Here is a 115,343-nt window from a genome sequence, read left to right on the forward strand (position 1 = left end):
AATGTTAGATCGTGTTTCCGGAATTTGCACCCCAAAAAACGCCCCAGCCCACTCTCAAAATAACTTCCTAGCCAGGGGGTCGCGTCAAAACCGCTTAAAACGCCCAGTGATTTCCCAGCCTTACAGGCCGGCTGTCGCACGACAGGCCCCTCAGGCTGGGTATGGAAACTTTAAGAGTCCCAAAACATTCTTCACTGGAAAATGGTCGCACGACAGGCCCCTCAGGCTGGGTATGGAAACAAAGAAATAATCCTTGCTGCCGACAGGTCGGTGTCGCACGACAGGCCCCTCAGGCTGGGTATGGAAACTCACGAACGGTTCGAACCGGCAGAGGCGTAAACGTCGCACGACAGGCCCCTCAGGCTGGGTATGGAAACACAGTTGCCCGTGCATCCAGTCCGGAGCATGATCAGGTCGCACGACAGGCCCCTCAGGCTGGGTATGGAAACGAACAGTCATGATTTTCCTCCTTGGAAATGTGTCGCAGGACACGCCCCTCAGCCTGGGTATGGATAATCGCGACGTTTTTGACGCGAAAAGGTGATTTTTCTTGCAGGAAGGCAACGAAAGTGATAAAAATGTTTATCTATCAAGCAATTAGCGGCAACATCTGCGAGATTCCTTCAGCCTGAGTCGCGTCAAGTCTGAAAAGCTCTGTGAAATTCGAATGTTAGATCGTTTTTCCGGAATTTGCACCCCAAAAAACGCCCCAGCCTACTCTCAAAATAACTTCCTAGCCAGGGGGTCGCGTCAAAACCGCTTAAAACACCCAGTGATTTCCCAGCCTTACAGGCCGGCTGTCGCAGGACACGCCCCTCAGGCTGGGTATGGAAACGAGTTGAAGCGATAGCCGCAATGCCACCGGTCCTCGGTCGCAGGACACGCCCCTCAGGCTGGGTATGGAAACAGGCGGCTTTCTCTTCTTCCGAGTAACCCCAATCGGTGTCGCAGGACACGCCCCTCAGGCTGGGTATGGAAACTCTATCCCGCCTATCTTATTGACGAGACCTTCGAGTCGCAGGACAGGCCCCTCAGGCTGGGTATGGAAACAGTGTCGGAATCAACGATCGGTTTGTCGCAGGACAGGCCCCTCAGGCTGGGTATGGAAACTCGTCAGCCCCGGGCCTGAAGTCCTGAAAAGGCCTAGTCGCACGACACGCCCCTCAGGCTGGGGAGCGAAACTCGACATCGTCGCCAATAGGGGGCGTGATCCTCGCGTTGCTGAAGTTCTTCACCGTATTTCCCATGACGGGGTGCCGTTCTTTTCTTGGAAATTGAGGTTGTTGGCACGGTGTCGAACAGGCTTTCCTTCCCACGGCAAATAGGGAGATGGGGGCGCCGTGTGGAATTTGTCTGTACGAAGAACACCGGGCGGCGGATGATGCAAAGCCCGAGCTCACAAACAAAAGGCCCCGAAACCGCTTTGGTTTCGAGGCCTTTTTCTGGCACGGGTGGCAGGAATCGAACCTACAACCCCCGGTTTTGGAGACCGGTGCTCTGCCAATTGAGCTACACCCGCCCATACGTAAGCCGCAAATGTTTAACACAAAAGCGGCACAATTGGCAAGCCGGATGAGGGCGCTTGTCAAACCCCCGCCCGTTCCGCGTACAATCGGACAGCGTTTCGCGGCGAACCGGCCGCTTGGAGGAGGGGACATGTTCCGTAAGGCGATCTTCACGATTTTGGTTTTGATGCTCACCATCACCCCGGCGTTGGCCGAGGAAGTGCTGATTCAATACGACGACGGCAGCGACGAATCGGTACGCACGAACATCCACACCGGAGACGTCCAGGCGTTTCGCCTGAGCACGGCGCACCCGGCAACACTCAAGACGACCTACCTGATGCTGGAGTCCGACGTAGCGGCGGACATCGAAGTTCATGTTTGGGCGGAGTTCGGCGGCAACAACCCCGACCTCAGCGTCGATTTGATCACGCCTATCACCCAAACCGTTGCCGCGGGGGTCGACTGGTACGAGTTCGACGTGTCGGCGGCCGGTGTCGAGATCGGCCCTTGGTCCGATTTCCATGTGGGCGTCATGCATCTCGAAGACGGCTACCCGTCGGTTCGTCTCGACTCCTCGAATCCCTCCCCCGACATTCGTATCCAGTACTACAACAGCGAAGACGGCGAGTGGTATTACATCGGCGGCGGCGACGGCTGTTACGCATACATGATTCGCGCGCTGGTCGACTACCACGACCAGATCGACGAGGCCGATAAATACTTTCACGATATTTCCGACGACGCCGGCCTGCCCCGCACCAACGGCCGACCCGCCTGGGCCGACTACGACAACGACGGCGATCCCGACCTGCTCATCCGCGGCAGCCAGCTTTTCGAGAACAACGGCGACGGCACTTTCACCGAAGTGACCCAAAGCGCCGGCCTCACCGACATGCCGGGCAGCGGCGGCATCTGGGCCGATTTCGACAACGACGGCTACTTGGATATTTACGTCTCGACGTCTTCGTACAACGCGCACTACAACCGTTTCCTGCACAACAACGGCGACGGCACCTTCACCGACCTGAGCTTCGAAGCCTTCGGCGGCGAGGAATACCTCAACTATGAAAACACGGAGGCGATGGCGGTCGGCGATTTCAACAACGACGGCTACGTCGACGTTTACGCAGGCGTGTACGAACGCGACATGAGCAGTTGCCCGTGGGATAAGTTCTACGTCAACAACGGCGACCTCACCTTTACCGAAAGCGCCGACGCGCTGGGCATGCACGAGGGGATCTTCCAGTGCGCCCGCGGCATTCAGTGGATCGATTTCAACCGCGACGGCTTCACCGACATCCATGTCAGCAACTACCGCCTCGACCAAAACTTCATGTGGGTCAACCAGAACGGCGAGTCGTTCAGCGAGCAGTCGGAAGAACTGAATTTGATGGGCGAGAACATCGACAACTACTACGGGCACACGATCGGTTCGGCCTGGGGCGATCTGGACCTCGACGGCGATTGGGACGTGGTCGACGCCAACCTCGCCCACCCGCGGTTCATCGATTTTTCCGACAAGACGATGGTGCTGCTCTCCAGCGGCGAGCCCGATTTCGAGTTCACCAACGTCTTTGCCGAAAGCGGCGTCGAGTATTGTGAAACCCACAGCAATCCGAACCTGGTCGACGTGGACAACGACGCCGACCTCGACCTGTTCATCACCACCGTGTACGTCGGCTACCAAAGCCACTTCTACCTGAACCGGCTGGTGGAAGACGGCGCGCTCAGCTTCGAACCGGCAACTTACGCCGCGGGCATCTGGGTCGATAACGGCTGGGGCAGCGCCTGGGCCGACTACGACGGCGACGGCGATATGGACCTGTTCGCCACCGGCCTGTGGCGCAACGAGATCGCCGACCAGGGCAACTGGATCAAGATCAAAGCCGAGGGCTGGGCCGCCAACGCCGCCGCCTTGGGCGCACGCATCAGCGTCACCGTCGGCGAGACCACGTACCTGCGGGAAATCCAGGGCGGCACGGGCACGACGGTCCAGGATGACCTCGTGGCACACATCGGCGTGGGCGATGCCGAGACGATCGACGAAATCGTCGTCGACTTCCCCGGCGGCAGCACCGAAGTGCTCACCGACGTGGCCGTCAACCAGGTATTAACGGTGACGGACACACAAGAACCGACACCGATTGATGACGACGACGACACATCCGATGACGACAATACGTCCGATGACGACACATCCGGCGCTGACGACGACACATTCGGCGGCGCGAATGACACCGATGACGCTGATGATGATGATGATGATTCCGGCTGCGGCTGCAATTGATTTCCGTTGGGGCAGGTCATACGATGATCTATCTTGACACAGGAAATTGGCCAATCGGGACGTAAACTGGAGTCTACCGGCGCTGACAAGAGTTTTTCGACGAAATCGTTAGCGGCGGGATGTTGAGAACCCTACGGGAGGATGAGATGAAAATGCGGTGGTACTTTTTTGCGATGTTGATTGTCGTTTGTCTGTCTTTCACGACGATTATCGCTTGCGGCGACGATGACGATGACGACAGTGGTGACGACGATGCCGGGCCAACCGGCGGCGCCGATTGCCAAAGCCTTTGTGAACGCGGACTCGAGTGCTTCGGCGAAGAATATTGGGATTACGCGGGCGTCGAGACAATGGATGAGTGCGTCGAGGTGTGCGAAAACGACTTGTCCGAAGCCGATCCGGAACTGATCGATTGCATTTTCGGCTGCGCCGGCATCTCCGGCTGCGACGAGTGGGGCGCCTGCATGGCGGAATGCGCCGCCTAAGTAACCGCAGCGCCTACTCGTAACGCAACGCCTCGATGGGGTCGAGCTTGGCCGCTTTGCGGGCGGGATAAACGCCGAAAAAGACGCCCGTTCCCACCGAAAAACTAACGGCCAGCACAATCGAACTCGCCGCGATGGTAATCGGCAGGCTGTCGACGAACTTGCCCACCAACAGCAAGCCCCCGACGGCCAACCCGATGCCGATCAACCCGCCAAGTAGCGAAAGCGTCACCGCCTCGATGAGGAATTGCCGGGAAATGTCGCGGCGGCGCGCGCCTAGCGCCTTGCGGACCCCGATCTCCCGCGTGCGTTCGCGCACCGAGACCAGCATGATGTTCATGATCCCAATGCCGCCGACCAGCAGCGAGATCATCGCAATGCCGATCGCCGCAATGAAAATCGAACCGGTGAGGCTGTTGTAAGAACTCATCATACTTTCGCGGGTTTCGATTTCGAAATCGTCGGCCTCGGTCAGTTTCAGCTTGTGGCGAATGCGCAGGATCGCCCGCACTTCCTCGATCGCCATGTCCACGGGCACGTCTTGCTTCGCCTTCATATGGATCTGTAATTGGTCGCGAATTTTCCATTTCCGCGTAAACGCGCCCAGCGGAATCGCCACGAAGTTATCGCGACTGTCCCCGAACACAGCGCCCTGCCGTTCGGCCACGCCCACGATGCGGAAGCGATCGCCCCGCACGCGAATGAAGCGACCGACCGGATTGCCGTAGGGAAACAAGCGATCCAGAACGTCGTAACCGACCACCGCCACGCGCGTCCCGGCGAGCACCTCATGCGGTGTGAAATTCCGGCCGCCGTCCAGATTCATGCCGGTAACCGGCAGGTAGGTTTCCGTCGCGGCGGCAATGCCGACATCCGGATCGGTCTTGCGCCCTTCGGCACGGATCGTGTCGCCGCGCCAGCGATACACGAAGGGGCTGACCATATCGACCAAGCGGGCTTTGCGTTGAATCGCGTGGGCGTCTTCCATGGTCAGGTCCGGTCGGCGGCGGTACTTGTTCCAGTCGAACGTGATCGCAATGGCGGGGTATTTCTGGATAAAAAACACGTCGGCGCCGAGGCGCGAAAACTCGCTGGTCACCACGTTATCGATTCCGCCGACCACCGACATCATCGCAATCACCGTCGCCACGCCGATGATAATGCCCAAACTCGTCAAGCCGGTGCGCATCTTGTTGCTTCTAATCGAACGCAGGGCGATACGCAGGTTTTCGATCAGGCTGATGCGCCGGTGAATTCGGCGTTGCTTGCGGCGAAACCACTTCATTCGTAACCCAACGCCTCAATCGGGTCTTTTTTGGCCGCGGCGCGGGCCGGGAAGAAGCCGAAAATCAATCCCACGGCGCTGGAGAAGCTGATGCCCACCACGACGCTCCACATTTTCACCGAAGCAGGCAGTGGCGTCGCCGAAGCCACGAGCTTGGCCACCCCTGCCCCGCCCAGTACGCCGAGCACGCCCCCAATGGAGGCGATCACCGCCGCCTCGAAGAGGAACTGCATGAGGATCCAACGCCGCCGCGCGCCCAGCGCTTTGCGAATGCCGATCTCCCGCGTGCGCTCGGTCACCGACACGAGCATGATGTTCATGATGCCGATACCGCCGACCAACAGGCTGATGCCGGCCACGGCGAACATCGCGGCGTACAGGCTGCCGGTGAGCTTCTCGTAAAGTTCGCGCAGCACGTCGACTTCGTTAACGGCAAAATTGTCCGGCTTGTTCAGGGGCACCTTGCGGACGCGCCGCAGAATGCCGCGAAGTTCGTCTTTGGCGGCCGCGATAGAGGTCGCGTCGGCCACTTTCACAACGATGGAAAAGCGCTGCCGGCCGCGTTCGATCACCTTGGAAAACGTAGTGTGCGGCACCAACACGAATTGATCGAGATTCTGGTCGAAAAAGTCGCCGCGCTTGGCCATCACCCCGACGACTTCGAAAAGATTGTTGCCGATGCGGACGCGCTGGCCAATAGGGTTTCGCACTCCAAACAAGCGTTCGGCCACGTCGAACCCGAGCAGACAAATCGGGCGGCCGCCTTCGACATCCGGCGGGGTAAAAAACCGCCCTTTGCTGGGGTACACATTGCGAATCATGGCGTATTGCGAATTGACGCCACTGACCTGCACGAGGTCCATACTCCGGTTTTTCCACTTCACGGTTCGCCGCGTATAGCGCATGGGGCTGGCGCCGTTGACCAGCCGGCCGCTGCTGACGATGGCGTCGTATTCCTTCATCGAAATGTCCGGATGGTGGCGGAACTTGCGCCAATCGTTGTTGGCCCACGGGAACTTTTGGACGTACAAGACGCCTTGACCGATCGAATCGAGTTCAGCGGCAAAAGCGTCGTTCAGCCCCTCCACGATCGAGACGATGGCGATAATCGTGGTGATGCCGATCACGATGCCAAGGGTTGTCAGCAACGATCGCATTTTGTTGGCGCGCAACGAACTCAGCGCCATGACAAAGCTTTCCCACATCGCTCTCATCGCGGATCCGGATTCGGCGTGTCGCTTTCAATTCGCCCGTCGCGCAGCCGCACGACGCGGTGGGCGTACCGACTGATCTCTTCCTCGTGTGTTACGAGAATGATCGTGTTGCCCTGCTCGTGCAGGTCTTTCAGCAGTTCCATAATTTCATAGCTGGTCTTCGAATCGAGGTTGCCCGTCGGTTCGTCGGCCAGGATCAACGAGGGCCGCCCCACCAGCGCCCGGGCGATCGCCACGCGCTGTCGCTCACCGCCGGACATTTCGTTGGGCCGGTGATCGGTTCGTTCGCCAAGCCCGACTTGGGTCAACGCTTCGCGGGCGCGGTCTCGCCGCTCGTGCCCCGTCGCGCCGCCGTAGACCAGCGGCAATTCGACGTTGGCGAGTGCCGTGGCGCGCGGCAACAAGTTGAAGGTTTGAAATACGAAGCCGATTTTTTGGTTGCGGATATCGGCCAGTTCGTCGTCGGTGAGATCTTCGACGGCCTCCCCGTCCAACACGTAACTGCCGCCGGTGGGCGTATCGAGGCACCCGAGCATGTTCATCAAAGTGGATTTGCCGGACCCCGAAGGACCCATGACGGCCACGTACTCACCGGGCTTGATACTCAGATCCACACCGGAGAGCGCATGGACCTCCATCTCGCCCATGATGTAGGTTTTGGTCAACGCGCGGCATTCAATCAGCGACACGTCAGGCTCCGTTACATGGGCGGCCCGCCGGGTTGGATTTCCACCAGGTCATCAGGCTTCAACATGCGGTTCAGGGTTTTGAAAGGGCCGCAGATAACTTGGATATCTTCCGCCAGATTCTCTCCGGTAATTTCCATGTGGGTGTCGGAGCTGATGCCCGTTTCGACCCACAGCGGATGCACGCGGTTATCCTCTATGCGGAAGAGCATTTCCTTCATCTTGGAAATATCGCCGACCACCGCCGCGCCCATGTCCTTGGCGGCACCGGCCTCTTCACTTTTCTCTTCGCCCTCGGCCGGCTTTGCCAACGCCTCCGGGTCGCGCATCGTGATGCATTGGATCGGCACTTGGAAAACACCGACCTTGACCTCGGTCACGATGTCGGCCGTGGCGCTCATGCCGGGCCGGGTTTGGCTGGTATCGCCTTCCAGCAACACGTTGACCTCGAACGCCACCGTTTCTTCCTGCGTCCCCAGTTGCTGCTGCTGCATGGCGCTGCCGGCGATCTCGATGACCGTGGCCGCGAATTTCCTATCGGGCAATGCGTCGATCTCCACCGTCGCTGCATCGCCCACCTCGATAAGGACGACGTCGGCCTCGTCAACTTCCACGGTGGCGATGATTTTGCCGGGGTCGGACACTTCCATGATCACATCGCGCGAGAACACACTGCCCAGCGCGATTTCGCCCTCTTCCTTGTTGAGGCGGGTCACGACGCCGTCCATCGGCGAGCGAATCGTCGTTTTCGACAACTCGTCCTGAGTTATTCGCAAACCAGCCGCCGCCTGGCTGACGTTGTCCTGCGCGACGGCCACGCTCGCCTCGGCGACGCGCAACTCGGTTTCGGTCGCGTCCAGCGCCTCTTTGGTGGTGAGCTTCTTGGCAAACAAATCCTGCTGCCGTTCGAAGGTCTTTTGTGCCAGTTCGAGCCGCGCGCGACCAAGTCGCACCTGCGCCCGCGCGGCCTTCAATCCGGCTGCGGCCTGTTGGTTGTTGGCGTGGTAACGCTGGTTGTCCAGCGACAGGAGCAACTGCCCCTTTTTGACGTGTTCGCCCTCGTGCACGTGCAGCCGTTCAATCTGGGCCGAGATGTTGGCACTGATTTCCACGCGCACGGCCGGGTCGACCTGACCGGAGGCCGAAACGATCTGCCGTAATTCACCGCTGGAGATTTTCCCCGTCTGGACGGGAATCGCTTTCTCCCCAGACAATAAAAAATACGCGCCGATACCCGCGGCAATCAACACGAGTACAACAATGAGCCAAATCCACTTCCGCTTGCCAGAGGATTGTTTTTTCATGATACGAGAAACCTATGTGTACCGTGTTCCGGAAACGAAACGCCGAGCTATTCGTCACCGGTTTCGGGTGCCGGTGGTTCATCGAAGCGTATGCTGCGCAAATCTTTGACGCGAACCATCATGTGCCCGAGATCCGTTTGGCCGTAGCACCGCGTCAGGTTTTTAAACCGCATGCTCTTGATTTGACCGTCGCGCAACGCAACGGTTCCCGGAGTAAAACCGCCCGCGGCGGCCGCCGCGAAAACAACGCTTTCCACGTTCTTAAAATCAAGCGTGACGCGGATTTCCCCGAGGTAGCCCTTAATGGAAGTCTTGCCCTCGCAATGCATGTGGCTGACCGCAAGCGTATTCATGCTGCGGTCGGTCACCGTGCCCGTGAAATCCTGTTTGGGGGCGCGCGGGGTTTTATCCGCCTCGACGCCCAAGTCTCCCATACCCAACGAGACGAATACCGCCGCCGCCAGAAAAACCGCTGTCACGATTCGAGATCGCCGCATTCTGATCCACCTTTTCTCGAATAAAAATGCCATCTTTTGCTACTTCATGGCCCACGCAGTGTCAAGCGCCGCCCCCGCCGCTAGAGACGCTCGAGATGGGTTTTGACCGTCATGCGACGTTGCGGTGAGCGCCGTTTTTCGCCCGCAGCGATTAACAGTACGATCGTCCGCGACAAAGATTCCAGCCGCCCCTTCCTGCGATCGAGCAACATGCGTCCCTTCACCGTGCCGCTGAGCAGCCGAAATGGAACCGGATTGACCGGCACACGACCGCGGCCATCTTTGGCTTGCTCCGAGGCGCGAATCGCTCCGGAGAATTCGACCGTCGCGGGATTGGTTGCCCCATCGCCGAGGACGTTTTCCTGCGTGTACACAATCTCGCCGAAGGCCGGCTGGTAAAACGCGCCCGGCGACGGCCAGGTGTCAAGGCTTTTCCCTTTCGCCGACGCCAGAGGCGCCCAGTAACTTTCAAACAGATTGCCCCAGAAGCCCGCGCCGTACATCGCGGCAAGCGCTTGCTCCACGGCATGCAGTTGCTTATCGGGCACGCGACGACGCAGATCGGCGCGCACGGCTTCCATACCGCCCATCTCAACAACCCGCCCCTCCTGATCGACAAGCAACGTCAATTCCTTGTCCAGGAGCGCCAAGTAGGCCAATTCCGTGGTTGTGGGTTCACCGGCGTCGTTCTTGGTGTCAAAGCGTTCCGTATATTCGCCCGGAGCCTCGACGGCTAGTTGCGCCCGGCTAACGGCAAAGGCCACCCGGTGTCGGCCGTCTTCCTCCGTAGGCAGAACACGCAGTTCCAGATCAAGAATTTGATGGGACTCCCACTTGGTTTGGAAGCTCCCTTGACGGCGCATATCGTCGTACATATCAATGGTGACATGGTATTGATCGGTCGTGCCGGGATGGAGGGTCAGCGCCAACGGCGGTAGCGACTTACTACAGCCGAGCAGCGCCCACATCAGCGCCATGGCCGGCCAGAAGCTCATTCGCAATCGATTTCTCACCTCGATACTCCTTTTCGAGCGATTTTGCAGCATACCACCATGCAAACGCTTTGCGGCGGCAAAAAAGGCATTGACTTTCGTGCCCGCAAGCGATAAATCCGCGCCCGAGAATCGAAAAAAAAGGAGCGCGCTATGTGGGAGGCCATCGGCGGTTTTGCCCTCGTTTTCACGCTGCGGCTGTGTGACGTCAGTCTCGGTACGCTGCGCATGCTCTTTACCGTGCGCGGCCGCAAGTGGATTGCGGGCACTATCGGAACCATTGAAGTATCGATTTTCCTATTCGCGCTCTCCCACGTCGTCGGCGCCGGTGCCGATATGGCGTGGGCGAAATTCTTTGGTTATTGCTTTGGTTTCGGAACCGGAACGGTGCTCGGCATCCGGATCGAAGAATGGCTCGCCCCCGGTAACGTGCGAGTCACGATTGTCAGCCGGGAGATGCCGGACCTTGTGATCCGCGATCTGCGCAACGCCGGTTTCGGCGTCACCGAGGCCGACGGGCGCGGCAAAGACGGCGCAGTTTCGATCCTGATCGTCGTGACGCGCCGGCGGGATCTGCCCTACCTCAATGACATTGTCCTCAATCGCGATCCGGACGCCTTTATCTCAACGAACGAGGCGCATTTCATTTATCGCGGCTATTTGCACAAAATCAAACGGAAGTAAGCGGTTTCTTATCGGGTTTTATTGTTTTCCGACTGACATCAAGTCGCAAAACAATTAGACTATGCGTGAATGTTGATGGCGCTTTCGTTCGTATCCGGCCACGACGCTCCGCGGGTGTGACCGATAACTCCGCAAGCAGGAGGATGTCTTGATTCCCGACGGATTTGTGCTGCTGCTTTCGAATCATCAGATCGGCCAGCGTTTGGAAGAAATCGGCGCCGACCTGCGACATCAACTCGGTAACCACGAAGTTACCTTCGTCGGTATCCTGGATGGCGCGCTGTTCGTCATGACCGACCTGATCCGCGCCTATCAACTCGATGCGAAAGTCGATTTCCTGCGGGTCACCAGCTACCGCGGCGGCACGGAGAGCGGCGAGTTGACGATGCTTTCGGGCCTGACGTGGAACGTCAAGGAACACGACGTGGTGTTGGTAGACGATATCCTCGACAGCGGACAGACCCTGGCGTTTTGCCGGCAACATCTCATGGCCATGGGCGCGGCGAGCATCACTTCGGTGGTGTTGCTGACGAAAGAACGACACCGTGATTTTCAACTCGAAAACCCGGTCGTCGGCTTTCGCATACCGGATCGCTTTGTGATCGGCTACGGCCTCGATTTTGAGGGACGCTTCCGGCACCTGCCGGACATTTACATCAAAGACAAAGAGGGCGCGGAATGACGGGGCGAGCCATCGCTATCGATTTGGGCGGCACCAACATCAAAGGGGCGTTGGTCGATCGTAACGGTAAACTGGGCGACACGGTCAACGTGCCGACCGGAGCCGACCTTTCGCCCACCGCGGTCATCGCCCGCCTCGGTGACGTGGTGGCGGATTTGTCTCGGCAGGCAGGGGATTCGGATTTAGTCGGCGTCGGCATCGGTTGTCCGGGCGGTATTTATCCCGATAGCGGCCTGATCAGCCAGAGCCCGAATTTCCCCGGCTGGTACGACGTTGACCTGTGCGGGCCGCTGCGAGAAAAGACCGGCCTGCCCGTCACGATCGAGAACGACGCGAACGTCGCCGGCCTGGGCGAATTCATCCACGGCACGGGCCACGATGTCGACTCGATGGTGTTTATCACGCTGGGTACCGGGATCGGCGGCGCGGTCATTCTTGAGGGGAAACTCTGGCGCGGCGCCTGGGGCATGGCGGGCGAAATCGGCCACGTCATCGTCGAGCCCGAGGGCCATCCCTGCGGCTGCGGGAGCTGGGGCTGCGTGGAACAATACGCTTCCGGCACCGCCTTGGTGAGGATGGCGCGCGAGGCTCTGACCCCTGACACGCCGGGAGTTAAGTTGCTGGAATTGGCGGGCGGCCGCCCCGAGCGTCTCACGCCGAAAATGGTTTACGAAGCCGCCACAAGTGGCGACGCGGTGGCCCAAGAGGTCTTCCATCGCGCCGCTCGCTATCTGGGAATGATGATTGCGTCGATTCTCAACGTGCTTAATGTTCCCTTGTTCGTGGTAGGCGGCGGCGTGAGTGCGGGTTACGACCTGATGGCTCAGACCACGCGGGATGAGGTTCGAAAACGCGCTTATCGGATACCCGGCGAAAACGTGAGAATCGAGCGAGCCACCCTCGGAAACGACGCGGGCATTATTGGAGCCGCCATGTTGGCTTTCGAGCGGTTGGCCGGGAGTAGGCATCCGGATTGAATGAATCGCCGGAAGCGCGAGGCGCACGGCAGTTTGTTCCAGCACGTCAAGGAATCGGGAATATGGGCATCAATCCAAATCGCATACTGACCATGATTTTAGCCGGCGGCGAAGGACGGCGGCTGCAACCCTTGACGCTGCACCGCGCGAAGCCCGCCGTGCCCTTCGGAGCGCGTTACCGCATCGTCGATTTCGTGCTGTCCAATTTCGTCAACAGCGGTTTCTACAAGATCAAAATCCTCTCGCAGTACAAGTCCGACAGCCTGATTAAGCACGTCACACGCGGTTACCGGTTCAATTCCCAATTTGGTTTTTTCATCGACTTCGTCCCGGCGCAAATGCGCAAGGGGCCCGATTGGTACAAAGGCAGCGCCGACGCGATTTTTCAGAGCCTGCACATCATCACCGACGAAAACCCGGACCACGTAATCGTTTTCGGCGCCGACCACATCTATAAGATGGATGTGCGCCAAATGCTGCTGTTCCACCAAGCCAAGGGCGCCGACATTTCCATCACGGCGATCCCCGTGCCGATCGAAGAGGCGCACAGGTTCGGCGTAATGGAAGTGAATAAAGACGGTCGCCTGATCGGCTTCGCCGAAAAGCCCCACCACCCGGCGCCGATGCCCAACGACCCCACCCGCGCCTTGGTCAGCATGGGCAATTACATCTTCAACACCGACACGTTGCTCGAAGAAATCGAGCGCGACAGCAAAAACAAAGACAGCGTGCACGATTTCGGCCGCAGCATCATTCCGCTGACGTACAAAAAGCGAAAAGTCTTCGTGTACGACTTCGCCACCAACGTCGTGCCGGGGCAAAGCGAACGCGAGCAGGGCTATTGGCGGGATGTCGGCGATCTGGACACCTACTTCCAAACCTCCCTCGACCTGGTAAGCGTGAATCCGGTTGTGGATCTACACAACCGTGAATGGCCGATCCACACCTACTACAAACAAGGGCCGCCCGCGAAATTCGTCTTCGCCGACGAGAAATCGCGGCGCGTGGGTATCGCCACCGACTCGCTGGTCAGCGAGGGCTGCATCGTCAGCGGCGGTCATATCGACCGCACGATCCTGAGCCCCTTCGTGCGCATCAACAGTTACAGCCAAGTGGAAGAGAGCGTGATTTTCGAGGGCGTCGATGTGGGTCGCTACGCGCGGATTCGCCGGGCGGTTATCGACAAATTCGTCAAAATCCCCCCGCACATGGAGATCGGCATCGACCACGACAAAGATCGCGAACGGGGCTTTACCGTCACGGCGGGGGGAATCACGGTCATTCCCCGCGGCACGGTGATTGAGTGAGGCCGCGATGACCCAGCCGCTGCGTGTCGCTTTCCTTTGGCACATGCACCAGCCTTATTATCTCGACGACCCAACGGGCGACATTCTGCTGCCCTGGGTGCGTCTGCACGCCACCAAGGCGTATCACGACATGAACGCCATGCTCACCCGGCACCCGGAGATGGCGTGCACGATCAACGTCGTGCCCAGCCTGTTGGCCCAAATCAGCGCTTACGGCGAGCGCGACGATCTCGACGACACCTTCCTGCGTCTGTCCCGCACCAGCGCCGCCGATTTGACCGAAGAGGAACGCCGCTTCGTTCTGCGCTACTTCTTCATGTCCAATTGGGACACGATGGTGCGCCGCCACCCAGGATACGCGCGGCTGCTCGACCGCCGCGGCCACAACGTCTACGACGACACGATTGACCGGGCCGTAAAGCTGTTTTCCACCCAGGACCTGCGCGATCTGCAAGTGTGGTTCAACCTCTCGTGGTTCGGTTTCACGGCCCAACGGGACAAGCGTATTGCGCCGCTGATTCGCAAAGGCACGGGTTTCTCCGAAGTCGAGAAGGCTTTGGTACTCGACGTGCAGGCCGAAATCGTCAATCAAATCATTCCGGCCTGGAAGAAGCTGCTCGAAGACGGTCGCGTCGAAATTTCCACGACGCCGATGTATCACCCGATTCTGCCCATTCTGGTCGGCTCGGAAGTCGTGCGACGCAGCATGCCCAACGCCCGCCTCCCCGGCGAATTCGCGTTTCCCGCCGACGCCAAGGCTCAGATCGACCGCGGCGTCGCGTATTACACCGAGCTGTTCGGCCAGGCTCCGGCGGGGATGTGGCCCAGCGAGGGATCCGTTTGCCCGGAATTGATACCCTTCTGGAGTGAGGCGGGGCTCAAGTGGGTCGCGACCGACGAGGCGGTCCTGTTCCGGTCGTTGGGTGGCGCGCCGCGCAGCGCCTTGTTCGAGCCCTACATCGCGCGACACGGCGAGACGGAAGTGGCCGTGTTTTTCCGCGACCGCTATTTGTCGGACCTCATCGGCTTCACCTACGCGAAAAACGACCCGAGCACCGCCGTGGCCGATTTCATCGGCCATTTGTCGCGTATCCAGCAAAGTGCCCCCGGCGGCACCGTCAGCATCATTCTCGACGGCGAGAACCCTTGGGAATACTACCCTGACGGCGGCGAGCGTTTTCTTGACCTCTTGTACTCGCAATTGGTTGCCGATACGCGCTTCCGGCCAGTGTCGCTGCGCCAGGCTCTGGACGAACATCCGCCGCGCAAGACCATCGACCGCCTGCATAGCGGCAGTTGGATCAACGCGGATTTCGGCATTTGGATCGGTGGTCGGGAAGAAAACCAAGGGTGGGCGCTGATCGATCGCACGCGGTCGCATTTGGTCGAGCGCCAACAATCCGGCGGCGTCGATGAGAAAACCCTCGCGGCGGCCTTCGAGCAGTTGTATCAGGCCGAGGGTTCCGACTGGTTTTGGTGGTACGACGACGACTTCACCAGCGACAATGACGCCGACTTCGATCACCTGTTCCGGCAGAAGCTCGCCAACGCTCACCGAGCCCTAGGCGAAACGCCGCCGCACTACCTTGAAGAGCCGATCCACGTCACGCGCCGCGAGGTCCTGGTATCGATGCCGTTAGCATTGATTCAGCCGGAAATCGATGGCAAGGTGACGCACTTTTACGAGTGGGCCGATGCGGGTGCCCTCGACCTGTCCAAGGCGCGCGGCAGCATGCATCTATCCAAAAGTTTGTTGGATGGCCTGTATTTCGGTTTCGATACCGAGCGCTTTTATCTGCGTCTCGACCCCTCGGCCGAGTTACTCGGATTCAGCGCCGACCTGGAGATTCGCGTGCACTTCGTCAACAAGCGGGAGTGGCAAATTCGTCTGCCGCTGGTGCTTGCCGAGGGCGCGCCGCGTCACTTTTCGCTTTGGGAGCCCGACAGTGAAGGCTCCTGGCGGTTGGTGGGCAACGAGGGTAAAGTCGGCGCGTTCGACGTCGTGGAAATCGCCGTACCGACAAGTTTACTGAATTGGGAGGTCGGCGAGAAAATCGGCTTCGTGGTCCAGATCGTCAAAGGTGACGTCGAGGAAGACCGCTTTCCGAAAAACGGCCGTATCTCCGTCACCATCCCCGATGCCGGCTACGACAGCGTCAACTGGAGTGTGTAGCGAGAGACTGAGAAGTCTTCGGGAGAGAAACACCTGTGAATAAAAAAGTGCGCTTGACCTTCGGACTGCACAACCATCAACCCGTCGGCAACTTCGGCCACGTGATGATTGAATCGTTCGAGAAATGTTACCGACCGCTGCTGGAGAAGCTCGCCGAGCATCCAACCATCAAAGCCTCGCTGCATTACAGCGGCTGTTTACTCGAATGGATGGAAGCCAACCACCCCGAGTACATCGACACGTTGGCGGCCATGGTCGACAGCGGCCAGATCGAAATTCTCGGCGGCGGATTCTACGAACCTATCCTCACGGCGATTCCCATCGACGACGCGCTCGAGCAACTCGATCTGATGAAGCAGTGGGCGAAAAAACGACTCGGCGCGAATATACGCGGCGCGTGGCTCACCGAGCGCATCTGGGAGCCGTCCCTACCCGTGCTGCTGGGCCAGGCGGGCGTGGAATTCACCATCGCCGACGAAACGCACTTTCGCTACGCCGGGATACCGAAAGAAAAGATCGCCGGCTACTTCGTCACCGAGCGGCACGGATATACGACGGCCGTGTTTCCGATCGATCGCGTGCTGCGTTACAAAATCCCCTTCGACCAGCCCGAGAACATCGCCGCGTATTTGCGCATGATGCTCGGACGATTCGCGGCGCCGGTGGCGACCTATGCCGACGACGGCGAGAAATTCGGCGTTTGGCCTGAAACGTACGAGTGGGTCTATGAAAAGAAGTGGTTGGAAAAATTCTTAATCGCCATCGAAGAGGCGGCCGATATCGAGACGGCCCACTTCGCCGACATCCTCGATAGCGAACGGCCGGCCGGCCGCATGTACATGCCGACTGCGAGTTACCATGAAATGACCGAATGGTCGCTGCCGGTCGACGCGGGCATTGAGCTTTCGAATATTACCGCGGCGGCCAAGCGCGACGGCTCCTGGGAGAGAATCGCGCCCTTTATTCGCGGCGGTTTCTGGGACAATTTCCTGGCGAAATACCCCGAGGCGAACCGCCTCCACAAACGAATGATTCGCGTATCGAACAAAACGCGTCGCGCCGCCGAAATAGAGGATTCCCCGAAAGCAAAACTGGCACGCCAACACTTGCTGCGCAGCCAGTGCAATTGCGCGTATTGGCATGGCCTGTTCGGCGGCCTATACCTCAACTATCTGCGCGACGGCGTGGCGCGCGAGATGTACCGCGCCGAAGTGTTGGCCGACGAAATTCTCGGCCTGCCCAACGTGGAAGTCGTCGATCATGACGCCGACGGCAACGACGAAGTCCTCGTGGAAACCGAGCACCTTTCCCTCGTCCTGATGCCGGCCTACGGCGCATCGGTCTACGAACTTGTCGACCGTCGAACCGGACACAACCTGACCGACGTGCTGGCCCGCCGTCGCGAAATTTATCACGACAAACTCACCGCGCCGCCGGTGTCCAACGGCCACCCCAAAAGCATCCACGACATCGTGCGGGTCAAGCAGGAGGGCCTAACCAGCCTGCTCTATTACGATTGGTACAACCGTTACAGCGCGCTGGACCACTTTCTCGCCCCCTGGTCCGATGCCGATACCTTTGCCACCAGCCGCTACGGGGAATTGGGAGACTTCGTCAATCAACCCTTCGAACTGGTCGGCACGAGCAAAACCAAGACCCGGATCGTGGTCGAAATGCGACGCCGGGGCGGGCTTTACGCCGACGGCGAAGTGCACCCGGTCATGTTGACCAAACGCTACCTGATCAGTACGACCGCCCCGAAGATGCAAATCGAAACGGTCATTGAGAATCTGGGCGGCCCGCTGGATGTTTATATCGTGCGGCAATGGAATCTCACGCTCCTGGCCGCCGACGCGCCTGATCGCTGGCTCGCCGTGGGCGATGACAGTTGGCTGATGAACACGCGCGGTACGATCGATTCCGTTCGGGAGTTTTCGGTTAACGATGCCTGGCGGGATCTCGCGGTGGAGTTTGTCGTCGGCGAACCGGCGGAGCTATGGCACTACCCGATCGAAACCGTCAGCCAAAGCGAGGGCGGGTTCGAGCGCACGTATCAGGGAACCGCGGTGGGCCTGGTCGATCGATTCCATATGGAAGAAAATGAAACGAAAACACTGACGCTGACCGCCTCGTTCGGCACGGTATTGAAACCGCGCAAGCCAAAACGAGTGAAGAATGGTTGAACTGCGAAAAGACCCGATCACCGGGCGATGGGTAATCATCGCCACCGACCGCGCGAAGCGTCCGATGGGCGTGGCGCTGCCGCCGGACTCGCCGAGTCCGGAAATTGATCCCTTTTTGCCGGGCAACGAATACCTCACACCGCCCGAGATTCTGCGCTATGCCGATGAATCGGGAAAGGCGCCGTGGGCACTGCGCGTGGTTCCCAACAAGTTCCCCGCCCTGAAGGTGGAAGGTGAGATCGAGCGCGAAGGAATCGGCCTCTACGACAAAATGTCGGGAATCGGCGCGCATGAAGTCGTGATCGAAACGCCGGATCCAGACAAACGGCTGGTCGACTACAACGAGCATGAGCTGGAATTGGTATTCAGCGCTTTCCGCGACCGCAGCCGCGACCTGCAGCGCGACGCGCGCCTGAAGTACGTGCTGGCGTTCAAGAACGAGGGCCGGTTGGCGGGCGCTACGCAGTTGCACGGCCACAGCCAATTGATCGCTCTGCCGATGGTGCCGAGCGTCGTCACTGAAGAACTGGAAGGCGCCGCCGATTATTACAGCTTCAAAGAACGAAATGTTTATCTCGACATCGTCAATCAGGAACTTCGCTACGGCGAGCGGCTGGTCACCGACAACCCCGACTTCGTGACCATCGCCCCCTTCGCCTCGCGTTTTCCTTTCGAATTGTGGATTCTGCCGCGCCGCTACGCGCCGTGCTTTCACGAGATTCGCGACGATCAAATCACCTTCCTGGCGAAGATCGTCTCGCACACGATGAAGCTGCTTGACCGCGCGTTGGGCGTATTCGCATTCAATTTCATCATCCACACTTCCCCCCTTCAAGATTGCCATCCGGCCTATTATCATTGGCACATTGAAATCACGCCGCGGTTGACTCAGCTCGGCGGGTTTGAGATAGGCACCGGGTACCATATCAACCCCACGCCGCCTGAGAAGGTGGCGGAGTATTTGCGAAAAACCAAATTGTAGGGAGTTGCCCATGCCCAACATGAAAGTCGTCGGCACCGGAATGTACGTGCCCGATCGCGTCGTCACCAACCACGATTTGGCCAAACTCATGGACACCAACGACGAGTGGATCATCCAGCGCACCGGCATTCGCGAGCGCCGTTACGTGCCGCCCGGAATGACCAGCGCCGACATGATCGAACAGGCCGCCCTAACGGCCATCAAGGAGGCCGGTATCGAGAAGGACGAAATCGAGGCCGTGGTCTCAGCCACGTTGAGCATGGACCACATGTTCCCGGGGATCGCACCTTTCGTGCAAGACCGCCTCGGGCTCAACGGCTGCGCCGTCGTCGATATTCGCAACCAATGCACCGGCTTTTTATACTCCCTGGCCATCGCCGACGCGTGGATCAAGACCGGACTGTACAAGACCATCCTGGTAACCGGCTCGGAAATCCACTCCACCGGCCTCGACTTCTCCACGCGCGGTCGCGACGTTTCCGTGATCTTCGGTGACGGCGCCGGCGTGTTCGTCGCCCAAGCCACCGACGGCCAGGACGGCCCCGGCGTGCTCGGCACCGACCTGCACGGGGACGGCAAATACGCCAAGGCCCTGTGGACCGAGGCCGAGGGTTCGGTGTTTCACCCGCGACTGACCCACAAGATGCTCGACGAGAAGCGCCTCTTCCCGCAGATGAAAGGGCAACTCGTGTTCGCCCATGCGATCCGCAAGCTGCCCGAATCCATGAAAACCGCTTGTGAGAAAGCGGGCCTGGGCATCCAAGATGTCGACTTCTGGGTCTTCCACCAAGCGAACCTGCGCATCAACGAGTTCGTCTGCCAGGGGCTGGATATTCCGTTGGACAAGACGCTCAACAACATCGATGTGTACGGCAACACCACCGCGGCCACCATGCCGATCGTGACCTACGAAGCCAAGAAAAAGGGCCTGATCAAGGACGGGTCGATTGTCGGCTTTGCCGCCTTCGGCGCCGGCTTCACCTGGGGCACGATCATCATGCGCTGGTAGGCTCAGGGGCCGTCGAAACCTTCCGGGAATGTCGCGTACCACAAACCGGCGACGCCGTGATACGTAACGTGAACATTGCCCTCGCCGTCCAACCCCAAGCTGGAGAACTCACCAACGTCACCGAATTGATCGATGGTCGTGTAGGACCACGTGCCGCTCTCGGTATGCACGTAGCGCAGCGTTTGCCCGTGGTGATACGTGATGTGCAAATCGCCGTCGGCGTCCACCGCGAGCGAGTTGTAGCCATCGCCCGACGTGGCGGTGTCGATCGTATCCGTGATCCACTCGCCCGAAGCGTTGGTGGCGTAGCGCAAGCCCGAGTACTTGTCGGGGCTCGCGGATTGGTAGTTGTAGATCACGTGAATCGCACCGCTCGGATCGAAATCGAAGGCCGACCACTTGCCGGAAAACACGCGGTCGTCGACCAGTTCGCTTTGCCACGTGCCGCCGACATTGTTGGCGTAGTAGATGTCGCCCGTGTAGTACATCAGATGCACGTTGCCGTCGCCGTCCACTCTCATCGACAGATACGCCGCTTGGTTGGTGCTCGCCACCGCCTGCCACGACCATTTACCGGCGAGTTGCCGGGCGTACATGACATTGCCGTTCAAGGCGTGATACGCGATATGTCGCGCGCCGTCCTCGTCGACCACGATCGCGGCATGCCCGCCCGTGGACGCAGCAGCGCCCAGCGGATCAACTTCCCACGCGCCCGAGCGATTCGTTGCGTAATGCACGTTATCCGATCCGGCCGCGCCGTAGACGATATGCGCGTAGCCGTCGGCATCCGTGTCGATCGCGCTGTTGTAACCGATAGAGATGCCCGCTTCGACAGGTTCGACCTGCCAGAAGCCCATCTTGTTTGTGGCGTAGGACAGTGCGTCGTTGCGGTCGTCGACGCGATAGCTGACGTGCACGTGGCCGTCGGCGTCGACCGCCATGGCTGATTCGCTTCCCGCATCGTAGCGCGGTGACGGATCGGCGGTGAGCCACACTCCGTAGTAGTTGCTTACCAAGGCGATTTCCGAGATGGAATAATCCTCGCGATAATCATTGGTCAACACCACGTAGACCCCGCCGTCCGCATCAACCGCGATGTCGGTCATGAAACTGTCGCCCCAGAGGTAGTCGATTTCCTCGAGCACCCAATCCTCGCCGTCCTTCGCGGCATAGGTCGCGTACGCTTCGTCCCGCGCTTCGTCCCGCATAAAACTCAAATGCGGTTGGCCACTCGTGTCTAAGGCAATGGCAATGCCGACACCGGAGAAAGTGGCCACGGTTTCGGTCTGCCAGTGACCGGCCGAGCCTCGCGCATATTTCGTTTGCAGCGCTTGATAGGCCAGATGCACGTCGCCGTCGCCGCTTACCGCGACGGCCCCGCCGCCGCTGCAATAGCCCAGTTCCTCACTCGCCCAGTCGCCGCCTTCGTCGTGGGCGTAGTAGCACGCGGTCTCCCGTTGATAGATGACGTGGCGCGTCCCTCCCGCGTCGAAGGCGATATCGAAACCGCGCTCGAAGTCGCAGGCCGCGTCGACTGGGTTCACATCCCACTCATCGCCCTTGTCGACGGCAGCGAGCAAACCGCTTCCCTCTTCGTAAAAGAGCACGGTCGGTAAGCCGTTCGGCGCCAGCGCAAGCCGCACGAATTCGCTCGGCGCGTACGCCTCGGTAACGGGTGCGAGACTCCAGGTTCCGGCCTCGTCGGTGCCGTACAAGAGTTGGCCGGCAATGTCCTCGACAAGCGCCACGTGCAACACGCCGTGCTCATCCATCACTACGCTGGGCGCGCCCGCCGGGGTGTGAATCGATTCGGTCAGGATGGATTTGCGTTGCGTGCCCACCAGCGCCGCGCCGCGGAATTTGCCCGTGGCAATCAGGATGTCGTCCGGCGCGACGCTCACAAGCGTGATGTCTTTCCCGTCGGGATAGCCGCCGTCGATCCACTCGATACTCAAATCGCTGAGTTTTCCGGCAGTCGTATCGTCATCATCGTCGTTGTCGTCGTTGTCGTCGTCATCATCGTCGTCATTGTCATCGTCGTCATTATCGTCATTGTCGTCGTCATCATTGTCGTCATCATCGTCATCATCGTCGTCGTCATCGTCGCCGCCCAGCAAACCGTAACCCTGCGGAAACACCAAGTGCCACAGCGAACCTTCGCGATGGTTGCTCACGTGCAGGTTCCCGGCGCCATCGATCGCCAGGTCTAGATAGGATGAGATGTAATCGGCTGGATCCAACGTCGCCGTCTGCCAAGCGCCGTTCTCGTTCGATCCGTACACAATCAGGTCGCTGTCCGAATCGTAAAAGACGATATGCGCGGCGCCGTCGGCGTCGAGCACCAAGCCGTGATACCGCCAAACAAAGGGATAGTACGCCGCCGTCTCGACGGTCCATTGATCGGCTTCTTTCACGGCGTACGCGAATCCGCTGTCGTGTGGATGAACGAACAATAGGTGCGGCTGACCAAGTGGCGTCACCGCCAGCGACACACCGCCGTTGGGAACCCCGACGTTCTCGTAGACAACTTCCGTTTGCCACTCGCCCGCGGCGTTCGTGGCGTACATGATTTGCTCGGATTCGTCGTCGACGTATCCAATATGGACAACGCCTGCGGCGTCAATCGCCAGCTCCAGCTCGTGGCAATAGTAGCCGAGCATGCCGATCGCTTCGGTGTTCCAATGGCCGGAGCGGTTCGTGGTGTATTTCAGATCCTCGGTATCGCCACCGTGGAACGCGATGTGAGCGTAGCCGTCGGCGTCCAGTTTCATATCGGCGCAGCCGCCCTGACCGCCAAGCAACGTAACGTTTTCTTTCTGCCACTGGCCGCTTTCTCTTCGGACATACTTTAAGCGACCGTTGGTCCCGTCGTAATACGCGATGTGCGGTTCGTCTTGGCTGTCTAAGTCGATCGCCGGCCCCGACGCGTAGATTTCCGAATCGTCCGGCAAGCTAATCTCCCATTGCCCACCGGTTTTCTCGGCGTGTAACACGTTGCTCTGGTAGCGGTCGTAGTACGCGAAGTGGGCCCGCCCGCCGGCTGTCAACGCGATCGTATTTTCCCAGCCGCGTTCCTCGCCCGGATCGACTGTTCCCGAACTCCACAAGCCGTGGCCGTTGGTCGCGTACATTAAGGCGTTGACCGGAAATACCGCGGCGTAGGCGAAGTGCGCCACGCCGGAAGGATCGATATCGAAACCAACGCCCGCCGCCGCGCCCCGCGTTAGCGTCGGTTTCTCGGACACCCATTGGCCCGAACGGTTGGTGGCGTAGATCAGATACGCGCCCGAATATGCGTCGCCCGACATGCCCACGTACAAATACCCGGCCGCGTCCTGTTTGAGACGCAACTGCAGCGGACGGTTGTCGACGATCATTTCGCTTTGCCACGCGCCGGAGGCGTTGGTCGCGTAATACGTGTCCGACCCCGTGTATCGCTGGTATACGATGTGCACCGCGCCTTGCGGATCGACGAGCAGGTCCGACACCCTACCGGTCCGGTTCGTCGCATCAGCGACTTCGCTCTGCCACGTCCCGCCGTCCCGCACCGCATGAATCAAGGTGCCGTTGCCGTAGGCGACGTGCAGCCTATCGTCGTCGTCCACGGTAAGACTCGGCGTCATTTTCTCTTCTTCGGACTCGCCGACCAACGTCATCGTCCACGACCCGTCGATCTTCTCCCCGTGCGTGACCCGTCCCGTTGCCGGCTCATACACCACGACATGGGGAACGCCGTCACGGTCCACTTCCACCACCGGTGGCCCATAAATTTCGCCGATTCCCGGCAGCATCTCGTTTTGCCATGGGCCGGTTTGATTGGTCGCATAGACCACACCGCCCGTTTCGGATCGGGCGGCCAGGTGGACCACACCCGAGGGCGCGCGCGCAATCGCCGGTTGTGTCACGAACGGCGCAATTTTGACGGATGAGACCGACTTGCCGTTGATTTGATAGAAGACCAGTCCGCGCGCCTTGATCGCGGCGACGAGTGCGGCGTTGCCGTCCAGGCGCAACATCGCGACGCCTTCTTCCTCAACCATGCCGCCGTCGACCCGTTCGACGAAAAGATCGTCGACCGGCGTTACATCGTCGTCGTTATCATCATCGTCGTTGTCGTCATCATCGTCGTCGTTGTCGTCATTGTTGTCGTCATCGTCATCATCATCGTCGTCTCCCGGCGTCGTATCATCGTCAACCGCGTCGTCGTCGGTCGCGTCGTCGTCAACCGGCGAGGCGTCATCGTTGTCGTCGTCGTCGTCGGGCGGGCAGGCAGTAGCGAAGCAAAGAAGAAAAAAGAGGGCCAGAAAAAGAAATAGCAGGCGCTTCATGAGACATCTCCCAGCTCCGCACCTCGCGGCGCGAAAACAGTTACCTTCGAAAAAGAGATCCTCTGTTGCCTGCGTAACGAATTTATCGTTGCACATCGGCCGAAGGGTCGCAAGCTCCGAATGCGCCGTCAGCCGACTAGCGCCGTTCCCAGCGCGATGCCCGCCGGGCTGGCCACCCAACCCACCAGCACCATCCCCCAGGCGATGCCCGTGGCCGGATGCGCTCGGGGCGCTTCTTCGCCGAAAACAGTAAATAGAGCCACGGTGTAGATACCCACGACCGCGCCGTACAAGCCAAGAATCGGGCCGCGCAGATCGGTCCCGGTAAAACGATGAGTCAGGTAGGCCGCAATCAGCATCACGAGAGCCGCAGCGGCGACAGCATTCAATTTCTTCCAGCCGACGCGGACGTAAAACAACCCGGCGAACGCCGCGGCCAGAAAATGAATCACGCCGTTGGCAAACCAGTCTCCGGACGTGGCGAGGATCGCGTTTTCGCCGGGCGCGCGGGAGACCAACACAAATAGCGCGGTATCCGCGAACACGACCGCCGCCAGCGGCAGCAGCGCCTTGACCATGCGGCCGCTGGTCGTATCGCAACCCGCCGGTACCGACGGCGTATTACGCAATGAATCCATGAAGAGAAAAACGACGACGACATTCGAAGCGACCAGGATGGCGTCGTACATGCCGATCTTGTCCGGATTATCGGAAAACACGGCCAGTAGATTGCTGACCAGGTAGATCGCGCCCGCCGTGAAGCCGCCGAATATGCCCAGAATCCTCAGCGGCAGCCGCGTCACCATCAACGTGAGCAGGAGCACAATGAGCAGGCCCAACGCGAATCCCAGCGGGGCGAACAACGCCAGCAGAAGCAGGCGCGAGGTCACCTGCATCATCGCCACAGCCACAACGGCAACGACTCCCGAGATACCCGCCGCCGCTTGCGCCAAGTGATCCGTGAAGGGTTTGCGGCGGTCGATCGCGTAGCCCGCCGCGAGACTGCCCGCGATGCCGCATATCGCCAACAACGCAAAGCCGGGTGTGAGATCTTTCTCCGCCCAGTGCAGAACCAGTGTCGCGCGCCGCAGCAACGCGTATTGGACGAAGGTGACGTAGAACGTGAAGCTCGAAAACAGCAGCCAACAAATCGCCGTCCATCCCGGCAACTCGGCCGGGGTCGGCGGCGGCGGTGTTTTCGTCATGGGCGGCACGCCTGTCTCCATCGAAAAAGGCCGAGATGAACCCGGCCTTGTTTAGCGTTGGCTCGAGCGAACGGCTCAGTAACGGTAATGATCGGGTTTGAACGGCCCGTTAACCGGTACGTCGATGTACTCGGATTGTTCCGCCGTAAGCACCGTCAATTTGGCGCCGAGCTTCGCCAGGTGCAACCGCGCCACTTCCTCGTCGAGGTGCTTGGGCAGGCGGTAGACGCCGACTTCATGCTCGTTTTGCCACAGGTCGATCTGTGCCAAGGTTTGGTTCGTGAAAGAATTGGACATCACGAAACTCGGGTGGCCGGTCGCGCAACCCAAGTTCACCAGCCGCCCTTCGGCCAGCAAGTAAATGCAGTGCCCGTCGGCGAAGGTGAATTGATGCATTTGCGGTTTGATCTCTACCTTCCGGACTCCCGGCCATGCCTCGAGTTGATCCACCTGGATCTCGTTGTCGAAGTGGCCGATGTTGCACACGATCGCTTGGTCTTTCATTTTCGACATGTGCTCGGCGGTGAGCACGTCGCGATTGCCGGTGGCGGTGACGTAAATGTCGGCCAGCGGTAGCGCGTCTTCCACGGTCACGACGCTGTAGCCGGCCATCGTGGCCTGCAGCGCGCAAATGGGATCGACTTCGGTAACCATGACCTTGCAGCGCAACGCCGCCAGCGCATCGGCCGACCCTTTGCCCACATCGCCGTAACCGCAAACCAGCGCCGTCTTGCCCGCCACCATCACATCGGTCGCCCGCTTGATGCCGTCCACCAGCGATTCCCGGCAGCCGTAGACGTTGTCGAACTTCGACTTGGTGACCGAATCGTTGACGTTGATCGCCGGTACGAGCAGCCGCCGGTCCTTGGCCATTTGATAGAGCCGATGCACGCCCGTAGTCGTCTCTTCCGAGACGCCTTTCCAATCCGCCGTGGCTTGGTGCCAGAATTCCGGGTTCATTTCCCGCAAGCGTTTGAGCACGCCGTTGATGATGTTCGATTCCTTGTTGTCGGTTTCCTGGTCGAGCAGCGTCGGGTCCTTTTCGGCGTAGTAGCCTTGATGAAGCAGCAACGTGGCGTCACCGCCGTCGTCGACGACCAAATGTGGGCCGCCGCCTTCCGGCCACGTGAGCGCCTGCAGCGCGCACCACCAGTACTCCTCGAGCGTTTCGCCCTTCCAAGCGAAAACCGGCACGCCCCTCACCGCAATGGCCGCCGCAGCGTGGTCCTGGGTCGAAAAGATGTTGCACGAAGCCCAGCGTACGTCCGCGCCCAGCTCGATGAGTGTTTCGATCAACACGGCCGTCTGGATCGTCATGTGCAGGCTGCCGGTGATGCGGGCGCCGGCCAGCGGCTTCTCGGCCGCATATTTCTTGCGCGTGGCCATCAGGCCCGGCATTTCCTTTTCGGCGATTTCGATCTCGCGGCGTCCCCAATCGGCCAAGCCGATGTCCGCCACCTTGTAAGGCATATCACTGGCAATCAGTGTCATCTCATTTCCTTTGGTTTCGACGTTATCTTGCTGCATCGTTTCCATCCATTTCGTTTTCGACGCACGATTTTAGGCTTTCAGATAATGGGATACAAGTTCCAGGCCGATTTTCGGAAGTCGCCACAGGAACATGTTCCCTGTTTTCAGATAACTGGGCTGGTCGGTCATCATGTCCATCAAAAAGCGCCGCATCGTCGCGCTGCGAGCGGCCACGTCAAACACGCGGGTGATCGACTCCGGCCGGTAAAACCTTCGCGACAAGTCGGCCGTCTTGGCCAGTTCGCGCCCGAACGACCGCCGCCACGTTTTCTCGTAGTCGCCGGGACGCTGCGCCAGCAAAGCGCCGGCCAGCAACCGCCCACCCCACATGGCGTACAAAATCCCCTCGCCGGTCAACGCGTCGACATGCCCGGCGGCGTCGCCGATCACGGCCCACCCCGGCCCGGTCGTCGGCAGATCAAAAAAGGCGGAGTCGCGGACGAAGGGGATCGGTGCCGACCACTTTTGCCGCACCGGCCAATCGGCGAAATGTTCGGCGCGAATGGTCTCCACCGCCTCCCAGACGTCGAAATCGGGATCGCTGCTGCCGCCGCCGAGGCAAAGGTGGTCTGACCGCGGGAAAGCCCACACATAACCGGGGCGATCCATAAACCAAGTGGTCGCCTCCTGCCGCCGCCCTTCCAGGAAATACCCGACGGTCGCGCTGAGAAACTCCGCCGGCAACGGCCCGAGAAGATCACGCCGCACAACCGACTTGGCGCCGTCGGCCCCCACGACGAAATCGAAACGTTCGTCCACGCCGCCCAAGCGGAATTCCCGCCGGGACAACGAGACGCCCGTCACGCGCGCATTAAGGAAACGTGCCCCGGCCTCACGCGCCAGAGCCCGCACGTAGCCGTCGAAATCCCGCCGCGCCACAATCCACATGGGCGCGCGGCTTGTCAGGCGTATCGGCACTCCGGTCGGCGAAACGAAGTTGCCGATTTCCACCGGGCGTTTGGGCCCTTCGTAAGCCATGACTTCCGGGAAGCGTTCGCGCACCTTGGGCGGAACGCCGCCGCCGCAAGGCTTCTCCCAGGCATGCTCATGACGGTCGATGAGCGTGACCTGTGCGCCGCGCCTCGCCAGATGGTAGGCGCAAAACGCACCGGCAGGCCCGGCACCGACGATGGCAATCCTCACGCCACGACCCCCGGCAAGCGGGACGCAAGTAGGCCGCCCATGAGGAAAACCCAGAACAGAATTTCGTATTTGATCGTGTCGGCGGATACCGCGATGTTGATTTCCAAACCTTCCACCGCTCCCGCGCCGCGGTCGATGAGCCGCACAACCAGCGGCGTGACCAACAGCCCCAACACCAGCGCCGCGGGCAACAGGCCGAGGAAGACTCCGGCGATGATCGTCGCCAAGCTGAGCAGGATCAACGCGGCCCACAGTTGCAGGCCGAAGCGCTTCCCCCACCGCACGACCAGATTCCGCTTGCCGCTGAGTTTATCGGCGACGAAATCCGGCAGTTGATTGATGGTGATAATCGCGGCCGTCCAGAATCCCATCGCGCAGCCAACCCAAACGGCCGCGACGCCGAATTCCTGGGTTTGGGCGTAGTATCCGGTGAGCACCAATGCCGGTCCGAAGTTGAGGGCAATCATTAGTTCGCCCCATCCGCGATAGGCGAGCCACAGAGGCTTGGCCGTGTAGCCCCACCCGGACAGCAGCCCGAACAGCGCCAACGCCCATAGCCACCACCCGACAAACAGGCTCAAAACGGCAAACAACACCAAGCCGAGCGCAAAGCAAGCGTAGCCCGCCGCGCGAATCTGCTCGGCCGAAAGCAAGCCCTCTTGAATGACTCTGGTACCGCCGGAAAACGGCGTGCGGATCTCGTTGATATCATCGGTGCCCGAAAGATGGTCATAGTAGTCGTTGAGCAGATTCGTCCCGGCGTGAAACAGCCAGACCGCCACCATCGTCGCCACAGCCAATGGCCAATGGAATCTCGCGCCTTCCCACCAGGCCAGCGTCGCGCCGAGGCTCACCGGCATAAAGCTTGTCAACAAGAAACCGCGATAGAAACCCACTGCCCGCAACCATCGCTTCATCACCGAGCCGTCCTTCGCGTCAAATGAAATCGGCAACGCGCTCAAGAACACGTTGCCGACGTCTCAACTATTCATCCACTTAGCCGAGCAGCGACTTCAACTCCTCGACCTTGTCGGTGCGTTCCCAAGTAAACACTTCGCGGCCGAAGTGTCCGAAGGCCGCCGTCTTTTGATAAATCGGCCGCAGCAGATCCAGGTGCTTGATCATCGCCGCCGGTTTCAGCGGGAAGATATCGCGGACGGCCTTGCTGATTTTCGCCGGGTCCACCTTCTCGGTGCCGAAGGTCTCCACCAGCACCGAAACCGGTTCCGCCACGCCGATGACGTAACCGAGCTGCAACTCGCAGTTGTCGGCCAGGCCCGCCGCGACGATGTTCTTCGCGATGTAGCGCGCCATGTACGATGCGGTCCGGTCCACTTTCGACGGGTCCTTGCCCGAAAACGCGCCGCCACCGTGCCGGCCCATACCGCCGTAGGTATCGACGATGATCTTGCGTCCCGTCACACCGGAATCCGCCTGCGGGCCGCCCAACACGAAGCGCCCGGTGGCGTTAATGTGGAAAATTGTTTTGTCGTCGAGCAATTCTTCCGGCAGCGCCTTGAAAATCACTTCCCTTTTGACGCCCTCGATGATGTCCTCGTACGAAACATCAGGCGTGTGCTGGGTGGCGACCACGACGGTGTGAATGCGCACCGGCTTGCCGTCCCGGTATTCCATCGTCACCTGGCTTTTGCCGTCGGGCCGCAAAAAGGCGAGCCGCTTCTGGTTGCGCGCGATGGACAGTCCCATCACCAACTGGTGTGCATAATAGATCGGCGCGGGCATCAGCACGTCGGTATCCCGGCAAGCGTAGCCGAACATGATTCCCTGGTCGCCGGCGCCCTGCTCTTTGTGGAGGCCCATCTCGGCCGTTACGCCCTGGGAAATGTCCGGGCTTTGCCGGTCGATCGAGGACAACACGGCGCAGGTATCGCAGTCGAAGCCCATCTTGGAGTCGGTGTATCCGATTTGCCGGACGGTTTCCCGTACGATATCGGGAATGGGCACGTAGGTATTGGTCGTTATTTCGCCGGCGACGACTACCATGCCGGTATTGACCAGCGTCTCGCAGGCAACACGGGCCGATTTATCTTCATCGATGATGGCATCGAGAATGGCATCGGAAATCTGGTCGCATATTTTATCCGGGTGCCCTTCGGTCACCGATTCCGAGGTGAAAATGAAGTCCTTTTGCTGCATGTTGAATAACTCCTTCCCTACGAGCTTCTTGCTCGAAATATCGATCCTGCAATTTTCATAGTCAATTCAAGCGACAGGAATGTACCGGAGGGGCGAACGACTGTCAATTCGTCCGCCGCCATCTCATTTAGCTTTTCCTATTAGATTCCGCCTCCTTGGACACGGGACGTCAAGACCTTCGTGAGGACTTCGGCAATGATCCGATGTCCGGCGGCCGTCGGGTGAACCCGATCGGGTTCCGGGTAGAATAACTCGCCCGGCATCAAACCGCTGTCGGCAAACGCCGCCGTGAGCGGAATCGACGGGTCAACGCGGGAGATTTCCTCCACCGAAAGCCCCCCGGCGTCGTCGATGAAGTGCGCCGGGATAAACAACATCTGGAAGCCTCGCCCGGCCCCCATGTCCCGCATCGCCCGCGCATTTTCCCGGAATTCATCAAAGCTGACCCGCGGGCGCCCCTCGGTGAACGCCGCTTGACGCCGCGCGAAGGTCACGCCCCGCGTCAGCAGCAAATAAAGGGACGAATGCCGCACAAACTGCTGAACGGGCACCAATCGGCCGCTGATTTCCGGCGCCGGCTGCTGCTGGGCGTCGCCCCGGCCGATGGCTTCAAAGCCGTCGTTGATGCCGAAATAGGCCGTCACGAAATCGGGGCGATAGCTCATCGCTTTTACGCGCAGGAGCTGCCGACCCTGCCAACTCGTGTAGCCGGGACAGCCGAAGTTGAGTACTTCCACCGGCCTGCCCAGCGCAGCGGCCAGCAATCCTTCGAGCACCGCCGGATAGGTTTGCGCGTAATCCAGCGGCGGCGTCCCCAAGCCGAAGGTGCAGCTATCGCCGAGGCAAACCACCCGCAGCGTACCCGGCGCTTTCTCGACCGGGCGGCGCGGGCCGCGGTACCCGTCTTGGTTGACCTGCCACGCCGGATTGGGCGCTTTGAGTTTCCAAAACAACACGGGATCGCGGTCGAAACTCCCCGGTTGGTCGCGGTGCGGGTTGGCGAACTGCATCGTCGCGGCCTGGTCCGATAAATCCGGAAACACGAGCCGGACCGCCGCTTCTCCCCCGGCCAATGCCAGGATCAGCGCCGCCAGAGCAAAAACGATCAACTTGCGCTTCGTCATGGCAACAACTTCTCCGCGACGATCTTATCCGCCACAGCCCCGGCGATGACCACCGCGCCCTTGGCGTTGAAATGCGCGGCGTCGGTGTCGGGCCAGAAGAAAAAGTCGCGGCGATCCAAAAACAGCGGCACCGGATCGACGAGCGCCACGTTCATCTCCGCAGCGACGGCGCGAATCGCCTCGTTGTAGCGTTTGTGCGTCGCCAGCCAACCCCAATCCCCGTCCAAATAAGGCGCGGTCACCAGCAGCACCTTGCCTTGTTGCGCCCGCACGCGCTCGATCATGCGTTTCAGATTCGTGCGGAATTCTTGCAGCGATACGCGCGGCGTGCCGTTGGGCGTGGGCGTTTCCACAATTAGGGTCCGTATTAAGCGGTAGAGTCGAAGTTGAGCCAAGCGCTTCTGCCAGGCGAGCGTCGCCGGGTCCGGAAGTTTGATTTGGCTGTCGGGGACGCCGGTGAGGCTCTCCCAGTGATCGTTCCAGCCGAACTGGATCATCACCAAATGCGGGTCCCAATCGAGCAGTTCCGTCTCCAGATAGAGGCGACCTTGATGGCTCGTGTAACCGGGCACGCCGCCGTTGAAAACCTGCACCGGTTTGAGATAGTCGCGCTCCATCAGGTTGGAGGGCAGCCGGTCGGGCCACCCCCGCCCTTGTTCCATCACGGTGACCGAATCGGACACGCAAACCATACGCGCCGTGTCGTCCCGGAAGTTGGGCGCGACTTTCGGCAAACGCCAGAATCGCACGGAGTCCGGCTCGCCGAATAGTTCGCCGTGAACCCGAAGCCGGAAATCCATCACCGCCGGGTCGCCTCGGTAGTTCGCCAGGCGCAATATGCCTTCGACCAGCGCCAAGACCAGGAATGCCGCGACGATTCCGAATAACAGCTTCTTCACGGGGTTTCATCCTTTCGTCGAAAGACGGACCACCGGTCGTGGCTCCACAATCGAGCATAGGCCACGCCGAAAATGTCCGTCGACGACACGCCCGGCGGCAGCCCCAAGGCCTCCCCGAACGCCGATTCGGAGCGATCGTAAAAGAACAATGTGGGCTTCCACTCTTCGAAAAGGCGGCGCAATTGCTCGCGGTCGATACCGCCGTGGGCATCGTAGATGGGCCGGCGAAAACGATCCCACGGCAGGCCCGATTCGACGACGATAATCGGATGATATTCATTGCCCAACAACACGCGGTCGTCCTCGCGCAGTTCCGGGCGAAGTTTTTCGACAAAGCGAAACGCGGCGCGATCCGGCCCCAGCATCCGTTGGGCCGCCACCGTGTTGGCGTGCGAGAAACCCGCCACGACGGCCGCGACGAGCGCCAGGGCGACCAGCCACGTCGAACGCCGCCACGTCCGCGCCCACGTCGTTAGCGGCAGCGCGATAAACAATACGAGCAATGTCGCCGACAACGACATGTACCGCAGCAAGCGTGGGTCGAGCGTGGCGTCGATGGCTTTTTTCTCCAGCAGGATCAACAGAACCACGAGGCTCACGGCCGGCAGCAGCAATTTGCGTCTCGTAAAGGCCGCCACGAGGCCGATCAATCCCAACAGTAAGCCGGGCCAGCCGATCGTCGCGGCCAGCGCATGAGGCAACAACCCAATGCGATCGACCAGCGGCACTTCCGACGCGTGAATCGCCGACACCTCCGCCGATACGCCCAAGAAGGAAAACGGGTTGCCGGTAACGCGTACGCATTCGGCCATATGCATCAAGGGGAACACCGCCACCATCGCCCCGAATACCAGCGTCTCCCGAAAACGCCGGTGGGCCGCCAGCCAGCCGACGTACACGACGAGCAACGGCCAGCCCTCGAAGCGAAATGCCGCAGCCGCAGCCGCCGCCAACGCCGCGCCGACCAACTTAGCCCACGCCGTCCGTTGGTGAGCGACCACGTCGTCGAGCAGATCGATCGCCCAAAGCGTGCAACAAACGAAGGGCACTTCCGACAAGGTCACGACCGACGCGACGGAAAGCGGATACAGGAACGCGCCTGCGAAAAGCGAAGCCCCCGCCGCTTCCGGTCCGGCGTGGCGGCGCACCAGCCGAACCAACGGCCACAACAACAACATGCCCATCGCCAGGGTGAGCAGTCGCGCGGGCCAGACGGCGTGCCCGGTCAGCTTCCACGGAATCCAGAGGAAAAGCGTATGCAGCGGTCCGAAATTCGTATCGGGATACGGCAGCGGCGATTGATCCCACTGAAACATCAAGTTGATTTTGCTGTAGCCCTCGTGCTCGGCCGAAAAAACGTTGGGCGCGCCAAACAGAAAAAACAGCCGCACGGCCAACGCCACGGCGACAATCGCCCACAGCATCGCCCTCTCCGCCCGGGGGCTCATGGCGACGCCTCCGCCGGCGAGGTTCGATAGATGACGAAATCACCCTCCGCGAACGCTTTGCGAAAACGCAGCCCGCGCGAGGTCGTTTCCTCGGCGCCCCGCGACACACGAAACACATCAAGATTCGAATTGACCATGTCCGTGCCGATCAGAAAGTAGTCGAGTACCACAATCGTCGGCGGACGTTTTGAAATCAGTTCGGTGAACGCTTTTTCGTCGAGTTGCTTGCGGTCGGGCGACCAGCGCAGGTCCACAAATTGCGCGAGGGGCAAGCGGCTCTCGATTTGCGCGTAGGGGTGAAAGCGCTGGTCGAGCAAAACGCGATCGGCAGCGTCGGAATGATCGTGCAACCACTCCACCACATGGCGGATGTCGTCGTCGTATTGGTTTTTGTCCGCCTGCACCCAACCCCATGCGAACTGCCAGGAGGCCAGGAGAATCGCCACGACTAACGACGCCTGCCGCCAACCTCGCCAGCGCAGGAGGCGCTCGTCCAAAGCGACCAATGCAAAGCCCGCGTACGCAAAAAGGAAGGTACCCAAGCTGATCACGTAGCGTTCGAGGCTCGGGTCCATCGTGTTGGTCAACGCCTTGTACTGCATGATCGCCAGCGGAAAGACGAGCAACGCCGCGAACGACAGCTTCCGGCGACGCGCCGCCGCGATGAATATGCCCACAACGCCCAGGGCGAAGGCGGCGTATCCCATGCCAAGGCCTAGTGACAGCGGCCAACCGAGCGCCTTTTCCTTCAGCGGCAGGTCGGGCATGTACTGCAAAAATGAGAGCGCGCTCGTTTCGGCAAAGCTCATGGGATGACCCGTCGCCCGCCAACAAAAAAACATGTGAACGAGCGGGAAAATCGCCGTCAGCGCCCCGAACCAAGCGGCCATCCAAAAACTGCGACGCAGCATCAGCAGGCAGAGAACCGGCAGGAACAGCCACGCTTCAAAGCGCAGCATACCGGCAGCGGTGATGGCCGCGGCCGCGGCGGTCAACTGCCACCAGCGCGCGCCGCGTCGTTCGCCAAACGCCGTGAAGAAGGCCAGCAACGCGCCGACCAGGGCCAGCAAATAGGGAGTTTCGGCCAAGCCGGTCGGGCTCGCCCGCAGGTGCGTCGGGAAAAACGCGAACAGCAACGCGGCCACGACCGCTATGCGGGCATCGAATTCTTTTTTGACTAAAAGGAAAAACAGCGGCACCGTCGCGGTTCCCGCCAGCAGGCCGAATAGGCGCACCGGCCAAATCCAATCGCCGAACAATCGGAACAGCGCGTAGATCAGCCACGTATGCAGGGGGCCGAAATTGATGTCGGGATACGGCTTGCCGTTTTCGATCCAGGTGCGCACCAAATTGATCTTGCTGTAGCTTTCACCCTCGTGGGAAAACACGTTGTCGAAGGCGAGCAGAAACACCAGCCGTGCCGCGAGGGCCAGCAGCGTCAGAAGAGTCAACCAGTGTTCGGTGCGAAAAGTCGCGCGACGCATTGCCTGATCCTACCACCACGCGGGCACCGGCACCACAACGCGCCGCGCCCGCCCGGTCCCTACCGGTTGCGCCTCGATGACAAAGGAGCGAACTCCCTTGACCTTCGACGGCACAATCAGCGTATGTTCCCCCTCGCCGCCGGGCCGATCGACGCGTAGTCGCGCCAAGCGAACACCGGGCGATTCCTCATCGTGATCCGTCACGACTTCACCGGCCCATTCCCAGAGCGAATCGCCGAGACGATTGCGCGCCCCCACCCGCAAGCTGTAACAGTTCTCGCCCCCGGGCGCATCGGTCAGCTCGACGAGAATCTGCCGGTTCGTCGTGCCTTCCGGAGCCGCGGTTTCCGGCCGCTGACGCACGGCCAGGCGGCTCGGCGTCGGATGAAGCAGCCCCATCCCCGTGCGGTCCCACGGCGGCTGAATGCGGTTCCAACGCGCCCAGGTTTCGCTTTCGGGTCCGGTCACGTCCTCGAGGTGATAGATCACAAACCAACCGTTGTCGAAAATGCGCGCCGCTTCGGGATCGGCTTCCACATCCGCGTAGGGATTCTCTACGGTATCCGGCGGCAGGCCCAGGTCGCGCGCGAGGGCCGCCAACATGGGCAAGATGCCGTCGCTGTCGGTTGAATCGGCCACGACCACCGGCGTTCCCATCGAACGCATGACGGCGGGTAATCCTTCGGTGAGCACTTGCTCCAGCCGTTCGCGGGGTAGATCCAGCAGGGTCGAGAAGTTCAGCCGCCCGTCGACCACCAGATGCAGCGCGTCGCTGCCACCGATCACGCCGCCGGTCGCCCCGGAAAAGCGAACCGCGTCCACCCGCGCCATGTACGCGCGTTCGACCCGGTCCAGATCGGTGTATCCGGCATGTAAGCCGAAAAGCACCGTAACGGCCAAAAACGCCGCGCCGCTGGTATCGATCCACACCGGCGCCACCTGCCGACGAACCCGACCACCGGCCCAAACCAGCAGGCAAGCCGCCCCCGTCGCCAACACGACAGGCCACACGCGACCGTCGCGCCACCATCCGGGCGCGAGCCAATGACCCAGCAGCAGCGCCGAGGCGACAATCGTCCACGCAACCAACGCCGCCCACTGCCCGCGACGCAGCAGGCGGTCAACGGCCAGCGCCGCCACAAACACGGCCACCGGCAACGCCGGGACCAACACGCGCGGGAAGTGGTTGACGGGATTGACCAAGTAGACGGCGACGATCACCAACGCGTACCAGAAACCAAGTCGCGCGAAGGTGCTGTTCCGTCGCTCTTTCCACATCACAACAATGCCCGGCGCGAGTAGCGGCAACGCCAGCGCGTGCAGCGTGATCAAGCCGATCCAACGCCCCGACCACACCGACGCTGCGAGATCGAAGCGCCAATCGACCGGGTAATCATTCAACACCGACCAACCGAATACCGGCCAGCGCCAAGCGATCACCGCCGCCACGAGAAGCGCCCACACGCCCACCGCCGTCAGGGGCGGCAGCCAGCGAAGCGAGGCTCGCCGGTCCGCGCGCCACAAGCCCTGCAGCACGGCCACACCGGCGGGTAGAATCAGCACCGCGCTGAAGGTCTTGCACAAAAACGCCAACGCAAAGGACAGGCCGGCCAGCGCTCCGAAGGCGGGTTGGCGCTCGTCCACCGCGCGGGTCAACAACCACAAACCCAGCACGCCGCAAAAAGTGAGTAACCCATACGGCAGGGCGCTCGTGCCGAAAAACACGGCCGCCGGAATCGCCCCGGCCAGCAGCGCGGCAATGCGTCCGTGTCGCCCGCGCTCGGCCGCCTCGAAAACCACGAGCATCACGCCGACCCCGGCCAACACCGACACCCAGCGCGCCGCGTACAGTTTCTCGTCCAGCAAGCGATAGAAGATCGACACCAGATACACCGGCAAGGTGCTGACCATGCTCCACGTGCCGTCGAGCATCTGCCGCCGCGCGTCCAGGAACAGAACGACCGAGTCGCTGTCCAGCAAACCGAAAAGCCGGGGCAGCACCAGGCGCACGGCGACGGTGACGGTCAGCCCCCAAAAGAGCGCCTGAACCGTTCGCAATTGATTCCGTTTCGGGTGTGCGTCGAGATTCATGTTCGTGCTGTGTAGCTTAAAATGAAGCATTTGCAAAAGGAAAAGGGTTTATTATTGAGAACATCTCTCGATTTGCGGATTCTTTCATGCTCTCATCGCGCCATGCGTCGTGGCGACGCCACCCCCGGGTTGTCCCGAATTTCGACGTCGGCGTCCTTTTTGTTCTTGCCTTGGCACGAATTGTGCTATAATCCCCTTGCCTATGAGATTCAGCCCTACCACAAAATTGGGAACGCTACTGGGAGTCCTGCTCGTCGCCGGGCTGATCTGGCAGCTTTGCCAATCGGATAAGCCACTGAAAAAGACCTCCGAACGGCAAAAAGACTTCCCCTTCGGTGAAATGGCGGACTTCGTTTACACCCGAACGGTAAACGGCCAAGTCCAATACCGCGCCGCAGCGGCCCGCGCCCGCTACTTCGATAACCGCAACACGGCCGAACTTGAGCAGGTGACCGGCGAGGTCGTCGAATCAGGCCGGCGTTTCGAGATCCGCGGAGACACGGCCGGGGTCGATATGACCGCCCGCACCGGTGTCTTGCGCGGCAACGTGGTGGCGCGAACCGAAGACGGCCTGGAACTTCGCACCGACGACCTGCAGTTCGACGGTGCCACGAGCCGGATATCGACCGACGCCGCCGTGCGCCTGGTCGGGCCGAGTTTCACGGTGGCCGGAATCGGCGCGGACATCGACATCGACGGACAAAGGGTTAAACTTAGAGAACAAGTGAAAGCGAAACTGTGGTCTCAAGACAACTAAACTATGCGTGGATCGTGCTATGCACGGCGTTTTTCCTGGCCGGCCCGGCGCTGGGCCAGCAAAGCCGTATCACCGCGCCCGAATTCGACCCCTCCCAGCCCTTCCACATTGAAGCCGAGCGCCTGGAAGCCGACGGCGGGGACCGACTTGTACGCTTTGAAGGCGACGTGGTCGTCAAGCAGGAAGATGCGACCCTTCGCTGCGATATCTTGTTGATTTATTTTGAAAAACAGGCCCAGTCCAAAGCGCGTCAAGACGAGGATACGCAGCCCGACGACTTCGGCGGAGAGGTTGAGAAGCTCATCGCCATGGGTAGCGTGGAGTTGACGCAGGGCAAACGCAAAGCCAGTTGCCAGCGAGCCGAATACAACCATGCCAAAGGCACGATCGCGCTAACGGGATCCCCGGTGGTCACGCAGGGCCGCGATCGTCTGGCCGGATCGACGATTCTGATTTACGTTCCGAATCAACGAGTGGAAATACTCGGCGGAACATCCGGTCGGGTTTCGGTTACCATCAATCCGGGTTCGGTTTCCGGCAACAGCCAAGACGCACCGTAGGAGAACCGTAAGGACGTGACGAAGAACCACCTGGTGCTACGAACCGACAAGCTTACGAAATCGTTCCGCAATCGGACCGTCGTTAAAGCGGCGAGTATCGAAGTGCGCCAGGGCGAAGTCGTGGGCTTACTCGGGCCCAACGGTGCCGGGAAAACGACCAATTTCTATATGGTTGTGGGGTTGTACCGGCCGGATTCCGGGCGCGTTTTATTGGGCGATAAGGACATCACGGATCTGCCGATGTACCGCCGCGCCCGCCTGGGCATCAGCTATCTGGCCCAAGAGCCGTCGGTATTCCGGAAACTGACGGTCGAGGAAAACATCCTGGCCATCCTGGAAACGCTCAAGCTCAGCCAGGAAGAACAAAACCGGCGCGTGGATCAATTACTGCAGGATTTGGGCATTTCGCACCTTCGGAAAAACAAGGCCTATTCCCTTTCCGGTGGCGAGCGACGGCGGGTGGAGATCAGCCGCGCGTTGGTTACGAATCCCTCGTTTTTGCTGCTGGATGAGCCTTTTGCCGGCATCGACCCCATCGCGGTGAACGAAATTCAAAGCATCGTCGCCGATCTGCGGGAGCGCGGCATCGGGATACTGATCACCGATCACAACGTCCGCGAAACTTTGAATATCTGCGATCGGGCCTATATTATTCATAAGGGGGAAATTCTCGAAGAAGGAGACCCGAAAACGATAGCCGAGTCACCGAAAGCGCGCGAGATTTACCTGGGTGACAAATTCAAATTGTAGCCGCCGAAACAAGAAAGGAGGGGTTGGCCGATGGCGCTTGAAATGAAAATGAACCTGCGCATGTCGCAGCAGTTGATCATGACGCCGCAACTCCAACAAGCCATCAAACTCCTCCAACTCAACCACTTGGAGATGGTCGAGCAGATCCAACAGGAGCTCGTCGAGAACCCTTGCTTGGATGAAGTGGCCGAGCCGGCGGAAAGCCCGCAGGACCTACCCGACTCCGGCCCCGAACTGAGCTTGGACACTCCCGACAACGGCGGCGCCGCCATCGACTGGAACACCTATCTGCAAAACCGCAGCGTCTCCGATTATCGCGGTGGCGGCTCCTACGAAGACGAAGAGCGCGAGCAGAGCGAAACGGTCCTGACCCGCGCCGCCGATCTGGCCACTCATTTGGAATGGCAACTGCACATGGCGGATCTGGATCAGGAATCCAGGGCGACCGGGGTGATCCTGATCGGCCACATCGGCGACAACGGCTATCTCATCACGCCCCTGGCCGAGATCTGCGAAACGGAAAGCCTCGAACCCGATCATGCCGAGTGGGTGCTGGAACGCATCCAGACCTTCGACCCGACCGGCGTCGGCGCGCGCGATCTTTCCGAGTGCCTGATGCTGCAACTCAGGGCCATGGGTTACACGAACGCGATCGTGCTGGATATGGTCGAGCGGCATTTGCCCGATCTGCAGAAACAAGATTTCAAGACGGTGGCGAAGGCGTTGAATTGCGCGGTCGAGGATGTGGTCGACGGCATGCGGATCATTGCGCGTCTCGAACCCAAACCCGGCCGTCCCTTTTCCGCCGAACGGCCGCAGTACATCACGCCGGACATCTACGTGCGAAAAGTCGGCGACGATTACGTCATCACGCTCAACGATGACGGTATGCCGAAATTGCGGGTCAGCAACTACTACAAGAAGATCCTGCAGCAAAAAAGCTCCGGCAACAAAACAGAGCAGGAATACATTCAGGAAAAACTGCGCAGCGCAGTATGGTTGATTCGCTCCATCCACCAGCGGCAACGAACGATCTATAAAGTGACCGAAAGCATCATCAAATTTCAGCGCGAATTTCTTGAAAAAGGAATCAAATTCCTCAAACCCTTGATCTTACGGGATGTGGCCGAAGACATCGGCATGCACGAATCCACCGTAAGCCGCGTGACGACCAACAAGTATGTGCACACCCCCCAGGGGATTTTTGAACTGAAGTACTTTTTCAATAGCGGCATTGGATCAGCCGACGGCAACGCAGTGGCTTCGGAGAGCGTCAAGGACATAATCACCAAGATCGTGGCCGATGAGAACCCGAAAAAACCGCTTTCCGATCAGAAGATTATGGAGATACTCAACGACCGAGAAGGACTCAGCATCAAGCGGCGCACCGTCACGAAGTACCGCGAGATGCTGGGAATCTTGTCATCAGCCAAACGAAAACGCCTGTACTAGGCACTGACGATGGGAGTGTTACCATGAAAGTTAACGTTACCTTCCGGCACATGGAACCGACCACGGCAATCAAAGATTACGTCGAAAAGAAGCTGGCGAAAGTCAAACGTTACGTCGACGAGCCGATTGAAGCCAACGTTGTGTTATCGCTTGAGAAATACCGCAACATTGCCGAAGTCACCCTGAGCGCCGGGCGGAACGTCACGAACTGTGAAGAAGAAACCGACGACATCTACAGCGCGATCGACAAGGTCATGGACAAACTCGAACGCCAACTCAAAAAGCAAAAAGACAAGATCCGCGGGAAAAAAAAGGGCGGACGCCCGGGACATCGCGAATTTGTGACCCGAGTTGAGGCACACGACGTCGGCGCGGAAGCCGCGCCCGAATGGGAAAAGCGAATCGCGGTGACCGAAGATGCCAATCTCAAGCCCGTCGGGGTCGAGGAAGCCGTGCTCTGGATGGACATGAACCCCAAATCCGACTTTTTGGTGTTTACCAACTCGACGGATGGCAAAATTAATGTAATGTACCGGCGCAAAGACGGACAATTTGGTTTGATACGAGCGCAAGCGTAAGCGCGGCACACACACTCTGGAAACAACGTCATGAAACTCGCGTCGATTTTGCAGCCGGATGCCATATGTCCGGAATTGGGAGCCACAGACAAAATGGGTGTCCTACGGGAGATGACCCACCAACTCTCGGCTTGCTATCCGGAAGTCGATGAGTCGCAAATTCTCAAGGCCCTGGTTGATCGTGAACGGCTCGGTTCCACCGGCATCGAAAACGGCGTGGCGATTCCTCACGCGAAAATCCCGGGCCTCGATCGGATCTACGCCGTGTTCGCTCGAAGCCCCGAGGGCATCGACTTCGAAAGCGTTGATGGCGAGGCGTCAACCTTGTTTTTCATGCTCATCGCCCCCGACAAAAAGGTCGGCCGCCATTTGGCGGCGCTCGAACGCGCCTCCCGCTTGCTGCAGAATTCGGAAACCCGCCGCGCGTTGCTCGAAATGGACGCGTCCGAATTGTTTGACTCGATTTGCCGAGCCGACGAGAAAGGATAAGTCCGTTGCCGCAGATGACCGTCAACGAATTGCTCCTTCACCGCCAGATCGATCTGGCGCTGGAACTCGTTGCCGGTCGATCGGGCCTCGAAAACAAAATCCGCACTCCCTACATCCAGAAGTCGGGGCTGGCGATGACCGGCTACGTGGCTTACGTCGCTCGTAATCGCGTACAGGTCTTTGGGCAGACGGAGATTTCCTTCCTGGTCACCCTGAGCGAAGAGGAACAGGAACGCGTCTGCAAAAAGTTCTTCGACCAACGGGTTGCGTGTTGCGTCGTCACGCGCAATCTGCAATTGCCCGAAGTGTTCATCCAGCACGCCGAGCGAACGCAGACGCCGGTGCTGCGCTCGCAGTTGCCGACGCAGGCGCTCATCGACCGCGTGACCAAGCTGTTGGAAACCCGATTCGCAAAGAGCGCCAGCATGCATGGTGTTCTGCTTGACGTATTCGGTGTCGGCGTTTTACTGCTCGGCGAAAGCGGTATCGGCAAAAGCGAATGCGCCCTCGACCTAGTGACGCGCGGCCACCGTCTGGTCGCCGACGACAGCGTCGATCTCGTGCGCCAGGGACCGATGGCCATCTACGGGCGCGGCCCGGACGTCATCAAGTACCACATGGAGGTTCGCGGCCTCGGCATCATCAACATCAAGGACCTGTTCGGCATCAGTGCGATCCGCGACCGCAAGAGGGTGCAGCTCGTCGTCAAACTTGTGCCGTGGGAAAAAAACGTGGACTACGATCGCATCGGCCTGGACGACAAGGCTTTTACCATCATCGGCGTGGAACTGCCGTTGATCGTCCTGCCCGTGCGCCCCGGCCGCAACCTCTCGACGATCGTCGAAGTCGCGGCGCGTAACCAATTGTTGAAACTCGAAGGCTATCATTCGGCCAAGGAATTCCAACAGCATCTGCTCTCGACTCTCTCGGCTGAAGCCGATGTTATCGTGGAGGAGACCGAATGAAAGCCGCGAAAGTCGTCATCGTCACCGGCATGAGCGGCAGCGGCAAATCCGTCGCCGCCAAAGCGCTGGAAGACCTTGGCTTCTTTTGCGTGGACAATCTCCCGGCCGATCTGGTCGACAAGCTTATTCAACTCGGCACGCTCAGCCGCCCCGGCGATCTGGGCAAATTCGCCCTCATCATGGACCTGCGCGACCCCACCTTCCCTTCGCGGGCGGTCGACCTGTTCCACAGACTGCGGCAGGACGGCTACCAACTCGATATCTTGTTTCTGGAAGCCTCGGACGAAGTGTTGCAGCGCCGGTACTCGGAAACACGACGGGCTCACCCGCAGGCCGGTAGCGGCTCGGCCATCGAAGGCATTCGCGCCGAGCGGGATTTGTTGCTGGAACTCCGGGGACAAGCCGACTGGGTACTTGATACCACCGGCCTGACGCCGCACGAACTGCGCCGCCGCATCCAAAATCGTTTCGCCGATGAATCTTCCCAGGCCCTGCTCGTGATCCGGCTGATGAGTTTCGGCTTCAAATACGGGTTGCCGGGCGACGCCGACCTGGTGATGGACGTTCGTTTTCTGCCGAATCCGCATTTCGTCGAGGACCTGCGACCGTTGACCGGCAAAGACGCCGCGGTCGCCGATTACGTGTTACAAAGCGAAAAGGCGCAGGACTTCCTGAAAAGGTACGTGGATCTCCTCGCGTTTCTCATACCGCTGTACCGTGGCGAAAGCAAAAGTTACCTCACGATCGCCATCGGATGCACCGGCGGCAAGCATCGTTCGGTCGCGATTGTCGAACACCTCGCCGAAAACCTGGGAAAGATGGATATAACGCTCGCGGTCGAACACCGCGATTACAAACGCTGACGGGAATTGACATGGTTGGAATCGTCCTGGTCGCTCACGGCGGACTGCCTAAGGAACTGCTGGAGACGACGCAGCTCATTATCGGGGAAAAACTGCCCGCCATCAGTATCGTTTCCATTACGGGCGTGGAAAAGCCCGATGAAATCAGATTACAAATTCAAAACGCGATCACGCAGGTCGATACCGGCGAAGGCGTCTTGATGTTCACCGACATGTTCGGCGGCACGCCGAGCAACATTGCGCTTTCGTTTCTCAAGGAAGACACCGTCGAAGTGGTCAGTGGCGTCAACCTGCCGATGTTGGTGGAAATGGCTTATGCCCGGCGGGAAGGCAAACTCGGGGATTTGTCCCGACAGCTTTCCGAAATCGGTCGCGGAAGCATTCACATCGCCAGCGAGTATTTGCGCAACGAGTAATCTATGCACGTGGAACGAGATGTGACAGTCGAAAATCAGGTGGGCATTCACTTGCGGGTGGCCAGCCAGATCGTCAAACTGCTCAACCGGTTTAACTGCGACGTCGAAATTTCCTTCAACGGGCGTTTGGCCAACGGGAAAAGTATCATGAGCATCACGCAGCTCATGGCGCCCCCCGGCAGCGTATTGCACGTCAAAGCTGTGGGCGAAGAGGCCGCGCGCGCCGTTATGGAGCTGGATAAGTTGTTCCGACAGAAATTCGGAGAAGATTGAACCGATGACCTCGCCCACCGGCCGACTCACAGAACTGCAGGGATTGTCCGGCGCTCCCGGCATTGCCCTGGGGCGCGCGTACCATATCGACCGGCCGCACATTCGCGTACCGCACCACAAAATCGAAGCCAGCGGTGTCGAGCACGAACTGCAGCGTCTCAACTCGTCCCTCGCCCTCTCGCGTCATCAGTTGACCGAGGCCAAGGCGAAACTCGACTTGGAGGAGCACGCGCAGATCCTCGATGCGCACCTTTCTTTGTTCAAAGATCCGGAACTCATCGGCCGCTTCCGGCGGCGCATCGAGGAACTGCTGGTCAACAGCGAATGGGCCGTCACGCAGGTCATTGCCGAAGTCACGAGCATCTTCGACCACGTGGAAGACCCCTACCTGCGCGAGCGACGCCGCGACTTCGAATACGTCGAGCGACGCCTGCTCCACAATTTAATGGGCGTCAAACAGCAGAGCCTCGAAGATATCACCGAACCGGTCATCCTCGTGGCGCACGACCTCTCGCCTGCCGACCTGGCACACATCAACCGCGATTCGATTCTCGGCATCGTCACCGATGTCGGAGGCGCCACTAGCCACACGGCCATTCTCGCCCGCGCCATGGAATTGCCGACCGCCATCGGCCTGGAAAGAGTCACCGAGTACGTCAAAACGGGCGACTTGATCATCCTCGATGGTTTCGAAGGCAAGGTATTTCTCAATCCGTCCCTGGAATTGATCGCCGACTACGAAACCCGGCGGCAGTACCACGAGCAGTTTGAGGAAGGTCTGCGGCAGATTCGCGATCTGCCCACCCAAACCTCCGATGGACACGCGGTGGTGCTGGCGGCGAACATCGAGTTGCCCAGCGAGTTGGACACGGTACTCAGCAACGGTTTGACGCAAATCGGTCTTTTCCGCACCGAATTTCTCTTCCTGTTTAGTTCCCACACGCCGACCGAGGAAGAACAATTCGAGGTTTACCGCAACGTCGTCCAGCGGCTCGGCGATGGGGGCGTGACGACCATCCGCACCATCGACCTGGGCGGGGACAAGGTCGACTTCGCCGAGGAATATTTCCAGCAAGAAGCCAACCCCGCCATGGGCCTGCGCGCGATTCGGCTATGCCTGGCGTACCCGGATATCTTCCGCGTGCAGTTGCGCGCCATCTTACGCGCCAGCGCCTTCGGCAAAGTGCGCATCATGTTCCCGATGATCAGCGGGCTGGAAGAAATGCGCATCGCCAAGCGTATCGTGGCCGAAGTGGCTGATGAACTTCGGACCGACGGCATCGCGTTCGACGAAAACATCCAAACCGGCATCATGATCGAAACGCCCGCCGCCGCCGCCGTCGCCGATTTGCTGGCGCCGGAAGCCGACTTCTTTTCCATCGGAACCAACGACTTGATTCAATACACCTTGGCCGTTGACCGCGGCAACGAACACGTCAACTACTTGTTCCACCCTCTGCACCCGGCGGTGTTACGCGCGGTGCGGCGGGTTGTGGAATGCGGTCACGAGCAAGGCATCCCCGTGGCTGTGTGCGGCGAAATGGCCGGCGAGCCGGCGTTCGTGAAGGTCCTACTCGGCCTCGGTGTGGACGAGTTGTCGATGTCGCCCAACCGTGCTTTGCGCATCAAGCGGTTGATCGCCCGCTTCTCCCGGGAAGAGGCGCGGCAGCTCGCTCAAGAAGCGCTCAAGCTACCCACGGTGGCGCAGATCAACGACCTGATCCTCTCGCACATGCACACGCACTACCGCGAAGACTTCGAATTAGACGACGCCGACGGCTACAATTAACCGGATTTACGCGCAGATGATTTCGAATTGTTCCAGGTGGAACGACGAGTTGTCTTTGATCGTAATGTCGGTTCCACAGGATTCCTCGAGGAATTCAACTCCCGCCCGCTCTTCTTCGTAAAGCAGATCCGCGATTTCCGGATGCACGTGCAGGATGATCGACTTGCTGCAACTGGACGCCACCTCTTTTTTTATCTCGCGGAAAATCTCGCCACAGATCGCGGTCTTGCTCTTCACGTATCCCTTGCCCTCGCAATACGGGCAGGGTTCGGAAAGAACTCGCGCGATGGACTCCCGGGTCCGCTTGCGCGTCATCTCGACCAACCCGAGTTCCGAAATCTTCAGAATATTCGTCTTGGCGCGGTCCCGCGTCAGTTGCTCTTGCAGGGCTCTAAACACCTTCTCGCGGTTGCCTTCCTTCTCCATGTCGATGAAATCGATAATGATCAGGCCGCCGATATTGCGTAGGCGAAGCTGGAAGCATATTTCCTTGATCGCCTCCAGATTCGTTTTCAGGATCGTATCCTCGAGATTGTGCTTGCCGACGAAGCGCCCGGTGTTGACGTCGATGGCCGTGAGGGCTTCGGTTTGCTCGATGATGATGTAACCGCCGCTTTTCAACCAAACCTTCGGTTGCAGCGCCCGGGCGATTTCGACCTCCAGGCCGAAGTGATCAAACACCGGCTCCGCTTCGTCATAGAAATCCACGGTGCAGTTAATGCGGGGCATGTGCTTGCCGAAAAACGACATGATCTTGTCGTATTCGTCGCGGGAATCAATCAACACCCGGCCGATGTCGGCGCGAAACAGGTCGCGGATCGCCCGCAGCGTGATCGACAGATCGCTGTGCAACAGAGACCGCGCTTTGGCGGTATCGTATTTTTTCTGGACGCTTTTCCACACTTCGACCAGGAATTCCACGTCGTTGACCAGCGCTTCACGATCTTTGCCCTCGGCCGCGGTGCGTACGATAAATCCCATTCCCGTCGGCCGCAGTTGCTCCACCACTTCTTTGAGTCGCGCTCGCTCCTCCTCGTCGTCGATGCGACGCGACACGCCGACGTGATCCATATACGGCATCAACACCAGATTGCGGCCCGGTAGGCTGATGTGGCTGGTGATGCGCGCGCCTTTGGTGCCGATGGGCTCCTTGGCGACCTGCACCATGATCTCTTGCCCTTCACGCAGCAAGTCTTCGATCGGCACGGCCGGCACCGGGTGCGGCATGGCGCCCTCGCTCATCTCCATATTCACTTCGTCGAAACTCTCGCTGGTTTCGCGCGGCAGAGTCGGTACCCGTTCGCTGTCGGCGTCGTCGCCCGAACGCTCGAATACGGCAATGTCGTTCACCGGATCGCGCACGTCGGCCACGTAGAGAAATGCGGCGCGATCCAAACCGATGTCGACGAACGCGGCCTGCATGCCCGGCAGCACCCGGGTGACGCGACCTTTGTAGATATTGCCGACAATTCCCTGCTCGCGAGCCAATTCAATATGCAGTTCGGCCAGATGACCGTTCTCCAAAAGAGCGACACGCTTCTCCTGATGGGTAACGTTGATGATTAGTTCGTTATCCGGCATGGATACTTCGCTCCTTGGTTGACTTCGCGTTGGATTCTAGGCGATGCGTCCCGGCCCCGCAAGAACAAGCCGCCCGGTTCCTATCACTCGCGCCACAGTGTCTCTGTTTTACGAATCGCCGTGGGATTCACCGGCCGCCCCGGCAGCCCGAGCATTTCCGCCGCCAACACGGCGATCTTCAAACCGCCGCCGGCCTTCATCATCTGCCGCACATGCAGCGAATCTCCTTCCACCCTCGCCTCGGCTACCAGCGACCGCGCGTCGACACGGCGCGCCTTTCCCTTCTTCACGATATCTACCGGCCAATTTTCCGCCGCCAGAAATCGCGTGACCGCCTCGCCCGCCGCCGGGGCGTCCAGGCGCGATAAATCGATTTCGTACACAAAACCCACGACGTCTCCGTTAATGCTCGGCGCATCAAGTGCTTTGCTATGCGCTTCGCATAACTCGATACCTTCCGGCAATTCTCGCGCCAGTTCGCTGCGTACCTGCGCCGCGTCAAGTGATTCGTTAAGTGTCAGTTCGAACCACTCTGCATCGCTGGCGATACCCACCGCCAGCGGCGGCCCGAAAGCGATCTTCGGAAGCGGGTGAAAACCCTGGCTGTACACCAAGGGCAGCGCCGCACGCCGCGCCGCACGCGCCATGGCCCGCGATAAGTCCAAATGTCCCAGCCACCGCGTCGGGCCGAACCGGCGGTAGCGGAACCAGTAGCGAAACCGCGCATCCTCCGGCGGCGCCGCCGCGAGGGAAATCGGCGGCTCGGCAATGGCGGGTGCCGCGAAGTCGTTGGCGGCTTCATCGATGCAAGCGCCGCACGCCCCGCACCGGCCGGTACGGCAATCCTCGGTCACTTCGGCGGCCAAAGCGCGTTCCTTCTCACGCTGCAAGAAGGCTTTGTCGACGCCGACATCCACACCGTCCCAAGGTAACGGGTCCCCATCGGGAATCCGCCGTGTTGCCGCGGCCTCCAGGTCGATCCCGGCCGCCGCGAATGCCTCCCGCCAACGGTCGAGGCGGAAATACTCGCTCCACCCGTCAAAACGGGCGCCGGCGCGATACGCCGCCTCGATGGCCGCCGCGGCCCGACGATCGGCACGCGCCAACGCCGCTTCCACCAGACTCGTTCGCCAATCGTGTACTTTGTAGACTGCGCCGCCGCGCCGTTTACGTTTCGTCGCCAGAAAAGGCTCCATACGGTGTCGCACAATCTCTGGATCGGCCATCCCGAAGCGCTCGAATGGCGTATGCGGCTTGGGCACGAAGATGCTGACGGTCACGTTGACGCGCGCCCGCTTCGTGACGCTCTTACCCAGCGCGTACACGCGGTCGACGAGGTCGAAAATCGCGGCGACGTCCTCGTCGGTTTCGGTCGGCAGGCCGATCATGAAATACAGCTTCACAATCTCCCATCCCGCTTCGAACACCCGGCGCACCGACTCCAGCACCATGTCGTCGGAAATCGGTTTGTTGATGACGCGGCGCAATCTTTCGGTCGCGGCTTCGGGGGCCAGGGTAAATCCGGTGCGGCGCACGCGGCTGATCGCCTCGGCCAACTCGCCCTCCAGCGACTCAGCCCGCAGGCTCGGCAGCGAGAGCGCAATGCGTTGCGGCGCCAGTTCGTTCATCATGTGCGGTATCACGGTCTGGACCGGAGACCAATCACCGGTCGAAAGCGACAACAAGCCCACCTCGTCGTATCCGGTGGTCGCCAAACTCTCCCGCGCGGCACGGGCGATCGTCGCGCCTTCGCGCTCGCGAGCCGGACGGTACAAGTAGCCGGCCTGGCAAAAGCGACAGCCCCGAAGGCAACCGCGCATCACTTCCAGCGCCAGTCGATCGTGGACCGCTTGAATATTCGACACCAGCGGACGGCGCGGCAGCGGCGTCGCATCCAAATCGTGCACCAGACGACGTCGGACGCGTTCCGGCTCGCCCGGATCGAGGTCGAAACCGTCAAAGCGCGCGCCGTCGAATCGCGGTGTTCGGCGGGAAGGCACGTACACGCCGGCGATTTTCGCCACGGCCTCGAGCATCGCCTGTCGCCCGCCCGACCGCCCTTTCACTTCCCGTACGGCGTCGGCGATTTCGACCACGACTTCCTCGCCGTCGCCCAACACGAGGGCGTCGAAAAACGGAGCCCATGACTCCGGGTTCGTGGCGCACGGCCCGCCCGCGATGGTCAGCGGTGCGTCATCCGAACGATCGGCCGCTAGCAAGGGAAGCCCGGCCAAATCGAGCATCTGAAGCACACCGGCGGCCGCCAACTCGTACTGAAGCGTGAAACCCAGCACGTCGAAGTCGGCTATGGGCTCTTTGGATTCCAGCGCGAACAGCGGCAAACCCACGTCGCGCAACACCTTCTCCATATCCGGCCACGGCGCATAGACGCGCTCCGCCGCGCACCAGGTTAGCTCGTTGAGCGCCGCATAAAGCAGTTGGTAGCCCAGATGACTCATGCCGATTTCATAGACGTCGGGGAAAGCCAACGCGAAGCGCACGTCGACCGCGGATGGCTCCTTGCGAACCGAGCCGATTTCACCGCCGGTATAACGGGCGGGCTTTTCTACCTGGGCGAGCAGTTCATCCATTGGCGTCGCTCGTGTGTTCGTCGTGGAAAATGGAAACGCAGCCGACGTATTTTTCTAGAAGCGAAGCTGAAAAAGGTTTGTCCGCCATACTTGTTCTTTTTTTCCGGACAACGTTTCGCCCTCGAAGAATCCCACGGCCGGCAGGCGCCATGTCAATCCCGGCGTTTGATTCAGGTCCAGGCTCGCCGCGGCGTCTTCCTTAGTAACGTCAGCCGGTAAGGTCAAACCAAGAGCCAGGCCGCCGCCAAAACCGGCCATGCCGGTAATGATCATCATCGTGTCGAAATTCTTGTCGGCATCGGGGTTCTGGTAGAAAACCAGCAACAGGCCGCCGACCACCAAACCGCTGAACACGCCTAAACCCGAGGCGATCAACACCGTTTTGCCGCGGCCGGGTTCGTAGGTAGTCGTCGGTAAATAGAGGTCCCGCTCTTCGTCCCAGACGAAGCCGTCATCGGATCCGGAATCTTCGTTCCCGTCCTCCGCCGCGCCGCAAACCGGCAACAAAACCAGACAAAAAGACAGCAGAAACGCGACAATTCGGCGCACGGCAGTGATCCCCTATAGCATGAACATGAAAAAGTTACGGTAGTTTATGGGCTTGGCGGAGTCGGGTCAAGCGACACCCCACCGGCATCATTCACCCATCGCTTTGACGACGACTCGTTTGCGCCGCCGACCGTCGAATTCGCAATAATACACTTGCTGCCACGGCCCCAAATCCAATTGCCCTTCGGTAATCGGCAGCACCACCTGGTGATGCACTAGAATGCTCTTCAAGTGAGCGTCGCCGTTGTCCTCCCCGGTACGGTGATGGCGATAGTCTTTGCCGAACGGCGCCAGCCCTTCAAGCATCTGGTCGATATCGGCAATGATTCCCGGCTCGGCGTCGTTGACCCAAATGCCGGCGGTGATGTGCATAGCGCTGACCAACACCATGCCTTCCTCGATGGCGGCTTCAGCCACAACTTCCTCGATTTTCGCAGTGATGTTGAGGTATTCGCGTCTTTTGGATGTGTTGAACCATAGGTATTCGGTGTGACTTTTCATCGAAATGCTCCTCACTCACCTCAATTCGAGCGCAACGTACTCCCCTACATTGGTTCGCATGATGAAACCGGTCAAGTCTAAAAAAAGAAAAGGGAAAGCGCGATGCGCTTCCCCCGAGTCATCCAAGTTGGCCGATATTAGCCGAGGATTTTCCCCAGCTTCATGGCCAGGCTCATGTCACCACTGATCTTGACTTTGCCCGTCATGAAGGCCATCTGCGGATTCAGGCTGCCGTCGATGATCGCCAGCAGATCTTCATCCGTCACCGTCACGGTGCAATTGGCGCTTTCCGCCGGGCCACTAGCCACGGCCGGAGCATCACCGGTTAAATCGACGTGCCACTCACCGCCGTCGTCACCAGTTACGTTGAACTGATAAACCGCATTGATGTTTTCGACTTTCGACGGGTCCGCAGCCATCTTGGTCGCCATGTTCTCAAATACTTCGTTTACGGAACTGGCCATTATTGGATCCTCCTGACAATTATGCCGCCGCACACCGACAGCGTTCGGGTGACTTTTCTTCGTGCAAATGGACCTTTCGTCTAATAGCGTTTTCCCTGTGTGGTGTCAACGCCATTTCGCGCCCCGCCCTGCAACAAAACCGCCCCCCGGGTGTCTCACGGACTTGACAAGCGGGACTCCGGCCCCAAATCTATGGGCCGGTTATAGAGTATAAAACCAACGAGGAGCCAAACGTATGAGACACATCGCCGCAATCAAGTGGTTTCTACCGCTTCTGGTGATCTTTCTGGTCGCCGGATGCGGGATTAGTAGTAATGACTCAAAGCCCGCGGGCGTCGAAGAAACCCAACCCCCAACCGCAGCGGCGGCGGACGGCAAAATCGAGGTCACGCTCTACGCCATGAGTGAATGCCCCTTCGGCGTGCCGGCGGAAAAGGTCGTCCACAAAGTCAGCCAGACCCTCCCGGACGCCCTGGACCTGCGCCTGATTTTCATCGTCGGCCAGGGTCCAGATGGTAAACTCAATTCTCTGCACGGCCCCGGCGAACTGCAAAAGAACATCGTGCAAGCCTGCGTCGGGAAAACCGCCCTCGCTAAACAGTACGAATTCGTCTTTCGTTGGAACGAATCGGGCAAGGATTGGCAGGAAGTCGCCAAAGAGCTCGAACTCGACGCAAGCGCGATCGAATTGTGCGCCGCCAACGAGGGCGAGTCGATCATGCGCGAGCACCTGGCCGAAACCGAGAAAAACCAGGTCAACGCGAGCCCGACGATTCTGATCAACGGCCAACGGTACGGCGGCGGCATCAACAGCCTCGAACTGTTCGGGGCCATCTGCCAAGCCTCCGGCGACAAACGCCCCGCCGCCTGCGCCAACCCGCCCGACACACTCTCGCGCAGCGACGGAAGCGGCGCCGGCTCGTGCAACAGGCCGGGCACGCCTCCCAAACTACCCGACGAACTGGTGGACAAAACGCCGATCGAACATACGGTCGTGGTGGCCGGCAACGCCGTCGATCAGAGCCGGGTCGAGGAAGTGTTGAACCAGACCCGCGCGCTGTATCCGAACGTCAAGATCAACAAAGTGAAGTCCGATTCCGCGCTGGGCAAAAAGCTGATCGCCAAATACAACCTTCGCATGTTGCCCGCGTTTATTTTCCCGAAAGAAGTGAAGGATCGGAAAAACTTTCAAGCTTTGCAACAACACTTGCTCGAACTCGAAGACGGCTACATACTGGCCCCGCAAATCGGCAGCAATTTCTTCCTCGATCGCGAGCCGGAGAAGAAACGCCTCGACATCTTCTTCACGCCCTTCTCGCCCAAGGCGTTGCGCGTATTGCTGGACGTCGGCGACCTCCTGGCGCGTCCCGACGTCCAAGCGCTGGGCGTCGATATCCACTTGCGCCCCTTTGCGATGGTTCAAGACGGACAAATCCAAAGCCAGATGGGGCCGCCCGAAATCGAAGAGATGCTGCGCGTTCTGGCCGTGATCGAACAGGACCCCGCCAAGGCCTGGGATTACCTGAAAGCCCGCTATGAAAACCCGATGTCCAGTTGGTGGGAAGAATATGTCAAAAGCGCCGGCCTCGATCCCGACGTGGTGAAAAAAGCCGCGCAGTCCGACACCGCGGCCGCCAAGCTCGCCGAAAACAGTAACCTGGCCGGCACCCTCGCCATCGCCGAGGATTTCGTGGTGCTGGTGGAAAACCGGGAATTGGCGCGCATTGTTGACAAGGACTCATTCAAGAAGCTGCTGTTCGACCTGGCGAAATAGCGTACCGACGTTCGTTACTATCAAGCCCGCCGCCGCCGGTGGGCTTTTTTCATCTTCGCTTCGCCACACCGTCCTCTTCGGCCACGATCCGCGCCGCGCCGATCGGCATCAGGTATTCGCAGTTGCGGCCGCGCTTCGACTTCATCCAGAATCCCCACTCGAAGTCGGTGATCCCCGCCTCGGTCACGCAACCGGAGTGAATCGTCGGTGTTTCGTAGTTGCAGCCGTCCGCCGTGCCGATAATGTTCACGCATATCGAGTAGCATCCGTCGCTTCCATACACGTTCGCCGGCAAACGATTGCCGGAATCGTCGACGCCCACCCCGGCGTAGGATACCGACACCTGGCCTTCTTCGCCGGTATCGAAATAGATCAGATGGTAATCTGCGACCCGCAAACCCGATGTGCCGGATTCATCATAGGTGATCGTCAGGGTGTCCAGCATGTAGTCCCCGCCGATGTCCGGCGCCTCGTCGCCGTCGTATACGGCAATGCCCAGATTGCGAATCTTCTTCACTTCGTCCAGTTCGCACGGTTCGCCTTCGACAACGCGGCCGCTTTCGCCTCCGACCACCGGCACCGTCGAATCGTCGTCATCGCCCGCCTCGTCATCGTCGCCGCTTGTGGCTTTGCCGCCCCCGCCGCCACCGCAGGCCATGAAAAGCCCAAAACAAACAAGAACAAGCGCCGCCAATACACACCACAGCCAAGCCGACTTGAACATAATTCCGGTCTCCTTGCCGAATTCTTTGCACATATAAAAGCGTTGACGGGGGTTAGAATACAACGCCGCACGAAGCCTGTCTAACTAAGGGCGAAACGCTGCCGAAAACGCAATCAGTCCAGCGCCGCTAGGCGCTTATCCTTCACGCGCTCGCCGAGGTAATCGGGCAACAGGATCGGGCTTTTGATCGGCGCGTCCAGCCCCGCTTCTTTGCGCTCCTTCACGAACCGGTGTACGTGCTCGAGATTCGGCGTGCCCGCTTCGTAGCGATCCTTGGCGTACTGCGCCGCCTCACGCCCGGCGATGCGCCCGAAGACCGTCACGTCCAAGAGCGAATTGCCCATCAAGCGGTTCTCGCCGTGCACGCCGCCGCTGACTTCACCTGCCGAGTAAAGGCCCGGCAACACTGTCTCGCACTTGGAGTCGTAGGCCAGGCCGCCGTTCTGGTAGTGCAGCGTCGGACCCACGAGCATCGGTACCTTGCTGATGTTGATGCCGTAGCGTTTGAAAAGAATGAACTTGCCCGGGAACTCGCGTTCGACCGTGCCCGGCCCGTGCAGTTGCTCGATCATCGGGCTGTCGAGCCACGCGCCGAATTTGCCCGTCGGAGTCGGCACGCCCTTGCCGACCTTGCCGCACTCGCGAATGATGCTCGCCGCTTCCACGTCGCGGGGCTCGCGTTCGAAGACGAACTGGTTGCCCTCCACGTTCAGGATGTGCGCACCGAAACCACGCACTTTTTCCGTGATCAAAAGACCCTCGGCCTGTTCCGGGAACACCGCGCCGGTCGGGTGATACTGCACCGCGTGCAGGAACGTGACCGGCACTCCCGCGCGGTAGGCCATGACCAGGCCGTCGCCGGTGGCGCCGTAATGATTGGTCGTCATGAAGCCCTGCACATGCAGGCGGCCCGAACCGCCGGTGGCCATCACGACGGCTTTGGCGTGCACCACGTAGGGCTCGCGCGTCTCGAGGTTGAACAGCAACGCGCCGCAGCAGTGCCCCTTGTCGTTAAGGATCAGCTCGACAGCCGGATTGAACTCCAGCACTTCGATCCGGTCGGCTCGATTGCGCGCTTCGTCGCGCAGCGTGCGCATGATCTCCGCCCCGGTGATGTCGGCCGCGAAGTGCATGCGCTTGCGACACGTGCCGCCGCCGTGCGCTGTACGCAGCGTGCCGTCCTCGTCGCTCTCTTTCGAAAGCAGGCAGCCCATGCCTTCCAGCCACTCGATGACCAGCGGCGCTTCGGTCACCAGCGTGCGCACCAGTTCCGGCGGATTCTTGAAATGCCCGCCGCCTATCACGTCGAGGTAGTGGAAGTAGGGACTGTCCCAACCCACTTTCGTCGCCGCTTGGATGCCGCCCTCGGCCATCATCGTGTTGGCGTCGCCGTGCCGCAGCTTGGTGGCGAGAATGACCCGCACGCCCGCTTCGGCGGCCAATAGCGCCGCGCTCGTGCCTGCGCCGCCGCCGCCGATCACCAGCACGTCCGTCGTATAGTCAGCCTCTGTAACGTCCACTACGCCCGGCTCGACCAACGGTGCGGCCTCGAGCAGGTCGGCGATTTCGTGACAGATCGCGTAGTCTTTACTCACGCCGCAGGCCAGCGGGCGCCGCCCTTCCTCTTTGTAGTCGGGGTGGTATTTGAGCCGTTCGGTCCGCTCTTCCAGCGACAGCGGCGGAAAGTCCTTTCCCTCCCTGGCGCCGGCCACACGCTCGCTACGCGTTGCTTCGACGCGCTTGATCAGGTCGAGCATTTCCTGTGTGTATCCCACAATCCCCTCCTACAGGTAGGTATCGTCCTTGGGTTTCCAGTTGGGGTTTTCTTCTTGCGGCTGCATCTCGCGCTGTACGTACAGCTTGCGCAGACCGGCGTCTTCCATCTTGACCAACTCGTCGAGCGAGTCGTCGAAAGTGCCGATGCGGATGCGTTCGGTCTGTTCGGCCAAATGCTTGCTGCGCGGCATCAGATGCACACCCACCAAACGCCGAGCCAGTTCCGCGATGTGGTATTGCTTGAGTTCGGCCGGGCAACGCGCCGCGCACAGGCCGCACATGACGCAGTCGAATGAGAGCCTTGCCGCTTCGCGCAGGTCGCCGCGAATGACGGCGCTGATGTATTCCATTACCGGGATTTCCATCGGGCAGCTTTTCGTGCAGGTATTGCAGCCCATGCACTTGTAGAGATCCGGGTAGAGCGCCGCGATCGCCTGGACCGTCGCCTCGGTTTGATCCACGTCGTAGGTCGCTTTCGGCGCCGGGAAGAAGGGGATTTGGGCGATGTACATCCCTTCTTGCACGACGGTCTGGCAGGCTAGGCCGACTTCGATTTTGTAGCTGCCCGTGTAGCGGAACACCGTCGCGCATGCTCCGCAAATGCCGCCGCGGCATCCGCACCCACGAATCCATTTATAGCCCGCGTATTCGAAGGCCTTCTGGATCGTTAGCGAGTCGGGCACGACGTATTGCTTGCCCATGATATAAATGTTCACGACTTCCGGCGTGGCTTGGTCGCTCATGTCATCCCCCTATCGCGCGATAAAAATTCCCAGAATGATTCCGAACACCAACGCCGCGATCACCATGAAGTAATTGTCGAGGCGGCGCAGCAAGGGGTTTTGTGGAATCGTCTCCGGGATTTTCTCGTCCACGATGTAGTCTTTTATTTCCGTGTCCACCTGCGGACATGACAGAATGCAGGAAAAGCAGAGTTCGCAGTCCTCGGCCACGATCGATTCCAGCGCGAAACTCGTCCGGCGGTCGGTGACCGAAAGCCGATCGGGTTCCCGCCGCAAAACCGGGCACGAGTCCAGGCAGTTGCCGCAGGCCAGGCAAGCCCGGTCGCCGGTCAAATCCTCCTCGCCGACGATGTACAATCGATGGTATGCCTCCATGCCGCGCGAGAGCAGCCGAAACCGCGCCACCGGCGGTTCCTTGATTTCGAGCAGTTGGTCCACCGTTCGTTTCTTGTCGTCGGGCAGCGTCGGCGATAGTTCGGATATCGATGCCATCGTGCCTCCTAATAAGCCGCGTTTGCGGCGTTTTCCCGGTAGTCGGGGTGACATTGGCTGCAATCCCGTTTGTCCGCGCCCTCACACTCGGCGCGGAAGATCGTAAACCGGCCGTGGAAGGTGCCGGTGTGACAGCGACGGCACGTCTCTTCGCTCGGCAACGCGAGATGAACCGTGCCGGGGTGCCGCCCGCGAACCGCGTCCGTATGGCAGCCGGTGCACCGCATCGGGTTGAACGCAAAATAGTTAATCGAACGCTCCACTTCGCCACCTTGCCGGCGGTCGTGACACTGACCGCACCAGCCTAATTTGGCCTTCAGCAATAGCTCGCGTTCGCTTTTGGCCTCGTCGTTTTCCTCGCCGTCGGCCTGCGCTTCCGTCAATTCGCCCAGGCGCGCCTCCGCATCTTCCGGAAAGCTTTTGACCCAGAAATGACGCTGGTGCGAAAAGCGTAAGCCGATCGCCGCCACCTTTTCCGGCAGTTCCAGTTTTTCCGCGTCGCGCAGCTTCAACACGTCGAAGTGGCACGCCAGGCACTGCTGGTCGGTATAGCCCGGATCGAGTTCCGGCAGTTTCGCCGCCTCCGCGTTGGTCGAGCGCACGAGCTTCTCCGGCAGGCTTGCCGCCCAGTTGCCCGCGATATTGTAGAAATTCTTGTCCGTGTGGCACGTCAGGCACGCCTCACCGCTTTCCTTGTACGGCTTGTGCGACGTGTGCTCGGCATCGAAACTCGTGAATACGCCCTGCGGCTCGTGGCACTTCATGCAGAAGCTCGACGCTTGGTTGTACGTCACCATGCCGAAAAAGCCCGCGCCGCCGCCTAGCGCCATCACGACCCCCACCCACAACGGCGACACCGTCGCCACGAAGGTCGCGATGAGTTTCAGCAATCGGCGCACGAGGTCCACGTCAAAGCCTCCGTATCCACAAGCGCGTCGGCGGGCGCTTGACCACGTCGCTGTCGGCGTTGATTTCCCGCCGCTGGAAGGGTGCCAAGTTCACGCCCGCCCCTTCCCGTTCCCACCAGATCAATTTCATGTCCGGATCGTGAGCCGTCGTGAAAGGCTTGGCCAAAGCCAACCGGCCCGCGCTCACGTGCCCCTCCCCCTCGATCATCGCCACGCAACCGGGTCGCACGCCGTCGGAGACGAACACCTTCGCGTCCACGGCCATGTTCCGGTCGCCGTGCTCCGGCCAGACCTGCACGTAGTCGCCGGGATGCACGCGCAAGCGCCGCGCGTCGTCGGGGTGCATATACAAGGGCGCCGCGTGTTGAATTTCGGCCAGCCACTTGGCCTGCGCGCCGGTCTCGTTGACGACCGCCGATCCCCGCAACAACAGCACCGGCCGAAACACCTCGGGCTCGCGCGACTCAAGCGGCGGCAACTCGCGGAAAAAACGCACCGGAACCCGGTAGGCCAAACGCGGATCGAATCCCGCATCGGCGGCGTACACGCCGGTGCCGATGGCGATGAACTGCCGCGCGCCGGTGTAATCCCGCACCATTTGCAGATCGTACGCCGGGGCCGGCACGCCCGCGCTGACTTGCGCCTTGCCGAGGCCGTTGAACACGTCCCCGGTCGCCGGGACGCCTTTGGGGGGCGGCGCCACCGGACGCTGCTCGACATACGTGGGCGTGGAAACGTAGGAGGTCAACCAAACCCGCCCGTGCCCTTCCAGCGGCACCGTTTCGGGAATCACGAGGTCGGCCGCCGCCGCTGTTTCATTCGGCAGCGGTGTGATCGCCAGGTGATACGCGAGGCGTCCGTCGGAAAGCGCTTTCTCCAACGCCGCGCCGCGTTCGTACACCGGATTCGAGCGGTGACTGATCAACACGATGTCGCGCCCCTCGCCCGCTTCGATTTCCCGGTAGATACGCTCCGCCGTCACCGCCGAGGCCGCGTTCTCCGACGCCACCAGCCGCGGCCGCGGCATCACCGGGATCTGGTAGAGCCCGAACACCAGGTCGATCAGGGCAATCGCCGCATAGGCCGCTTCGGTGTCATCGCCCTCGAACACCGGCTGTCCCGCCATCGTCGCCGGGTGATCGGCCTCGATCAGCAGACGGCCCGCCTCGCGCAGCAACTCGGCTTCGACGCCGCACACCTGCGCCGCATACTCGGTCGTGTATGCGCCTATCGACTCCGCCAGCGTCACCAGCGGCACATACTGCCCGCGCATCGAAATCGTCGCGCCCAGATTCGCGTGCTCCAGGGCTTGCCGCAGCACCGCCAGCACCGCCACACGCGCTGTTCCCGGACGGATCGGCACCCACAGATCGGCCTTGCTGCCGGTCGCGGAAAGGCGCGGATCGAACACGACCATCTTCATGCCGCGCTCCACCCGCGCTTCGATAATCCGCTGCGCATCGGGCAGAAAGCGCGGCCCGCCGTCGAGCGGCTGGTCTTCGAATACCAGCAGCAGGTCGGCGCGATCGAGGTCCGGCCGCACCTCGCTGTCCCACACCGCCTCCATGCCGCGCGCCCTTGCGGAGTCTTCCAACGCCTCGCGACCAATGACCGTCGCCCGCCCGTCCAGCGATGCGACGAAATCCGCGTGGGCTTGCTGCTCGTCCCATGTGTCGATCACCAGACGCGCCCCGTCGCCGATCAGTCGCGCGATTTTCTCGCCCGCTTCGGCGATCGCCGCCGCCGTATCGACGACCGAGCCGTCGCGCCGCCGAGCTTGCCAGAGGCGTTCCGGATGCAACTGCAAATTCATCGCCGCCACGCCGAGCGCGCAAATTTTGCCGCGACTGACCGGGTGGTCCGGGTTGCCCATAATCGCCGTCAGCTTCGTCTTGTTGCGCAAATAGCCCACGATGCCGCAGCCCGCCGGACACGCCCGGCAGACGGAGGGGATCGGTTCATCCATGCGGCTGCTCGTGCGCATCACGTGCCCGTAGAAGGCGCGGCCGAGGCCCTCCACGCCGAGCACCGCCGCGCCGGCTAGACCCCAGGAAATGAAATGGCGTCGAGCAATCCGCACCCTTACCTCACATCAAGGGCAGCACTTGACCGCCGAAGACGGTCACGTACCGCATAAAGAAAATACCGATCACGACCCCGGCGCACGCCAAGGCCAGCACCCAATGGTTGCGGCGCAGCGCAGGCACGAAGCACACGATCATCGGCAGCACCTTGCCCAGCAGGTTCTCCACGACCACAAACAGCGGCGTGAAGCTGCCGCCGAGCACCAGCCACGTCATCTCCTGCGCGCCTTCGTGGCTGATCGAGAGCACCGCGATGTCCGAGAACGTCAGGAACAAGTCGGCAACAATCGTCCAGCCCAGCAGCTTGGCCAAGCCGTCGACGATTTCACTCGGGACGGCGCGCTCGTCGCGGACGAAACGGAAGAAGCCCATCACCAGCAGAATCATCAAGGCCAGCCCGGAAACGATCGCCGAGACCAAAAACAGCGTCGGCATCAGCGCCGTGTTCCAGTACGCGCGGGCTTTGCCGAACGCGAGGATGAAGCCGGTATAGCCGTGCGTGGCGATAGCCGTCGGGATGCCGATGCGGCCCAAAAGTTTCGTCATGCGGTCGTTGCCGCGGAACATGTAGATGGCGTAGAAAACGCACACGACGGGATAGGCCACCAACAGAAACGCGCCGTAGGTCATCGGGCTCGAGAAATTCAGGTACGTGAAGTGGTTCCAGATCGAGCGGATCGGCCAGCCGACCTGCATCAGCAGCGCGACCGGCGCGATAAACAGGCAGGTCGTCGCCGTGACCACCGCCAGCCGACTGATCGGTTTGTAGAGCTTCATGCCGAAGCCGTAGCTCATCGTCGAGACCACGAAGCTGCCCGCCGAGAGACCCGTGAAATAGAAGTAGATCGAAATCAGCCAGGCGAAGGTTGTCTGGTGATGAACGTCGTACAGCAATCGGGTCGCCGCGTGTTCCACTAGCGCCACTTCCATTCGAATTCGCGTTTGGTCGCAAACACCTGCTCGTCAAAATCGATGTAGTACACCCGCGGGTCGGTGCCCATCTCGGGTTGGATGACCGCCACGTCGTTCGCCGCGATCAGGCGGCTGATTTCACTCTCTGGGTCGTTGAGATCGCCGAACACCCGCGCCCCCATCGGGCACGCGACCACACAGGCCGGCTCCAAACCGGCGTCTACGCGGTGGTGGCACCAATTGCATTTCTCCACGATGCGCTTAATCGGGTGCAGATACCGCACCTGGTACGGACACGCCGCCATGCAGTAGCGGCAGCCGACGCAGCGGTGCGGGTCGAAGGTCACGATGCCGTCGGCCCGCTTACGATTGGCGCCCACCGGACACACCGTTACGCAGATCGGGTCTTCGCAATTGTTGCACAGCAGCGGCAGAAACTTTTGCCGCGTGTGCGGATAGGGCCCTTTTTCCACCTTCTTGACCCACGAGCGCCAGACGCCCAGGGGCACGTCATTTTCCATTTTGCAAACCACTTCGCACGTCTGGCAGCCGATGCACTTACGCAGGTCGATGAGGAAGCCGTAACGCACCTTGCTAGTCATCGGTGGCCTCCTTTTCGTCATGCTGACCTGTGCCGGCGCGAATCGCCACGTCCCGCACGGCCTGCTCGCGCCGTCGCTTCTCACGCAAAATCAAGTACGCTGCCGACGCGATCTCCGGGCCGGAGTTGCCCACCGGACACTTCGCCGCGCACTTGCCGCAGCCGACGCAGAATTTCGACAACTCCACGACGCGCTCGATATTGCCCAGGCGCGCCATCAGCACCATGGTCATCGGGTAAGGTTCGCCGTCGACGATTTTCACCGGGCAGACGCCTACGCAAGCCTGGCAATTGTAGCAATTGAGCGCCGCACCTAATCCCGGACGCAGCGCGGGACCCACCGTGTAGTCGAAGGCCAGCAGTACGATGAACAGAATGGCCAGCGCGTTGATGGTGATTTTGCCGCCGCGGTTACTGGTCAGGTAGAACACCGCGCGCGAGAGATCGGAAAGCTCCGGCGCGTCGAAGGTTTGGCGGAGCACCGCGTCTTCCATCGCCGCCTGCAGGCCCGCCAGGGAGCGCTCGTTACGAAACACGAAGCCTTCCAAGTGGCTCACGTCGACCGCCCGGCGTCCCTTCAATTGCGGCAGCACGTCGTCGAAGGCATAGACCGCGTCGCGATGCTCGACGAGGTTCACCGCCGCAACGCGGCCTTTTTCAACCCGCAAATCCACGACGATTTTGCCGTTGTTGCCCGGCCCCTCACCGCGGTGTACGCCGTCGGGCACGAACTCAAGCGTCAGCGGTCGCTGAAACGCCAGGTAGTCCTCAACTTGCGTGCGTTGATGATTCGCCCAGAGAACCGCCGTGAGGCCGAGGACACCCAGCACGAGAATCGGCACGATGAAACGCCAACCGCCCCGCCCCCAAGTGCGAACGCCGTGAATGAAAAGCAGCGCGGTGAGTATCGCCAGCGACCACAAGCGCACCCGTGGGAAGATCAACGCCACGACCAGCACGAGGACGGCCAGCCGCCACCAGCGTGTAATGCGATCTTCTACGATGCGCTCGAACTTCATGCCTGTTTCGTTTCCTTTTTTGTTTCGCTCTCGAGCCACGCCACGATGCGGTCGATGAATTCCCGGCCGAACAAGCCGCGCCGGAATGCTTCTTCCACGCGCTGCCGCGGAACCCGCCCGGCCTCGATCGCTTCCATTACCCGCTGCTGGCCCCGCGAGAAAATGCGCGGCAGGTCCAGGTGGATCACGCAGAAACTCACGCAGCCGCCGCAGCGAATGCATTTCATGCCGCCCGCGTCGATGAACCGCCAGTGGTCGCCGACCCGCGCCGCCACATTGAGTTCGGCCTGGTAGGCAATCGCCGCGGGGCATTTGTCCTGGGTCGCGTAGCAGGCGCGGCATTCGTAGCAAAAGATGGTCTGCGGCGTGCCGGTCGCCACGGGCTTGGCCACATCCAGCGCGAGGCTCGCGCCGATGCCCACCATCGCCAACCGGTTCAAGTTCTCGGTCAGCGACCGGTTGCGCAGGTTCGAGAAGAACTGAAAACGGCGAATGCCCGGCAAACCGATAGGTTGCGTGGCGTCATCCCGCTTATGAATTCCTTTTTTCTTCTCGTCGGCCATCGTCGCTCACATCGGCAGCAAAAGCGCCATGCCCAGGCCGACAATCAGTCCGCCCAGCGCGCCCTGCGCCAATTCCTTGGGTGATTTCCAGTCCATGCTCCAGGCGATGATCACCCCCGAAAGGACGCCGCCAAATGCAAAAGTCGCCATGCCGAGCACGTTTCACTCCTTAATAAAACGGCGCCGGTTCCGGCAGCAGACGCCGGGGCACCATGTAGGCGATCCACGCCGCCGCCACCGCGCCACCGATGCCGCCTTGCAGCGCCGCCAACGGCTGAAAACCAAACACCGATAAAGCCAGCACTACGCCGGCCAAAACTCCCGTCGCTAAAAAGCCGATCACCTGTCGGTGATAGGAACCGTCTTCCGGCGTCGCGACAGTGCTCATCAACTTAATCGCCACCACATTAGCCACGACAATCAGCGCCACGTATCCGGCCAGCGCCGCCACGTTCGTCGACACTTTCAGTTCGTCGGTCGGAAATTGCGCCAGGTTCATGAACTTCATGTACACCGCCGCCAACGGCGCCATCACCGCCATCGCCGTGAAGGTGTAAGCGCCCTTGATGTACCCGCTTTCGGCCCGCATCTGCCCCTCGCCCATCATGCCGCCGCCGCCCAGCGGGCTCGGCCCGCAACTGGTCGTGGCGTTGATCATGTACGCGGCCATCACGATTGCCAGTTGCTCCCAGTTCAGAAAGCCGTACCCGGCCGGACCGAACAAAAACAGCACCGGCACGAGGGCCGCGGTCAAAATGCGGCTGCACGAGAGCGGGATCATCGTTTGGATTTGCACGAAGATCGCCAACATCCCGGCCACGCCCAGCAGCGGTATCTTCGAAAACAGCGACAGCACTTGCCCTAGCGCATCGAAACCGCCGGTCGCCGCCAGCGCCCCGGCCGCCATGAAGCCCGAGATCATCGCGGTGACCGGCAGCAGAATGATGCCCGCCATGAGGTCTTCCAAACCCGCTCGGCCGATGATGATGATCAAGATGCTGGCGAACACCAACACGGTCTGCACCGGGATTTTGCCGAAGGGTTGGAAGATCGAGACGAACAGGGCCACGACAAAAATCACCAGCGAGACGTAGCCCGTCCACGGAGCTTTAACCGCCACGGCTTGTTCGGCTTCGCCTTCGGCCTTCTCTCGCAGACTGCTGTCGTTCGGGTAGAGCTTTTGACTGACGAGCTTTAAAAACAGCGCCGTCAACGCCGTGCCGAGCATCAAAGCAAACGCTTGCGGCGCGCGCAGAATGCCGTCGGCCGCCGTTGGGAAGAAGCTGCCGAGAAAACCTTCGCCGATTTGCCCCACGCCGCCGATGGGGCTCGGACCGCAGGAACCGAACGCGTTGCGGGCGAACGCGCCGATCAGCACGACCAATTGCGACTTCGTCAGCAGGTTCATGCCGCCTTCGGAGCCGAAGGCGAAAAGCAGCGGCAACAGCGCCGCGGCCAGGATGCGCCCGCACGGCAGGCTGGCCAGCATCGGCAGGTTGATCAGAATCACGACCGTGCCCGCCAAGCCCAGCGGCGTTTTTTGCAGCCGCCCGATGATCGCCTTGAACGCCTCGAAACCGCCGGTGGCCTGCAGCGCCCCGGCGAGAAACAGCCCGGCCAACAACGCCGTGATGGGGTGCAAAATGATGCCGCCCATCATTTCCCCGGGCATCGCCAGCACCGCCGCCCACCCGACCAATGCGCCCTTCACGACCGCGCCCAACGCCAAGCACACCAAGGCCACCAGCACCAGCACCGTCTGCACCGGCAGGTTGATCTTGCGCAGCAGCGTCAAAATCATCGCCGCGAGGAAAATCGTCAGGGTGACGTAGCCAAGCGCCGTCATGGAATGGCCTCCAGGTGCGCCCCGGTTACGCCGATTGCCTCGGAGTGAGCAATGACGAAACCCTCGCGGTCGCGCAGCAACCCGACGCGTCGTCCGGGCCGCAAATCACCCTGGCATTGCATGCAGGCAAGCGCCCGCGCCGCCACGAGTCGCCCCGCGTCGGTGCGAATGAGGTATTTGCCTTGCAGCCAGCCGGCCAGTCCGCCTTGCTCGTCCAGCCGCCGCACAACGGTTCCGCGCCGCGACTTCCGCCGCACATAGAATTCAGCCACCACCCAACCAAGGAGTAGAAACAGCGTGGTTCCGGTGTAAAGCCAGTGCTGCATCAGAACATTTCCATTTCCCAGACCTTCGCCGCCGCGGGCGAGGACACAGCCAACCGTCCGTAGTGCCCGGCGATGCCGACCGGCTCTTGTAAGCCGGTAATTGCGTCGATTGTCTTGCCATCGGTCGTCACCTTCAACACGCGGTTGTTGCCGGTGTCGGCGACGTACAACACGCCCAGGTGCATCGCGAGGCCCTCGGCGCGCGCTAGACCGATACCATTCCACTCCGGGCGCAGGATGGATTGCAGGGCGCCGTCTTCGTCGATGACGAGAATGCGGTTGTGTTTGGAATCAAGCACGAACACCAAGCCCTCGCCGCACGCCACGGCTTTGGGTTGGCGAAATTTGTAATCGACAGTCCCCGGGGCGAGCTCATCGCCGTCATCGCCGAAGTAGCCGAACGCGCGGTCGATGACCCCCGAATCAGGCGCGTAGCGTTGCACGACATGGCCCCGCGTATTGGCGACCCAGATCCATTTTTCGCTGACCGCCACGCCGTTGGGCATGGCCAGCTTTCCCGTGGCGATTCCCAGCCCGCCGATCGTGCGCACGAAGTCGCCGCCGATCTTGAATTCACCGATGCGGCCGTTGTTCGTGTCGCAAACCAGCAGCGAATCACCCGCGACGCACAAGCCCGTCGGTACGTTGAGTTGACCGTCGCCGCTACCGGGTTTGCCGATCGCCCGCTGACGTTTGCCGTCGGATGAAAACACGACAATTCGGTACCCGCCGCCGTCGGCCACATACAAATTGCCTTCCGCGTCGTAAGCCACGCCCCAAGGCGAAACGAAATCTGCTGTGAATTCTCGTAAATCAGTCGCGGCGAGCGCAGACCCCACTTGTAACAACGTCGTAGCCCCGGCTATTGCCAAGGATCCGCGCAGAAAATCACGTCTGGTAGATTGCACCGTTTTTCGGTCAGGCATACTTTATCTTGTGTTAATCTCAGCTAGGATATCTATCTGTTGTGGGCAGTATACCCCCGCGGAAAAGCCCGTCAACAAGCATTTCTGGAAAATTTCCTAAAAAACGGCGTCTTGGCGTCAAGATCGAGTCTGGTAAAGGCGGTCGATGCGGGCTTGGTCGAGGCGCACGAAAACGGACTTCACATCCCCCGCATGCACCAACCCCGGCTTGGCGTGTCGGGGCTTGCGGACATTCTTGCGCCGCGTGTAAATCACGCCTCCCGACCCGGAGTTTTTCAGCGAACTGTGCAGCAGCGCCAACTGCGCCGCGTCCTGCAGCGTCTCCGGATGCAGTTCGCCCGACGGCGGCAGCTTGATCACCACGTGACTGCCCGGCCCGCCTTCCACGTGCAGCCAATAATCTTTGCCGTGCGCGACCTGGAAGGTGATTTCGTCGTTCTCGCGATCACTGCGCCCGACGAAGATCGCCGCTCCGTCCACCGCGTAGAACGCCTGCGGACCGGCCGGCGCCTCGTCCCGTTGCCGCGGCGGCGGCTGCTTCGGCTTCTCCAGGCGAATACTCATATCGCGCAGCGTCTCAGCCGCCGACTCCAAATCGTCCGTGGTCTCAAGCAGCGCTGCGCCCTCATTCCATTGCGCCTCGCGTTGCGCCAACTCGGCCACTCGCGCTTCCAAATGCTCGCGCTTGCGCCGCGTCCGCCGGGCGGTCTTGAACATGCGCTCGACGTTTCGTTGCGGCGATAAGGACGGGTCCAACTGCACGGCGATCAACGTGTCCGGGTCCGACCAATCCGGAAGCTCCACCTGCTTCGCGCCTCGCTCCACCCGATGAAGGTTCGTCACCAAAAGCTCCGCGTGCTGCTGCAACTGATCCGCGTCGGGCAGCCCGGCCAGTTCGCGCTCGTGCTTCAGCCGCTGCTTCCTCGCGCCCTTAAGCGACCGCGAAACGGCATTCTTCAGCTTTTGGAGAGCCGTCTCCCAATCGTGCGCCGCCTCGGCCGCCGCAAACACTTCGGCCATTTCCTCGATGGCCATCTCGCGATCGGCTCGTTGGGGCGCGCCGCCGGTTTCGGGCGGTTGATAGGCCTCCCCGCTGCGCAGGCCGCGAACGGTCAGCCGCCGGTCCACTAACGCGCCACCGAGGACGCCCTGACCGTCGAGTAAAAACAGATTACTTTTCGGGCCAAAGAGTTCCGCCACCAGCGTCCACATCTCGACGGCATCCTCTTCGCCGCGCCGTGACACGTTGACGGTGAAAATGCGGTCGGCCGCTTCCACGGCGAACTCCTCGATGCGCCCGCCGACCAGCCGCTTGCGCAGCAACCCGCAGAACGCCCCCGCTTCCGAACCGCTGCCCGGGTTTTCGGTCTCCACCACCACGCGAAAAAAACGCGGATGAATGCACAGGGTTACCCAATAGCTTTGGCCGGGAGCGCGGCATTCCAGGACCATGGCGTCGTCGCGGGGTTGACGGATTTTCTGGATGCGACCGCCCGCCACGCGTTCGTTCAACCACTGCGCCACGCGGGCCAGTTCGGCCCATTGCATGCCGCGGGTCAGTCCGCATTCAGCCATTGCGTGTCCAAGCTTTGCGGATCGATTTCCAAAAGACGGCCGGTGTCGCGAAAACAACCGACGTTCAGAAACCGCACCGGCTCATCCGAATCGTCTTTGTCGATAAACTCGTCGAGTTTCGGCTGGTGCACGTGACCGAATAATACCAGTCGCGGGCGATGCAATCGCGCGAAATAGAGGAGGTCCGGACTGCCGCCCTCGTCGCGCCCGGCCTCCACGTCGAAGGTCAGGCCGGGAATCGCCGGCGGCGGATGCGCGCACAACACCTCGCAATCTCCCATTTCGTGCAACCGCTGCGCATACTCTTCGCGTCCCACCTCGCCGGCCATCCCGAAGGAGTACGGCCCCGGCGGATGCCCGCTGACCAAACCGAAGCTTCGCCCTTCGATCTGGACCGTATCGGCTTCGACGAAGGTGTGCCGGTCCAGCAGGTTCTGTTGCAGCGCGTGAGGAAAGTCGACGTTGCCGTAAATGAAATAGGCTTCGCAGGGTATCGCCGCCGCCATGGAAAAGTAGGCCATCTGGGCCGCGCGGCGGATTTTGGCGAAGAGGTCAGGCACCGATCCCGCCGCGGTCATCATGGCCGCGCGAGCTTCGTCCAACTGGTCGGTCTGGATGAGTTCCAGCGTGCTTTCGATCACATCGCGCGGAATGAAATCGGCCAGCAGCCCCGACAGGTTTGAGTAATCCAACACGTTGAGATGATCGCCGAGGCTGATCAAAATGTCGTCAGGCCGCAGCGCCGCCGCGAGCCTATCGTATGCTCCGTGAAGGTCGGCCACTACCAGCAAGCGCATCGTTTACCCCGTCAAGATGAACTGCTTGCCTTTTTGCTTGCGCACCTTGCGACCCTCGGCTTCGAAGCCTTCGCGGCCCAGCAACGCATAGGCATAGCGTTTGCCCGCCTCGACGCCCGGTTGGTCGAAGGCGTTGACGTTGAACAGACAACCTGCGGCGGCCGTCTGAATTTCCAGGTGCATCAGCAGGCGCCCGATCGACTCCGCGTTGACCCGCGGCAGATAGATCGTCGCGCTCGGACGTCCAACCTCCGAGAGGGCGATACGCGTCGCCTCGGCTTCGGCTTCCAGCAGGTCGGCCATCGTGTGGCCCGCAAAATACGTGAACGCCGGGTCCCGCCAGGGGCTTTTCGGATACTTCAAATCGCGCTGCATCGTGCTCACCCGTAGGAAGGTGTAGAGCTTGTCGTCCGGGCCTTCCACGTAAAGCTGCACCTGGCTGTGTTGGTCCGTCGCGCCCAGCGCGGCCACGGGAGTGGGGCCGACATGGACGGTTTTACCCTGCCGATCCACGGCCTTGCCCAGGCTTTCGGCCCACAACTGCCGGAACCAATCGCCGACGCGATACAAGCTGCTGGCATAGGGCATCATGACGGCGACCGTGCGCCCTTGGCGGTAGTGCAGGTAGTGCAACGCCGCACCGATAAGCGCGGGGCTGTCTTGCGGGGGTCCGTAAAGCCCCTTTTGCAGGGCGTCCTCGGCGCCGCCCAGCAGTTTTCGCACGCTGATGCCGGCCAGCGCAGCGGGAAACAAGCCCACCGGGGAGAGCACGGAAAAGCGCCCGCCCACATTCGGCGGCAGGTTCAGCGCCGCGAATCCCTCTTGTTCCACCAGTGGACGCAGCGCGCCCCCTTCCGGGTCGGTCGTAAACACAAAGTGCTTGACGGCCTCCCGACGCCCGCCCATCTTGCGCGCGAACAGATCGAAGAAAATCAGAAACTGGCCGATGATCTCCGCCGTCGAACCCGACTTGGTAATCACATTGACCAACGTCTTCCTCGGGTCGACAACCTCCAACACGGCGTGGATGTATTCGGGATCGATGTTGTCCAGCACGTAAAACTCAGGCCGCTTCGCGCGCTTGGCCACCTGATTGTACAGCGGGTGCAACAGGGCTTCCTTCAACGCGATGAAGCCCAGCGCGCTGCCCCCGATACCGAGCACGATGACGTGTTCGATGCCGGGAAGATGCCGCTTGGCGGCGGCTTCCACCTCCCGCGCCGCTGCCAGATCGCTCGGCAGATCCGCGAAACCGAGTCGCCGCGCCTTCCGCTCGGCCTGCAACTCCCGCTGCACTTCCCCCAACCGGGGCATGAATGCTTTCAAGTCCTTTTTCGCCACGCTGCCGCGGGCGAATGCGTGCGTATAATCAAACTTCAAAGTTGTCACGTTCCTCTCCTATCCGCCGTCATGTCGACACAATATAAGATTGAACGTTGTTGTCGCAAATCGGTCGGGCAAAAGGTGGCGGCGTTTTCAGGATTGTAGGGCCGCGACGAGGCTCGGCAGGATTTCCGAGGACGACCCGCGCAACGAATGATGTGCGACCTGTTCGGTCAGGGGCGTGGTCATTCGATTTATCTCGATAATCCTGCTCCCGGTGCGCCGCGCCGTGATCGGCAGGCCGCTGGCGGGGAACACCGTGGCGCTCGTGCCGATCACGAGCATCACATCACAGTCCTCGGCCTCTGCATGGGCCTCGGCGGCGGCATCCATCGGAATGGCCTCACCGAAAAAGACGATCTTCGGTTTCAGGATGTGACCATCGTCGGGACAACGCGGCGGAAACACGCCGCCCGTGGCGAGTTCCTGCTCCACCTCTTCGGCCGTAAATTCCCGATGGCAAAACAGACAAATCAAATGGCGGCTGTTGCCGTGAAATTCGATCACGCGGTGCGAACCGGCTTCCTGATGCAGGTTGTCGATGTTCTGCGTGACCACGGCCCTGAGCTTGCCGATTTTTTCCAATTCGGCCAGCGCCAGATGCCCGGGGTTCGGTCGCGAATCTTTGACGATGCCCGTCATTTCCCGCAGCATCTCCCAGACCTTCGTGGGATTAGCGCGAAAGGCCTCGATGTGGGCGTATTCCATGGGATCGAAACGGTCCCACAACCCGCCGGAACTGCGAAAATCGGGAATGCCGGAGTCGACGCTGATCCCCGCGCCGGTCAGTGCCACGACGTGTTGCGCGGCGCGCAGAATCTCAACAGCTTGTTGTAAATCGGTCACGCAGCGTCCTTTGCTAAAAATCAGTTTCGTCTTGATCCGCCGCACCCTCGCGGCCACCATGGCGGGCCAGATGCTCCTCCAGCGCTTGGATGCGTTGCCGGGCATGGTCGAGCATATCGTCTCGCTCGCCGATCGTCAGGCCCACTTCGATGTACTGGCGCCAGCGGTCCGCGGCCTTATCCAACTCGCCGAGCTTCTCGTGCGCCGTGGCCAGGTTGAAGTGTGCGCTGCCGTAGTTGTACTCCAATGAAAGCGCCATTTCGTAGGCGTTTTTCGCTTCCTCGAAACGCCCTTGGCACGCGTGCGCCCGGCCGAGATAGTTGTGCGCCTGCCACGACCGCGCGTTACGGACCAACACTTCTTGGAACATCTTTGCGGCTTCGTCGTAGCGCTCCTCGCACAACAGTTGCCGCCCCAGTTGCATGTATTCGTTAATTTTGGAATCGATTTCGTCGGCGCGCGCCATTTCGAACTTCGCCTGCGGGCGACCCGGCGATTCGCGCCGGTCGACCAGGTAGTACAGGCCGAGAAACAGCGCCGCCGCCAAAACGACCGCCGCCAGCAACACGAAAAGGAAATAGTCGCCGGGTACGATCTGCAGCATGTAGAGCAGCGCCGCAAGCGTCACCGCCGTCAATTCCATTACGAGCAACCAAATCAATGAAATGCGCAATTCAGGCAAGCAAGGCCTCGCTTTCCCATATTCTCTCGATAATTAACACAAGCGCTACGGTGTGTAAACGTGCCGCGCCGCTTCCGCCAAAGCCGTAATGTGGCTCACGACTCGATCGATGCTCCACTCCGTGGAGTCCACGACCACCGCATCCGCCGCCTGCACGAGCGGATTGAGGTCGCGTTGCGAGTCGCGCCGGTCCCGTTCGATTTGGTCGGCCAAGATCGCGTCGAAATCGGCCTCCCGGCCCGCTATGACAAGTTGCTTAACCCGCCGCCGAGCCCGCTCTTCCGCCGTCGCGGTAAGAAACACCTTGATTTCCGCGTCGGGAAATACGTTCGTGCCGATATCGCGCCCCTCCATCACGACGCCGCCCGCCACGCCCATGTCGCGTTGCATCGCCACGAGCTTTTCCCGCACGCGCGGTAGGCTGCTGGCTTTGCTCGCCGCTTGGCTGACCCGGTGCTCGCGTATCGCCGAAGTAATATCCCGACCGTTACATACGACCCGCTGATCCCCGTCCTCATTCCGGACGAACTGGATCTGCAGATCCTCCAGAAGCGTCGCCACCGCCGCTTCATCCAGCGGATCAATCCCCTGCTCCAACGACAACCAACCCACGCAACGGTACATCGCCCCGGTGTCCAAATACACGAATCCCAAGCGCTCGGCCACCAGTTTGCTGATGGTGCTTTTGCCCGCCCCGCTCGGGCCGTCGATGGCCACAATGGGTTGTCGGCGTGTCATGTTGTCCTCTGCCAAATCATGGAAGTCGGTATCAGATTACGAGGATGGCGCCGGATCGGCAAGCGCCGCCGCTCAGGGCCGCTGATAAACGTAAACCGTATCTTCGTCGCCTAAAAAGTTATGCCAGTCGTCTTTGCTTACCAAACGGCGCGGCGGGTCCATCTCGTGGAACACCACATCGAACCGCGTTTTCATCATCGGGCAGATCTCCACCACGTAGTGGGTATCCAGCGACGTGGTGTTGTTTTCGCCGCGATGCTCCCGACAGACCGCGAAATTGCGCCAACCGGTCCACGAATAACCGCCATCAATCTCCAACGAAGAGACGCCCTGCGTGACCAAGCGGTCCGCGGCATTCCACTGCGCCGCAATACCGGCCCGATAGTGCGTCACGCGCATGGCCCCCGACGCCACGAAAAGCGCCAGCACGACGCCCGCCGCCACTTTCGCCCAGCGCGGCGTTTCGCTCCACGGCCCGGCGCGCCGTACCGCCAGGATCATCACCAGGGGCACGAAAACCAAGAAGTAGCGATCCATGAAATAGACCAGCGGCAGCAAAGCCGCGATCAACACGATCATGGCCACAACCAAAAAACGGTCCAGCAGCGGAGCGCCCTCGGCTTCCCGCCGGCGTATCAACAAAAACAGCCATCCCGCCGCGCCCGCCAATGCGGCCAACGTCCACGGCATCACGAACCACGCCGCCGTGGCCGGGGGTTGCTCGCGCAGCACCGAGCTATCGAAAGGAAAGGCTTCGCCCGTCAGCCAGAGCGCCGCCCCGGCCGCCGCCACTGCCGCTGCCGCGCCCGCCCACATGGCCGGGCCGCGTCCGTTGGACGCACGCCGCGCCGCGAGCATGAGGACCACCGGCAGCGCGTAGGCGCCGATCGAGAGAAGAACAATGGCAAGGCGCTCCAGCGAGTCCAGCGCCAATACGTCCGGAGAAAGCAGGCGCGTCCACACTTCCGACGACTTGCGGGAAAACGTCGTGCGTACCGGCTGCAAGGCCGGTGTCGCCCAGTGCAACGCCAGCCACGAAACGGCCGGCAATCCCACAACATAAAATGCCGTTCGCGCCCGCAGAGTCAGGCGGCGCTGCTGCCAGAGCAGGAAAACGACAAACGCCGCCACCAGCAACACAGCGTGCAGGCGATTCCAAAACGCCGCCGCGGCAAATAGCCCCGCGAAAGCGGCGTCGAGTTCCTTTCCCCGTCTGAGGAAGCGCGCCATGAAAGCCAGTGACAGCCAAGCCGGTATCAGAAACCAAAAGTCGGCCATGTAGGTATACGCCAGCACGAAGAACGGCGGTGTCGCGCCGGTGGCGGCCGTCACCCACAACGCCGCCTCGGGTGACAGATCGAACTGACGCGCCAGAAAATAACCGGCCACCAGCGCCAGCAGCGCCGCGAGTAAATTCGCCACCACCACGTGCGACAGCGAGAAGCCGGTCACCGCCGTCACCAGCGCGCCCCACAAAACGTGCAGCACCACCAGCGCCGAATCGTAATGACTGAAACGCAATGCGCCGCGCTCAAGCAGGTGCTCGGTCATCTGCGCGTAATTCCAGGAATCATCGAGCGCGATTTCCGGACCGGCCCCCACCGCAGCGGCTATCGCCAACCACGCCCCGATGAGAATCAGCATCGCCCGCCGGTCGCTCATAGCGTGACGCCTTCGTCGAAGCAGCAGTTGAGCGCCAAGTGACAGTTGTCACGGCACGCCGCCATTTGCGCGCGCACCTCCTTCGCCCGCGGCCCGAGGTACACGTCGCGCAGGTGGTGACGGTCGCGCAGATCGCCAATCGGGGGAAACGCGCCGCACAACTTGATCGCTCCGGTGCCTTCGATCGTGATCCCGAAATCGCCGACGCTGCACCGGGCCGTCGCCGCGCGTTCCGGATCAAGAAAATAGGATGCCATCGCCACGAGTTGTTCGTCGGGATTGAGCACCGGAAAGCCGCTTATCTTCATACTGAGCAACTGCTTCAAAACGGCCACGGCACGATCCGGATCCTGCGGGAAGAGCTTCTCGTCCAGCCACCACCGCTCCCGCCGCGGTTGCCCGAAAGGCTGCATCATCGCCTGGAAAAAGACGCCGGTCAGTCGCGGGTGCTCGCTCACCCACGTCACGAATCCGGGCAGGATGTCGATATTCAATTCACAAATCACGCAGTTAATACGCACTGCGATCCCGTTGTCGGCGGCATGGCTGATGGCTCGCTCGGCCAGCGCGAAGGCGTCGGGTCGTTGGCGCAGGGCGTTGTGCTGCTCGGTGAAACCGTCCAGCGAGAGAGCAAGGCTGTCCAGCCCGGCCGCAGCCAAATCGCGCGCCTTGTCGCCGGTGAGCGCGAATCCGTTACTCGTCATCGTGGTCACGAGGTCATGGCTTTTAGCGCAACGAACCAACTCGACGAGGTTCTTGGACAACAGGGGCTCGCCGCCGGCAATCTGAATTTCGATGGGGCCGAGCCACTCGCGCAGCTCATGAACGGTTTTGCAGAGCAACTCCGCCGGCACTTCCTCGTGGGCCGGCAAGCGCCACAAATCGCAGTGCAAACAGCGAGAGTCGCATCGCTCGGTGAGATGAAACCCGACGTATCGGGGACGTGGTTCAGGCAGTTACAGTTCCTCCAGGATCTCGTTTCGTTTGCGGTTGTATTCCTCCTCGGTGATGAGGCCCTTTTCGTAGAGTTCCTTCAATTCAGCGAGGCGCTCAGCCGCAGTTTTTGTGTCATCCGGCCGTATCTTAGGTTTATCCGGTCGTATTTCTTCGCCGGCCGGTCCTTGTTTTACTTCCGGAAGTCGCTCTTTTATGACCGTATCGCCCGTTTGAGGTTCGAAAAATCGGGCTAAATCGAACACCAACCAGTTGCGACGCGCCTCGTCGAGCCTCTTGTCGCCGGGCACCACGGGCGGCTTATCGAAGCCCGCTTCGGGGTTCACGCGCAGCCGCCGGGCGTTGAACAGGAAATGCTCGCGGGGGTCGCCGCGCCTGGGTTCCTGGTCGCGGTTGATCACTTCATAATCGACGTTTCGCAGCACCAAATGGAGCTTGTTTCCCTCGATCCAGCAGACGCCATCGATCAAAACGAGCTTCTTGAAGATGCTCAAATACGCCTGGTGACCGGTGGCCGCGAATTCCACCCATTGGTCGGGGTTCGCCTCGGCTAACGCTTTGGCCAGATGCGGCGCGAGATTTTGCCGGTGTTCGGCGGAAAAGACCCCGCCGGAGTTGGTCCATTTGAAGAGCGTTTTTTCTTCGAGTACGACAGCGGCAAGCACCGCATCGACTTGCTCGACCGTCATTTCACGGGGGTGGTCGTAGCCGAGTTTCTGGATTTCGCCCTTGTGCTCGAAATACGCCAACCGCACGTAATCGCTACGGTGTTTGTACACCTCGGTGCGCCGGATTTTCGTCGCGCAGGCCGCCAAACTGAAAACGAGAACAATAAGCAAAATCGGAATCAAAATACGGCGCATCATCAAACCCCTCAATCGTTACGTCCGCCCGCATCGCTAGCACAGGCCCCGCAAACTGGCAAGTCAAACTCGATCGCTATGGCAGACCGACGACCTTTGCACCAACCCGAACGTCGTGCTTGGCAAACCACCCCTGATTCGTTTCCAGGGCGAATTTTGCCGGTTCTCGAGAACGAGTCGATACTTCATCAAAAGGTTGCATGTGCTCGATCTGCAGAATCTCGCCGTCCGCGGCGATGAACGCGATATCCAACGGAATTCGCGTGTTTTTCATCCAAAACGAGAGGCGGCGCGTTTCCGGATAGACAAACAGCATACCCTGGTTTTCGGGCAGATTTTCCCGAAACATCAACCCCTTACGGCGCAGGGCGTTTGAATCGGCCACCTCCACGGAGACCTTGTGCTCGCCGATCGACAACTCCCGCAGCATTTGGCCGAATGCCGCGCCGGCCGCCAGCGACAACACGAAAAGAACCAACACTGTCATGGAGATTTTGTTTTTCACTTTCACTTCGAGTCGCTCCCCGCGTTGCCGGTTAAATCATGAAATCATCGCCGTCGTTGGCGGCAATCAGCGTGCCGTCAAAAGTCGATGCGACGTCGTCCGTCAGCGCTTCCACTAGTTCCCCATCCATAAAGTGCGTCAAAATGAGTGTTTTGACCCTGGCCTCGGTGGCCAACTCGCCCAGTTCCTTAGTGTTGATGTGGTTGGCTCCCTCACTGGCGGGCAAGCATCCGGATTCGCTGAGCAATACGTCCGCATCGCGAGACAGCTCCAGCAATTCTTCGCAGAGGGTCGAATCGCCAGAAACGGCCAGCACGCGGTCGCCCTCGGTGAATCGGTATCCCATGCACACGAGGCTTGACGCGTGTTCAACGCGCCTGAAAGCAACTTCAACACCCGATGCCGGAGCGACGGACCCGGGAGGTTCGACTTCATCCCAAACCAAATCGAAGCCGGGCTCCAACAGCCAATCGCCGTAAGCAGTAAGGAGTCCACGGCGCAGATTGTCCAGTCCCGGCGGGCCGACAATGCGTAGGCTTGCGGGCACCGGACGATTTCGCGTGCCTTCGACGTAGAAATGAAACAGCAGATGTGCCAGGCCGGAAATGTGGTCGCCGTGATAATGCGTGAAAAAAATCGCGCTCGTTTTTTCCAGCGCAAGCCCCGCGGCGATTGCGGCTCGGGCAACATTCTCGCCCGCGTCGACGAAGAACTGCTCTCCGCCGGCCAGAACCGCCGCGGCAGGGCCGCCGCGCTTTGGATTGGGGAAGTAGCCGCCCGTCCCCAGTGTGATCAGTCGCATTTTACCCTCCCATGTATCAAAAAGGATAAGGTTATGATCTCACTTAGACAACCGCCACATACCCCCGCTTCCTCGATGGCGTTCGCGCCGGGCGGCTCGGGTATCGGCATCGACGATTCGCCGCACCGCGTATATCTGATCGAAGGCTTGGACATCACGGAGATCTACGACTACGACATCCACGAAGAACGTCCGTCCGGCTTCCTGATTGCCGCCGACGCACCCGTTGAGTGAGAAGTTTTTTGGTCTAGCGATGGGGTCTCCTTTCTGGTAGGCGATTCTTTCGCTCCCCGTTTTCGGGGCCGAGTGTAAGCTTCCCATTATTTTTCTTTTCGCGCTCGATTCCGCGACTTTCACCAAATGTACCGATCAATATTAAAAAGCACTTCGTTTTCAACAAATTAGCGCCTGAACGAGGATTCGTTGCCGATAGGACGACTGAGCGGTCGCCCTCACACCGGACCGCCTCTTTGACGCGCCGAAGCGAATCCGAAAAAACGCAAACAAAAAAAAAGCTTAGGCCGATTTTCTCTTGCCACAGGGTTTTTTAGATGCTATTAACTTGCCACATTTTGTTCGCGACGTAAGCGGGCAGCCTTCGGGCTCCGCTTTTTTGCTTTAGGGTTTATGTTGCGTCGCGACCGGAGGCGTAGAAACATGTGGCGGTTTATACCGGCATCGCCTCGCACGAAGAAGCTCGTGGACATGGCGCGCGCCGCCTGCGAGGCCACGGGAGTCGACCTCTACTATGTGGAGGTGAACGGTGGCAGGCGGGGCCGTGTCTTCGTGGTGATTGACGCCGTCGACGGTGTCTCGATCGACGACTGCCAACGCGTTAGCCGGTCACTTTCGGCGGCGCTGGACGTGGACGCGCCGTTCGCTCGATCCTTCCTTTTGGAGGTATCGAGCCCGGGTGTCGACCGCCGCCTCCGGGACCTGGACGACCTGACGGCCATGGTCGGAAAGACCGTGCAATTGGAGACGAAAGAGCCGCGGGACGGCCAGCGCAAATTTGTCGGCTCTCTGCGGGAAGTGATTGGGGAAACGTTGAGAATTGAGATTGACGGCAAGGTTCATGAAATCGATGCCGACCAAGTGCGAAAGGCGAACTTGGTTTTCGACTTCGGAACCGCCAACAAGTGACGGAAGTTTTTTGAAGGAGTGGATCGATGTATTCAGACCTCAACCGCGTGATTGACGCCGTAGTAAAGGATCGCGGTCTATCACGGGCGGTAGTGATCGAAGCGCTCAAATCGGCCATGGTATCCGCTGCGCGCAAACGGCTCGGCTTGGACTACAACATTGAGGCCGAATACAACGACGAATTGGGTGAAGTCGAGCTATTCCGCTTTCGCGAAGTGGTCGAGGAAGTGGAAGAGGAAGCCAAGGAAATCACGCTGGAAGACGCGCGAAAGATCGACCCGGAGAGTGAAATCGGCGATGAGCTGGGCGAAAAGATCGACGCCTCGCAGTTCGGTCGCATCAGCGCTCAGATGGCCAAGCAAGTGATTTTCCAGAAGATCCGAGACGCCGAAAAAGAAAATATCTACAACGAATACAGTGATCGGGAACACGAAATCATCAACGGCATCGTTCGCCGTTTTGAAAAACGGAACCTGATTATCGACCTGGGACGCGCCGAAGCGATCATGTACCAGAAGGATCAGATCCCCAAGGAGGCCTACCAGCCGGGGGATCGCATTCGCGGGTACGTCACCGAAGTGCGCAACACGACCAACGCACCGCAGATCGTCATGAGCCGGGCCACGCCCGAATTCATGATGAAGCTGTTTGAAATGGAAGTACCGGAAATCGCCGAAGGAACCGTACAGATCGTCACGTGCGCCCGCGAACCCGGGCAGCGCGCCAAGATCGCCGTGGCCAGTCGGGAACCGAACGTAGACCCGGTCGGCGCTTGTGTCGGAATGAAGGGCAGCCGCGTGCAGGCCGTCGTCAACGAACTGCGCGGCGAGAAAATCGATATCGTGCCCTACTCGGATAACCCGGCCACTTTCGTGTGCAACGGGTTGGCCCCGGCCGAGATCACGAAGGTGATCATCGACGAAGACAACAAGAAGATGGATATCGTCGTGGCCGACGACCAACTTAGTCTGGCCATCGGCAAACGCGGTCAGAACGTGCGCTTGGCGGTTCAATTGTCGGGTTGGCGCCTGGACATCCACAGCGAATCGCAGATCCGGAAAATCGAGAAGGAAGCGCGCCGGATGTACCAGCGCCTCACCAAGGTGCCCGAGGGTCAGCGCGAGATCCTGATCAAGACCGGCTACACGGACATTAAAGACCTGGCCGAAGCGGAAATCGAAGATTTGTCGGGTTTCCCGGGCATCGACGAGGAACTGGCCGAAGAGATCATCGACGAAGCGTACGCGATTCACATTACCGGCGAATGGCCGTTGCCGGAACCGGAAAGAGACGAAGACGACGAAGACGACTTCTTGCAAGTCGGTCAGGCCGACCAGGCCTTAGCTGCCGCTCACGAACTGTTTGGCGGCAAAAAAGAGAAGGCCGAGGCAGAAGGCGAAGCGCCAACCGAAGGAGAGGCGCCCGCGGAAGACGTCGAGCAGGAAGTAGTAGCCGCCGAAGAGGCCGGGCAGGAAGTAGCCGCCGAAGCCGCGCCGGACGCGGATGCGGTCGCCGAACCGGCCGCGCCGGAGGAAGCCGAAGCGGTCGAAGAAGCTTCGGACGAGCCGGTGGAAGACGAATGGTTGGACGAGGACGATTTCGATATCGATCCGGAACGCGTGCCGGTCATCGCCGGCAAGACGGCGCAGTTTTTAATTCAGCGTGGTTACGACACGCGCAACAAGATCTTGCGCACGTCGATTGAAGAGCTTTCGAAAGCTCCGGGTATGGGTGTCGCCCTGGCCGAGGACTTACGCGAAGCTCTGATACATACGACCAAGGAGGATCAGAGCGATTAACAAGAATTCCCCCCATCGCCACGAACCGATTCGTCGGTGTGTGGCATGCGGCAAGCGACGGCCGCAACGCGAATTAATTCGCTTGCATCGTCGGCCGGACGGAATTCTCGCGGTATCCGATGACGGACCGCGAACGGGACGCGGCGCGTATTGCTGTACAAGCGAGCCATGCCGCGGACGGACAATCGCCAAGAAGTTGTTTGTGCGCAGTTTGAAGCGCCGTGCGAGCATCGCCGACCCGGCGGAATTGGCGGCGGAGATGAAGCGGGTCGCAGCGATCAAAATAGAAGGAAACGGAGTCGAATACGATGGCTAAAATCACCGTTGAGGTAGCGGCAAAAAGACTGGGCATGGAACCCGTGGAATGCCTCAAACGGCTGCAGGAAATGGGCCTGATGGTCCGCGACCAACTCGACAAAATCGACGCTGACGTGTTCCAGCAGGTCAAGTCCAAGCTGGACGAAGAAAAGCTGCGCGCCAACGATTCCACCTCCAGCACGACCAAACGCGTCGGAAGCACGGTTATCCGCCGTCGCCGGAAGGCACGGCCGGAACCCGAAATCGAGGTCGTCGAAGAGCCGGAACCTGACGAGGAAGAGGCTGCGCCCATCGAGGTGGAAGCTCAACCCGACACGGAGCCGATCGAAAGCGCGCCCCCGGCCGAGGATGAAGTCGTCGAGGCGGCAGAAGCCGGCGAGCCGGAAGAGATCGTCGCTGAAACCGTTGTCGAAGCCCAAGTGCCTGACCTCGCCGAGGAAGCGGTGGAAGAACCGCCGGAAAAGCCCGTCGCCGACAAGCCGGTTGAAACGGCTGAGAGCGAAGCGGTGGTAGCCGAGGAAGTCCCCAAGGAAGGCGATAAAGAGAGCAAGAAGGCAAAAACAAAGCCGAAGAAGCCCCCTTCCCGTCGCGTGGCTACCTTGGAGGATATCGAACCCAAACGAATCAATTTCGGCGATCCGCACCACGAGTCGGCGCGGATTCTCTCCAAGCCGAAAATCCCGATGGAGCCCTTGAAAACCGTCGAGAAACCGCGGGCGGATCAGCCGACCGGCGACACCCCGGGCCGCACACTGCCCGGGGGCGAACGACGCGAACGCAAGGGACGCCGTGTGGTCGACTTCGGCGACCGCAGTCGCCGGAAGGACCAGGAGCGCGAACGCGGCTTCTTCCGCAAGGGACAACGCAAAAAGAAGCGTACCGTCAAGCAAACGGAAATTACGACGCCCAAGGCGATCAAGCGTAAGATTCAGGTCTCGGAGCAGATCACGGTCGGCGATTTGGCGAAACGCATGGCGGTCAAGGGCGGCGAACTGATCAAGAGACTGCTCAACATGGGCGTGATGGTCACGGTCAACCAAGACATCGATTTCGAGACCGCGCAGATTTTGGGTTCCGAATTCGGTCTCGAAGTGGAAAAGGCCAATATCGACGTCGAGGATATCATTCTGGTCGCGGACACCGTGCCGGAGAATCTGGCACCGCGTCCGCCGGTCGTTACGATCATGGGTCACGTCGACCACGGTAAAACCAGCTTGCTGGACGCGATTCGCGAAACCGATGTCGCCAGCGGCGAAGCGGGCGGCATTACCCAGCATATCGCGGCGTACAACATCACCCTGTCCAAGGCACGCACGGTCACATTTGTCGACACACCCGGCCACCATTCCTTCGCCGCCATGCGGGCGCGCGGGGCTCACGTCACCGATATCGTGGTGCTGGTCGTGGCGGCCGAGGACGGCGTGATGCCGCAGACGGTCGAGTCGATCAATCACGCGAAAGACGCCGGCGTGCCGATCGTCGTGGCGATCAACAAGATCGACAAAGCGGGGGCCAACCCCGAAAAGATCACGCGCGAACTGATGGAACAAGGTTTGGTTCCCGAAGCCGTCGGCGGCGAGACCCTGTTCGTCCAGGTATCGGCCAAGAAGCGCACCGGCATCGAAGAGTTGCTCGAAGCGATTCTGTTGCAGGCCGAGTTGATGGAATTGCGGGCCGACCCCACCGTCAACGCCGTGGGTATCGTACTCGATGCCCGCCTCGAACGCGGCCGCGGCCCCGTTGCCGACGTCATTATTCGAGAAGGCACGCTGCGCCAAGCCGATTACATCGTCGCCGACACCAACGTTGGCCGCGTGCGCATGATGTTCGACGACAAGGGCCGGCAGCTCGACTCTGTGCCGCCGGGCATGCCCGCCCAGGTGGTGGGCCTCAACGGCGTACCGACGGCCGGCGCGGCGATCAACATGCTGGCTGACGAAAAGAAAGCCAAGCAAGTGGCGTCGATTCGCGAAAACCAGTTGCGGTCGGCGGAACAAAAGCGCCGTTCGAATATTCGTCTCGAGGATCTGTTCGCCAAGGCTCAGGAAGGCGAGATCAAGGCACTCAGGGTCGTGATCAAGTGCGACGTGCACGGCTCGGCCGAGGCGGTTCGCGATTCCCTGCTCAAACTGGGCAACGAAGAGATCCAGGTAAAGATCATTCACTACGGGGTCGGTACGATTACCGAAACCGATATCAACCTCGCCTCCGCCAGCGAAGCGATCATCATCGGCTTCAACGTGCGCCCGGAAGCCAAAGCGAAAGGCCTCGCCGACGCGCTGGGCGTGGAAATCCGGATGTACAGCGTCATCTACGACCTGATTGACGACGTCACTGCAGCGTTGGAAGGCATGCTATCGCCGACCTTCTCCGAAGTCGTCAACGGCGTGGCCGAAGTCCGCGACACCTTCCACATCCGCAAGACCGGCACAATCGCGGGTTGCTACGTGCTCGAAGGCAAGATCATACGCAACGCCAAAGTGCGGATATTGCGCGAGGGAGTCGTACTGCACACCGGCAATATCAGCAACCTGAAACGCTTCAAAGACGACGCCAAAGAAGTGGCGGCCGGCTTCGAATGCGGCATCAATATCGACGGCTTCAACGACGTGCAGCCCGGCGACCAGATTGAATCGTTCAGCGTCACCGAGGAACGGCCAACCCTGTAAACACCGGTCGGGAGATCGGCACCGTGACCATTGGCGCATTGAAAATTACGCTGCTTCTGCACGGCTGTCATACGCTAAAGGAAAAGCGCATGCGGGTGCGACCGATCCTGGCAAAGGTTCGCGCCAAGTTCCATGTAGCCGTCGCCGAAGTCGAGCACCAGAACGTGGCCCAAATGGCCGGCGTCGCCTTCGTAACGGTAAGCGACAGCGGCCGCGTCGCCAACGCCACGTGCGACAAGATCGTTGATTTCGTTGAATCCCTCGGCTTGGCCGAGGTCGGCAACACGGAGATGGAACTGATCCATTTTTGACCATGGCTGAAAAACGCGCATTCAAAAGAGCCCACCGCGTGGGTGAAGAAGTACACAAGGCGATCAGCTTGATGCTGATTGACGGTGAATTGCGCGATCCCCGCTTGGCTCTGTGCACGATCACCACCGTGGAGATGTCCGACGACCTGCGCCACGGCAAGGTTTTCTTCTCGCTGATCGGTGATGAAAACGCCAAACAGGAGGCCGAGCGTAGTTTCAAACGAGCGGCAGGCTTTATTCGCAAGGAGGTAAGCCGCCGCCTTCAACTGCGCTTCGCTCCGGAACTCCGCTTTTTTTTCGACCAGTCGATGGAACGCGCTTCACGCCTCTCCGAACTGCTCAAACATGTGGACGAGGTCACGACACCGGAAACGGATGACGACGATGATTAACCAACGCAACGAATTGCTCGCCATGATTCGCGACGGCGAATCCTTTTTCGTCACGTGCCACGAAAACCCCGACGGCGACGCCGTGGGCGCCGCGCTGGCGCTGGCGCTGGCTTTGCGGTCGCAGGGCAAGCAAGCGGTCGTTTACAACGTGGACGAGATGCCCAACTACCTAACGTGGCTGCCGGGCGCCGATTTGCTCGTTCAGGAAGCGAACCCGGCTGATTTCGACACGATTTGCATTCTGGATTGCGGCGCGTCCCATCGGGTCGGCCCGCAGAAGGCGGCGATCATGGCGCAACCGCGCTTGATCAACGTGGATCACCATATCACCAACGACGGCTACGGCCACGCCAACGTCGTACTGCCCAAGTCGAGCAGCACGTGCGAGATCCTCTACGACCTCATGGTCGAATGGGGCGTGCAGATCACGCCGGAGATCGCGACGAATTTGTACCTCGGCATCTATACCGACACGATGATGTTTCAGAACGCCGCCTCCTGCCCCAACGCCTACAAGGTGTGCGGGGAATTAGTGGCAGCCGGCGCGGACTTCCTTCGGGTCGCCAAACGCGTATACATCGACTCCTCCGCCCAGCGCCTTTTGTTGCTGGGCCGCGTTCTTTCGACGCTGCGTCTGGATTGCGACGGACGCATCGCCGGGGTGCACGCGTTGCGCCGCGACCTCGAAGAACTCGGCTTGGGGCCCGACGACATGGAAGTGTTCGTGGAGTACCCGCGTTCGGTCATCGGCGCGGAGGTCGCCTACCTCTTACGCGAGGAAGACGACAAAGGACTAGTCAAAGGAAGCCTGCGCGCCAGCAACGACGTGGACGTTTCCGAAATCGCTAAACAACTCAACGGTGGCGGCCATAAGAAAGCGGCGGGTTTCCGCGTCGAAGGCAGCTTGGAAGAAATTCGCCGGCGGGTCGTGCTTATGTTAACAGAGGCTTTGGAACGTGAACGGAATTCTGCTCATTGACAAACCAGCCGGGCCAACCAGCCACGACCTAGTGGCGATGGTCCGCCGAAGTCTCGGCGTGCGGCGTGTGGGTCATGCCGGCACGTTGGACCCTTTCGCCACCGGTCTGTTGGTCGTGCTTGTCGGCCAAGCGACGAAGTTGTCGGCGTATTTGATGGACGCGGAAAAAGAGTACGAAGCCACACTGCGTTGGGGCGCGACCACCGACACGATGGACGGCACCGGGGAAGTAGTCCACGAAACCGACGCTTCGCTGCCCGATGCGGCGCGCATCGCGGCGACGATGGCCGACTTCGTCGGGTCTTTTGCACAAACACCGCCGATGTATTCGGCGAAAAAAGTGAATGGGCGTCCGCTGTACCGGCACGCTCGAAAAGGTGAAACGATCCCGCGGACGGCGCAAGACGTGATCATTCACCGCATGGAACTGCTCGGAGTTGATCCGGAAACGGCGACCTTCTCCTTTCGCGTGTTGTGTTCCAAAGGAACGTACGTGCGCGTGTTGGGGGAAGTGTTAGCCGAGCGCCTGGGCGGTCTCGGGCATCTGGTGGCGTTGCGACGCACGCGTAGCGGTCGTTTCGCCGTAACCGATGCTTATGCGCCGCTTTCATGGCGTGAGGGTGTCGCGGCGGAGGAACTGGCGGATCGTCAGTTGTCACTGGACGCGGCGTTGGTGGAAATGCCGGCCGTGGAAGTTAGCGCCGCGGCGGCTGCCGGTTTGGCCTTTGGGCGCTGTCCCGGTGCTGCAGACATCGTGCGCGCGGACTCGGTGCTTGCGGGCGATACCGTGCGTGTGGTAGGTCCGGATCGGCATTTGCTCGCGTTGGCGCGTCCCGAGGTAGAAAGCGGGGCTTGGCCGAGCGAGGGGGCTGAAAAGATTCTTTCTCTGGTACGGGTTTTCCCGCGCGAGCAAATGGCGTAGACTTCGCGATTCGCAAGGAGGCAAGTGAGCGATTTGCGAAGCCTATTGAACCAATAGACGGATGTAATAAGATATTCGATATATGTAAGGAGAAGAGAAGGAACATGGCACAAGTAGCGGAACGCAAAAAAGAGATTATCGAGCACCATCAGAAACATGAGAAGGACACCGGTAGCCCGGAAGTGCAAATCGCGCTGTTGTCCGATCGCATCAAGTATCTGACCGAGCATTTCAAAACTCACAAGAAAGACCACCATTCTCGGCGTGGCCTGTTGAAACTCGTCGGTCAACGTCGTCGGATGCTCGACTATCTCAAAAAGAATGATATCGATCGTTACCGCAAGATCATCGCGGAATTGGGCATTCGGAAATAACCCCACGGGGTTGTCCGATACCGATACGCGAATGGGGGATGCGTGCAGCCGCCGGGCAATGGTGCCCGTGGCAAGTCGTTTTTGTGTCCCCCGACCTGAAAGGAATTTTGAATGCAAGTGACAGTTTTTGAAGCCGATGTATTCGGCAAAACCATAACCATCGAGACCGGCCGCATGGCCAAGCAAGCTGATGGTTCCGTTATCGTCCGATGCGGCGACACCATGGTCTTGGTCACCGCCGTTTGCGATAAAGACCCAAGGGAAGGCGCGGATTTCTTGCCGCTGACCTGTGACTATCAGGAAAAGACCTATAGCGCAGGAAAGATTCCCGGCGGATTTTTTAAGCGCGAGGGCCGCCCCAGCGAGAAAGAAATTCTGACGAGCCGTCTAATCGACCGGCCCGTCCGCCCTCGCTTCCCGAAAGGTTTCAACCACGAACTGCAGATCGTGGCGGGCCTGCTGTCCAAAGACGACACCCACGAAGGTGACGTGCTGGGCATCACGGGTGCGTCCACGGCGCTGCACATCAGCCACGCTCCTTTCGACGGCCCGATTTCGGCGGTACGCGTCGGCTACGTGGGCGGCAAGTTCATTGCCAACCCTACCCACCAAGAGATGCCCGAATCGGAAATGGACCTCATCGTAGCCGCCAGCCGCGACGCCATCGTCATGGTGGAAGGCGAATGCCAGTTCGTTCCCGAAGACCGCCTCACCAAGGCCTTGATGTTCGGCTTCCAGGCGTGCCAACCGCTCAACGACGTGCAAGACAAACTGCGTGAAGCGGTCGGCGTGGAAAAAATGGTCTTCACGCCCAAAGAGTTGCCTGCCGACCTGGTCTCGGCGGTGCAAGACGCCGTCGGCGAACGCCTACTGGCAGCCTTGACGGTTAAAGACAAGGCCGGTCGTCGCAACGCCTTGCGCGCGCTGCGGGACGAAGTTTTCGAGACACTGAACGAAGGACACGCCGAAGAATCTCTGATTCCGAAAAAGGATTTCCGCGAGGTTTACGACCGCCTGAAATCGGATACCGCCCGCAACCTCGTCTTGAGCAAGCGCGTACGTATCGACGGCCGCCAACCCGACGAAGTGCGGTTACTGACCATGGAAGTGGCTCTGTTGCCGCGCACCCACGGATCGGCGTTGTTTACCCGCGGCGAAACCCAAGCGCTGGTTACGACGACCCTGGGCACCAGCAGCGACGAGCAAAAGATCGACGGTCTGCTCGACGAAGAATGGCGCACCTTCCTACTGCATTACAACTTCCCGCCCTTCAGCGTCGGCGAAGTTCGCTTCCTGCGCGGTCCCGGCCGTCGCGAAATCGGCCATGGCAACCTGGCCCGTCGCGCGCTGGCTCCGGTACTGCCCAGTGAAGAAGATTTCCCGTACACGGTTCGGCTCGTCAGCGACGTGTTGGAATCCAATGGATCCAGCTCGATGGCTACGGTGTGCGGCGGCAGCCTGGCGCTTATGGACGCCGGTGTGCCGATCACCGAAGCAGTCGCCGGCGTGGCGATGGGGCTGATCAAGGGCGAAGGCGACGATTTCGTCGTGCTGACCGATATCCTCGGCGACGAGGATCACATGGGCGACATGGACTTCAAAGTCACCGGTACCAAGGACGGCATCACCGCGATTCAGATGGACATCAAGGTTTCGGGGATCAACGAAGAGGTTTTCACGAAGGCCTTGGAGCAAGCCCGCGTGGCACGCCTGCATATCCTGGAAGGGATGAACGCCGTGCTGGCAAAATCGCGGCCTGATCTGGCTCCGCATGCGCCACGTATCACGACGGTCATGATTTCGACGGACAAGATTCGGGACATCATCGGCCCAGGCGGCAAAACGATTCGCCGCATCGTCGAGGAAACCGGCGTGAAGATCGACGTGGAAGACGACGGCCGCGTGCTGATCGCTTCCACCGACGGCGCCGCCGCCGAAAAAGCCGTGCAGATCATCCGCGAACTGACCGCCGAGCCTGAAGAAGGCAAGTTCTACGTTGGTCGCGTCGTGCGCATCGAAGCATACGGTGCGTTCGTACAGATTTTCCCGGGCGTCGACGGCATGATTCACATCAGCCAGTTGGAAGAACGGCGCGTCGAGAGAGTCGAGGACGTAATCAACCTGGGCGACGAAGTGCTCGTGCAGGTTATCGAAATCGACAAAGAGCGCGGACGCGTGCGCTTGTCCCGCAAAGCGGCGCTCGGCCTCGATCCGGCCGACGTCGTCGAGCAGCTATAACCGCGAAACCCGCCCCGCCCGGTCTGTGCCGGGTGGGGCTTTTTTTTGGACCATGAAAAAAATCACCGTCGCCGTACAACGCCTGCCTCACGCCGCCGATCTGCCGTTGCCGGCTTACCAAACGACCGGTGCTGCGGGTTTGGATTTAGTGGCCGCACTCGAGGCGCCGTTGATCCTGGCGCCCGGCGAGCGAACGTTGGTGCCCACGGGATTGATCGTCGCGATTCCCCCCGGCTACGAAGCACAAATCCGCATGCGTAGCGGCCTCGCGTTACGCCACGGCTTGGTATTGCCCAACGCGCCCGGCACAATCGACAGCGACTACCGCGGCGAGATCAAAATTATCGTCGCGAATCTGGGTACGGAGAGCTTCACGCTTCGACGCGGCGAACGGCTCGCCCAAATGGTCGTCGCGCCGGTCGTGCAGTTGGAGTGGGAAGAGACCGACGACCTGCCCGGCACCGACCGAGGCACGGGCGGATTCGGCCACACCGGCCAGTAGCATGCGCCCGGTTTTCGAGCACCCCTGGAACCTAACCCCCACCGAAGCGGTCAACCTTCAGCGCCGTCTTGCGGATCGCGTCGTGACGACGGGGGAACCCGCGGCAATCGAAACGGTCTGCGGCGTGGATGTCTCGTACGACAAAACCGACGACAATTTTTTCGCCGCCGTGGTCGTGATGAACCCGCGCGACTTTGCCGTCATCGAGACCCGCACCGCGATGGCCCGCAGCCCCTTTCCCTACGTGCCCGGCTTGCTTTCCTTCCGTGAACTCCCCGTGGTTATCGAGGCGCTGGCGAAGCTGCAGACGACTCCCGACTTGCTGGCGTGCGACGGGCACGGCCTGGCTCACCCGCGACGTTTCGGCCTGGCTTGCCATCTGGGCGTCCTTTTCGATTGCGCCACGATCGGCCTGGCGAAAAGCCGCCTGGTCGGCACGCACGAAGAGCCCGGCTTGGAGAAAGGCGACTGGACGTGGCTAGTACACAAAGACGAACGCATCGGGCAAGTCGTACGAACCCGCCGCGCGGTCTCGCCCCTTTTCGTCAGCCCCGGGCATCGGCTGGGTTTCGGCGAGGCCAGGCAATGGGCGCTGCGGCTTTGTCCGACATGGCGATTGCCCGAAACCACGCGCGCCGCGCATCGGGCGGTCAACGAGTTTCGGCGTGGTTATCGGGAACAAGCGGACGATGTCGGATGATGAACGCTACTGGTCGGCTTCGATTCGGTCTTCGAGTTCCTCGACGCGCTCTTCCAACTGCGCCAGGTCCTTGCTGAGCATGGCGATGGTGCGCAGTAGTTCGAGAATCTCCCCCACCCGGGAGTCGAACCGCGAATAGACGTCTTCGATTCCCTTTTGGCCGCCGCTCACCAGATCCTGCAGGATGCTGCGGCCTTCCTCGGGGTCCATTTTCCCCTTCTTCACGAGGCGATTGATGTAGCGTTCCATCTCGCGCCGGGCGTGGGTGACGCTGTTGAGGCCGGGCACGATGTGGCGGTCGACAAATTCGCTGATCGACTCGCCACCGCTGGCGATGATGCGCCGCAGGGTCGAGAGCGGCAGAATGCTCTTATGCTTTTTTTCCTCTTCGAAAATGATTTGCGTGAGCGTGAGGCTCGTAAGATCGTTTTTTGTTTTATTGTCGATGACCTTCACATCGACGCCCTGCTTAATCATCCGGGCGATGTCGTCGAGAGTCACATAGGCCGAAGCCTCGGTATCATAGAGTTTCCGGTTTTGATACCGTTTGATGATTCGCGCTTCAGCCATCAGTTACCCCTCGATTGAATTGCACTAAGCATTCTCACTTCTGACGCAGCATGTCAAGTTTGGCGGAGAAGTAAAAAGAGGGGCGGAAGTCTACGCTTCCGCCCATGAGAGGAGCTTTAGATGAGGTTGGTTACTCCGCCGCACCTTAATATTCGCCGGGGGACGAAAACGAACGCGGCGGAACATGAGGAGATCCTCATCCGCTGCACGGCCGGCGCTTCGCGCCGCCGTGGACTACTTGGCAACCTTGTCGCAGTCAGTTGGGGTACAAGGGGGCCGCACCGCCGGGCAGCGGTGCAACCCCGGGAAACAATCGCCCATAACATTGGCTGGCTCTGCGGGGAGGAGGGATGGTCAACCGCTTCATGGCTCGAGGGAGAGCAAGCCGAAGCGGCCAACCGGCAAAACCATCGTTCTGCTTTTTGGACCCGAGCGCGGCCACGGGGGTTCAAAACCTGTGTGTCCACGCGACCCTGCCCCGAAGACGCCGCTCGCTCGGCCGTAGAGCCGTCGCCGAAGCAACCGCTTTCCGGGAACTGCGTTGTCTCGTGGGTCATTGTTGGGGTCATCTTCCCTCCATTTTCTATTTAGACCTCGGCAATCGACAAAGGTTTCCTCCAATCCGGCCGTTTTCGAGTATTTTGCCGAGCAGTTGTCATTTGACGCTATACTGCTGCATCGGCTAATTTGTCGCTTCGAATCGCACTCGTGACATGAGGAAACGTGCGTGCGTACGTGACCAACGGAACCAAGATGACAACTGACCAAGACACCACTGTGAACCACCCGGAGAAGGATACGCCGATCGGCGATCCGACCTTCGACTTTGCGCCCTTCGAGGAAGCGGCGCCGCGCCAATTGACGCGTTGGTTCTGGCTGCAATGGTGCCTGCTGTTGGGCATTGGTTTCGGCATGCTTTCCATCCTCAGCGGCGGCTTTGCCAACATGCGGGATTTCGGCTGGACCGAAGACGGCACCAACATGGTGCTGCTGTTCAGTGAGGGAGAAAAGATTTTCTACCTCGGCCTGCTGGCTATGTTTCCTTTCGTGCTTTTCCTGGTCATCGGTTTGGAAGACGTCTTCCGCGAACCGCTGGCGCGCGTCTCCGCATGGCTGAAACCAATACAGCGTCGGCGTCTCTACGTTGGCCTGATGATCGCGCTGACCGGGTTTCTCGTTTTCGGCACGGTGCAATGGGTTACCAAGAACAGGCCGATCACCGACGACGAACGCGTCTACTGGTTTCAGACGCGCATTCTCAGTAGCGGGCAACTGACGCTGCCGAGCCTGCCCGACGAGGAACCGCTGCGCGAGCGGATATTCGAAGACAACATCTTCATGGTCAACAACGGCAAAATTTTCGGCCAATACCCGGTCGGCCACAGCCTCGCGCTGCTGCCGGGTTACTACCTGCACTACCGGCACCTGATGCCGATCCTCTTTGCGATGCTTTCGGTGTTGGGCATGTATTTATTGGGCGCGAAGATCTACGGCCCGAAAACCGGCCTGGCGGCCACGGCGTTGCTGACGATCAGCCCCATGTTCCTGGCCACCTCGGCCACCCTGCTGAGTCACACCTCGACCATGTGCTTCTTGATCTGGTTCTTCTATTTCGCCTATCGAACGTGGAAGGAAGACGCCTGGTGGCCGGCGGTCGGCGCGGGTCTAACGTTTCTGCTGGCCTTCCAAACCCGTTCGACCACCGCCCTTATGGTGGGCGGCCCCGCGGGTATCGCGTTGGCGTTCGCGTTGTTCCGGCACGCCCGGCGGCATTGGTTGAAAATTGTCATTCTCGCGGTTCTGGTCGGCGCGGCGCTGGCGATCACTTTCTATTTCAACTACCAAATCAACGGCGAGATACTGAAGACCAATTACCACGCGGCATGGGGCGAAGGGAAAACGCCCTTCAAGCACCCCTTCGGTTTCGGCAAGGGCGCGTGGCACATGGTGCATACGCCGGAGCAAGGGTTCTGGTCGGCGGTCAACAACCTGCTGCGGCTCAATTGGTGGCTGTTCGGCTGGCCGCTCGGCCTGATTTTCGTGGTGGCCTGGGCTTTGCGCCGCGACAAGCGGGTCGTGGAACACCTCGGCTTTGCTGCCTTCGCGCTTTCCTTCCTGGTCTATTTCTTCTACTTCTGGCCGGGAGTTTCGGATACCGGGCCGGTGCTTTACTGCGAACTTGCGCCGATATTGATCTTGCTTTCGGTGCGCGGTATCGCCGCGGCGCCCCGCTTGCTGCTGTCCTGGATGCCGCGACACGCGGCTCAGCGCCGTGTGACGCTCTTCGTCGTGTTCTCGTGCCTGACCGCGTTTTTCACCTTCCACCAATTCAACGCGCGCGCCCTGGCGACGGTTTCGGATAACGTCGGGGAATTAGAGCGCACGCTGACGCAATACGGTGTGCCCGAGAAGGCCGTCATCTTCACGAACTACTATTTGAAGAATACAACGGACGAAAACTTCCAGGATAGCTGGGCCGTCGGGCGGCCGTTCACGGATCGCCGGCTCGGCGACGAACGTTTGTACTATGTGAACTACGGCAAAGAGCGGAACGTCGCGTTTCTGAAAAAGCACCACCCCGACATGCCGGCCTACGTTGTTTCGTGGACCACCGGCGGTACGCCCGAGGCGATCAAGCTCGAGGAGTACCCGATCTTGTCGTTACCGGATAACTTCCCCGACTCGCGATGATGAGAAAACTCTGGCAATACCTGCAAGCCACACGGCCGATTGAGTCGTGCCTGATGATCGGCTTCCCGCTGATCGGCACCTTCATCGCCTTGCAGGCCTGGTCCGGGATCGGGTTGTTGATCGTCAAGTTTTTCATCGCGACCTATCCGCTGGTCATGTACGTGTATTGCCTCAATTCCTTCGGCGGGCTGGAACACGACCGCATCAACGCCCGCCTCAACATGAACCCGGCGGTCACCGGCGAAGTCTCGCCGCGCGAACTCGTGATGTTGTCGCTGGGCGGCGCGTTCCTTTCCGGGCTGCTGTATTATTTTTGGTTCCCGAACTGCCTGCTGCCGTGGCTGTTGATCGTGGCCAACTGGACCTTCTATTCCCACCCGCGCATCTACGCCAAGAGCCGCCCAATTTTCGGCACGCTGGTACACTTCGTGGGCGGCGTGCTCCAGTTTCTGCTCGGCTACGCCGCCGCGCGCCCCATCGACGCCGAGGGCGTGTTGATCGGTGCGTACTTTTCGCTGGTGTTTTCAGCCGGTCACCTGAATCACGAAGTCAAGGATTACGAGCCGGACCAAGTCGCGGGCTTGCAGACCAACGCGGTTGTGTACGGCCCGCGGCGCATGTTCTCGATTGCGTTTGCGGTGTTCACGTTGGCTTTTTTCTATCTGCTGATTCTGGCCTGGCACGACGTCATTCCGTGGCGTTATGCGGGGCCATATTTGCTTATCTATGTGCCGCACTTGGCGCTTCACGTGCGGGCCACGCGCGGCGAGTGGAAGGGATACGATCGCACGTACCAAGTCGTTTATCGGACCTTGTTCGTACTGGCCGGCCTAGCGCTGGCCGCGAGCAAATGGTTGGCGCTGCGTTAGGGAGACTACTATGAGTATTTCGCAATACGACGTCATCGTGGTCGGCGCCGGTCCGACCGGCAGCACCGCCGCTTTCGAAACGGCGAAAGCCGGGTACCGCGTGCTGCTGCTGGAGCGCGACGCCTACCCCGGCGAAAATAACTCCTGCGGCGGCGGCCTGGGCCAGTTTCTGCAGCCTAAGTTCGACCTACCCGATTCGCTCATCCACAAAAAGATCAACGCGGTGCGGCTCGATTTGGGATTTCGGGAAAAAACATACCAAGCGCCCTCGCCGATTTACATGAGCATCAAGCGCACCGAGTTCGATCGCTTCCTGGCCGACCGCGCCGTGCAAGCGGGCGCCGAATTGCGCGTGCGCCAAAACGCCGTCGCCTACGACCCCTTCCACAAAGTGCTGACGATTCTCGACCGCGAAACGAAGACGAATTGGGAAGCCACGGCGCACGTTGTTATCTTCGCCGACGGCGTGCGTACCTTGGCGCGCACCCAATGCGGCGTGGGCGTTGACGCCACGCGCGATCCCATCGTCGCACTGGCTTGGGAACTTTCCTATCCCGATAATCCTTACGACGCCTTCGAGTTCATCTTCGACGAACGCAAGCTCTCGCACGGCTATTACTGGGTGTTTCCGACCACCGATACGCTCAACGTGGGCTTCGGCGGCCCGGCGCGGCACATCGGCCGCAACGCCCGCCAGTGGCTTCAAGGTTTCATCGACAGTCGCCCCGATCTCAAAGGCCTGAAGCCGGTGCGCAAGACCGCCGGCCTGATTCCCTCCCACGTGGCCGAGCGATTTCACGGCGCGGGCATACTCGTGGTGGGCGACGCGGCGGGTTTCGTCAATCCGCTGACCGGCGGCGGCATTTATATCGGCATGCTCAGCGCCCAGATGGCGGCCCGTACGGTGTGCGAAGCCCTCGCGGTCGGCCGCTTCGACAACGCGTTTTTAAGCCGCTATACGCGGCGCATTAAAACGTCGCCCATTTACTACGGGCTGCACATCTTCCACGCGCTCGTCAATTTCACGCAGCGATACCGCCGCCGCACCGGCAAGCCGATTTTAGGCAAGGTCTTCAAGCTGTACTCGGATATCGGGGACTTCGCGCTGCGTCGCCTCTAGTCGGTTTTCGCCATCCCGCGCAAGTACGAAGGCAGCCAGAACAGGCCCAGTGCCGACACGCCCACTTTTGCGACCACGAAAAAGACCATCGCGCCGGCCATCAGCGAATGAGGGTCGAGCGCCGGAAACAGCAACACCAGCGCCGCTTCCCGCGCCCCGAGGCCGCCCACGGTGAACGAAACCATCGCCACCAGCAAAACGGCGGGCAGCACCGTAAGCCACTCGATGACCGGCAATTCCACGCCGACAGCCTGCAGACAAAACGCCAAGGCCGCCGCCTCGGTAACGGTCAGCACGGTGGAATATCCGACCCACTTGAGCGTGCCGCCGAATCCCGCTGCCGAAAAGGCCGTAAGCAGTTGCTCGACGCGCGGTAGTTGCGCCGGGGCGAGTTGCCGGGTTGAACGCAGCACAATTTGCCGGCCGTCGCTCGTGGCAAACAAGGTAACGATCACGGCGGTCAGTACGAACACGTAGAGCGAGGCGACTTCGCCGTAAACGGCCACGCGCACCGCCAACGCGGGGGCCACGCCCAGGACGATCACCGCCTTTTCGAACGCCACGACGCCCAGCGCCGTCGCCGTCGGAATGCCGTAGCGCTGCACGAGGTACGGCGCGCGCAGCAATTCGCTGACCCGCAGCGGCGTGACCATCTTCAGCGGCGCACCGCCCAACCGCATTCGCCAGGCGTCGTTCCACGAAAGGTCCGTGCCGCTCATGCGCACGATGCGCCGCCAGCGGTCGGTGCCGCCGATCAGCAACGTAAGCAAGGTGAAGAAGACGCCCAGCGCCAGCGGAGCGAGCCGAATGCCGGTGAAGGCCGCGAGTAGTCGTCGATCGCCGTATAGAAACAGCAGCAGGCCCAGCAGCAAGCCCGTAATCGCAAAGGGAAGATACACTTTCCATGACTGCCGCATGTCGCTACCCAACTTCCTGCGCCAGCGCGTCGAAGTGCCGCTCGAGCTCCGGCACGATATCCGGCCCGATCGACATCGAGCGTTCATATTCGTAACGGGGGTCGTTCCATGCGGACGTGGAGAGCAGATAACCCAACTCGTCGTTGCCCAGGCTGATCGTCCATGGATGGTGGGCGCGAAGTTTTTCCTTGAAGGCGAAACCGACCTCCGGCAGCGCCTCGCCCGGCAGGGTGACCAGCGCGAGGCCTCCCAAGCGCGCCAGGGCGATTTCAGTACGCACGGTATTGCGCTTGCGGTCCAACATCCAACGCGGGAAAACGCCCATGCGCCCGGCCAGTTGAAAGCGCCAATTGGCGACCTCGGCATCAAAGACGCGGCGGGCGACGCGAATGGCGTCGACCCTTACCGGTTTTGCGTCGGCCAGCGCGCCGGCGATTGCCTCCCCGACCCAACGCCCGAGACGCGGCGTAAAGGGTTGCCCTTGCTGCGGGTCGAAAGCGCCGTCGTCGCGCGAGACCGCGCCGGTCACCATGCCGCCCAACGCATTTTGCAGCAGGAACGCCACACCGCCGTAGCGGTCGCGCAGCAGCCGGTTGGTGAAGCCGGGCCATCCGGCACTGAGCCGGCGGTGGCTGTGGCCCATGAATTCCGGGTGGCAGGCGTAGTGGTACATCGTGGCAATGACGCTGCGGTCAACGCCGGTGACTTGCAGGATTTCGATGGTGTCGTCTTTGAGGCTTTCCTGCCGGACGTTGCGCGTCCAGCCTTGCCGCGGGGCCTGCACGCTCGCGGCACGCAGCCGGGCCGGGCGCAGGTCGTCCAACGCTGAATTGATGAGTTCCACTGCGCGCTGGAAGAGGAATTCCATGTACTTCATGTTCAGGCCGCTGCCGAGCGGAACCTCGGCGACCATCGGCCCCCAGAAGCCGATGGTGTCGGGGCTGTCGTGGCTGTGGGTCGTGCAAATCCAAAGGCGGTCGGGATCGACGCGCGGCACGCGGCAGCGGATCTCCTCCACGAAGCCGTGCATCAAGCCGATGAGGTCGAGGCTGACGATCACGAAGGGCGGGCCGTTCCCGCATTGCATCGCCAACGCATGGCCGAACAGGGGGTCGTGTACCCCCACGGAACGCCGGTTGACGGCGTGGCCTCCCATCCGCAGACCCAACTCGCGCGGCGTGATGTCGATCTGCGCGGCCCCGGCTTTGAACTTCGGCATCCTGCCCCTTTCCGTGTTCTGTTTGGATTGTTCAAATATATTCGACAATTATTGACGGCGCAATTCTTGACATGGAGCTAAGGTGGAGTTTACAAGAGGTCATCCCGGAGGCTGCTTTGGAACTGCGCACCCCAAAAATGGAACTCATCGCCAGCGAGAACGACGGCGTTCGCAAGATCAGCGCGCCGCGGCTGTCGTTTGTTCATCTGGTTTCGCTGACCGCCGCCTGCCGCTTCCGCTTCGGGGCTGACGAATATTACCTGACGCGTCCCACGCCCGACGAAATCGTCCAGGAAGAAGACCGCATCCTGGCTTCGTACCACTGGAGCCATCGCCGGCGACGTGGTCAGCTCACGTTGGAAGTGGAATACCAATTCCAGGATCCGAGCCTGGCCGACTCGCCACTGCTGATCTACGCCCGACTGTTCAGCAACATGCCCGCGCCGGTGTTCGTCCTGTCCATCGAGCCGCTGCTGGTGCGCAGCGATTGGGGCGGCGCGGTCCAGATCGGTCATTCGCCCGCCGAGTGGAGCATCTTGCGAAACGGCTGGCAAAGCTGGTCGGCCACGCGCACCTACCGCGCGTCCGAACGCGATCGACGGCCGCGCTTCAACTTCCTGTCGGAGATGGAGGAAAACGTCGCCAATCCGAGTCCGGGCAAGCGAGGCGAGTTCACCAGCGAACAGGTCATGGCGTTGGTCAACACGAGCAGCGGCCAATCGATCGTCGCCGGTTTCCTCACCTGTCGCGACGCGTTCGGCGACGTGCGGGTGAGCATCGATTCGAAGAAAGGCGAGGTACGTCGATTCGCCGCCCGCGCCTCGTTCGACGGCGTGCGCGTCGACAACGGCGAGACGCTCGAGGCCGACCCGTTGTGGCTGCGCATCGGCACGCGGGAGGAGAACCTGCTCGACGCTTGGGCGCGCCAAAGCGGCCGGGCGATGAACGCGCGGGTACCGAAGCGCTCGCCGATCGGTTGGTGCAGTTGGTACCACTACTACACGAAGGTGACGCAGGACGCGCTGCTGGCGAACCTGGATCAGCTCGTGCAGTTGCGCGATCAAATCCCGATGGATGTGTTCCAACTCGACGACGGCTACGAGCGGGCCATCGGCGATTGGCTGGAAACCAACGACAAGTTTCCCGACGGGCTCGCCCCGCTCGCGGCCCGCATCGCCGAAGCCGGTTTCACGCCCGGAATTTGGACGGCGCCCTTCCTGGTGGACCCGAAAAGCCGCCTGGCCACCGAGCATCCCGACTGGCTGTTGCGCAACGACAAGGGCAAACCGATTCGCGGCGTCTACAACCCGCTGTGGAACCTGTGGCGCGGCTTGTGGGCCCTCGACGCCTCGCACCCCGAGGTGCAGGCCTGGCTGACCGAAACCTTCGCCGCCTTGCGCCGGATGGGCTGGAGCTTTTTCAAGATCGACTTTCTCTATTCCACCGCCTTACCCGGCGTTCGCCACGACGACACGCGCAGCCGCGCCGCCGCGTTGCGGCTCGGTCTGGAAGCAATTCGCCGCGGCATCGGCGAAGACGCCACGCTGCTGGGTTGTGGCTGCCCGCTCGGCCCGGCGGCGGGGATCGTCGACATCATGCGGATCGGTCCCGACGTCACGCCGCGTTGGTCCAACCCGATGCGCCCGCTACTGCGCGATCACCATTGCCTTTCGACGGTGCACGCGGTGCGCAACACGATCCACCGGCATTTTCTGCATCGGCGGTGGTGGCTTAACGATCCCGACTGCCTGCTGGCGCGCGACAAAAAGAACAAACTCACGCTGCCTGAGATCCGCACCTTCGCCTCGCTCGCGACGATTTCCGGCGGCATGTTCTTGCTTAGCGACGACATGACCGAATACGCGGTCAACCGCCTGGGACTGGTAAAGACGGCGTTGGCGCAGCGCTGCGAAACGATGCGGGTGTTAGACGCCGAGAGCGGCGAGTTCCCCACGCGCATGCTGGCGGCTACCGAAGACGGCTACCTGCTGCTGGTGATCAACTACGGGAACCAAGACACGAATTTGGTGGTCGACCTCAAAGATTTCCTCGACCTGGTCGAGCTGGCGCGCGTCGAGGAACTGATGGAAGTCTGGCACGGTCACCCCGTGTTGCATCAGGACGGCTTGGTAAGCCTCGGTCGCGTCGCGGCCCACGGTTGCCGGTTGCTGCGCATTCGACTAACGCCCAGCGGAGAATCTCATGGCTGATTTCGACGATTACCGCCCGTCGTCCGGCCGACCGGACCATTTCACACGAAGCATTATCATCATCGCGCTGGCGTTGGGTCTGGTCGTGCTGAGCGCCTATTTTCTGTTCTCCGATAACGAGGACGACGACACGCCGCCCGCCCTCACGCCCATCGCCGACACCCCGGTCGAAGACGCCGCCCCTACGCCGGTTGCGACGCCGGAACCGACGCCGGAGCCCACGCCCTTGGGACCGCCCTCCTATGTGCAGCACGACAAGCTGCACGTTTTGGCGTTTCGCATCGAGGGTTCGTTGACGGCCTCGATCAAGAGAGCCCTGCCCGATCAATACCAAGACACGGCCGGGACGCTGGCGCGCCGATTGGCCGACGCCATGCGGTGGCGTTTGAACCCGCGTCGCGATTTACGAAGTGGCGACCAGGCGAAGATCGTTTTCAATCCCGACGCCAAGACCGAGCGGGCGCCGATTTACGGATTCTGGTACCGGAGTAAACGCCTCGAGAAAGAACTGCGTTTCATTTACTTCCCGCAGGCCAAGGGCACGCCGTCGCCGTATTTCGACCCGGAGGGCGTCAATATCGCGCAACAATTGAAGCGGCCGCCGCTGGGCGCCACCGCCCTGGCCGAGGCGGGCATCGCCAACTTAGGCACGAAGGGAATGCGGTTTTCCGTGCCGACCGGAACACAGGTCAGCATGCCCTACCCGGCACGGGTGATACGACGCAACTGGGATATGGCGAATCTGGGCCGTTGCGTCGAAGCGCGCTATCTCGACAGCGGATACACGGCGTGGTTTTGCCACTTGGATACCCTGGGCGAGGGGACGAGCGACGGCGCGATCATCGGCAGCGGCAACGCCTTCGCCACGGTCGGCGCTACGGGCAAGACGCGGGGACCGGCGCTGTTGTACCGCGTGTTCAAACCGCAAGAGGGCGACGATCCGCAGCCGGCTTCTGTTTACGAGTTACACGGCAAGGAAGAGATCAAACTGGTCGCCGCCGATCGGGTCGCGTTCGTGGCGGTGGTATCCCGCGTCGATCAACTCTTTGAATTGGTGCAGGTTCCCGAAGCGGAGAAAGCGGATTGACGGCAAGCGCGTCGATAACCGATACTTAATTAACTTTTCGTTCAGCGTAAAACGTGGATGCAATCATGACGGGAAAATTTCGCTTTGTGTGGCTGGCGGTCCTGGCGGTCGTCGTATTGACGGCTGGAGCATGCACCGAACCGGTGATCGTGGAAGAAGTCGCGGAATGTGAAGGCAACCGTGCGCCCCAGATCCGCAATCTCGTAATGGTCGTGGATCACCACGACGACAACGAAGGTTGGATGATCGAAGAGCCGCCGAATCCCGATAGCACGGTCTTCGTTTCCAAGTTCGACCGCATCGTCGTGTGGTTTGAGATTGGCGACCAGGATTGCAACCTCGACGACGGCCGCATTTTCTGGTCGCTCGATGCCGACAACTTCGCGCCGGTGGAACGCATCCAGCTAACCGAAAAACAATCGTGCCGGGGCAAGTCGTTCTGGCGCTTCATCAAGGAAGATCTCGATCTCGGGCTGGCGCAAGGCTACGGCTATGAGATTCCGGCTCAGAAACTGGAATCGCTGACCTGCGATCTTCATGAATTCTCGATCGGCGTCACCGACGTGTGCGCTGAACCTAGCCCGGAGACCTTGAATTCCAGTTTCTACATTCGCTTCAAGGATTGCTTCTAACCACCGCCATCGCCACGAGTTTGTCCAAGAGCGCTTCGGCGATACGCCGATGGCCCAGCGTATTGGGATGTCCCCCGTCCGAGCCGTAGAGCGACTCGCCCCCCTCTTGGTGTACCTTCATGATCGGAAAGAGGTCGACGACCGGAATATCGCCGGCTTCGACAGCGCGTCGAATGAGCCTATTCCTTTCCGGTTCGGCGTCGAATTTGTGCGGCAGGGTCACGACGATGGTGCGGAATCCCTCGCGCTCGCCCAATGCTTTGATCGCTCTTAAATTCTCCATGAATTCGTCTTCCGGCACGCGGAATATGTGATGTTGAACGCCGTCCGGGTTGCTTGCTTCGGGGTGCACGTCCGGCAACAGGCTGTTTTTGATGCGTAGCAGGAAATACTTGGATAGCTGATACGTTCGCAGCTTGCCCAGCACCTCCTGAAAAGCATACGCGGTGCCGTCGACGACGCTTCGTTGGGCGTCGGTCACACCGTTGGTGGCCGGCACGTTGTCGTTGAAACCGACGTAGACGATTACGGCGTCCGGCTCGTAGGCGAGCAACTCGCCAGTCAGATAGCGGCGCACTTGGTACGACGTATAGCCGGGCACGCCCGCGTTGATCACCTGCACAGGTCGGCTCGGGTCGGCCTTGGCGATCAGTTCCTCAAGGACATTGGCGTACGACTCCCAGTTCGCCACGCCGTCGCCGAAGGTGCATGAATCGCCCAAGGTGATGATGCGCAATTCTCCGGCAGGCTTTTTCTTGTCGAATTCATCATCGCGGAAACCGCGGCTGTTGATGCTTTGCGTGTCGCGCACTTCCGGATTGAGATCGGAATTCGCATGCGGTCGCAGCCGCCAAAACAGATGTGGATCGCGTTGGTAAATCGGCTGGGCCGACAAGCGGGTCCACCAAAACGCCTGCTGAAAGTACGAGTCGTAGCGATAGCCCAGAACGCGCAAGACGATCTCGGCAAACAGCACGAGCAACAGAAGCGGCAGGCACGCGAACAACAGCTTGCGGGCGCGGTTCACTTTGCCTCCTTGTCGACGAGAAAATCACCCAGCACCAACACATCGATTCCTGTGCCGCGAAAACAGGCGATAGCGTCCCGCGGCGTGCAGACAATCGGCTCGCCCATGACGTTGAAACTCGTGTTGAGTAAAACCGGTACGCCCGTGAGCCGATCGAATTCAGCAATGAGGCGATGATATCGCGGTTGGGCGCCGGCGTCGACGGTTTGGAGGCGGCTGCTGCCGTCCACATGGACCACGGCCGGAATTCGCTCGCGCCAGGTCGGCTGTACCATGACCGCCGTCAACATGAAGGGCGAAAGCCGTCCGTCGGTTTCGAAAATCTCGGCAGCTCGCTCGGCCAACACACTGGGCCCGAAGGGGCGATACGGCTCGCGGTGTTTGACGCGGCTGTTAAGATGATCCTTCATCGACGGGTCGCGGGGGTCGGCCAAAATACTGCGATGACCCAAAGCGCGAGGGCCGCTCTCCATCCGCCCCTGGAACCAACCGACGATCTTCCCCGCCGCCAAGCGCTGGGCCGCAACGGTCTCGATATTCGCCACGCGGCGATACGACAATCCGGCTTCGCATAGGGCTCGCTCGTACGCCGCGTCGTCGAACCCCGGCCCGGTAAACGGACCGGGGCGCACGTCGCCCCCGCGGGCTCCGAGCAATTCGCGGTCCAGCCACATGGCCGCGCCGACGGCGGCCCCGGCGTCGTAAGCGGCGGGAGGAATGTAGAGGTCGTCGACGAGACCGGAAGCGGCGATGCGGCCGTTGGCGACGCAGTTGAGCGCCACGCCGCCCGCCATGGCCAGGTGTCGCAGGCGCCGCGCCCCGAGAAGTTCGTCGAGCATCTCAAGCAGGATTTCCTCGGTGACTTCCTGCACGGCGCGGGCTACGGCGCGGTGGCGGTCGTTCAGCGGTTCATCGGCCGCGCGCGGCGGGCCGAAGACGCGCACCCACCGGTCGGAGAACCAGCGCTCTCGCGCCAGGTGGTAATCGAAGAAACCCATATCCAGCCTGACGCGACCGCGTTGGTGCCGCACGACTTGCCGCATGGCGGGCACCAAGGCGTCGTCACCGTAGGGGGCCAGGCCCATGACCTTGCCCTCGTCGCTGTTTTGCCGGTAGCCGAGAAACTCGGTGGCGGTACACCACAAAAGGCCGAGGCTATGCGGATAGTACGTCCAGCGCAGCGGCGTGATCGTCTCGCCCTCGTGCAAGGCGGCCAGCGTCGTGGCAATTTCACCGTTGCCGTCGGCGATGAGTACGAGCGAGCGGTCGAAACCGCTTTCGAAAGCCGCGTGGTAGGCGTGAGCAAGGTAGTGATTGACGTGCGCGAACATGCCCCGGTATCCGTATCGCCGCTCGAAGTCGCGCCGGACGGTGAACATCCGCCCCAAGTTGCCCGCCTGCATACGGCGCACGTTACGCAGCGTCCCCGGCAGGCCGGCCAGCGTCTGCCCGATGCGACGGCCGAGGCCGAGCCAGGGTTTCCAGTAAAAGCCGACGCCGGTCAGATCGTTAATCGTCGCGCCGACCTCGCGCAGACACCAGGCGATAGCATGTTCGGGGAAGGCGGTGGTGTGTTTTTGCCGCCGGAAGCGTTCTTCTTCCGCGAACGCCGCGAGGCGGCCGTCAACCAGAATCGCTGCGGCGGTGTCGTGAATGTGAGCGTTGAAACCCAGGACAAGTCTCGACATCAGCCGATAGGTCCCTGGGCCCGGCGCGATGCCATCATCCAACGAGTTGTTTCGCCCATAAACGCGCTCCGCATCAGACGCAAATCAACGGTTTCCAACGCACGGCTACGTCGCGCCGTAACGCGGCATCATTGTGCGGCGGACGCGGAGCGTTGTCCAGGGTGACCGCGTATTTGCGGGGTTAGTCCTCGTCGTCGACGGGCGCGATCCGTTCAATGCGGGCGCGGCGAATGTGCCGTTCCGAGGCGACTTCGATGGTGATATGAAAGCCGTCGATGTCGAACGCGTCGTTGGTAACCGGCACACGGCCGAGCCGGTGGAAGATCCAGCCGCCGACGGTGTTGAACTCGCCCTCGGGTTCTTCCTCCAGGCCGAAGTGCTCGACGAGGTTGTCCATTTCGAAGCGGCCGGGCACCACAAGCGTGTTCTCGTCGGCGAATATCGCTTTGGGGTCTTCCGTGTCGTATTCGTCCTGAATCTCCCCGACGATTTCCTCCAGAATGTCCTCGATCGACACCAACCCACTGGTGCCGCCGAACTCGTCGATGACCAACGCGATCTGCTCGCGGCGCGCTTGAAATTCCTGCAGGAGGTCGTCGAGTTTGATCGACTCGGGCACGGTATAGGAACGGCGCAAGATTTCCTCGAGGCGGAATCCTTCGGGCTTACCCCAATAGCGGAACAAATCCTTGGCGTGGATAAAGCCCACGACGTTGTCCACATCGCCGCTGATCACCGGTAGGCGGCTGTGACCGCTGGTGAGAGCCCGTTCAACAATTTCGTCGATGGTGTTTTCGCGGTCGACACAGACCATTTCGGTTCGGGGGACCATCACTTCGCGGGCGGTAGTTTTGTCCAGATACAGGATGCCCTGCATCATTTCGCTTTCGTCGTGATCGATGTGCCCGTTTTGTTCGAGGTCCTCTATGGCCTCTTCGGTAAAACGGTCGTGGTCGGTCTCACCTTTTAGAAAAGAGATAAAGCGTTGAAACGGACTTCGGGGAACGTCATCATTCTCGGTCATTACCCATCCTCATCCTGCGTGAGCGGATCCAGCAAGCCGCGAAGCTCCTCTTCCTTGGCCGTCATAACCGCTGCTTGCGTCGCATCAACGCGCTCGTGATCGTATCCGGCCAGATGCAACAGGCCGTGTAGAATATAGTACCCGATTAAGTACGAAAGTCCATATCCCGTTTCGGTTTGGCGGCGTTCGGCCTCGTCGACGTTGACGACCAACTGGCCCAATTCGTCCGGTTCGTCCGAAAGAAACGAAATCACGTTCGTCGGCCGGTCGCGCCCGAGAAAATCGCGATTGATCCGCCGGCTCTCCTCGTCGTCGACCAAAGTGATCTCGACCGCCTGCCCTTCCCGCCCGAGGCGCGCGCATGCCGCGGCGGTCAGGTCGACCAAAGCGCTAAGCTTCAGGCTCTTCGCCGGCGCCGCTTGCGACAGAAGGGATATTGACGACCTTCCCGCGTCGCGGGTGTTCTTTTTCGGGATAGGCGATTCGTCCATGGTACCGTCCGGTCAAAATCGTCGTGAATTGCAGCGCCACCCGGTGCAGGTCGCGCAGGGTCATCTCGCATTCGTCTAATTGGCCGTCGTTGTGCACGTCGCTGACCAGTTCGTTGACCATCTGCTCCAGGCGCGTCGGCGTCGGATTCTTCAGCGATCGCGTGGCGGCCTCGACGACATCGGCCAGCATCACCAGAGCCGACTCCTTCGATTGCGGACGCGGGCCGCGGTAGCGGAAGTCTTCCTCGTTGACCCGATCGCGGCCGTTAACTTCCTGCTGCTTGGCGCGGTTGTAGAAATAGTTGATGCGAGAGCGCCCGTGGTGCTCGGAGATGACCTGCTCCACGAGGCGGCCGAGCTTGTACCGTTTGGCCAGGTCCAGCCCTTCGCGGACGTGGTTGATCAGGATCAGCGCCGACATCGTGGGCGGCAAGTCGTCGTGGGGGTTTTCGTCGGTGATCTGGTTTTCGATGAAGTAGCGGGGTTTGTTGATCTTGCCGATGTCGTGGTAGAGGCCGGCCACCTTGGCCAGCAGCGGATTGGCGTCAATGGCCTCGGCGCCCTTCTCGGCCAGAGCGGAAACCATCAGGCAATGGTGATACGTGCCCGGCGATTCGACCAAGAGACGGCCGAGCAGCGGATGGTTGAGATTCGCCAGTTCCATCAGCCGAATGTTGCTTTTAAAGCCGAACACCGACTCAAAGGGATGCAACGCCGCCAACAGGAACGAGCCGCTTACCAGGCCGCCGAAGAACGCCCCGCCGATCGTCGACATCGCCGAGACGGACAAGACCTCGCTCGGTTCCCTGAACACGAGCAAAGCCGCCGCCATCGCCACGTTGATCAGCGCAACATTCAAGCTGGCGCCCACGACCCGCCGGCTGTTGTCGGCCCGGCCCACGCTGTGGGCGCCGACGATGGAACCCGCCATCACAAAGGCGGCGTAACCGACACTGCCGTCGGTGGAGAAACCCGCAACCAGGGCTACAAACGCCAGCCACACGAGCGCCGCTTCGCTGTAGAGCAGGAAGCGCACGAGCATGCAGACACCGGCGATGGGAAACATGAAAAGAACCGCTTCTTCGCTCAGCCACCAGTATTGATCGGCCAACGGTCCGGCGATGCTGCGCCCCAGCCAGATCATCACACCGGCCAGTGCACCGGTGGTGATCATGAATCCGTAATCGCGCATCGAAATGCGGAATTTACGAATATTGTTCTGGGCGAAATTGAACAGGGTCATCAACAGCGCGAGAAAAACAATCGTCAACGCGGCGAGTGAGGCGAGAAACTCGAAGATATTCGAGCCCTCCTGCATCACTTTGAGCACGCGCATATGTTCTTCGGCGATCGGCTGCCCTTCGGCGACGATGAGTTGGTTGCGCTTGAAATGGATGATACTCGGCCCGACTTTTTCGCGCGCCTCGGCCCGACGTTCTTCGGTCGCCGCGCGATTGAAATCCAAGGTCGGTTCGAGCATGGCAATCGCCATTGTCAGTGCGGCTTCCCGCCGTCGCGCGCCGTCGATTTGATTCCTGGCGCGTTGCTCAACCTGTTTTTTCAGCGTGGCCAGGTCCAGAATCTGCGCGAAATTCCCGTAGGCCCGTTCGCGCTTGCCGGCCAGTTCCCGCAGGGTGATAGCCTTCTCGCTGGCCTGTACGTGGACTTGGTCTTCCAGAATTGCTTTGTCGTGAACCACCAGCCGGGTGAGCGCGTATTTCAGCAGATTGCGGATGTGGGTTTCAATTTCGCTGGAATATTGGGTTTTATCGAGGTAGTCGAACACCTTTGGATCGAGCGCGATGCCAAGCGTTTGGCCGAACATCTTCCGTTGCTCTTGGATCGCCGCTTCGTTGGCGAGACTGGCGCTGGCGACTTTGCCCTCGGCGACGGGCTTGCCGTTATCGGCCCAACCGTAGAACGCCCGCATCTCGGCAAACGCCTGGATGACTCGCTTCTCCTTGCGATTCGCGGCGTTCGCATCATGGTCGAAGATGGGCTGGATCGCCGCGGCGGCTTCGCGTCGCCGGCGCTCCGTATTTTCGGCATCTTCCACGTCGAAATCGCGGTCGGCCTTAATAGGATGCTCGGCGGGTTGCCCGATCTGGTATCGATTCAACGAGATACTCAGGCGCGGCGTGATGAGCAGCGCGAGGAAACCGGCCACCAGCAGCGCCAGCACGGCCGGATGGGAGAACAGTACGCGGATCACGCGCGTGCGCCCAACGCGACGCGTCAGCTCGTAGATCCACTCCACCGGTCGCATGTGGAACTTACTTTCCGCCATTGGCCGATCCGTTCTCCGCTTTTCGCTCTCGTTTTTCCCGCTCGTAGCGATCGTAGGCAAGGATGATTTGTTGCACCAAGCGGTGCCGCACGACGTCGGTGTCGTCGAATCGCACGAAGATCACGCCGTCCATCCCGGCCAAAATGTCTTGGATAACCACTAGTCCGGATTCCTGCCCGGGAGGCAGATCGATCTGCGTGTCGTCGCCGGTGATCACGGCCTTGGACTGGAAGCCCAGGCGGGTCAGGAACATTTTCATTTGTTCGGGCGTGCAATTCTGGGCTTCGTCGAGAACCACGAAGCTGTCGTTGAGCGTCCGCCCGCGCATGAACGCCAGCGGCGCGACCTCAATGGTTTGCCGTTCGATCAGACTCTGCACCTTCTCGAAAGGCATCATCTCGTTCAAGGCGTCGTACAGGGGCCGCAAGTACGGATTGACCTTCTCCACGATGTCGCCGGGCAGAAAGCCGAGTTTCTCGCCGGCTTCCACGGCGGGCCGTACGAGAATGATGCGGTCCACCTCGCCCTTGACCAGATGGCTGACCGCCATCGCCATGGCCAGGTACGTCTTGCCGGTACCGGCGGGGCCGATGCCGAACACAATATCGTGGGCGCGGATCGCGTCGATGTACTGCTTTTGGTGAATCGACTTGGGCGTGATGGTTCGCTTCTTTTGCGAAATGAAGACGGTATCCAGGAAGACATCGCGCAGCTTGACGCCCTGCCCGGAACGCAAGATGTCCAAGGCGTGCTCGACGTCGGTCGCGTACACGGGAAAGCCCTCGGAGACCAGCCCGTAGAGTTCCTCGAACAATTGCTTGATCAGCGGAAAATGCTCGCGCGGCCCGCGCACGAAGATGCGATCGCCGCGCACCGAGAGCTTAACGCCCAGGGCGTTTTCCACCGCGCGTAGATTCTCATCGCCCTGCCCCACCAACTGCCGAATGGCCTCGGCGTCGGGGAAGAAGATGGCGGGAGTATCGTTCTGGTTGGTCGTTTCGTCGTGCGCCAAATGGCACCCCTCGCTTATTGACCCACGACGGTCACGACGATTTCGCGCCGCCGGGCCCGGTTATCACAATCTATGAATAGAATCTGTTGCCACGTCCCCAGCGTCAAGCGCCCCTTTTGGATCGGGATAGTCAGGTCGGGTCGCAATAACGCGGCTCGGACGTGGCTGTGCCCGTTACCGTCGCCCCACCGCGCGTTGTGAGCGTAGGCGATGTTCTCCGGAACCAGCCGTTCCACGGCCTCCGCCAGGTCTCGAAGGGCACCGGACTCGAATTCGATCGTCGTCAATCCGCCGGTGGACCCGGGCACGAATACGGTCGCCAACCCGGTCGTGACGCCGGCGTCCCGCACCACCTCCGCGACCCGATCGGTGAGATCGTGCATGTCCAGATTGCCCTTTGTTTCAAGCCGAATCGAAGCGTCGTGCGCAATCATCGGCATCGTCCTTTCTGCGCGTAGTCCCCTTCGGCGGAGGCTACCACACCGCGCGGAGTCCTAAAAGATGTGACAAAGAGATCGAATTTCAACTCGATCTTCCATTTTTCATTAGGGCTGCTGGAAACGTCGGTGGACGGCTCGAATAAGTAGGCAACGCGATTCAAGCGCCGTTGCCGCCGATCATTTTGGCTAGCGGCGTCAATTCCCACGCTTGTTGACCGATCCTAAACAACTTGCGTTTCGAAAGGGGGCTGGGTCGCAGCAAGTGATCCTTCTCAGCGTCCCAAATAGGCTGCATGAGCTCGTAGATTTCCTTGGAATATTTATCGAGGCCGTCGGCGAGGTCCTCGATGGTCTTCCGGCCGCCATGCTGGGAAGGCTTCGAACCGAACATGGCGACCGCCTCACGCAGCAAATGGGGATTATCGATCACCGGGCACGGCGTGTAGCGGTTGTCGATGGTGTGCAACTGCCCGCGAATGTGGCGGAAGTAGGGGCTGTTCAGCGCCTCGAGCAGCGGCGTGTCCATGATATTGTCCACCGAGAACTGGTGGAAGACGCAGGGTTCGATACCCCCTTGCGCGTTGATGTGGAAATAATTTCGCCCGGCCGACATGCAACCGCCGACCAGCGGGCCGTCGCACCAGAAGTCGGCGGCGAGGATATTGTACTTGTCGCGAATTTCCCGAATGCGGTACAGGCGGTGTTTTCGCTGTTCCGGCGTGGGCATCAGCGACAGGTCGGGATTGCGGCCGACCGGCATGTACGAGAAGTACCATCCGAAGAAGCAACCGAGATTCTGATAGAACTCGATGAACTCGTCAGACACGAGGATTTCATTGTTGTGCCGCATCGGCGTGGCGGAAAAGCCGAACATCACGCCCGCCTCGCGCAGTTGGCACATCGCGCCGATGATCTTGTCGAACACGCCCTTGCCGCGGCGGTAATCGGTTTCTTTGGAGAAGCCCTCGACGCTGAGGCACGGCATCACGTTGCCCAGTTCGGCCAGGCGTTCGGCCAGTTTGTCGCGGTAGATGATCGTGCCGTTGGTGTAGACCAGGAAAAGTTGGTCGGAGTGCTTGGCGAACATATCCAGCAGGTCGTCGCGCATGAAGGGTTCGCCGCCCGAGACGACGATAAAATGGATACCGATGTCCTTGGCTTCTTGCAGGATGCTGTCGAACTTGGCGGTGTCGATCACGTCGTTTTTGCCGTAGTGCGCCGAGTAACATCCTTTGCACTTCAGGTTGCAGCGCATGGTCGGGCTGATCACCATTTCCTTCGGCGTCTTTTCCACTCCCAGATACTGGCGCAGAAAACGCCTTTTCGGTTCCGCCAACACCATGATGTGCCCGAAGAGATTCTCAACGAAGCGCTTTCGCACGTTGGGGTGGAAGCGATCCCATTGTTCGCGCAGGTTGTGCAGGCTCTGTAAAACGAATTTCCGCCCTTCGGGGAACTCCATCCCGCCCCAGTCCATGATTTGGTCCATGGCGGCGAAAAACAGGGCATCGGGCACCTTGCGGGTGGCGGATTCAAAGATTCGCACTGCATTAATTGTGGCTGATTTCGCCAACGCTTCCATAGTTGATTGCATTTCACGCATCCTTTTTCTTAAGTCTTGTTGAAGAATTTTTACTGGTTGATTTAACCGCTGGTTAACTTATCGCAAAATTCTTGGCGAGGTTCAACGCCCTTTTGCCGGTGTTATTGGTAAAAATAATCATTTACATTTAGTAGGTTACGACGACTTGCCTCACTAACAAGTCTCATGGATCGTAGTAATCAGCCTTGAACACGAAGGTGTTGTCCGACCGCGCGTGCTGCGTCGTGTAGGTGTAACCCCAAGCATTGCATCGACCGAAGCGGAAAGTTATTTCGGGGTTGTCGTCGAGGCTCGGCGCGTAGCGGAGTAGTTCTTCAAGACTGTGCGGATAGCCGGGCCCCGTTTGGCCGTACACTTCCATGGCCGTTTGAGCGACACGGCCCGCATTGGCGGCTACCGTGTCGTAACCGGCCTTTCGTTTCGGCAAAACCGTCGGCGCGGCGATCGAGACGAGAATCGCCAGCACGCCCACGACGATCACCAGTTCGATTAATGAAAATCCTCGTTGAGCTTCGTTTTCCATGGTAACGCCTCTTTTGGCCTTCATGGATTACTCCGTTGGTAGATCGCGCATGGCCATCATACACTATCGTTCCGTAGGCACAAACCGTGTTCCTTCGAGCGCCTCTCCTGTTTCGGGCGCAGAACGTGTGGGCATCGTCGTTTTTCGCAAACAAAGCCACGCCCGCGCTTGACGCTCCGAAGTCCGACCGGTATCCTTTCGCGGCATTTGACAGGGGTTTGAATGACGCAGCAAATACGCGCCACGACAGCGAAAAAGACATCTCAGCGTTGGCCTGTGGCGGCGTGGCTGGGTTTCGTGTTGTTGGCGGTGTTGGGCGTTTACAAAGACCTGCCCAAGGCCGAGTTTTTCCTCGACGATTACCTGCATTTGCACCTGATACGGCAGTTGGAAAGCCCCTTTGTACCCTTCGTCACCGACGTGTTTATGGGCGCGTTTTTCCGCCCGGCGATCACCATTTTTTGGGCGATGGATTACGCCCTGTTTGGAAGCAACGCCGCCGGTTTCTACGTGATGAACATTGTGTATCTGCTGATTTCTGCCGTGCTTCTTTTTGCCGTGATACGCAATCTGACCGGTTCGAATACGCAGAGTGGCTTGGCGACGTTGCTGTTCGCGATCGGGCCGGTAACCGGCGTGGGCGTGCAGTGGTTGTCCAACCGCTTCGACCTGATCGGTACGATGTTTTTCCTCGCCTCGTTGCTGCTGTTTTTGCGCTACGTGCGGTACCGGCATCGCGGCGATTACGGCCTTTCGTTGTTTTTCGCGTTGGTGGCGTTTTTCTGCAAGGAGATCACGATCACCCTGCCGATCGTGATGGTGCTGGCCGCCGGTTTCATGTTCCTGCACCGCGCCCCCGCGAGCTTCAACGGTCGCTTGGTCAAGCGTCTGTTAAGCTGGTCCACGCCCTTTTTTACGGCGGCGGCCGGGTTCATGGTTTGGCGCTATGCGCTGATCAAAAGCCTCGGCGGCTATGTGGGGGAAATCAAAGAGCCGTTCACTCTTGGGTATTTCGTGTTCATCTGGCAGCGTTTCGGCGAGTACGTTTGGTTGGTGAAAAATCCCTTCGTGTTGGCGGTCGTCATCATTCTGATGGCCTTCCTGATGGCCCGGCCTAATTTCTATTCCCGGAATAAATTATTCTTCTTCGGGGTGCTCGTCACGCTGGTTACCGCCATGCCGCTGGTTCTGATATTCAAATACAAAGCGGTGATGGGCTATATGACGCCGCGCTTTTTCTTCTTGCCGAACATCGGGATGCTGATTTGCCTGGTGTCCCTGTACGATCCGCGCAGCCATGCGTTGCGGCGGGTTTTCGCCGGCTTGTTCTTGGGATTGGTGATCCTCGCGCTGGGTCTAAATAACTACGTGCTCAACCACAAATGGTACCGCGACAAAGCCGACCTGGTCGCCAACATGGAAAAGATCGACGCGGCGATTGCGGCCGAAGATATCGACATGACATCCACGCTTATCTACACCTGCCTGGCCGACGTCGACGTGGCGATCGATACCGGCATCAAAATCATGAACCCCGACCTGCAGGACCGGCTCTTCGTGCTCAAGTGCCTCGGACCGACGCAAACCGCGGCCACCAAATCCCTTTACGATCGGAAACGCCGCCTACTCAACTACCCCACGAGCTTCGCCCGCAATCCTTGCACGTACAAAGATTTGGTCTACGGCGTTGCCGAAGCGGAGCCGCGACTGGTCGCCGACCAGATACGCAGCGTCAGCGGCGTCTACGTTCTGGACTTGGACGAAAAAGGGAATATGGTTCTGTTGGACGGGGAGGATATCTTTCGTATGATAAAAGTCCGTTTCGGTGTGGAACTAGCCGACGGAATGGAGCCGCATGCGTAGTGCTCGATTGATCGTTTTTTCGCTCGCGTTGTTGCTGGTAATAGCCGCCACATATGCGGGGTGCGCAAAAAAACCCGCGTATCCCAATGTCATCCTGATCAGCATCGACACCTTGCGCGCCGATCGCCTCGGCTGCTACGGCGGCACCGGCGGCATCACCGGCATGATGGACTTTTGGGCCGAGCGCGGCGTTCGCTTCGCCAACACGTGGGCGCCCTCCCCTTGGACACTTCCGAGCCACGCTTCGATGTTTACTTCGCTGTACCCGACCGAACACCGGGCGATCGACGACAAGATCAACATCGACAAGCAAGCGGTGATGATCACCGAGCGGCTCCGCGACGCGGGCTTCAAAACTGCCGCCTTCGTCAGCCATTACTACCTCGGCGAGGAATACGGTTTCGGCCGCGGCTTCGAGGATTTCTACATCAAGCCCGACGCCAAGGCCGACGAAATGGTCGCCAAGGCGGTTCGCTGGATCGGCCGCAACAAGAACAAGTCGTTCTTCGCTTTCCTGCATCTTTTTGACCCGCACACGCCCTACCAGCCGCCCATCGACATCGCCAAGAAGCACTACCCGACCGACGTGAACGTACGCGTTTCCGGCACGACGGCCGATGTGATGGAAGTCGTGCACACCTGGCCGCAGGAATCCGCGAAGCAAAAGCTGCGGGCGCTTTCGGCCCTGTACGACGGGGAAATCGAGTTCGTGGACAAGCAGCTCGAAGTGCTGTTCAAGTCGTTGCAGGAAAACCGCATCGACCAGAACACGATCATCATTTTGGTTTCCGATCACGGCGAAGAGTTCATGGAACACGGCCTGATGGAACACGGCTTCACTCTGTTTCAAGAACAACTCGCCGTACCGATGATCTGGTACTACCCGACGGGCTTGCCCAGCGGCGCCGTGATCCAGGAGCCGGCGAGCTTGATCGACCTCGCGCCGACGATGCTCGATATTCTCGGCTTAGCGCCAATGGAAAACATCTCCGGCGAATCGTTGCTGCCGATTATCAGCAAGCAGAAAACGACGCTGGGGCGGTCGCTGCTTTCCGAGACCACGCGCCAGGGGCCGGACCGCGTCACGATCATTCGCGATTATCAGAAGTTCATGTACTCGCCCGAATTCATGCTCAACGGCCGGCAATTCGGCGAGTCGCTTTTCGATCTGAACGCCGATCCGCAAGAGTTGACCGATCTGTTCGAAAAGCAGCCCAAAGCGGCCAAGAAACTCAAAAACGAGCTGTTTTCGACAGGCCTGTATATCCAACGCCGCGCCTGGCACGTCCGTTGGGCGAAGACGACCGAGGCGATGACGCTCAAGGGCAGCATTCGCACCGGCGGGGATTTCATCTACCAATACAAAGACAATACGATTTACGGCACCGACGAGCGCGGCGGTTTGATCACGCGCGAATTTCCGTGGGAGAAGAAGAAAGGCAACGAAATCACTTTCGTCAACATCCGCGATCGAGACAACGGCATTGCCTTCATGACCGACCCGGAAACGGCCGACGTCACCTTCCATCTTACCTTCAACAAACGTGAAGACCCGGCGCGCATCTGTCTGGGTACCTGCGAAAAGCATCCGGAGAGCGGCCATTTCACCCTCTCCAAATCCGTCGAGGGCAATCCGAAAACCAAATTGCCGCCCGGCCATGTTCTGGTTTGGAGCGAGCCGATTTGGGTCAACAGCAAGCAAGTACTGCGCGCTGAAGTTGGCGACCCGATCAAGCTGTCACCGGAAGTTGTGCAGCATCTGCGAAGTTTGGGTTACATCGAATAACGCGTGGTTTACTTGACTTTTCGCGCATGCCTGGGCAAAATGCGGGCATTCCGTAGAGCGTTCGATTAGGTTGCATAAGGTATTGAATTCCCTTGCGGAGGTACTATGTCCGGCCATAGCAAATGGAGCACGATCAAGCGGAAAAAAGGCGCGGCCGACGCCAAACGCGGCAGGCTTTTCTCCAAGCTCAACCG

Annotated in this window: 103 protein-coding genes, 1 tRNA gene and 2 CRISPR repeat arrays (1 of these 106 running past the window's edge); of the genes, 44 read left to right on the plus strand and 60 right to left on the minus strand. The window is 60.4% G+C overall.

Translation table 11 applies throughout. The annotated features are described in order from the left end of the window. The first annotated feature begins 133 nt into the window (after positions 1–133). Positions 134–516: a CRISPR direct-repeat array (repeat unit 36 nt; unit sequence GTCGCACGACAGGCCCCTCAGGCTGGGTATGGAAAC). A 283-nt stretch (positions 517–799) separates the two neighbouring features. Next, a CRISPR array of direct repeats spans positions 800–1,182; the repeat unit is 36 nt; unit sequence GTCGCAGGACACGCCCCTCAGGCTGGGTATGGAAAC. Positions 1,183–1,443: 261 nt separating this feature from the next. Then, positions 1,444–1,519, minus strand: a tRNA-Trp gene (locus tag P9L99_00540). Between the two features lie 137 nt (positions 1,520–1,656). Here P9L99_00540 and P9L99_00545 point away from each other — a divergent pair. Together P9L99_00545 and P9L99_00550 are read left to right on the plus strand one after the other, a co-directional pair. Further along, entirely contained in the window at positions 1,657–3,795 is a 2,139-nt protein-coding gene (locus tag P9L99_00545) for a CRTAC1 family protein (GenBank protein MDP8221818.1), read from the plus strand. A 146-nt stretch (positions 3,796–3,941) separates the two neighbouring features. Next, positions 3,942–4,280 carry a hypothetical protein gene (locus P9L99_00550; protein MDP8221819.1) on the plus strand — a complete coding sequence of 113 codons (339 nt, stop codon included), beginning with the start codon at positions 3,942–3,944 and terminating at the stop codon, positions 4,278–4,280. A gap of 13 nt (positions 4,281–4,293) precedes the next feature. On the opposite strand, the gene P9L99_00555 is transcribed toward P9L99_00550, so the two are convergent. From P9L99_00555 to P9L99_00580, 6 genes are all read right to left on the minus strand, one after another. Next, the gene (locus P9L99_00555) at positions 4,294–5,565 is read right to left on the minus strand and encodes an ABC transporter permease (protein ID MDP8221820.1); all 1,272 of its coding nucleotides are present in this window, start codon (positions 5,563–5,565) and stop codon (positions 4,294–4,296) included. Beyond that, on the minus strand, positions 5,562–6,779 hold the full coding sequence (locus P9L99_00560) for an ABC transporter permease (GenBank protein MDP8221821.1): 1,218 nt from the start codon (positions 6,777–6,779) through the stop codon (positions 5,562–5,564). The genes P9L99_00555 and P9L99_00560 overlap by 4 nt, the downstream gene beginning before the upstream one ends. After that, positions 6,776–7,468: an ABC transporter ATP-binding protein gene (locus P9L99_00565; GenBank protein MDP8221822.1), complete on the minus strand. Its 693-nt coding sequence runs from the start codon at positions 7,466–7,468 to the stop codon at positions 6,776–6,778. The genes P9L99_00560 and P9L99_00565 overlap by 4 nt, the downstream gene beginning before the upstream one ends. An 11-nt stretch (positions 7,469–7,479) precedes the next feature. Continuing rightward, positions 7,480–8,769, minus strand: coding sequence for an efflux RND transporter periplasmic adaptor subunit (locus P9L99_00570; protein MDP8221823.1), 1,290 nt, complete (start codon positions 8,767–8,769; stop codon positions 7,480–7,482). Positions 8,770–8,816: 47 nt separating this feature from the next. Further along, the gene (locus P9L99_00575; GenBank protein ID MDP8221824.1) at positions 8,817–9,266 is read right to left on the minus strand and encodes a hypothetical protein; all 450 of its coding nucleotides are present in this window, start codon (positions 9,264–9,266) and stop codon (positions 8,817–8,819) included. 80 nt (positions 9,267–9,346) lie between these two features. Continuing rightward, positions 9,347–10,279: a DUF6263 family protein gene (locus tag P9L99_00580; GenBank protein MDP8221825.1), complete on the minus strand. Its 933-nt coding sequence runs from the start codon at positions 10,277–10,279 to the stop codon at positions 9,347–9,349. 132 nt (positions 10,280–10,411) lie between these two features. On the opposite strand from P9L99_00580, the gene P9L99_00585 reads away from it, so the two are divergent. The 8 genes from P9L99_00585 to P9L99_00620 all read left to right on the plus strand — a co-directional run bounded on the left by P9L99_00585 (position 10,412) and on the right by P9L99_00620 (position 20,255). Then, a complete protein-coding gene (locus tag P9L99_00585; protein ID MDP8221826.1) occupies positions 10,412–10,942 on the plus strand; it encodes a DUF5698 domain-containing protein in 531 nt (176 codons plus the stop codon). Positions 10,943–11,090: 148 nt separating this feature from the next. Next, positions 11,091–11,624, plus strand: a complete 534-nt coding sequence (locus P9L99_00590; protein MDP8221827.1) for a phosphoribosyltransferase family protein — start codon at positions 11,091–11,093, stop codon at positions 11,622–11,624. Continuing rightward, a complete protein-coding gene (locus P9L99_00595; GenBank protein ID MDP8221828.1) occupies positions 11,621–12,601 on the plus strand; it encodes an ROK family protein in 981 nt (326 codons plus the stop codon). The genes P9L99_00590 and P9L99_00595 overlap by 4 nt, the downstream gene beginning before the upstream one ends. 62 nt (positions 12,602–12,663) lie before the next feature. Further along, a complete protein-coding gene (gene glgC / locus P9L99_00600) occupies positions 12,664–13,908 on the plus strand; it encodes a glucose-1-phosphate adenylyltransferase (protein ID MDP8221829.1) in 1,245 nt (414 codons plus the stop codon). A 7-nt stretch (positions 13,909–13,915) separates the two neighbouring features. Next, positions 13,916–16,081 carry a glycoside hydrolase family 57 protein gene (locus P9L99_00605; protein MDP8221830.1) on the plus strand — a complete coding sequence of 722 codons (2,166 nt, stop codon included), beginning with the start codon at positions 13,916–13,918 and terminating at the stop codon, positions 16,079–16,081. A gap of 35 nt (positions 16,082–16,116) precedes the next feature. Continuing rightward, positions 16,117–18,264 carry a DUF1926 domain-containing protein gene (locus tag P9L99_00610; GenBank protein MDP8221831.1) on the plus strand — a complete coding sequence of 716 codons (2,148 nt, stop codon included), beginning with the start codon at positions 16,117–16,119 and terminating at the stop codon, positions 18,262–18,264. After that, a complete protein-coding gene (locus P9L99_00615) occupies positions 18,257–19,246 on the plus strand; it encodes a DUF4921 family protein (protein MDP8221832.1) in 990 nt (329 codons plus the stop codon). Before P9L99_00610 ends, P9L99_00615 begins: the two co-directional genes overlap by 8 nt. Positions 19,247–19,256: 10 nt before the next feature. Continuing rightward, positions 19,257–20,255, plus strand: a complete 999-nt coding sequence (locus P9L99_00620; protein MDP8221833.1) for a beta-ketoacyl-ACP synthase III — start codon at positions 19,257–19,259, stop codon at positions 20,253–20,255. A 2-nt stretch (positions 20,256–20,257) separates the two neighbouring features. Here P9L99_00620 and P9L99_00625 read toward each other — a convergent pair whose 3' ends face one another. From P9L99_00625 to P9L99_00675, 11 genes are all read right to left on the minus strand, one after another. Next, positions 20,258–24,583 carry a hypothetical protein gene (locus tag P9L99_00625; GenBank protein MDP8221834.1) on the minus strand — a complete coding sequence of 1,442 codons (4,326 nt, stop codon included), beginning with the start codon at positions 24,581–24,583 and terminating at the stop codon, positions 20,258–20,260. Between the two features lie 128 nt (positions 24,584–24,711). After that, positions 24,712–25,788 (minus strand): hypothetical protein, encoded by a 1,077-nt coding sequence (locus P9L99_00630; GenBank protein MDP8221835.1) that lies wholly within the window; start codon positions 25,786–25,788, stop codon positions 24,712–24,714. 75 nt (positions 25,789–25,863) lie between these two features. After that, on the minus strand, positions 25,864–27,315 hold the full coding sequence (gene ahcY, locus P9L99_00635; protein ID MDP8221836.1) for an adenosylhomocysteinase: 1,452 nt from the start codon (positions 27,313–27,315) through the stop codon (positions 25,864–25,866). A gap of 33 nt (positions 27,316–27,348) precedes the next feature. After that, the gene (locus tag P9L99_00640) at positions 27,349–28,461 is read right to left on the minus strand and encodes an NAD(P)/FAD-dependent oxidoreductase (GenBank protein ID MDP8221837.1); all 1,113 of its coding nucleotides are present in this window, start codon (positions 28,459–28,461) and stop codon (positions 27,349–27,351) included. Continuing rightward, on the minus strand, positions 28,458–29,378 hold the full coding sequence (locus tag P9L99_00645; protein MDP8221838.1) for a prenyltransferase: 921 nt from the start codon (positions 29,376–29,378) through the stop codon (positions 28,458–28,460). The genes P9L99_00640 and P9L99_00645 overlap by 4 nt, the downstream gene beginning before the upstream one ends. 79 nt (positions 29,379–29,457) lie before the next feature. Beyond that, a complete protein-coding gene (metK, locus tag P9L99_00650) occupies positions 29,458–30,618 on the minus strand; it encodes a methionine adenosyltransferase (protein ID MDP8221839.1) in 1,161 nt (386 codons plus the stop codon). Positions 30,619–30,758: 140 nt separating this feature from the next. Beyond that, positions 30,759–31,742, minus strand: a complete 984-nt coding sequence (locus P9L99_00655; GenBank protein ID MDP8221840.1) for an SGNH/GDSL hydrolase family protein — start codon at positions 31,740–31,742, stop codon at positions 30,759–30,761. Next, positions 31,739–32,641: a GDSL-type esterase/lipase family protein gene (locus P9L99_00660; protein ID MDP8221841.1), complete on the minus strand. Its 903-nt coding sequence runs from the start codon at positions 32,639–32,641 to the stop codon at positions 31,739–31,741. The genes P9L99_00655 and P9L99_00660 overlap by 4 nt, the downstream gene beginning before the upstream one ends. Continuing rightward, positions 32,638–34,089, minus strand: coding sequence for a glycosyltransferase family 39 protein (locus tag P9L99_00665; protein MDP8221842.1), 1,452 nt, complete (start codon positions 34,087–34,089; stop codon positions 32,638–32,640). The genes P9L99_00660 and P9L99_00665 overlap by 4 nt, the downstream gene beginning before the upstream one ends. Continuing rightward, positions 34,086–35,573 (minus strand): glycosyltransferase family 39 protein, encoded by a 1,488-nt coding sequence (locus P9L99_00670; protein ID MDP8221843.1) that lies wholly within the window; start codon positions 35,571–35,573, stop codon positions 34,086–34,088. The genes P9L99_00665 and P9L99_00670 overlap by 4 nt, the downstream gene beginning before the upstream one ends. Positions 35,574–35,582: 9 nt before the next feature. After that, positions 35,583–37,631: a glycosyltransferase family 39 protein gene (locus tag P9L99_00675; GenBank protein ID MDP8221844.1), complete on the minus strand. Its 2,049-nt coding sequence runs from the start codon at positions 37,629–37,631 to the stop codon at positions 35,583–35,585. 235 nt (positions 37,632–37,866) lie between these two features. On the opposite strand from P9L99_00675, the gene lptC reads away from it, so the two are divergent. From lptC to ptsP, 11 genes are read left to right on the plus strand one after another with little or no spacing between them, the layout of a single operon-like run. Next, positions 37,867–38,421 carry an LPS export ABC transporter periplasmic protein LptC gene (gene lptC, locus P9L99_00680; GenBank protein MDP8221845.1) on the plus strand — a complete coding sequence of 185 codons (555 nt, stop codon included), beginning with the start codon at positions 37,867–37,869 and terminating at the stop codon, positions 38,419–38,421. After that, positions 38,403–38,981, plus strand: coding sequence for an LptA/OstA family protein (locus P9L99_00685; GenBank protein ID MDP8221846.1), 579 nt, complete (start codon positions 38,403–38,405; stop codon positions 38,979–38,981). The genes lptC and P9L99_00685 overlap by 19 nt, the downstream gene beginning before the upstream one ends. A 30-nt stretch (positions 38,982–39,011) precedes the next feature. Next, the gene (lptB, locus tag P9L99_00690) at positions 39,012–39,731 is read left to right on the plus strand and encodes an LPS export ABC transporter ATP-binding protein (GenBank protein MDP8221847.1); all 720 of its coding nucleotides are present in this window, start codon (positions 39,012–39,014) and stop codon (positions 39,729–39,731) included. A 30-nt stretch (positions 39,732–39,761) separates the two neighbouring features. After that, positions 39,762–41,183, plus strand: a complete 1,422-nt coding sequence (rpoN, locus tag P9L99_00695; protein ID MDP8221848.1) for an RNA polymerase factor sigma-54 — start codon at positions 39,762–39,764, stop codon at positions 41,181–41,183. Positions 41,184–41,206: 23 nt separating this feature from the next. Continuing rightward, positions 41,207–41,761, plus strand: coding sequence for a ribosome-associated translation inhibitor RaiA (raiA, locus tag P9L99_00700; protein MDP8221849.1), 555 nt, complete (start codon positions 41,207–41,209; stop codon positions 41,759–41,761). Between the two features lie 30 nt (positions 41,762–41,791). After that, a complete protein-coding gene (locus P9L99_00705; protein MDP8221850.1) occupies positions 41,792–42,250 on the plus strand; it encodes a PTS sugar transporter subunit IIA in 459 nt (152 codons plus the stop codon). A 14-nt stretch (positions 42,251–42,264) separates the two neighbouring features. After that, entirely contained in the window at positions 42,265–43,215 is a 951-nt protein-coding gene (gene hprK, locus P9L99_00710) for an HPr(Ser) kinase/phosphatase (GenBank protein ID MDP8221851.1), read from the plus strand. Continuing rightward, entirely contained in the window at positions 43,212–44,078 is an 867-nt protein-coding gene (rapZ, locus tag P9L99_00715; protein MDP8221852.1) for an RNase adapter RapZ, read from the plus strand. Before hprK ends, rapZ begins: the two co-directional genes overlap by 4 nt. A gap of 11 nt (positions 44,079–44,089) precedes the next feature. Continuing rightward, on the plus strand, positions 44,090–44,494 hold the full coding sequence (locus P9L99_00720) for a PTS sugar transporter subunit IIA (protein ID MDP8221853.1): 405 nt from the start codon (positions 44,090–44,092) through the stop codon (positions 44,492–44,494). A 3-nt stretch (positions 44,495–44,497) separates the two neighbouring features. Continuing rightward, a complete protein-coding gene (locus P9L99_00725) occupies positions 44,498–44,767 on the plus strand; it encodes an HPr family phosphocarrier protein (GenBank protein MDP8221854.1) in 270 nt (89 codons plus the stop codon). 4 nt (positions 44,768–44,771) lie between these two features. Beyond that, a complete protein-coding gene (ptsP, locus tag P9L99_00730) occupies positions 44,772–46,556 on the plus strand; it encodes a phosphoenolpyruvate--protein phosphotransferase (protein MDP8221855.1) in 1,785 nt (594 codons plus the stop codon). 6 nt (positions 46,557–46,562) lie between these two features. Here ptsP and P9L99_00735 read toward each other — a convergent pair whose 3' ends face one another. The 5 genes from P9L99_00735 to P9L99_00755 all read right to left on the minus strand — a co-directional run bounded on the left by P9L99_00735 (position 46,563) and on the right by P9L99_00755 (position 52,242). Beyond that, positions 46,563–48,137: an Rne/Rng family ribonuclease gene (locus P9L99_00735; GenBank protein MDP8221856.1), complete on the minus strand. Its 1,575-nt coding sequence runs from the start codon at positions 48,135–48,137 to the stop codon at positions 46,563–46,565. An 83-nt stretch (positions 48,138–48,220) separates the two neighbouring features. Beyond that, complete coding sequence (locus P9L99_00740; protein MDP8221857.1) at positions 48,221–50,728, minus strand: TIGR03960 family B12-binding radical SAM protein; 2,508 nt, start codon at positions 50,726–50,728, stop codon at positions 48,221–48,223. 54 nt (positions 50,729–50,782) lie between these two features. After that, the gene (locus P9L99_00745) at positions 50,783–51,277 is read right to left on the minus strand and encodes a hypothetical protein (GenBank protein ID MDP8221858.1); all 495 of its coding nucleotides are present in this window, start codon (positions 51,275–51,277) and stop codon (positions 50,783–50,785) included. Positions 51,278–51,364: 87 nt separating this feature from the next. After that, positions 51,365–51,778, minus strand: coding sequence for a secondary thiamine-phosphate synthase enzyme YjbQ (locus P9L99_00750; protein MDP8221859.1), 414 nt, complete (start codon positions 51,776–51,778; stop codon positions 51,365–51,367). 137 nt (positions 51,779–51,915) lie between these two features. Next, positions 51,916–52,242 (minus strand): SCP2 sterol-binding domain-containing protein, encoded by a 327-nt coding sequence (locus P9L99_00755; protein ID MDP8221860.1) that lies wholly within the window; start codon positions 52,240–52,242, stop codon positions 51,916–51,918. A 235-nt stretch (positions 52,243–52,477) separates the two neighbouring features. On the opposite strand from P9L99_00755, the gene P9L99_00760 reads away from it, so the two are divergent. Further along, positions 52,478–54,016, plus strand: coding sequence for a hypothetical protein (locus P9L99_00760; GenBank protein ID MDP8221861.1), 1,539 nt, complete (start codon positions 52,478–52,480; stop codon positions 54,014–54,016). A gap of 49 nt (positions 54,017–54,065) precedes the next feature. On the opposite strand, the gene P9L99_00765 is transcribed toward P9L99_00760, so the two are convergent. The 25 genes from P9L99_00765 to P9L99_00885 form a co-directional block, all read right to left on the minus strand. Next, a complete protein-coding gene (locus P9L99_00765; GenBank protein ID MDP8221862.1) occupies positions 54,066–54,740 on the minus strand; it encodes a hypothetical protein in 675 nt (224 codons plus the stop codon). Positions 54,741–54,853: 113 nt separating this feature from the next. Beyond that, positions 54,854–56,515, minus strand: coding sequence for an FAD-binding protein (locus P9L99_00770; GenBank protein ID MDP8221863.1), 1,662 nt, complete (start codon positions 56,513–56,515; stop codon positions 54,854–54,856). Positions 56,516–56,524: 9 nt separating this feature from the next. Further along, positions 56,525–57,259, minus strand: coding sequence for a 4Fe-4S dicluster domain-containing protein (locus P9L99_00775; GenBank protein MDP8221864.1), 735 nt, complete (start codon positions 57,257–57,259; stop codon positions 56,525–56,527). Positions 57,260–57,268: 9 nt separating this feature from the next. Continuing rightward, the gene (locus P9L99_00780; GenBank protein MDP8221865.1) at positions 57,269–57,751 is read right to left on the minus strand and encodes a 4Fe-4S dicluster domain-containing protein; all 483 of its coding nucleotides are present in this window, start codon (positions 57,749–57,751) and stop codon (positions 57,269–57,271) included. 8 nt (positions 57,752–57,759) lie between these two features. After that, positions 57,760–58,659 (minus strand): hypothetical protein, encoded by a 900-nt coding sequence (locus P9L99_00785; GenBank protein MDP8221866.1) that lies wholly within the window; start codon positions 58,657–58,659, stop codon positions 57,760–57,762. A 1-nt stretch (position 58,660) separates the two neighbouring features. After that, on the minus strand, positions 58,661–60,739 hold the full coding sequence (locus tag P9L99_00790; protein ID MDP8221867.1) for a molybdopterin dinucleotide binding domain-containing protein: 2,079 nt from the start codon (positions 60,737–60,739) through the stop codon (positions 58,661–58,663). Between the two features lie 7 nt (positions 60,740–60,746). Further along, positions 60,747–61,673, minus strand: coding sequence for an NrfD/PsrC family molybdoenzyme membrane anchor subunit (gene nrfD, locus P9L99_00795; protein ID MDP8221868.1), 927 nt, complete (start codon positions 61,671–61,673; stop codon positions 60,747–60,749). Further along, a complete protein-coding gene (locus P9L99_00800; protein MDP8221869.1) occupies positions 61,658–62,257 on the minus strand; it encodes a 4Fe-4S dicluster domain-containing protein in 600 nt (199 codons plus the stop codon). Before P9L99_00800 ends, nrfD begins: the two co-directional genes overlap by 16 nt. Next, positions 62,250–63,275 carry a (Fe-S)-binding protein gene (locus P9L99_00805; GenBank protein ID MDP8221870.1) on the minus strand — a complete coding sequence of 342 codons (1,026 nt, stop codon included), beginning with the start codon at positions 63,273–63,275 and terminating at the stop codon, positions 62,250–62,252. Before P9L99_00805 ends, P9L99_00800 begins: the two co-directional genes overlap by 8 nt. Further along, complete coding sequence (locus tag P9L99_00810) at positions 63,272–63,838, minus strand: hypothetical protein (GenBank protein MDP8221871.1); 567 nt, start codon at positions 63,836–63,838, stop codon at positions 63,272–63,274. Before P9L99_00810 ends, P9L99_00805 begins: the two co-directional genes overlap by 4 nt. Before the next feature lie 6 nt (positions 63,839–63,844). Beyond that, positions 63,845–63,988, minus strand: a complete 144-nt coding sequence (locus tag P9L99_00815; GenBank protein ID MDP8221872.1) for a hypothetical protein — start codon at positions 63,986–63,988, stop codon at positions 63,845–63,847. Between the two features lie 19 nt (positions 63,989–64,007). After that, positions 64,008–65,684 (minus strand): hypothetical protein, encoded by a 1,677-nt coding sequence (locus P9L99_00820; GenBank protein ID MDP8221873.1) that lies wholly within the window; start codon positions 65,682–65,684, stop codon positions 64,008–64,010. After that, a complete protein-coding gene (locus P9L99_00825) occupies positions 65,681–66,010 on the minus strand; it encodes a hypothetical protein (protein MDP8221874.1) in 330 nt (109 codons plus the stop codon). The genes P9L99_00820 and P9L99_00825 overlap by 4 nt, the downstream gene beginning before the upstream one ends. After that, the gene (locus tag P9L99_00830; protein MDP8221875.1) at positions 66,010–66,936 is read right to left on the minus strand and encodes an NHL repeat-containing protein; all 927 of its coding nucleotides are present in this window, start codon (positions 66,934–66,936) and stop codon (positions 66,010–66,012) included. The genes P9L99_00825 and P9L99_00830 overlap by 1 nt, the downstream gene beginning before the upstream one ends. A 117-nt stretch (positions 66,937–67,053) precedes the next feature. Continuing rightward, complete coding sequence (locus P9L99_00835; GenBank protein MDP8221876.1) at positions 67,054–68,511, minus strand: NFACT RNA binding domain-containing protein; 1,458 nt, start codon at positions 68,509–68,511, stop codon at positions 67,054–67,056. Further along, complete coding sequence (locus P9L99_00840) at positions 68,493–69,308, minus strand: metallophosphoesterase (protein ID MDP8221877.1); 816 nt, start codon at positions 69,306–69,308, stop codon at positions 68,493–68,495. Before P9L99_00840 ends, P9L99_00835 begins: the two co-directional genes overlap by 19 nt. Positions 69,309–69,311: 3 nt before the next feature. After that, positions 69,312–70,697, minus strand: a complete 1,386-nt coding sequence (locus P9L99_00845) for a glucose-6-phosphate isomerase (protein ID MDP8221878.1) — start codon at positions 70,695–70,697, stop codon at positions 69,312–69,314. A gap of 87 nt (positions 70,698–70,784) precedes the next feature. Continuing rightward, on the minus strand, positions 70,785–71,537 hold the full coding sequence (locus P9L99_00850; GenBank protein MDP8221879.1) for an NAD-dependent deacylase: 753 nt from the start codon (positions 71,535–71,537) through the stop codon (positions 70,785–70,787). Positions 71,538–71,550: 13 nt separating this feature from the next. Continuing rightward, complete coding sequence (locus tag P9L99_00855) at positions 71,551–72,219, minus strand: tetratricopeptide repeat protein (protein MDP8221880.1); 669 nt, start codon at positions 72,217–72,219, stop codon at positions 71,551–71,553. 45 nt (positions 72,220–72,264) lie between these two features. After that, positions 72,265–72,957 carry a (d)CMP kinase gene (cmk, locus tag P9L99_00860; GenBank protein ID MDP8221881.1) on the minus strand — a complete coding sequence of 231 codons (693 nt, stop codon included), beginning with the start codon at positions 72,955–72,957 and terminating at the stop codon, positions 72,265–72,267. A gap of 72 nt (positions 72,958–73,029) precedes the next feature. Then, on the minus strand, positions 73,030–74,619 hold the full coding sequence (locus P9L99_00865; protein MDP8221882.1) for a glycosyltransferase family 39 protein: 1,590 nt from the start codon (positions 74,617–74,619) through the stop codon (positions 73,030–73,032). Continuing rightward, complete coding sequence (locus tag P9L99_00870; GenBank protein MDP8221883.1) at positions 74,616–75,575, minus strand: radical SAM protein; 960 nt, start codon at positions 75,573–75,575, stop codon at positions 74,616–74,618. The genes P9L99_00865 and P9L99_00870 overlap by 4 nt, the downstream gene beginning before the upstream one ends. Further along, positions 75,576–76,436, minus strand: coding sequence for an SHOCT domain-containing protein (locus P9L99_00875; protein MDP8221884.1), 861 nt, complete (start codon positions 76,434–76,436; stop codon positions 75,576–75,578). A 76-nt stretch (positions 76,437–76,512) separates the two neighbouring features. After that, entirely contained in the window at positions 76,513–76,947 is a 435-nt protein-coding gene (locus P9L99_00880) for a DUF192 domain-containing protein (GenBank protein ID MDP8221885.1), read from the minus strand. Between the two features lie 25 nt (positions 76,948–76,972). Then, complete coding sequence (locus P9L99_00885) at positions 76,973–77,743, minus strand: MBL fold metallo-hydrolase (GenBank protein MDP8221886.1); 771 nt, start codon at positions 77,741–77,743, stop codon at positions 76,973–76,975. Between the two features lie 33 nt (positions 77,744–77,776). Here P9L99_00885 and P9L99_00890 point away from each other — a divergent pair, with 33 nt between their 5' ends. The 13 genes from P9L99_00890 to nfi all read left to right on the plus strand — a co-directional run bounded on the left by P9L99_00890 (position 77,777) and on the right by nfi (position 90,090). Further along, positions 77,777–77,977 (plus strand): hypothetical protein, encoded by a 201-nt coding sequence (locus tag P9L99_00890; protein ID MDP8221887.1) that lies wholly within the window; start codon positions 77,777–77,779, stop codon positions 77,975–77,977. 423 nt (positions 77,978–78,400) lie between these two features. Continuing rightward, positions 78,401–78,886 carry a ribosome maturation factor RimP gene (locus tag P9L99_00895; protein ID MDP8221888.1) on the plus strand — a complete coding sequence of 162 codons (486 nt, stop codon included), beginning with the start codon at positions 78,401–78,403 and terminating at the stop codon, positions 78,884–78,886. Positions 78,887–78,912: 26 nt separating this feature from the next. Further along, the gene (gene nusA / locus P9L99_00900; protein ID MDP8221889.1) at positions 78,913–80,685 is read left to right on the plus strand and encodes a transcription termination factor NusA; all 1,773 of its coding nucleotides are present in this window, start codon (positions 78,913–78,915) and stop codon (positions 80,683–80,685) included. 40 nt (positions 80,686–80,725) lie between these two features. Continuing rightward, complete coding sequence (locus P9L99_00905) at positions 80,726–81,001, plus strand: DUF448 domain-containing protein (GenBank protein MDP8221890.1); 276 nt, start codon at positions 80,726–80,728, stop codon at positions 80,999–81,001. Continuing rightward, positions 80,994–83,672 (plus strand): translation initiation factor IF-2, encoded by a 2,679-nt coding sequence (infB, locus tag P9L99_00910; GenBank protein ID MDP8221891.1) that lies wholly within the window; start codon positions 80,994–80,996, stop codon positions 83,670–83,672. The genes P9L99_00905 and infB overlap by 8 nt, the downstream gene beginning before the upstream one ends. A 23-nt stretch (positions 83,673–83,695) precedes the next feature. Further along, complete coding sequence (locus P9L99_00915; GenBank protein ID MDP8221892.1) at positions 83,696–83,983, plus strand: DUF503 domain-containing protein; 288 nt, start codon at positions 83,696–83,698, stop codon at positions 83,981–83,983. A 2-nt stretch (positions 83,984–83,985) separates the two neighbouring features. After that, the gene (gene rbfA / locus P9L99_00920) at positions 83,986–84,375 is read left to right on the plus strand and encodes a 30S ribosome-binding factor RbfA (protein MDP8221893.1); all 390 of its coding nucleotides are present in this window, start codon (positions 83,986–83,988) and stop codon (positions 84,373–84,375) included. Continuing rightward, positions 84,368–85,354, plus strand: a complete 987-nt coding sequence (locus tag P9L99_00925; protein ID MDP8221894.1) for a bifunctional oligoribonuclease/PAP phosphatase NrnA — start codon at positions 84,368–84,370, stop codon at positions 85,352–85,354. Before rbfA ends, P9L99_00925 begins: the two co-directional genes overlap by 8 nt. Then, positions 85,332–86,276: a tRNA pseudouridine(55) synthase TruB gene (gene truB, locus P9L99_00930; GenBank protein MDP8221895.1), complete on the plus strand. Its 945-nt coding sequence runs from the start codon at positions 85,332–85,334 to the stop codon at positions 86,274–86,276. The genes P9L99_00925 and truB overlap by 23 nt, the downstream gene beginning before the upstream one ends. A gap of 104 nt (positions 86,277–86,380) precedes the next feature. Next, positions 86,381–86,650 (plus strand): 30S ribosomal protein S15, encoded by a 270-nt coding sequence (gene rpsO, locus P9L99_00935; protein ID MDP8221896.1) that lies wholly within the window; start codon positions 86,381–86,383, stop codon positions 86,648–86,650. Positions 86,651–86,761: 111 nt separating this feature from the next. Continuing rightward, positions 86,762–88,888 carry a polyribonucleotide nucleotidyltransferase gene (pnp, locus tag P9L99_00940; protein ID MDP8221897.1) on the plus strand — a complete coding sequence of 709 codons (2,127 nt, stop codon included), beginning with the start codon at positions 86,762–86,764 and terminating at the stop codon, positions 88,886–88,888. A 52-nt stretch (positions 88,889–88,940) separates the two neighbouring features. Continuing rightward, on the plus strand, positions 88,941–89,390 hold the full coding sequence (dut, locus tag P9L99_00945) for a dUTP diphosphatase (protein MDP8221898.1): 450 nt from the start codon (positions 88,941–88,943) through the stop codon (positions 89,388–89,390). Position 89,391: 1 nt separating this feature from the next. After that, entirely contained in the window at positions 89,392–90,090 is a 699-nt protein-coding gene (gene nfi, locus P9L99_00950) for a deoxyribonuclease V (GenBank protein MDP8221899.1), read from the plus strand. A 6-nt stretch (positions 90,091–90,096) separates the two neighbouring features. Here the strand turns inward: nfi and P9L99_00955 are convergent, their stop codons facing one another. After that, positions 90,097–90,660 carry a polyhydroxyalkanoate synthesis regulator DNA-binding domain-containing protein gene (locus P9L99_00955; protein ID MDP8221900.1) on the minus strand — a complete coding sequence of 188 codons (564 nt, stop codon included), beginning with the start codon at positions 90,658–90,660 and terminating at the stop codon, positions 90,097–90,099. 753 nt (positions 90,661–91,413) lie between these two features. Between P9L99_00955 and P9L99_00960 the strand changes: the two genes are divergently transcribed. Genes P9L99_00960 through P9L99_00970 form a run of 3 tightly spaced genes read left to right on the plus strand, consistent with a single transcriptional unit; the run spans position 91,414 to position 95,340 of the window. After that, the gene (locus tag P9L99_00960; GenBank protein MDP8221901.1) at positions 91,414–93,351 is read left to right on the plus strand and encodes a glycosyltransferase family 39 protein; all 1,938 of its coding nucleotides are present in this window, start codon (positions 91,414–91,416) and stop codon (positions 93,349–93,351) included. After that, positions 93,351–94,220 (plus strand): UbiA prenyltransferase family protein, encoded by an 870-nt coding sequence (locus tag P9L99_00965; GenBank protein MDP8221902.1) that lies wholly within the window; start codon positions 93,351–93,353, stop codon positions 94,218–94,220. The genes P9L99_00960 and P9L99_00965 overlap by 1 nt, the downstream gene beginning before the upstream one ends. Positions 94,221–94,230: 10 nt before the next feature. After that, positions 94,231–95,340 (plus strand): NAD(P)/FAD-dependent oxidoreductase, encoded by a 1,110-nt coding sequence (locus tag P9L99_00970; GenBank protein MDP8221903.1) that lies wholly within the window; start codon positions 94,231–94,233, stop codon positions 95,338–95,340. Here the strand turns inward: P9L99_00970 and P9L99_00975 are convergent. Both P9L99_00975 and P9L99_00980 read right to left on the minus strand, forming a co-directional pair. Next, the gene (locus tag P9L99_00975) at positions 95,337–96,257 is read right to left on the minus strand and encodes a lysylphosphatidylglycerol synthase transmembrane domain-containing protein (GenBank protein ID MDP8221904.1); all 921 of its coding nucleotides are present in this window, start codon (positions 96,255–96,257) and stop codon (positions 95,337–95,339) included. The genes P9L99_00970 and P9L99_00975 overlap by 4 nt on opposite strands. A gap of 4 nt (positions 96,258–96,261) precedes the next feature. Further along, positions 96,262–97,476, minus strand: a complete 1,215-nt coding sequence (locus tag P9L99_00980) for a hypothetical protein (protein ID MDP8221905.1) — start codon at positions 97,474–97,476, stop codon at positions 96,262–96,264. Between the two features lie 116 nt (positions 97,477–97,592). Between P9L99_00980 and P9L99_00985 the strand changes: the two genes are divergently transcribed. The 3 genes from P9L99_00985 to P9L99_00995 all read left to right on the plus strand — a co-directional run bounded on the left by P9L99_00985 (position 97,593) and on the right by P9L99_00995 (position 101,405). Beyond that, a complete protein-coding gene (locus P9L99_00985; GenBank protein ID MDP8221906.1) occupies positions 97,593–99,686 on the plus strand; it encodes an alpha-galactosidase in 2,094 nt (697 codons plus the stop codon). Continuing rightward, positions 99,679–100,773, plus strand: a complete 1,095-nt coding sequence (locus tag P9L99_00990) for a M23 family metallopeptidase (GenBank protein ID MDP8221907.1) — start codon at positions 99,679–99,681, stop codon at positions 100,771–100,773. The genes P9L99_00985 and P9L99_00990 overlap by 8 nt, the downstream gene beginning before the upstream one ends. Positions 100,774–100,838: 65 nt before the next feature. Then, positions 100,839–101,405: a hypothetical protein gene (locus P9L99_00995; GenBank protein MDP8221908.1), complete on the plus strand. Its 567-nt coding sequence runs from the start codon at positions 100,839–100,841 to the stop codon at positions 101,403–101,405. On the opposite strand, the gene P9L99_01000 is transcribed toward P9L99_00995, so the two are convergent. From P9L99_01000 to P9L99_01040, 9 genes are all read right to left on the minus strand, one after another. Further along, positions 101,389–102,432, minus strand: coding sequence for an SGNH/GDSL hydrolase family protein (locus tag P9L99_01000; protein ID MDP8221909.1), 1,044 nt, complete (start codon positions 102,430–102,432; stop codon positions 101,389–101,391). The two genes, P9L99_00995 and P9L99_01000, sit on opposite strands and share 17 nt — an antisense overlap. After that, positions 102,429–104,120, minus strand: coding sequence for a carbamoyltransferase C-terminal domain-containing protein (locus tag P9L99_01005; protein ID MDP8221910.1), 1,692 nt, complete (start codon positions 104,118–104,120; stop codon positions 102,429–102,431). Before P9L99_01005 ends, P9L99_01000 begins: the two co-directional genes overlap by 4 nt. 181 nt (positions 104,121–104,301) lie before the next feature. Beyond that, the gene (locus tag P9L99_01010; GenBank protein MDP8221911.1) at positions 104,302–105,144 is read right to left on the minus strand and encodes a hemolysin family protein; all 843 of its coding nucleotides are present in this window, start codon (positions 105,142–105,144) and stop codon (positions 104,302–104,304) included. Continuing rightward, positions 105,144–105,530 carry an rRNA maturation RNase YbeY gene (gene ybeY, locus P9L99_01015; protein ID MDP8221912.1) on the minus strand — a complete coding sequence of 129 codons (387 nt, stop codon included), beginning with the start codon at positions 105,528–105,530 and terminating at the stop codon, positions 105,144–105,146. The genes P9L99_01010 and ybeY overlap by 1 nt, the downstream gene beginning before the upstream one ends. Before the next feature lie 4 nt (positions 105,531–105,534). Next, on the minus strand, positions 105,535–107,922 hold the full coding sequence (locus tag P9L99_01020) for an HDIG domain-containing protein (protein MDP8221913.1): 2,388 nt from the start codon (positions 107,920–107,922) through the stop codon (positions 105,535–105,537). Next, a complete protein-coding gene (locus P9L99_01025; GenBank protein ID MDP8221914.1) occupies positions 107,909–108,934 on the minus strand; it encodes a PhoH family protein in 1,026 nt (341 codons plus the stop codon). Before P9L99_01025 ends, P9L99_01020 begins: the two co-directional genes overlap by 14 nt. Before the next feature lie 14 nt (positions 108,935–108,948). Beyond that, entirely contained in the window at positions 108,949–109,368 is a 420-nt protein-coding gene (locus P9L99_01030) for a secondary thiamine-phosphate synthase enzyme YjbQ (GenBank protein MDP8221915.1), read from the minus strand. A 163-nt stretch (positions 109,369–109,531) separates the two neighbouring features. Next, a complete protein-coding gene (locus tag P9L99_01035; protein ID MDP8221916.1) occupies positions 109,532–110,968 on the minus strand; it encodes a radical SAM protein in 1,437 nt (478 codons plus the stop codon). A gap of 172 nt (positions 110,969–111,140) precedes the next feature. Next, the gene (locus P9L99_01040; protein ID MDP8221917.1) at positions 111,141–111,524 is read right to left on the minus strand and encodes a type II secretion system protein; all 384 of its coding nucleotides are present in this window, start codon (positions 111,522–111,524) and stop codon (positions 111,141–111,143) included. A 198-nt stretch (positions 111,525–111,722) separates the two neighbouring features. On the opposite strand from P9L99_01040, the gene P9L99_01045 reads away from it, so the two are divergent. From P9L99_01045 to P9L99_01055, 3 genes are all read left to right on the plus strand, one after another. Then, positions 111,723–113,363: a glycosyltransferase family 39 protein gene (locus tag P9L99_01045; GenBank protein MDP8221918.1), complete on the plus strand. Its 1,641-nt coding sequence runs from the start codon at positions 111,723–111,725 to the stop codon at positions 113,361–113,363. Further along, positions 113,356–115,149, plus strand: coding sequence for a sulfatase (locus P9L99_01050; GenBank protein ID MDP8221919.1), 1,794 nt, complete (start codon positions 113,356–113,358; stop codon positions 115,147–115,149). Before P9L99_01045 ends, P9L99_01050 begins: the two co-directional genes overlap by 8 nt. 105 nt (positions 115,150–115,254) lie before the next feature. Beyond that, positions 115,255–115,343, plus strand: the 5' portion of a protein-coding gene (locus P9L99_01055; protein ID MDP8221920.1) for a YebC/PmpR family DNA-binding transcriptional regulator. Its footprint extends 661 nt past the window's final position; only the first 89 of its 750 coding nucleotides appear in the window; the start codon lies at positions 115,255–115,257; the stop codon falls past the right edge of the window.

Origin of the sequence: Candidatus Lernaella stagnicola, assembly GCA_030765525.1 — a bacterium.
Taxonomy (GTDB): Bacteria; Lernaellota; Lernaellaia; order Lernaellales; family Lernaellaceae; genus Lernaella; species Lernaella stagnicola.

Bases quoted from the DNA above. Each gene is read 5' to 3' on its own strand.
- P9L99_00545 (MDP8221818.1), top strand. From the start codon at position 1,657: ATGTTCCGTAAGGCGATCTTCACGATTTTGGTTTTGATGCTCACCATC.
- P9L99_00550 (MDP8221819.1), top strand. From the start codon at position 3,942: ATGAAAATGCGGTGGTACTTTTTTGCGATGTTGATTGTCGTTTGTCTG.
- P9L99_00555 (MDP8221820.1), bottom strand. From the start codon at position 5,565: ATGAAGTGGTTTCGCCGCAAGCAACGCCGAATTCACCGGCGCATCAGC.
- P9L99_00560 (MDP8221821.1), bottom strand. From the start codon at position 6,779: ATGAGAGCGATGTGGGAAAGCTTTGTCATGGCGCTGAGTTCGTTGCGC.
- P9L99_00570 (MDP8221823.1), bottom strand. From the start codon at position 8,769: ATGAAAAAACAATCCTCTGGCAAGCGGAAGTGGATTTGGCTCATTGTT.
- P9L99_00575 (MDP8221824.1), bottom strand. From the start codon at position 9,266: ATGCGGCGATCTCGAATCGTGACAGCGGTTTTTCTGGCGGCGGCGGTA.
- P9L99_00585 (MDP8221826.1), top strand. From the start codon at position 10,412: ATGTGGGAGGCCATCGGCGGTTTTGCCCTCGTTTTCACGCTGCGGCTG.
- P9L99_00595 (MDP8221828.1), top strand. From the start codon at position 11,621: ATGACGGGGCGAGCCATCGCTATCGATTTGGGCGGCACCAACATCAAA.
- glgC (MDP8221829.1), top strand. From the start codon at position 12,664: ATGGGCATCAATCCAAATCGCATACTGACCATGATTTTAGCCGGCGGC.
- P9L99_00605 (MDP8221830.1), top strand. From the start codon at position 13,916: ATGACCCAGCCGCTGCGTGTCGCTTTCCTTTGGCACATGCACCAGCCT.
- P9L99_00615 (MDP8221832.1), top strand. From the start codon at position 18,257: ATGGTTGAACTGCGAAAAGACCCGATCACCGGGCGATGGGTAATCATC.
- P9L99_00620 (MDP8221833.1), top strand. From the start codon at position 19,257: ATGCCCAACATGAAAGTCGTCGGCACCGGAATGTACGTGCCCGATCGC.
- P9L99_00625 (MDP8221834.1), bottom strand. From the start codon at position 24,583: ATGAAGCGCCTGCTATTTCTTTTTCTGGCCCTCTTTTTTCTTCTTTGC.
- P9L99_00630 (MDP8221835.1), bottom strand. From the start codon at position 25,788: ATGACGAAAACACCGCCGCCGCCGACCCCGGCCGAGTTGCCGGGATGG.
- ahcY (MDP8221836.1), bottom strand. From the start codon at position 27,315: ATGCAGCAAGATAACGTCGAAACCAAAGGAAATGAGATGACACTGATT.
- P9L99_00645 (MDP8221838.1), bottom strand. From the start codon at position 29,378: ATGAAGCGATGGTTGCGGGCAGTGGGTTTCTATCGCGGTTTCTTGTTG.
- metK (MDP8221839.1), bottom strand. From the start codon at position 30,618: ATGCAGCAAAAGGACTTCATTTTCACCTCGGAATCGGTGACCGAAGGG.
- P9L99_00655 (MDP8221840.1), bottom strand. From the start codon at position 31,742: ATGACGAAGCGCAAGTTGATCGTTTTTGCTCTGGCGGCGCTGATCCTG.
- P9L99_00665 (MDP8221842.1), bottom strand. From the start codon at position 34,089: ATGAGCCCCCGGGCGGAGAGGGCGATGCTGTGGGCGATTGTCGCCGTG.
- P9L99_00670 (MDP8221843.1), bottom strand. From the start codon at position 35,573: ATGCGTCGCGCGACTTTTCGCACCGAACACTGGTTGACTCTTCTGACG.
- lptC (MDP8221845.1), top strand. From the start codon at position 37,867: ATGAGATTCAGCCCTACCACAAAATTGGGAACGCTACTGGGAGTCCTG.
- rpoN (MDP8221848.1), top strand. From the start codon at position 39,762: ATGGCGCTTGAAATGAAAATGAACCTGCGCATGTCGCAGCAGTTGATC.
- raiA (MDP8221849.1), top strand. From the start codon at position 41,207: ATGAAAGTTAACGTTACCTTCCGGCACATGGAACCGACCACGGCAATC.
- P9L99_00705 (MDP8221850.1), top strand. From the start codon at position 41,792: ATGAAACTCGCGTCGATTTTGCAGCCGGATGCCATATGTCCGGAATTG.
- hprK (MDP8221851.1), top strand. From the start codon at position 42,265: ATGACCGTCAACGAATTGCTCCTTCACCGCCAGATCGATCTGGCGCTG.
- rapZ (MDP8221852.1), top strand. From the start codon at position 43,212: ATGAAAGCCGCGAAAGTCGTCATCGTCACCGGCATGAGCGGCAGCGGC.
- P9L99_00720 (MDP8221853.1), top strand. From the start codon at position 44,090: ATGGTTGGAATCGTCCTGGTCGCTCACGGCGGACTGCCTAAGGAACTG.
- P9L99_00725 (MDP8221854.1), top strand. From the start codon at position 44,498: ATGCACGTGGAACGAGATGTGACAGTCGAAAATCAGGTGGGCATTCAC.
- ptsP (MDP8221855.1), top strand. From the start codon at position 44,772: ATGACCTCGCCCACCGGCCGACTCACAGAACTGCAGGGATTGTCCGGC.
- P9L99_00735 (MDP8221856.1), bottom strand. From the start codon at position 48,137: ATGCCGGATAACGAACTAATCATCAACGTTACCCATCAGGAGAAGCGT.
- P9L99_00740 (MDP8221857.1), bottom strand. From the start codon at position 50,728: ATGGATGAACTGCTCGCCCAGGTAGAAAAGCCCGCCCGTTATACCGGC.
- P9L99_00750 (MDP8221859.1), bottom strand. From the start codon at position 51,778: ATGAAAAGTCACACCGAATACCTATGGTTCAACACATCCAAAAGACGC.
- P9L99_00755 (MDP8221860.1), bottom strand. From the start codon at position 52,242: ATGGCCAGTTCCGTAAACGAAGTATTTGAGAACATGGCGACCAAGATG.
- P9L99_00760 (MDP8221861.1), top strand. From the start codon at position 52,478: ATGAGACACATCGCCGCAATCAAGTGGTTTCTACCGCTTCTGGTGATC.
- P9L99_00765 (MDP8221862.1), bottom strand. From the start codon at position 54,740: ATGTTCAAGTCGGCTTGGCTGTGGTGTGTATTGGCGGCGCTTGTTCTT.
- P9L99_00775 (MDP8221864.1), bottom strand. From the start codon at position 57,259: ATGAGCGACCAAGCCACGCCGGAAGTCGTGAACATTTATATCATGGGC.
- P9L99_00780 (MDP8221865.1), bottom strand. From the start codon at position 57,751: ATGGCATCGATATCCGAACTATCGCCGACGCTGCCCGACGACAAGAAA.
- nrfD (MDP8221868.1), bottom strand. From the start codon at position 61,673: ATGGAAGTGGCGCTAGTGGAACACGCGGCGACCCGATTGCTGTACGAC.
- P9L99_00800 (MDP8221869.1), bottom strand. From the start codon at position 62,257: ATGACTAGCAAGGTGCGTTACGGCTTCCTCATCGACCTGCGTAAGTGC.
- P9L99_00805 (MDP8221870.1), bottom strand. From the start codon at position 63,275: ATGAAGTTCGAGCGCATCGTAGAAGATCGCATTACACGCTGGTGGCGG.
- P9L99_00810 (MDP8221871.1), bottom strand. From the start codon at position 63,838: ATGGCCGACGAGAAGAAAAAAGGAATTCATAAGCGGGATGACGCCACG.
- P9L99_00815 (MDP8221872.1), bottom strand. From the start codon at position 63,988: ATGGCGACTTTTGCATTTGGCGGCGTCCTTTCGGGGGTGATCATCGCC.
- P9L99_00820 (MDP8221873.1), bottom strand. From the start codon at position 65,684: ATGACGGCGCTTGGCTACGTCACCCTGACGATTTTCCTCGCGGCGATG.
- P9L99_00825 (MDP8221874.1), bottom strand. From the start codon at position 66,010: ATGCAGCACTGGCTTTACACCGGAACCACGCTGTTTCTACTCCTTGGT.
- P9L99_00830 (MDP8221875.1), bottom strand. From the start codon at position 66,936: ATGCCTGACCGAAAAACGGTGCAATCTACCAGACGTGATTTTCTGCGC.
- P9L99_00835 (MDP8221876.1), bottom strand. From the start codon at position 68,511: ATGGCTGAATGCGGACTGACCCGCGGCATGCAATGGGCCGAACTGGCC.
- P9L99_00840 (MDP8221877.1), bottom strand. From the start codon at position 69,308: ATGCGCTTGCTGGTAGTGGCCGACCTTCACGGAGCATACGATAGGCTC.
- cmk (MDP8221881.1), bottom strand. From the start codon at position 72,957: ATGACACGCCGACAACCCATTGTGGCCATCGACGGCCCGAGCGGGGCG.
- P9L99_00865 (MDP8221882.1), bottom strand. From the start codon at position 74,619: ATGAGCGACCGGCGGGCGATGCTGATTCTCATCGGGGCGTGGTTGGCG.
- P9L99_00875 (MDP8221884.1), bottom strand. From the start codon at position 76,436: ATGCGCCGTATTTTGATTCCGATTTTGCTTATTGTTCTCGTTTTCAGT.
- P9L99_00885 (MDP8221886.1), bottom strand. From the start codon at position 77,743: ATGCGACTGATCACACTGGGGACGGGCGGCTACTTCCCCAATCCAAAG.
- P9L99_00890 (MDP8221887.1), top strand. From the start codon at position 77,777: ATGATCTCACTTAGACAACCGCCACATACCCCCGCTTCCTCGATGGCG.
- P9L99_00895 (MDP8221888.1), top strand. From the start codon at position 78,401: ATGTGGCGGTTTATACCGGCATCGCCTCGCACGAAGAAGCTCGTGGAC.
- nusA (MDP8221889.1), top strand. From the start codon at position 78,913: ATGTATTCAGACCTCAACCGCGTGATTGACGCCGTAGTAAAGGATCGC.
- infB (MDP8221891.1), top strand. From the start codon at position 80,994: ATGGCTAAAATCACCGTTGAGGTAGCGGCAAAAAGACTGGGCATGGAA.
- rbfA (MDP8221893.1), top strand. From the start codon at position 83,986: ATGGCTGAAAAACGCGCATTCAAAAGAGCCCACCGCGTGGGTGAAGAA.
- P9L99_00925 (MDP8221894.1), top strand. From the start codon at position 84,368: ATGATTAACCAACGCAACGAATTGCTCGCCATGATTCGCGACGGCGAA.
- rpsO (MDP8221896.1), top strand. From the start codon at position 86,381: ATGGCACAAGTAGCGGAACGCAAAAAAGAGATTATCGAGCACCATCAG.
- pnp (MDP8221897.1), top strand. From the start codon at position 86,762: ATGCAAGTGACAGTTTTTGAAGCCGATGTATTCGGCAAAACCATAACC.
- dut (MDP8221898.1), top strand. From the start codon at position 88,941: ATGAAAAAAATCACCGTCGCCGTACAACGCCTGCCTCACGCCGCCGAT.
- nfi (MDP8221899.1), top strand. From the start codon at position 89,392: ATGCGCCCGGTTTTCGAGCACCCCTGGAACCTAACCCCCACCGAAGCG.
- P9L99_00955 (MDP8221900.1), bottom strand. From the start codon at position 90,660: ATGGCTGAAGCGCGAATCATCAAACGGTATCAAAACCGGAAACTCTAT.
- P9L99_00960 (MDP8221901.1), top strand. From the start codon at position 91,414: ATGACAACTGACCAAGACACCACTGTGAACCACCCGGAGAAGGATACG.
- P9L99_00965 (MDP8221902.1), top strand. From the start codon at position 93,351: ATGAGAAAACTCTGGCAATACCTGCAAGCCACACGGCCGATTGAGTCG.
- P9L99_00970 (MDP8221903.1), top strand. From the start codon at position 94,231: ATGAGTATTTCGCAATACGACGTCATCGTGGTCGGCGCCGGTCCGACC.
- P9L99_00975 (MDP8221904.1), bottom strand. From the start codon at position 96,257: ATGCGGCAGTCATGGAAAGTGTATCTTCCCTTTGCGATTACGGGCTTG.
- P9L99_00980 (MDP8221905.1), bottom strand. From the start codon at position 97,476: ATGCCGAAGTTCAAAGCCGGGGCCGCGCAGATCGACATCACGCCGCGC.
- P9L99_00990 (MDP8221907.1), top strand. From the start codon at position 99,679: ATGGCTGATTTCGACGATTACCGCCCGTCGTCCGGCCGACCGGACCAT.
- P9L99_00995 (MDP8221908.1), top strand. From the start codon at position 100,839: ATGACGGGAAAATTTCGCTTTGTGTGGCTGGCGGTCCTGGCGGTCGTC.
- P9L99_01005 (MDP8221910.1), bottom strand. From the start codon at position 104,120: ATGTCGAGACTTGTCCTGGGTTTCAACGCTCACATTCACGACACCGCC.
- P9L99_01010 (MDP8221911.1), bottom strand. From the start codon at position 105,144: ATGACCGAGAATGATGACGTTCCCCGAAGTCCGTTTCAACGCTTTATC.
- P9L99_01020 (MDP8221913.1), bottom strand. From the start codon at position 107,922: ATGGCGGAAAGTAAGTTCCACATGCGACCGGTGGAGTGGATCTACGAG.
- P9L99_01030 (MDP8221915.1), bottom strand. From the start codon at position 109,368: ATGATTGCGCACGACGCTTCGATTCGGCTTGAAACAAAGGGCAATCTG.
- P9L99_01035 (MDP8221916.1), bottom strand. From the start codon at position 110,968: ATGCAATCAACTATGGAAGCGTTGGCGAAATCAGCCACAATTAATGCA.
- P9L99_01040 (MDP8221917.1), bottom strand. From the start codon at position 111,524: ATGAAGGCCAAAAGAGGCGTTACCATGGAAAACGAAGCTCAACGAGGA.
- P9L99_01045 (MDP8221918.1), top strand. From the start codon at position 111,723: ATGACGCAGCAAATACGCGCCACGACAGCGAAAAAGACATCTCAGCGT.
- P9L99_01050 (MDP8221919.1), top strand. From the start codon at position 113,356: ATGCGTAGTGCTCGATTGATCGTTTTTTCGCTCGCGTTGTTGCTGGTA.